Source organism: Inquilinus sp. 2KB_23 (genome assembly GCF_052115705.1).
Taxonomy (GTDB): domain Bacteria; phylum Pseudomonadota; class Alphaproteobacteria; order DSM-16000; family Inquilinaceae; genus Inquilinus; species Inquilinus ginsengisoli_A.
On record NZ_JBFRHF010000009.1, the window covers coordinates 55442 to 169873 of the forward strand.

The following is a 114432-nucleotide window of genomic DNA, read 5'->3' on the forward strand; positions in this document are numbered from 1 at the left end:
CGCGCGAATTCGACGATCAGGATCGCGTTCTTGGCGGCCAGGCCGATCAGCACCACGAACCCGATCTGCGCCAGGATGTTGACGTCCATGGCGGAGGCGAGCAGCCCGGTCAGCGCCGCCAGCAGGCACATCGGCACGATCAGGATCACCGACAGCGGCAAAGTCCAGCTCTCGTACAGCGCGGCGAGCAGCAGGAAGACGAACACCGCCGAGGCCGCGAAGACCAGCAGGGCGCTGGTGCCGGCCAGCCGCTCCTGCAGCGCCACCTCGGTCCATTCGAAGCCGTAGCCGTCGGGCAGGGTCTCGGCGGCGATCTGCTCCATCCGGTCCAGCGCGGTGCCGGTCGACACGCCGGCCGCGGCGGCGCCCTGGACCTCGGCCGCGGGGTACAGGTTGTAGCGCGGGATGCGGTACGGGCCGGCCCGCTCCTCGAAGGTCGCGACCGAGCCGAGCGGCACCATGGCGCCGGAGTCGCTGCGGGTCTTCAGCCCTTCCAGCGCCGCCGGGTCCTGGCGGAACCGGGCATCGGCCTGGGCCCGGACCTGGAAGGTGCGGCCCAGCAGGTTGAAGTCGTTGACATAGGCCGAGCCGAGATAGATCTCGAGCGTCTCGAACACGCGGGATGCCGGCACCCCCAGCATCTCCGCCTTCACCCGGTCGATATCGGCGTACAGCTTCGGCGTCGCCGTGTTGAACGGGCTGAAGACATTGGCGAATTCGGGCGACTGGCCGGCCGCGGCGACGACCTGGCGGACGGCGGCTTCCAGCTCCTCCGGCGTGCCGCCGGCGAGGTCCTCGACCATCAGCTTGAAGCCGCCGGTGTTGCCCATGCCGCGGACCGAAGGCGGCTTGATCGGGATCACCCGCGCCTCCGGCACGTCGGCCAGGCGGGCGGTCAGGTCGGCGATGACCCGGTCGACGGTCTGGCCGCGCGCCGCCCGTGCCGCATAGGGATCCAGGATGGCGAAGACGACGCCGCTGTTCGAGGCGTTGGTGAAGGTGGCGCCGTCGAGGCCGGCGATGGCGACCGTGTGGGCCACGCCCGGGGTCGCGTCCAGCCGGTCGGAGACCGCCTTCATCGCCGCGTCGGTGCGGGCCAGGGCGGCGCCGGGCGGCAGCTGCACCGCGGTCAGGAAATAGCCCTGGTCCATCACCGGGATGAAGCCGGTCGGCGCCCGGCTGAACTGCCAGCCGGTCAGCCCCAGCAGCCCGGCATAGGCGACCAGCATCAGCAGCCCGACGCGCAGCAGCCGGCGGGTCAGCCCGCCATAGCCGAGCGATATCAGGTCGAAGCCGGCGTTGAAGCCGCGGGCGCCGGCGGCCAGGCCGCGCAATAGGACGTTGCGGGGCTTAGCCGTGTGCTCGCCATGCGGCCGCAGAAGCAGGGCGCACAGCGCCGGGCTCAGCGTCAGCGACACGAAGGCGGAGATCGCCGTCGCCGCAGCGATGGTGACGGCGAACTGGCGGAAGAACCGGCCGGAGATGCCGGACATCATCGCCGCCGGGACAAACACCGCGCACAGCACCAGGGCGATGGCGATCAGCGCGCCGCCGATCTCCTCCATCGACTTGTGGGCGGCTTCCTTCGGCGACAGGCCGGCGCGCAGATGGCGTTCGGCATTCTCGACCACCACGATGGCGTCGTCGACCACGATGCCGATGGCCAGGACCAGGCCGAGCAGCGACAGGTTGTTCAGCGAATAGCCCAGACCGGCCATCACGGCGAAGGTGCCGATCAGCGAGATCGGGATCGCCAGGATCGGGATGATCCCCGCCCGCCAGCTGTGCAGGAACAGGATCACCACCAGCACCACCAGGGCGATCGCCTCTAGGATCGCCTTGTAGACCTCGCTGACCGACTCGGCGATGAACCGGGTCGGGTTGAACGGGATGGCGTAGTCGACGCCGGCCGGCAGGCTGCGACCCAGCTGCGCCATGGCCGCGACGATGCGGTCGGCGGTCTCCAGTGCGTTCGAGCCGGGCTGCTGGAACACCTGGATCGGCTGCGAGGTCCGCCCGTCGAACAGGGCGCCGCCGCGGAAGCTCTGCGCCGTCAGCTCGACCCGGGCGACGTCGCGGATCCGGGTGACGCGGCCGTCGGCGTCGGTCTTGACGATGATGTTTTCGAACTCGGCGGGGTCGGACAGGCGCCCCAGTGTCTCGACATTCAGCTCGAAGGCGCCATCGGACGACACCGGCGGCTCGTTCAGGACGCCGGCCGCCACCTGCACGTTCTGGGCCCGCAGCGCCGCCAGCACCTCGCCGGCCGTCAGGTTGCGGGCGGCGACCGCGTCCGGGTCCAGCCAGACCTGCATGGCGTAGTCGCGGGCCGTGGGCATGCGGACATCGCCGACGCCGTCGACCCGCAGCAGCGCGTCGCGGATCCGCAGCGTGGCGTAGTTGGAGAGGTAGAGCGGCGTGCGCGAGCCGTCCGGCGAGAACAGCTGCACCACCAGCAGGATGTCCGGCGACGATTTCCGCACCGTGACGCCGAGGCGGCGCACCTCTTCCGGCAGCCGCGGCTCGGCCACCGCCACCCGGTTCTGCACCAGCACCTGCGCCTCGTCGAGGTCGGTGCCCAGCGCGAAGGTGACGGTGATGCCGAGCTGGCCGTCGCCGGTGGCCTGCGAGGACATGTAGAGCATGTTCTCGACGCCGTTGATCTCCTGCTCGATCGGCACGGCGACGGTGCTGCTCATCACCTCGGCCGAGGCGCCGGGATACTGGGCGCGGACGACGACAGTGGGCGGGGTGATCTCGGGATACTGCGCCAGCGGCAGCGTGAGATAGCCGGCGATGCCGACCAGGACGATCAGGACCGAAAGCACCGTCGCCAGGATCGGCCGTTCGATGCAGAGATGAGGCAGGCGCATGATCCCGACCTCAGTTGACCAGCGCGGTGGCCGCCGGCGCGATCTCGCCGGGCTGCGCCACCACCTTCTGGCCGGCGCGGGCGCGCAGCAGGCCGTTGATCACCACCCGGTCCTGCGGCCGCAGCCCGCTCTCGACCACGCGCAGGCCCCCCGGCTGGCGGGCGCCGAGCCGGACCGGCGTGGCGCGCAGCGTGTCGTCATCGGCCACGGTCAGGACGATGCGGCTGGCCTGGTCGGTCAGCAGCGCCGTCTCGGGCACCAGCAGCGCGTCGCGCTCGCCGGACGACGCCAGGCGCAGCCGGCCGAACTGGCCGGGGGTGATGAAGAGGTCGGTGTTTGCCAGCACGGCGCGGGCGCGGATGGTGCCGGCGCCGCTCTCCAGCCGGTTGTCGACGAAGCTCATAGTGCCCTGATAGGGCCGGCCGGCATCGTCTTGCAGCCGCGCCTCGATCGGCACGCCCCGGTCCCGGATCGACGGCAGGTCGCCCGACTTCACCGCCCGCTCATAGGCGACGAAGTCGCGCTCGCTCATGTCGAAGACGAAGTAGATCGGGTCGAGTGCAACAATGGTGGTCAGCAGGGTGCTGGCGTCCGACACCAGGCTGCCGGCATCGACCCGCCGGTTCGACACGCGGCCGCTGATCGGCGCCTTGATCTCGGTGAAGTCGAGGTCCAGCTGCGCCCGCATCAGCCCGGCCTGGGCCAGCTCGGAGGCGGCGTCGGCCGCCTGCTTTTGCTGCCGGCGCTGGTCCAGCGTGGCGCGCGAGACGGCAGAGGTGCCGGCCAGCTGCTCCGCCCGGCGCAGTTCCAGGTCGGCGAGGTCGCGCTGTGCCCGGGCGCTGGACAGCTGGGCCTGCGCCTCGGCGACCGCCGCCTGGTAGGGGCGGGGGTCGATGGTGAACAGGGTCTGGCCCGCCTGGACGATCTGGCCATCCTCGAAGCCGATCGACTGCAGATGGCCCGAGACGCGGGCCCGGATCTCCACGCTCGCGGTCGGCTCGAAGCGGCCGGCATATTCCTGCTGGTCGACCACCCGCCGCACCAGCGGCGGCGACACGATCACGCTCGGGGCCGGCCGCACGGCCGCCTGGGCCGTCGTGGCCGCGGTGCCCCGCGATGCCTGCCATCCCAACCCTGCCAGCCCACCGACCAGGGCCAGCGCCACAACTCCCGCCAACGTCCGAATGACCGGGCGTCCCATGCCTGCGCTCCCTATGGCGTCGAGTCTTGAGCGGAGGGGACTCCGCTCCTCGACACCGGCGCAGCCTGCAGGCCGGCTGTCTCAGAACTGTGTCGGGGAGGGGCGGGAATTGTCGCGAATTGTGTTGGCGTTACCGCATTGCACAATTCGATACGAAACGGGCTGGATGACGCGTCATCCAGCCCGCACCGTCCATCAGGAGCCGGTCAATTGCAGAAGTTCGGCTGGTACTGGTAGAGCCACTGGGTCTTGGTGGTCGAGCTGGCCGACACCCACGAGCTCATGCCGCGGATGGTGTCGAACATCAGCTTCGAGCGCTGGTCGACCTTGTCCGTGAAGTCGCCGTCCTTGTCCTCGACCTTGAACGACACTTCGGCGTTGGCGACGGTCGCGGACGAGCCGGCGTACCACAGCGTCAGGGTGAACTCCGCATCCTGCTGGCCCAGGTCGCTGTCCGGGCCGTCATAGGTGCGCTCGTTGATCGACAGGTTGCCGACGATGGCGAGCGCCTCCTGCTTCGGCAGGTTCAGCGCCTTGGTCGGCGGGAACAGGTCGACCACATCGTCCAGAATGTTCAGGTTCTTGGTGGCCGACAGCGGCTCGGTGGTCGAATGGGAATAGACCCATTTGAACGGCGGGGTGATGTCCGCCTCCAGCTTGGTCTCGGCATCCGACGAGCTGCCGCCGACATTGGTGTTCGCCGCGGTCGACTGGCTGTCGGACCTGAACTTCAGGTTGATCTCGCGCTTGGTGCCGTCGACCCGCTCGCGGAAATTGTAGCCCAGCGTGTTCAGCCGGCAGGTGCCCGGCGAATCGTAGTAGCGGACGGTCCGGACCTTGTCGACGGCGAAGCTGCCGTCGACCGTGCGGTCGAAGCCGGCGGCGGTCAGCTTGGTCCGCAGCTCGCCGAGGAAGGTGTTGGCGGTGGCGACCGGCTGCGCCTGGAACTTGGTGGGGTCGAGCAGGACCTTGTATTCCTTGCCGGTCAGCGTGTCGGCCGCCTGTGCGCTGCCGGCGGCCAGGACCAGGCCGACGAGTCCGAAACGAAGCCATGTCATCATTTGGTGCGAATCCCCCTTCATGAATGGTGCGATCGAATGACAGGCTAGGCGGACTGCATGAAACTGATGTGTCACCCGCCCAAGGATCGGAAGCACCGGCCGATGCGCCTTGCCAGACAGCTGCTGTCGTTGCTCGCCGTGTCGGCGCTGCTCGTCACCGCCGCCTGCGGGACGGGCGTGGAGAAGCCGCGGCCCGACTCCGCGGCCGAGCCGCTCCTGGTCGACCCTGCGTCGCCCTCGTTCCAGGCAACCCCGGCGCCGATCACCGAGCGGCGGGAGATCGCGCCCCAATCGGCCGAAACGCTGTGCCGGCCGCTGACCTTCGAAGCGGTCGATTACACGGTCTGCGAGATCGATCTGCGGCGCTACCGGCTGGGCCTGTTCTGGCAGGGGCGGGACGGAACCCCCTACGGCTCGCTCGGCGCCTTCAAGCGGGCCATGGATGCCGCCCATGACCCCGCTTTGGTGGCGATGAACGCCGGCATGTACCAGCCGGACCTGTCGCCGGTCGGCCTGTTCGTCGCGGGCGGGCGGGAACTGCACCCCGCGAACTTCGCCGATGGCGACGGCAACTTCTTCATGAAGCCGAACGGCGTGTTCTACGCCGATGGCGAGACGGCCGGCATCCTGGAGACCGGGACCTATGAGCGGCTGGCCCCGGCGACGCAGATCGCCACCCAGTCCGGCCCGATGCTGGTGATCGACGGCGCCCTGCACCCGCTGTTCAGCGACGACGGCCCGTCGCGCAAGACCCGCAACGGCATCGGCATCCGCGACGGCCACACCGTGGTGTTCGCCATCTCGCGCGACGGCGTCAGCTTCGGCAGCTTCGCCCGGCTGTTCCGCGACGGGCTGGGCTGCCGCAACGCGCTCTATCTCGACGGCTCGGTGTCGGCCCTGTCGGCGCCGGGCGGGCTGTCGGTCGGCTGGGGCATCCGCGTCGGCCCGATCCTTGCCGTGTTCGACACCGCCGCGCCAGAGGGTTAGTGACGCCGCGCGCCGGGGACGGTATGCTTCGCGGCATCATGACACGGCCACGGCACCAGCGCAGTTGTCGATCGCGGAAACAGGAGTTGATGCTCCTGTGCGCCCGCATCGGCTACACCCCGCCGCGCGCCTGACCGCTTTGCGGGGCGCCGCGCCGGCGACCCGTTTCCGCCCTATTTCGATCGGAATTACGCGAGGGTCGCGTCATGAACAGTTTTGCCGCCAGCCGCTCCACCGCCGAGTGGAAGGCGATCGACACCGCCCATCACCTCCACCCCTTCACCGACCACAAGTCGCTGGCCGCCGAGGGCGGCAGCCGGATCATCACCCGCGCCGAAGGCGTCTGGCTGTGGGATTCGGAAGGCCGCCAGCTGATCGACGGCATGGCCGGGCTGTGGTGCGTCAATGTCGGCTACGGCCGCAAGGAGCTGGCCGACGTCGCCCATGAGCAGATGCTGGAGCTGCCCTTCTACAACAACTTCTTCAAGACCACGACGCCGGCCGCGGTGGAGCTGTCGAAGAAGCTGGCCGAGATCACGCCGGAAGGGCTGAACCACGTCTTCTACGCCAACAGCGGGTCGGAGGCGAACGACACCATCGTCCGCATGGTCCGCCACTACTGGGACCTGAAGGGCCAGCACCGCAAGAAGGCGATCATCGGCCGCAACTACGGCTATCACGGCTCGACCATGGTGGCGGTGTCGCTGTGCGGCATGGGCGCGATGCACCGCCAGGCCGACCTGCCGTTCCCGGGCTTCCACCACGTCATGGCGCCGTACTGGTACGACTATGGCGGCGACCTCGAGCCCGAGGCCTTCGGCAAGCTGGCCGCCAAGGCGATCGAGGACCGGATCAAGGAGCTGGGGGCCGACAGCGTCGCCGCGGTCATCGCCGAGCCGATCCAGGGCGCCGGCGGCGTCATCATCCCGCCCGCCAGCTACTTCCCCGAGCTGCAGCGCATCTGCCGCCAGTACGACGTGCTGCTGATCGCCGACGAGGTGATCTGCGGTTTCGGCCGCACCGGCGAATGGTTCGGCTCCGACCTGTTCGGCATCAAGCCGGACCTGATGACCCTGGCCAAGGGCATCACCTCGGGCTACCTGCCGCTGTCCGCCGTCATGGTCGGCGACAAGGTGGCCGAGACCCTGATCGAGCAGGGCGGCGAGTTCTACCACGGCTTCACCTATTCCGGTCACCCGGTGGCCTGTGCCGTGGCGCTGGCCAACATCCGGATCATGGAGCGGGAAGGGCTGGTCGACCGCACCCGCACCGACATCGGCCCGTATTTCCAGGACCGGTTGCGCGAGGCCTTCGCCGACCATCCGATCGTCGGTGAGGTCCGCGGCGTCGGCCTGATCGCGGCGATCGAGCTGGTCGACGACAAGAAGACCCGCCGTCGCTTCCCGAACTACGGCGAGGTCGGCGCGCTGTGCCGCAACCACAGCTTCGCCAACGACCTGGTGATGCGGGCCACGCGCGACGCCATGGTGCTGTCGCCGCCGCTGGTGATCTCGCGCGACGAGGTCGACGAGCTGGTGCGCCGGGCCAAGGTCGCGATTGACGCCACGGCCCGGGACCTGGGCCGGATGTGACGGGCAGGGCGGCCGCAGATGCGGCCGCCCTTCTTTGTTGGGCACGAAAGGGTTGAGAATGTCATGAACGCAGGGCACAGGAAGGTCGGGTTCGAGCTCCGTCTTGTGCGCTGCGCCATCGGCGCGATTGACAGGTTTCGCGGCGCTGGGGTGCAATGAAATAGGAATGGGGCCGGCTCGACGGGTCTCGAACGATCACAGACAGGGAATGGTTACATGAAGCGTCTCGTGCAAAGCCTCCTTGCGACCGCCGCGCTGTGCGCCGTGGCGGCACCGGCCCTGGCCGAGGACAAGGTCGTCAACATCTACAACTGGTCCGACTATATCGGCGAGACGACCCTGGCCGATTTCACCAAGGCCACCGGCATCAAGACCATCTACGACACCTATGACGGCAACGAGGCGCTGGAAGCCAAGCTGCTGACCGGCAATTCCGGCTATGACATCGTCGTGCCGACGGCACAGCCTTTCCTGGCCCGGCAGATCAAAGCGAAAGTCTATCTCGAGCTCGACAAATCCAAGATCCCGAACTGGAAGAACCTCGATCCGTCGCTGATGAAGCTGGTCGAGACCGCGGATCCCGGCAACAAGCACGCGATCATCTACCAGTGGGGAACGGTTGGCGTCGGCTACAATGTCGATCAGGTGAAGAAGCGGCTGGGCGACACGCCGCCGGACAGCATCGCCATGGTGCTGGACCCGGAGAACGCCAAGAAGCTGGCCGATTGCGGCATCACCATGCTGGATAGCCCGACCGACGTGCTGCCCTCGGTTCTGAACTATCTCGGTCTCGACCCCAACAGCCAGAAGCCGGAGGATCTGAAGAAGGCGGAAGACGCCCTGATGAAGATCCGCCCCTATCTGAAGTACCTGCATTCGTCGCAGTACATCAACGACCTGGCGGGCGGCAATGTCTGTGTCTCCCTGGGCTGGTCTGGTGACGTCAACATCGCCAAGACCCGGGCCGACGAGGCGAAGAACGGCGTCACCATCGACTACTTCATTCCGAAGGAGGGAGCGCAGATCTGGTTCGACATGGCGGCGATTCCGAAGGATGCGCCGCACCCGGACGAGGCCTACGCCTATATCAACTTCCTGCTCGAGCCGAAGGTCATGGCCGGGATCGACGACTTCGTCGGCTACGGCAATGCGGTGCTCGGTGCGAAGGAGCTGATGAATCCAGACGTCGCCAACGATCCGCGCATCTTCCCGCCCCAGGATGTGATGAAGCGGCTGTTCGCGATCACCGAGGCGTCGTCCAGTTACGAGCGTCTGCGGACGCGGACCTGGACGCGGTTCCGCACCGGCCAGTAAATCGCACGGCCGCCGCATCCCAACAGGGGGCGGCGGCCGTTCCGCATGACGACAGGGGGCCGGAGGCGGAAATGGGTCAGGTAAAGCCGAAACAGCAGGCCGCGCCGCAGCTATGGCGCGATCCGGACGCGAAGCCATATGTCCGGATCGAGAAGGTGACCAAGAAGTTCGGCGACTTCACCGCCGTCGACGATGTCAGCCTGTCGATCTACCGCGGCGAGTTCTTCGCCCTGCTCGGAGGGTCGGGCTGCGGCAAGACCACGCTTCTGCGGATGATGGCCGGGTTCGAGCGGCCGACCGAGGGCAAGATCTTCATCGACGGCGTCGACATGACCGCGGTGCCGCCCTATGACCGGCCGGTCAACATGATGTTCCAGTCCTATGCGCTGTTCCCGCATATGACGGTGGAGCAGAACGTCGCCTTCGGCCTGCGCCAGGATCGGGTGCCGGCGGCCGAGATCAAGAACCGCGTCGCCGAGGTGCTGGACCTGGTCCAGCTCGGCCGCTTCTCCAAGCGCAAGCCGCACCAGCTGTCGGGCGGCCAGCGCCAGCGCGTCGCCCTGGCGCGCAGCCTGGTCAAGAAGCCCAAGATCCTGCTGCTGGACGAGCCGCTCGGCGCGCTGGACAAGAAGCTGCGCGAGCAGACCCAGTTCGAGTTGGTCAACATCCAGGAAAAGGTCGGCATCACCTTCGTGGTCGTCACCCATGACCAGGAGGAGGCGATGACCATGTCCTCCCGAATCGCGGTGATGAATTCCGGCTACATTTCGCAGCTGGGCACCCCGGCGGAGATCTACGAATACCCACAATCGAAGTTCGTCGCCGACTTCATCGGCTCGGTGAACCTGTTCGAGGGGCGGATCGCCGAGGACCACCCCGAGCATGTCATCATCGACAGCCCGGAGGCCGGCTGCCGGCTCTACATCAGCCACGGCCTGCCGGTGCCGGTCGGCACCCAGGTCTGGGTGGCGGTGCGACCCGAGAAGATCGCCATCTCCAAGCAGCCGCCGGGCGAGGACGGGACCAACAGCGCCAAAGGCGTGGTCAAGGAGATCGCCTATCTCGGCAATCTCTCGATCTATCTGATCGCGCTGCCGAGCGGGAAGACGGTGCGGGTCACGGCGCCGAACGTGTCGCGCCTGACCGAGATGCCGATCACCTGGGAGGACGAGGTCTGGCTGTCCTGGCAGCCCTTCGCCGGCGTGGTGCTGACGCAATGACGGCGGTGACCGCGAGCGACGCGGCCGACGCCGCCGCACCGAAGGCCGCGGCGGGGCCGTCGCTGCTGCGGCGGCTGAGCAGCCGGCTCGGCCGCAATGTCGTGATCGCCATCCCCTATGTCTGGCTGTTCCTGTTCTTCCTCGTCCCGTTCATCATCGTCCTGAAGATCGCCTTCGCCGACAAGGTCATCGGCCAGCCGCCCTACACGCCGCTGTTCGACTGGATCGACGACGTCCATCTCGGCATCTCGCTCAACCTCGGCAACCTGCAGTACCTGCTCGACGACCCGCTCTACGTCAGCGCGTATTTCAGCTCGATCAAGATCGCGGCGATCTCGACGGCGCTCAGCCTGCTGATCGGCTATCCCATGGCCTATGCCATCGCCCGGTCGAGCCAGCAGTGGCGGGTGCCGCTGCTGATGCTGGTGATCCTGCCGTTCTGGACCTCGTTCCTGATCCGGGTCTATGCCTGGATCGGCATCCTCCAGCAGCAGGGGCTGCTCAACAATCTGCTGATCTGGCTCGGCATCATCGACCAGCCGCTGGAGATCCTGCACACCGACACCGCGGTCTATATCGGCATCGTCTATTCCTACCTGCCCTTCATGATCCTGCCGCTCTACGCGACGCTGGAGAAGCTCGACGGGTCGCTGCTGGAGGCGGCGGAGGATCTGGGCTGCCGGCCCTGGAAGGCCTTCCTGCTGATCACCCTGCCGCTGTCGCTGCCCGGCATCATCGCGGGCTCGCTGCTGGTCTTCATCCCGGCGGTCGGCGAATACGTCATCCCGGAACTGCTCGGCGGCATCGACACGCTGATGATCGGCAAGGTGCTGTCGAACGAATTCTTCCAGAACACCGACTGGCCGGTCGCCTCGGCCGTGGCGATCGTGCTGCTGCTGGTCCTGGTCATCCCGATCACGGTCTTCCAATACGTCCAGGCGAAGCAGCAGGAGGCGGAGCAATGAGAAGGCCCTGGTTCCTCTTCACCTGCCTGGTGTTCGGCTACGCCTTCCTCTACGTGCCGATCATCCTGCTGATGATCTACTCGTTCAACGAGAGCCGGCTGGTCACGATCTGGGGCGGCTTCTCGACCAAGTGGTACGGCACGTTGCTTGACAATGCGCAGATGATGGACGCGGCGCGGCGGTCGCTCGAGATCGCGGCGATCTCCGCCACCGTTGCCTGCGTGCTCGGCACCATAGCCGGGCTGGTGCTGGCCCGGTTCGGCCGGTTCCGCGGCCGTACCTTGTTCTCCGGCCTGGTGACGGCGCCGCTGGTGATGCCCGAGGTGATCACCGGCCTGTCGATGCTGCTGCTGTTCGTGGCGATGGAAGGGCTGTTCGGCTTCCCGCAGGGCCGCGGCATGCTGACCATCACCATCGCCCACATCACCTTCTGCCTGGCCTATGTCGCGGTGATCGTACAGTCGCGGCTGGTCAGCCTCGACGAATCGATCGAGGAGGCGGCGATGGACCTCGGCGCCCGGCCGCTGACCGTGTTCTTCTGGATCACCCTGCCGATCATCTCGCCGGCGGTGATCGCCGGCTGGCTGCTGGCCTTCACCCTGTCGCTCGACACGCTGGTCATCACCAGCTTCGTCTCCGGCCCCGGCTCGACCACGCTGCCGGTCTACATCTTCTCCAAGGTGAAGCTGGGTGTGACGCCGGAGATCAACGCGCTGGCCACCATCATCGTCGTCATCGTCACCACCGGCGTTCTCATCGCTGGCGGGCTGCTGGTGCGGCATGAACGGATCCGACAGCGCGACGAGAGATTGGCCTTCGCCGCAGGAAACTGAGGCGGAAGTCCGCTGGATCGGTGTTTTCTTGCTGTTTGCCGGCGATACCGCGCATGACTCTTAGTCATGCGCGGCACGCAGGTGACCCTCGGCGCCGCCCCCTGAGCAAAAATCGGGGCCGATCGACTATATCTACGGCGTTCGAGAGCACCTGAAGAGTTTATCATGTCGTTTCTATCGATCTTTGGAACCATTCGTCTGGCGCCGTTCGGGCGCGGTTTGGCGAAGCGGGAAAAGTCGATCTCTCAGCGCCGCATTTGATTGTTCGCGCTGCAAAACTAGTCCTTCGGACGATCGGTTTCTCGGGCTCGGCCATCTGGCCGGGCCCGTTCCATTTCTGGCCCTGCAAACGGGCTCTTTCATCTCGGCGCGCCGGACGCTAGCCTCTGCCCCTTGAGCGAGACCACAGCGGAAGACCATCGTGCCGGTTCCTGCCTCCCTCGGTTACGTGATGCCTGCGGAATGGGAGCCCCATAGCCGTTGCTGGATGGCGTGGCCCTGCCGCGAGGAAGTGTGGGGCGAGCACCTGGACGCCGCCAGCAAGGCCTATGCCGACGTGGCACTGGCGATCGCCGAGTTCGAGCCGGTGACCATGGTCTGCAACCCCTCCGACGTGGCCGAGGCGTCGCTGACGCTGGGCAACGGCACGGCGATCGACGTGCTGTCGATGGAGATCGACGACAGCTGGATGCGCGATTCGGGGCCGACCTTCCTGCTCGACCGCAACGGCCACCTTGCCGGGGCCCATTGGCGCTTCAACGCCTGGGGTGAGAAGTTCAAGCCCTACAGCCGCGACGCGGTGATCGCCAAGCGGGTGCTGAAACATGTCGGCGCCCAGCGCTTCCGGGCGCCCTTCGTGCTCGAGGGCGGCGCGGTGCATGTCGACGGCGAGGGCACGGTGCTGACCACCGAGCAGTGCCTGCTGAACCCCAACCGCAACCCGGGGCTGACCAAGGCCCAGGTCGAACAGAACCTGCGCGACTGGCTCGGCGTCTCCACGGTGATCTGGCTGCCGGAGGGGATCGAGGACGACGAGACCGACGGCCATGTCGACGAGATCGCCTGCTTCGTCCGGCCGGGCGTAGTGCTGGCGCTGTCGACCGACGACAAGAGCGACGGCAATTTCGACGTGCTGCAGACCAACCTGGACATCCTGCGCTCGTCCAAGGACGCCAAGGGCAGACCGCTCCAGGTGATCGAGGTGCCGCAGCCGGCGCGGCAGGAGCATCGCGGCAAGCGGCTCAGCCTGTCCTACGTCAATTTCTACATCGCCAATGGCGGCATCGTGATGCCGGCCTTCGACGTGGCCGAGGATGAGCGGGCGTTCCGCATCATCCGCGACGCCTTCCCGAACCGCCGCGTGGTCCAGGTCCACGCCCGCGACATCTTCCTCGGCGGCGGCGGCATCCACTGCATCACCCAGCAGCAGCCGGCACCGTAGGGCACCGGCCGCCGTTGGGGATGGGTCAGGCCAGGGCTGGGCGTGAGCTGCCGCCGCGGGCCGCGTCCAGGCTCCACACCCCGCCGCCGGCGGCGGCGAGGTAGAGGAAGATGAAGCTGTACAGCGCCGCCAGCTCACCCTGGTTCAGCAGGGGGAAGAAGCTCGCCGGCGCATGGGCGCTGAAATAGGCCACCGCCATCTCGCCGGACAGGATGAAGGCGACCGGGCGGGTGAACAGGCCGACCAGCAGCAGCAGGCCGCCGACGATCTCCAGCACACCGGCCAGGCCGATCAGCGAGAACAGCTGCAGGCCGTCGAAATACGCCACATGGGGGAAGCCGAGCAGCTTGGCGAAGCCGTGCTGCAGGAAGAACAGCGCGGTGGCGATGCGCAGGATGCTGAGCACGCGCGGCGCCCAATTCCGGTCGAGGGTGTCCGTCAGGCTGGCCACAAATCGTCTCCTGGGGGTTGGGGGTCAGTAGCCGACGGTGAAGCGCTGCTGGCGGTGGGCTGGCTTCTCCAACTCGTCGATCATGGCGACCGCATAGTCCTCCTGGCTGATCCTGCTCTGCCCGTCCGCCCCGATCAGGAGCTGGTCGCGGCCGAGCCGGAACGTGCCAGTGCGCTCGCCCGGCGCGATGATCGCCGAGGGCGACAGGAAGGTCCAGTCGAGATCGGTGACATCACGCAAAATATTAAGGAAATCCCGACCCTTCGACGCTTCTTCCTTGTAGATTGCCGGGAACTCGGGCGTGTCGACCAGCGCCTTGCCCGGCGCGACCTCCAGGCTGCCGGCGCCGCCGACCACGAGGTAGCGTTTCGCGCCCGAGGCCTTGACCGCCTGCAGCAGCAAGGCGGGGTCGGAGGCGGTGTAGTGCACGGCGCTGATCACCGCATCGTGGCCGGCCAGCAGCTTCGCCAGGCCCGTCGCATCGAACACGTCGCCGCGCACCGCCGTCAGCTTCGGATGCCCGGGCAGCTTCTCGGGATTGCGGACGATGCCGGTGACTTCGTGGCCGCGGTTCAGGGCCTCGGCCAGGATCTTGCTGCCGACATTGCCGCTGGCCCCGATCAGCGCGATCTTCGCCATGTGATTCTCCGTTACTCGGTTACGAACAGGTACCGACGGCAAGGTCGGGGCTCCCGCGGAATCGCGCAAGAAGGGAGCTGAAAGTAACCGAGGGACCGCCGGATGCCCGGCCCGGGTGGCGGGTTGGCGGCGAGGGCTCAGAAGCGCTTGTACCAGAGCCGCTTCGGCCCGGTGTCGAGATGCACGAAGTCGGAGCGCCAGTAGAGGCCGAGGCCGCCGCTGGCGACGGCGCGGGCGTGGTTGGCCAGGAACACCATGCCGAAGCCCTGGACCGAGAGGTCCACGGCCTTGCCCTGCAGGTGCAGGCTGTTCCGCGCCGCGCCTTCGGGGCGCAGCTTCTCGTTGGTCTCAGGCGTGCGGAAGCCGGAATGGAGGTTGATCGTCACCCGGCGTGCGGTCGCGACCTGGTAGCGCTGGGCCATCAGCCACAGCAGGTCGAAGACGCCCGGATCCATGTCAGTCGCCTTGTCGACATGATGGTCGCGCAGCAGCCAGTTCAGCCGCTGCCAGGCCGCGGACTGAATGGTGGCATCGACGGCATAGACGTCGTCGAAGCGCTCATCGGTGTGGGGGTTGTAGAGCCTGAGGCGCCGTTCGCCGGGCCGATCGATGGCCGGGGCGGCCGCGGCGCAGAAGGGAAGGGCGGCGAGCCCGGTCAGGACCCGCCGCCGCGTCGGCCAATCAGGCTTAGCCGGCATCCTTGATCGTGTTGATGATCTTGCCGACGACGCCATAGGTCTTGGCCTCTTCGGCAGACATCCAGTAGTTGCGGTCGGTGTCGCGCTCGACCTTCTCGATCGGCTGCCCGGTCTCCTTGGCGATGATCTCGTTGAGGCGGCGGCGCATCTTGATGATCTCGCGCGCCTCGATGTCGATATCGACCGCCCGGCCGCCGGCGCCACCGGACGGCTGGTGCAGCAGGAAGCGGGTGTTCGGCAGGGACAGCCGGTTCTCCTTCGCCGCGGCGAGGTAGATGTGGGCACCGGCGCTGGCCACCCAGCCGGTGCCGATCACCTGCACCGGTGCCTCGACGAAGCGGATCATGTCGTGGATGGTGTCGCCGGCCTCGACATGGCCGCCGGGCGAATTGATCACCAGCCGGATCGGCTTCTTGTCGTCATCGGCAGCCAACGCCAGCAGCTGGGCGGTGATGGCGTGGGCCAGCTTCATCGAGATTTCGCCGAACAGCAGCACCGTCCGGTTCTTGAAGAGGATGTTGCCGATCTGCGGGCCGAGCTCCTCCTTCTTCTCCTTCTCGGGGCGCTCTTCCTCTTCCTCTTCCTCCTCGTCGTCGAGACGCGGCGGGAACGGGCGGTCGACCATCTGGGGGATCCTGTCACTCAAGGGAATAGATCAGATCCCAAGAGTTAGCGTGCCGGCCCCCGCTGTGCAACCAGCGCAGCGGATTTCCGGCCCGGGCCGGCGGCGATGTCTCCTCGGGATCCGGTGCGGCGTCGAAGGGCGACCCGGTCAGTGGAACAGTTGGGCAGCGTTGGTGAGGGTCATCGACACGCCGTAGAGCAGCGGGATGCCGACGATCAGCCAATAGACGAGAACACGCGACATCATCGATCCTCCCTCATTCCGCCGGCGCAGCGTTGAGTTCCGCGCGATAGTGGTGGCGGCTGTCGACCGCGGTCACCAGCGCATTGCAGATGAAGCCGATCACCAGCAGCCCGGCCATGATGTACATCGTCTCGGAATAGGCGGCCGAGGCGGGCACGCCACGGTCGACCTGGTACTGCCTGATGTAGTTCACCAGCACCGGGCCGAGGATGCCGGCGGCCGACCAGGCGGTAAGCAGCCGGCCGTGGATGGCGCCGACATGCATGGTGCCGAACATGTCTCGAAGATAGGCCGGGACGGTGGCGAAGCCGCCGCCATACATGCTGAGGATCACGGCGTAGCAGGCGACGAACAGCGCGATGCTGCCGATCTGCCCGGCCCACGGCACGATAGCGTAGAGCACCACGCCGAGCGCGAAGTAGATGGCATAGGTGGTCTTGCGGCCGATGAAGTCCGAGGTCGAGGACCACAGGAAGCGGCCGGCCATGTTGAACAGGCTGAGCAGGCCGACGAAGCCGGCGGCGGCGGTCGGGGTGATCACGCCCGGGAACATCTCCTGGCTCATCACCGACGCTTGGCCGAGCACGCCGATGCCGGCGGTGACGTTGAGGCACAGCACGGCCCAGAGCAGCCAGAATTGCGGGGTCCTGATCGCCGTGTCGACATGGACGTTGGCGTTGGTGATCAGCTTCTGCGGCACGGTCGACGGCACGTAACCGGCCGGCTTCCAGCCGGCGGCCGGCACCCGCACGGTGAGGACGCCGAACATCATCATGGCGAAGTAGACGATGCCCATGACGATGAAGGCCTCGCCGACGCCGACCGAGCTGGGCGAGGCGAAATGCTTCATCAACTCGACCGCCAGGGGCGAGCCGATCATGGCGCCGCCGCCGAATCCCATGATCGCGAGGCCGGTGGCCATGCCGGGCCGGTCCGGGAACCATTTGATCAGGGTCGAGACCGGGGAGATGTAGCCGATGCCCAGGCCGATGCCGCCGATCACGCCATAGCCGAGATAGACCAGCCACAGCATATGGGTGTGGATGCCGAGCGAGGCGACCAGGAAGCCGCCGCCGAAGCAGCAGGCCGACAGGAACATCGCCCGCCGCGGCCCGCCGCTCTCAACCCAGCGGCCGCCGAAGGCGGCGGACAGGCCGAGGAAGACGATGGCCAGCGAGAAGATCCACCCCAGCTCCGGCAGGGTCCAGTCGTCGGGCGCCGGCGCGGTGACGCCGATCAGCTTGGTCAGCGGCCCGTTGAACACGCTGAAGGCGTAGGCCTGGCCGATGCAGAGGTGGATCGAGAGGGCCGCGGGGGGCACCAGCCAGCGATTGTAGCCGGCTGGGGCGACCGTTCGCTCCCGGGCAAAGAATCCCATGGGTCCGTTTCCTGACAACCGTTTCGCGCCCTTCGGGGACCGATTCCCGACGGCAGTAGGCCGTTCCGGTACGCCCCGAATCACAGCATTGAAAAATGACGATAAGATTTTATGAGAAAAGCGTCATCCGGAACGGCGTTACAACCGGAATGCCCAATGTAACCATTGGACATCTGGCAAAGGCCGTTGCGATCCATCGAAACAAAACCGCCCTGCACAGGGCAGGGCGGTCATGGTGCGGCAGAGTGCCTGAGGCGGGATCAGGACTTCAGTCGGGTCCAGACCCGGTCGCGCAAATCCACGGCAGCCGGCGAGCAGTTGCGGTTGGGATTGAGCCGGCTCAGCAGATCCGCCGGCGTGTTGACCGCTGGGTCGTCGCGCAGCTTCGCATCCATCAGCTCCGCCGCGCCCTTGATGGCGTTGTTGTAGCCGGTGAAGTTGCTGGCGGCGGCGATGTTCTCGGGCTTCATCATCCAGTCGATGAAGATCTTGGCGTTCTCGACGTTCTTGGCTCCGACCGGCACGGCGAAGTTGTCGTTCCAGAAGTTGATGCCTTCCTTCGGGTAGACATAGGTAACGGTCGGCCGGCCCTCCTTGGTGCGATGCGCGGCGCCGTTCCACTGCATGTGCGCGATCACCTCGCCGGCGACCATGCGCTCGATCGTGCCGTCGGAGTTGTAGAGGGCGACGGACGGCTTCTGCGCCTCCAGCACCTTGAAGATCTTGCCGGCGTCCTCGCTGCTCTCGGTGCAGAAGTCGATGCCGAGATACATCGCGGCCGCCTTATAGATCTCGACCGGGTCGTTCATCATGCCGAGCTTGCCCTTGAACGGGCCGTCGGGGTTGAGCACCGACCACCAGCTGTCGTCGACCTTGCCGCCCTCGACCTTGGCGGTGTCGTAGCTGAAGCCGGTGGTGCCCCACATGTAGGGCGCGGAGTATTTCCGCTCCGGGTCGTACCAGGGCTTGTCATGCGGGGCGCCGACATTCTTGAAATCGGCCATCTGGCCGGCGTCGATCTCCTGCAGCAGGTTCCCCTTGATCAGGATCTGGACCATGTAGTCGGACGGCACCACCACGTCGTAGCCGGCGGCACCGGCCTGCAATTTGGCCAGCAGTGTCTCGTTCGAATCATAGACGTCGAGGGTGACCTTGATGCCGGTCTCCTTCTCGAACTTGGCCAGCAGCTCCGGCGGGTAGTAGTTCGACCAGTTGTAGAAGTAGAGTTCGCCGGCGGCCTGGGCGGCCGAGGCCGTGGCCAGCAGCCCGGCCGCGGCGACGGCGGCGAGCAGAAGCTGTCTTGTCGATCCCATCGTGATCCTCCTGTTTGACGTCGGTTTATGACGTGCCCCGGCCGATGGCCGGGTTTGGCGTCCGGCCCCGCTCAGGATTTGAGGCGGGTCCAGACGCGGTCGCGCAGTTCGACCGCGGCCGGCGAGCAGTTCTTCGCCGGGCGCAGCCGCTGAAGATATTCGGGCGGCATGTTGATCGCGGGATCGGCGCTCAGCGCCTTGTCCATGAAGGCCTCGGACCCCTTGATCGCGTTCATGTAGGTGGTGAAGTTCGAGGCCGCGCCGGCGTTCTCGGGTTTCAGCATCCAGGCGATGAAGATCTTGGCGTTGTCGGGGTTCTTCGCGTCCTTGGGCACCACCAGGTTGTCGGCCCACAGGCTCATGCCCTCCTTCGGATAGACGAAGACCGCGCTCGGGCGCTTCACCTTGGTGCGGTGGGCGGCGCCGTTCCACTGCATGTGGGCGACCACCTCGCCCGCGGCCATGCGCTCGACCGAGCCGTCGGAGTTGTACAGGGCGACCGCCGGCTTCTGCGCCGACAGCAGCTTGAAGATCTTGCCGGCGTCCTCGTTGCTCTCGGTGCAGCGGTCGATGCCGAGATAATAGGCGGCGGCGTTGAAGACCTCGACCGAGTCGTTCATCATCGCCAGATGCCCCTTGAACGGGCCGTCCGGGTTGAAGATCGACCACCAGCTGTCGTCGACCGGGCCCTGGACCTTGGCGCTGTCATAGGTGAAGCCGGTGGTGCCCCACATGTAGGGCGCGGAGTATTTCCGCTCCGGGTCGTACCAGGGCTTGTCATGCGGCGGCATGACGGCGGCGAAGCCCGGCATCTGCGCCGCGTCGATCTCCTGCAGCAGGCTCGCCTTGACCATGATGTCGACCATGTAGTCGGACGGCACCACCACGTCGTAGCCGCCGCCGCCGGCCTGCAGCTTGGCCAGCATGGTCTCGTTCGAATCATAGACGTCGAGGGTGACCTTGATGCCGGTCTCGGCCTCGAACTTCTTGAGCAGGGCCGGGTCGGTGTAGTTGGTCCAGTTGAACAGGAACAGGTCACCCGCCGCCCAGGCGGCGGGGCCGGTGAACAGAACCGCCGCCGACAGGGCGGCGGCCAGAAGGTCGCGTCGGATCCGCATCATGGCCTCCCCGGCCGGTTCAGTGCCGCGTCCGTCCCACGAACCAGGACAGGGCGACGAAGACGATCGAAATCAGCAGCATCAGCGCCGAGATGGCATTGACCTCCGGCGTCACGCCGATCCGGATCATGCCGTAGATGTAGACGGGCAGGGTGGTGGCCCCCGCGCCGGAGACGAAGAAGGTGATGACGAAGTCGTCGAGCGAGATGATGAAGGCCAGCATCAGCCCGGACAGGATGCCGGGCCACAGCAGCGGCAGCGTCACCCGGCGGAAGGCCCGCCAGGGCGTGGCGTAGAGGTCGGACGCGGCCTCGGCCAGGCTGGCGTCCATCCCCTCCAGCCGCGCCCGGATCGGCAGGTAGGCGAAGGGGATGCAGAACACGATATGGGCCAGGATGATGGTGCTGAGGCCGAGCGGCAGGGTGATGGCGGTGAAGAACAGCAGCGTCGCCACCGCCGTTACCACCTCGGGCACCACCAAGGGCAGGGCGATCAGGGCGCTGACCGCGTTCTGGCCGCGGAAGCGCCGGCGCGCCATGCCGATTGCCGCCGGGATCGCCATCAGCGTGGCGGCGAGGGATGCGACCACCGCGATGACCAGCGAGTTCTGCGCCGCCCGGATGATGTTCGGGTTGCCCAGCACGATGCCGAACCAGCGGGTGCTGAAGCCCTCCCAGATCGTCGCCGAACTGCCGGCGTTGAATGYCAGCACCAGCAGCACCGCGATCGGGATGTAGAGATAGGCGAAGAACACCCAGGCGGCGGCGCGGACGCCCGGGAAGCGGCGAAGGCTGGACGACGCGCTCATTTCGCCACCTGCGGCGCGCCGCGGAAGCGGATCAGGTAAAGCATCATCGCCAGCAGCACGATCGCCAGCAGCGCGAAGGACAAAGCGGCGCCGAACGGCCAGTTGCGGGACGACCCGAACTGGTTCTGGATCAGGTTGCCGATCATCATCGACTTCGACCCGCCCAGCAGGTCCGGCGTGACATAGGCGCCGAGGCAGGGGATGAAGACCAGGATGGCGCCGGCGGCGACGCCGGGCATCGCCAGCGGGATCACGATCCGGCGCAGCGCCCGCCATTTGTCGGCGCCCAGGTCGTAGGCGGCCTCGACCAGCCGGAAATCCAGCTTCTCCAGGCTGGAATAGATCGGCAGCACCATGAAGGGCAGGAACGAGTAGGTCAGGCCGATGGCGATCGCGGTTTCGGTGTACATCAGGTTCAGCGACCCGGTGGTGAGGCCTAAGCCCTGCAGCGCCGAATCGATCAGTCCGCCGGAGCGCAGCATCAGGATCCAGGCGTAGTTGCGGACCAGCAGGTTGGTCCAGAACGGGATGGTCACCAGGAAGATCAGCAGGCTGCGCCGCGGCGGCGGCTGCATCGCCATGTACAGCGCGGTGGGGAAGCCGATCACCACGCACAGCACGGTGGTGAACAGCGACAGCCAGACCGAGCGCAGCAGGATCTGCGCATAGGCCGGATTCCAGATCAGGCTGTCGTCGAAGTCGCGCTCGTAGAAGAACCTGACATAGGCGTCGGTGGTGAAGCTGTTCCACTGCACGCCGCCGAACTCGCCGCGCTGGGCCACCGACACCACGGCCATGATCGCCAGCGGGATGATGAAGAAGATCAGGATGAAGGCGACCGGAACGCCGATCAGCCCGGCGGTCTTGAGCCGGCTTGCCCGTGCCATGCCGCGCCCCCTCAATCGGCCAGGGTGTGGCCGGCGCCGGCCGGGATCGACACCACCACCCCGTCGCCGGGCTGGAAGCTCTGCTGCGCCCCCGGCCGGTTCTGCAGCCGGGCGGTGATCAGCGCGCCGCCCTCGGCCAGCCGGACATGGTAGGTGGTGTCGGTGCCGACATAGACCACCGTCTCCACGGTTCCGGCCAGCCCGCCCGGTCCGGGCGGGGCCGACAGCTGGATCCGCTCCGGCCGCACCGCCAGGGTGGCCCCGTCGGCGCAGCCCAGCCCGGTGGCCAGGGCGCCGTCGAAGAAGTTGGTCTCGCCGATGAAATGGGCGACGAAGCGACGGGTCGGCTGCTCGTAGATCTCGCGGGGGCCGCCGATCTGCAGGATCTCGCCCTGGCTCATCACCGCGATGCGGTCCGACATCGTCAGCGCCTCCTCCTGGTCATGGGTGACGAAGATGAAGGTGATGCCGGTCTCGGTCTGCAGCCGTTTCAGCTCGATCTGCATCTCCTTGCGCAGCTTGAGGTCCAGCGCCGACAGCGGCTCGTCCAGCAGCAGCACCTGGGGCTCGCTGGCCAGGGCGCGGGCCAGGGCGACGCGCTGCTGCTGGCCGCCGGACAGCTGCGACGGCTTGCGGTTCTCCATCCCGCCCAGCTTGACCAGGGCGATCATCTCGGCGACCCGGGCGTCGGCGCGGGCGCGCTCCACGCCCTTCATCTCCAGCCCGAAGCGGATGTTCTCGCGCACGCTCATATGCGGGAACAGGGCGTAGCTCTGGAACACCGTGTTCACCGGCCGCTTGTGCGGCGGCAGCCCGTCGATCGGCCGGCCGTGCAGCAGGATGTGGCCGGATGTCGGCTCCTCGAAGCCGGCGATCATGCGCAGCAGCGTGGTCTTGCCGCAGCCGGAGGGGCCGAGGAGGGTGAAGAACTCATTGTCCCGGATTTCGACCGAGACCCCGTCCAGGGCTTTGACCGCCCCGTCCTGGCCGCCGTCGAACACTTTGGTGACGTCGACAACGTCGATTGCCGTCCCTGTCAAGATGGCCTCGTTTCTTGTTGGGCAGGGCGCGGCACCAGGGTGGGCCGTCGGCCCCCTGGCGGATCGCACTCCGATGATCGGATTTCTGAATGATCCGATTCCGGTCGCTGCGCTGCTGGCAACGATATCAGCAGGAGCCGGCGGCGACCGCAAGCCCGCCTCGCCTGATATCGTCGGACATTCGGGGGGTCGTCGTCGCGGCCATGAAAAAACCCCGCCGTCGCCGGCGGGGTTTCGTCGTTACGGTCGAGGCGGGCCTCAGACCGAGTAGTACATCTGGAACTCGATCGGGTGCGGGGTGTGCTCGAAGGCGTAGACCTCTTCCCACTTCAGCTCGATGTAGGCCTCGATCATGTCCTTGCTGAACACGTCGCCCTTCAGCAGGAAGGCGTGGTCGGCCTCGAGCGCCAGCAGCGCCTCGCGCAGCGAACCGCAGACCGTCGGAACGTTCTTCAGCTCCTCCGGCGGCAGGTCGTACAGGTTCTTGTCCATCGCCTCGCCCGGATGGATCTTGTTCTGGATGCCGTCCAGGCCGGCCATCAGCATGGCCGAGAAGGCGAGATAGGGGTTGGCGGTCGGGTCCGGGAACCGCACCTCGACGCGCTTGCCCTTCGGCGACGAGACGTAGGGGATGCGGCAGGAAGCCGAACGGTTGCGAGCCGAATAGGCCAGCAGCACCGGCGCCTCGAAGCCCGGGATCAGCCGCTTGTAGCTGTTGGTCGACGGGTTGGTCAGGGCGTTCAGCGCCTTGGCGTGCTTGATGATGCCGCCGATGTAGTACAGGGCGGTGTCCGACAGGTCGGCATAGCCCGAACCGGCGAAGGTCGGCTTGCCTTCCTTCCAGATCGACTGGTGGACATGCATGCCCGAGCCATTGTCGCCCTTGACCGGCTTCGGCATGAAGGTCGCGCTCTTGCCGTAGGCGTCGGCGACGTTGTGCACGACGTACTTGAACGCCTGCAGCGCGTCGGCGCTCTTGATCAGGGTCTCGAACTTGATGCCCAGCTCATGCTGCGAGGCGGCCACTTCGTGGTGGTGCTTCTCGACGTTGACGCCCATCTCGGCCAGGGTCGACAGCATCTCGGCGCGCAGGTCGTGCGCGGCGTCCAACGGCGGCACCGGGAAGTAGCCGCCCTTCGGCTGCACGCGGTGGCCGCGGTTGCCGTCCGGGTAGGTCTTGCCGGTGTTCTCCGACGCGTCCTCGCTGTCGAGGTAGTAGAACGCCGAGGTGGTGTTCTGCTGATAGCGCACGTCGTCGAAGATGAAGAATTCGGCTTCCGGGCCGAAATAGGCGGTGTCGCCGATGCCGAGCGACGTCATGTAGCGCTCCGCCGACTTGGCGATCGAGCGCGGGTCGCGGCTGTAGGGCTGGCCGGTCGCCGGCTCCAGGATGTCGCAGGTGATGTTCAACTGCGCCTGGGCGGCGAACGGGTCCATCACCGCCGTGTCCGTGTCCGGCATCAGGATCATGTCGGATTCATTGATCGCCTTCCAGCCGGCGATCGACGAGCCGTCGAACATGACGCCATCGGTCAGCATATCCTCGTCCACCGTCGAGACGTGCTGGCTGACGTGGTGCACCTTCCCGCGGAAATCGGTGAAGCGGAAATCAACGTATTTGACGTCGTTCTCTTTGATCAGATCGAGAACTTTGGTGACGCCGTCGGCCATGATGTTTTCTTCCTGTGTTTGGACTGTGCGCAAGTGTTCTTGACGAGAGACGTTCTTGGGCGGCTCGCGTTCAGGGATCCGGGGCCGACGCTCAGACGGCGTCGGCGCCCTTCTCTCCGGTGCGGATGCGGATCACTTCCTCGACGGGGGTGACGAAGATCTTGCCGTCGCCGATGCGGCCGGTCTGGGCAGCCTGCTGGATGGCCTCGATCGCACGTTCGACCAGGCTGTCCTCCATGACCACTTCGACCTTCACCTTGGGCAGGAAGTCGACCACGTACTCCGCACCGCGATACAGTTCGGTGTGGCCCTTCTGGCGGCCGAAGCCCTTCGCCTCGGTGACCGTGATGCCCTTGATCCCGACCTCGTGAAGGGCCTCCTTCACCTCGTCGAGCTTGAACGGCTTGATGATGGCTTCGACTTTCTTCATGGGTTCGGAACCGTTCCCTGGATCGTTTGCGCGCCACCGCCGGGTGCGGAACGCTCTCGCAGACAGTGTAAGCAAGCCGCGTGCCAGTCGTCGACTCCGCAGCGTCGACCCCGGATCCCGGAATCGCAGCTTATAATTTAGGCTTCGTGATTAATTTTTAGGCTTTGACCAGTTCGGGCAGGGCTTCGGCCATCCGCGCCACGGCCCGCTCGATGTTCTCGACGCTGTTGGCATAGGACAGGCGCAGGAAGCCCTCGCCCATGGCGCCGAAGCTGGTGCCGGCGATGGTGGCGACGCCGCAATCGTCCAGCAGCCGGGTCTGCAGTTCCTTGGACGACAGGCCGGTGCCGGAGATGTTGGGGAAGGCATAGAAGGCGCCGCCCGGCTCGACGCAGCGGACGCCCGGCAGCCGGTTCAGGGAATCGACCACGACGCGGCGGCGCTCGGCGAAGGCGGCGCACATGCTGGCGACGGCGTCCTGTGGCCCCTGCAGCGCGGCGATGCCGGCATATTGGGCGGAGGCGTTGACGCAGGAGTGGGAATTGACCGCCAGCCGGGTCGCCGCCTCTCGCAGGGCCTTGGGCCAGACGCTCCAGCCCAGCCGCCAGCCGGTCATGGCGTAGGTCTTCGACCAGCCGTCGAGCAGGATCACCCGGTCGCGCAGGGCAGGGTAGGACAGAAAGCAGCTGTGCTCCTGCCCGTCATAGAGGATGCGGCTGTAGATCTCGTCGCTCAGCACCGCGACATGGGGGAACCGCTCCAGCCTGGCGGCGAGGCGGTCCAGCTCCGCCTTCGGCACCACGCCGCCGGTGGGGTTGGCCGGGCTGTTGATGATCAGCAGGCGGGTGCGCGGTGTGATCTGGGCCAGCACCTCGTCGGCCGAGAAGGCGAAGCCGTTCTCCTCGGTCAGCCGCACCGGCACCGGAGTCGCGCCGGTGAAGCGGATGGCGGATTCGTAGATCGGGAATCCGGGGTTGGGGTACAGGATCTCGGCCCCGGGCTGGCCGAACATCAGGATGGCGAACCACATCGTCACCTTGCCGCCCGGCATGATCACCACGTCGTCCGGATCGACCGTGACGCCCTGACGGTCGGCCAGGTCCGCCGCCACCGCCTGGCGCAGGGCGGGGATGCCGCCGGCCGGGGTGTAGCCGTGATGGCCGTCGCGCAGCGCCTTCACCCCCGCCTCGACGATGTGGTCTGGGGTGCGGAAATCCGGCTGGCCGATGCCGAGATTGATGATGTCGCGGCCCTGCGCCGCCAGCGCCTGGGCCCGCGCCAGAACGTCGAACGCCGTTTCGGTGCCGAGATTGGCCATGGCGGCCGCCTGGATCAGCATCGTGCCTTACCCCTGTGTGGATGTGTCGGGGCGGACTATGCCGGCCCGCAGGCCCGCGGTCATTCCCGGAAGCGCCCTCGACGGGCGGGAATGCGTCCAGCCCGCATTTCCCACCCTCGTTGCGTCCTGCGCCATCGCCACAGGCCGGCAGGGCAGGAGAGCGGCGCAGCGCGATGCGGTGGCATCGGGCAAGCCGTTCGACGCACCCTGCCGGCCTGTGGCGATGGCCCGAAGGGTCGCCTTGCGCCGGCCGCCTGCAGGGGCGGGCCGCTCAACCGTATGGCCTGATACGCTTTTCGCGTCCCGCCCCCGCATCCGACTCGCCGCAAGGCGACGCAGAACGCAAGGAGGGTGGGAAATGCGGGCTAATGCTTGACGCCGGGGCGGCGATGGCTCATATGAGCCGCCGCTAAGCGCTGTGGCGGCCATAGCTCAGCTGGTAGAGCACTCGGTTGTGGTCCGAGATGTCACGGGTTCGAGCCCCGTTGGTCGCCCCATTCCCCTTCCTGTCATGGTCTGATACCCCTGCTCCGACCGGTTCGGAGGAGGATGAGTTGTATCGACCCAATGCCGCGAAGCAGAAGCTGCGCGCAGGCGCCCCCGTCTATGGCTGCTGGCAGGCGATCGGGCATTCGCTGATCACCGAGGTGCTCGCCCTCACTGGCTACGACATCGTGCTGCTGGACCACGAGCACGGCCCGGCCTCGATCGCCGATGCGGTGCCCAGCCTGCAGGTGCTGGCCGGCTCCCCGGCGAGCAGCATGGTGCGGATGCCCTGGAACGACCCGGTCTACGCCAAGCGCATCCTCGACATCGGCGCCGAGGGCGTGATGGTACCGCAGGTCAATTCGGCGGCGGAGGCCGCGGCCGCGGTGGCCGCCTGCCGCTATCCCCCGGCCGGGATCCGCGGCGTCGCCTACGGCATCGCCCGCGGCGCCGATTTCGGCCTGGCGCCGGACTATCTCGAGACCGTCGCCGACAATTTGCTGATCCTGTGCCAGATCGAGACCCGCCAGGCGGTCGAGGCGATTTCCGAGATCGCGGCGGTCGACGGCGTCGACGGGCTGTTCATCGGCCCGTGGGACCTGTCCGGCAGCCTCGGCAAGCTCGGCCGATTCGACGACCCGGAGGTGCGCGACACGATTCTGCGGGCCGAACGCGCCATCCTCGACAGCGGCAAATGGCTGGGGTCGCTGCCCTCGCTCGGCCGCTCGCCCGCCGAGATGGTCCGGGACGGCTGCAAGATCGTGATCTCCCCGGCCGACATCACCCTGCTGCGCGATGCGGCCCGCGCCGACATCGCCGCCTTCCGCGCCGGGACGGCCGCGCGGTGACCACCGCACCCGGCCTGGCGCTGCTGACCGCGGCGGAGATGGCGGAGGCGGATCGCCGCACCATCGCCGCCGGCACCCCCGGCATCGTGCTGATGGAGCGGGCAGGGGCGGCGGTGGCGCGGGCGATCACGGCCCGCTGGTCGCCGCGCCCGGTCGCCGTGCTGTGCGGCCCCGGCAACAACGGCGGTGACGGTTACGTCATCGCCCGGCTGCTGGCGGGGCAGGGGTGGCCGGTGCGGCTCGCCTCCCTGGTCGCGGCCAAGGCGCTGCGTGGCGACGCGGCGGAGGCGGCGGCGCAATGGCAGGGCAAGGTCCTGGCGCCGACGCCGGCGGTGCTGGACGGCGTCGGGCTGGTCGTCGACGCGCTGTTTGGCGCCGGGCTGAACCGGGCGCCGGAAGGCAAAGCCGCGGCGCTGATCGAGGCGATGGCGGGCTCCGGCCTGCCGGTGGTGGCGGTGGACGTCCCCAGCGGCCTGTTCGGCGACGACGGCAGCGCCCCGGGCCCGGTGGCGACGGCCGCCCTGACCGTCACTTTCTTCCGGCGCAAGCCCGGCCACCTGCTGCTGCCCGGCCGCTCGCTGTGCGGCGAGACCCGCGTCGCCGACATCGGCATCGGCGCCTCGGTCCTCGACGCCTTCGGCCCGTGCCTGCACGAGAACGGGCCGGCGTTGTGGCGGGCGGCGCTGCCGCAGTCAGCGGCCACCCAGCACAAATACGATCGCGGCCATCCCCTGATCCGCGGCGGCGGCAGCCTGACCGGTGCGGCCCGGCTGGCGGCGCGCGCGGCCCGTCGGATCGGGGCCGGGTTGCTGACCGTGATCGCGCCCGAGGCGGCGCTATCGGCCTACCGCGCCGACTGGCCGGGGGCGATGGCGCTGCCGGACGACCGCTGGGGCGGGCTGCTGGCCGACCGCCGCATCGGGCCGGTGCTGATCGGGCCGGGCGGCGGCGTCGGGGCGCCGCTGCGCGATGCCGTCGCGGCGGTGCGCGCCGCCGGCAAGTCGCTGGTGCTCGATGCCGACGGCCTGGCCAGCTATGCCGGGCAGCCTGGGGACCTGGCCGGCCTGCTTGACGCCGACTGCGTGCTGACCCCGCACCAGGGCGAGTTCGACAAGCTGTTCGGCAAGGGCGAAGGATCGCGGCTGGCCCGGGCCCGGCAGGCCGCGGCCCTGGTCGGCGCCGTCGTGGTGCTGAAGGGGCCGGACACCATCATCGCCGCGCCGGACGGCCGGGCCGCGATCAACGCCAACGCGCCGCCGACCCTGGCCACCGGCGGCACCGGCGACGTCCTGGTCGGCATGGTGCTCGGGCTGAAGGCGCAGGGCATGCCGGGCTTCGCCGCCGCCTGCGCCGCGGTCTGGCTGCACGGCGCGGCGGCGGAGCGGGTCGGCGCCGGGCTGATCGCCGAGGATGTGATCGACGCGCTGCCGGGCGTGCTCGACCGGCTCTAGGCTGTCCAATCGTCCGCGTTTTGCCTGTCGCGTGCGAAAACCCTGTGCTATGACCGCCCCTTCGCAGGGCCGACTCCCTTCGCTGCGCGCCGCTTTGTGCGTGTTTTCGGGGGCGTGCAGGGGTGGGGGTCTTCGCGGGCGTGGCGGAATTGGTAGACGCACTGGATTTAGGTTCCAGCGGCGAAAGCCGTGGGGGTTCAAATCCCTCCGCCCGCACCATCACACATCAGACAGGGCACAGCTCGACCGACCTGTCATATCGACGGATTCGTGAAGACCAATGGAAGTGATCGAAACCAGCGCCGAGGGTCTGCGGCACGAGTTCAAGATTGTCGTGCCGGCGGCCGACATCGAAAAGCGCGTCCAGACGGAACTCGTCAAGCTCGCGGGCCAGGTGAAGCTCCCGGGCTTCCGCCCCGGCAAGGTGCCGGTGGCGCTGATGAAGCAGCGTTACGGCAAGTCGGTCATGGGCGAGGTCCTGGAAGGGGCCGTCGACGAGGGCACCCGCAAGGCGCTGGACGAGCGCAACCTGCGCCCGGCGCTGCGCCCGAAGGTCGAGGTCACCAGCTTCGACGAGGGCAAGGACCTCGAGTACAAGGTCGATGTCGAGGTGCTGCCGGAGATCACCGCGCCGGCCTTCGACACGGTCGAGATCGACCGTCCGGTCGCCGCCGTGACCGATGAGCAGGTCGCGACCGGCCTGCAGCGCATCGCCGAGAGCCGCCGCAAGTTCGAGCCGATCACCGAGGAGCGTGGGGTCGAAACCGGCGACGTCGCCGTGATCGACTTCAAGGGCAGCCTCGACGGCGCCGCGCCGAGCGACGACATGTCCGGCGAGGACCATCGCCTGGAGATCGGCTCCGGCCGCTTCATCCCGGGCTTCGAGGAGCAGCTGATCGGCAAGAAGGCCGGTGAGCACCTCACCGTCACGCTGAACTTCCCCGAGGAGTATCCGAGCCCCGAGCACGCCGGCAAGCCGGCCGCCTTCGAGGTCGACGTCAAGTCGATCGAGAAGGGCGTGGTGCCCGAGGTCAACGAGGAGTTCGCCAAGGAGCTGGGCTTCGACGACCTCGAAGGCCTCCGCGGCGCGGTCAAGGGCCAGACCGAGCAGGAGTTCGGCCGGATGTCTCGCCTGCGCGCCAAGCGCAAGCTGCTCGACAAGCTGGCCGAACTGGTCGATTTCGCCGTGCCGCAGGGCATGGTCGATCTCGAATTCGACCAGATCTGGAAGCAGGTGCAGCAGTCGATCGAGACCGGCGGCGAGGACAATCCGGACAAGAACAAGCCGGAGGACGAGCTGAAGGCCGAGTACCGCGGCATCGCCGAGCGCCGCGTGCGCCTGGGCCTGCTGTTCGCCGAGGTCGGCCGCGCCGAGAACGTCGAAGTGACGCAGGAGGAGCTGAACCGCGCCCTGATCGCCGAGGCCCGCCGCTATCCGGGCCAGGAGCAGCAGGTCGTCGACTTCTTCCGCAAGAACCCGCAGGCGATCGAGAACCTCCGCGCGCCGCTGTTCGAGGAGAAGGTCGTCGACGTGATCCTCGGCAAGATCAAGGTCAACGACACCCCGGTGACGCCGGAGGAGCTGGCGCGCGATCCGGACGAGGACGAGGCCGGCGAGACCAAGTCCGCCGACACCAAGGCCGCCGCCGAAACCGAAACCGGCGCTTGATTGGTTGCCGGGCGCCGCAGCACTCCCCTAATGTAGGGGTGAGCCGCGGCGCCCTGCTGGCCCGCGCGAGCCTTCGAGGAACGGAATGCCTCCGTATGAGCCGAGCATGAACGCCCTGGTCCCGATGGTCGTGGAACAGACCAATCGCGGCGAGCGCGCCTATGACATCTATTCCCGCCTCCTGAAGGAGCGGATCATCTTCCTGACCGGGCCGATCTATGACGAGCTCGCAAGCCTCGTCTGCGCCCAGCTGCTGTTTCTCGAATCCGAGAACCCGAAGAAGGACATCGCCTTCTACATCAACTCGCCGGGCGGGGTGATCACGGCGGGCATGGCGATCTACGACACCATGCAGTACATCCAGCCGCAGATCGTCACGGTCTGCGTCGGCCAGGCCGCGTCGATGGGGTCGCTGCTGCTGGCGGCCGGCGCGCCGGGCAAGCGCTTCGCCCTGCCGAACAGCCGGATCATGGTGCACCAGCCCTCGGGCGGCGCCCGTGGCCAGGCCTCGGACATCGAGATCCAGGCCCGCGAGATCCTCAAGCTCCGGGCTCGCCTGAACGATGTCTACGTCAAGCACACCGGCCAGTCGCTCGAGGACATCGAGGCATCGATGGACCGCGACAAGTTCATGTCCGCCGAGGAGGCCAAGGGCTTTGGCATCGTCGATCAGGTCGTGGAACGGCGCCCGACCGTTGCCGAATAATCGATCTCTTTGCCCGTTGCCCTACCGATCCGGGGCGAAGGGCGCTATCTTGATTCGAGGTGATGCGGATCGGCCTTGCGTCAGGATGACCTTGTCGCGGGGTGGAACCGCCGCCATCTGGAGGCAACCGCATCCCGGCCCGTGCGCCTGGGGCACGCGGCTCGGAATCGCGGATGCGGAAGTGAGGCAGTGATGGGTAAGACCGCAGGCGGTGACTCGAAGAACACGCTCTACTGCTCGTTCTGCGGCAAGAGCCAGCACGAGGTTCGCAAGCTGATTGCGGGCCCGACTGTGTTCATCTGCGACGAGTGCGTCGAGCTGTGCACCGACATCATTCGCGAGGAAAACAAGACGACGCTGGTCAAGAACCGCGACGGGGTCCCGACACCGAAGGACATCCGCAAGGTTCTCGACGACTACGTCATCGGCCAGGAGCATGCGAAGAAGGTGCTCTCGGTCGCCGTGCACAACCACTACAAGCGGTTGGCGCACGGGCAGAAGACCGGTGAGGTCGAGCTCGCGAAGTCCAACATTCTGCTGATCGGTCCGACCGGCTGCGGCAAAACGCTGCTGGCCCAGACCCTGGCGCGGATCCTGGACGTTCCCTTCACCATGGCCGACGCCACGACCCTCACCGAGGCGGGCTATGTCGGCGAGGATGTCGAGAACATCATCCTCAAGCTGCTGCAGGCCGCCGACTACAATGTCGAGCGGGCGCAGCGCGGCATCGTCTACATCGACGAGGTCGACAAGATCAGCCGCAAGTCGGACAACCCCTCGATCACCCGCGACGTCTCGGGCGAGGGCGTGCAGCAGGCCCTGCTGAAGATCATGGAAGGCACCGTCGCCTCCGTGCCGCCGCAGGGCGGGCGCAAGCACCCGCAGCAGGAGTTTCTGCAGGTCGACACCACCAACATCCTGTTCATCTGCGGCGGCGCCTTCTCCGGGCTGGAGAAGATCATCTCCCAGCGCGGCCGTGGCAGCTCGCTCGGCTTCGGCGCCGACGTGCGCGGGCCGGACGAGCGGACAACCGGCGAGATCTTCAGCGAAGTCGAGCCCGAGGATCTGCTGAAGTTCGGCCTGATCCCCGAATTCGTCGGACGCCTGCCGGTGGTGGCGACGCTCGACGACCTCGACTCCGAGGCGCTGATCGAGATCCTGTCCCGCCCGAAGAACGCGCTGGTCAAGCAGTACCAGCGCCTGTTCGAGATGGAGGATGTCCATCTGTCGCTGACCGAGGATGCGCTCAAGGGCATCGCCGCCCGCGCCATCCTGCGCAAGACCGGCGCGCGGGGCCTGCGATCGATCATGGAGAGCATCCTGCTCGAGCCGATGTACGACCTGCCGAGCATGAACGGGGTGGTCGAGATCGTGGTCAACCGCGAGGTGGTCGACGGTCGCGCCAAGCCGCTCCTGATCTACGCCGAGAAGCAGCAGGATCGGGCGCCCGGCGCCTGATCCGAACGGCGGCCGGATCAAAACAACCCGTACCCGGACAGCCGATGTTTCACGACATCGGCTGTTTCGTTTCGAACTGGGCCGTTCCCGACCCCCGGCATGCCGCCCGGGCTTGTCAGGACGTTCCGATTGGGCTCATGTGCCCGTATGAGGGCTGCAGCGCATCCGTCCCTTGAACGGCCTCCGGTCATCGCCACGTTTACTGGGCGTGCCGGGTCTCTACCGTCCGGCGCCGGCGCGGCGCCGCTCCTCGGGCCGCTGCCCACCCCACTAAGGCAGAACGCATGCTGAACCTGAACAAAGACACGCTATACCCGGTGTTGCCGCTGAGGGACATCGTGGTGTTCCCGCACATGATCGTGCCGTTGTTCGTCGGCCGCGAGAAATCCGTCCGTGCGCTCGAGGACGTGATGAAGGAGGATAAGCAGATCCTCCTGGTCACCCAGCGCAACGCCTCGCAGGACGATCCGAACCCGGAAGAGATCTTCGACGTCGGCACGATCGGGACGGTGCTGCAGCTGCTGAAGCTGCCGGACGGCACGGTCAAGGTGCTGGTCGAGGGCGTGCGGCGCGCGCGCATCCTGCGCTACGCCGACAATGCCGAGTTCTTCCAGGCCCAGGTCGAGCCGCTGGACGACGTCATCAGCGACGCGCAGGAGATCGAAGCCCTCGGTCGTGCCGCGGTCACCCAGTTCGAGCAGTACATCAAGCTCAACAAGAAGATCCCGCCGGAGGTGCTGGTCTCGGTCAACCAGATCGAGGACGGCTCGAAGCTGGCCGACACCATCGCCGCGCACCTGTCGCTGAAGATCCCCGAGAAGCAGCAGATCCTCGAGATCGCCTCGATCACCGAGCGGCTGGAGAAGGTCTATGGCTTCATGGAGGGCGAGATCGGCGTCCTCCAGGTCGAGAAGCGCATCCGCAGCCGCGTCAAGCGGCAGATGGAGAAGACCCAGCGCGAGTACTACCTGAACGAGCAGCTGAAGGCGATCCAGAAGGAGCTCGGCGAGGGCGAGGACGGCCGCGACGAGGCCGCCGAGCTGGAAGAGCGGATCAACAAGGTCAAGCTGAGCAAGGAAGCCCGCGACAAGGCGATGGCCGAGCTGAAGAAGCTCCGCTCCATGAGCCCGATGTCGGCGGAGTCGACGGTGGTGCGCAACTACCTCGACTGGATGCTGTCGATTCCGTGGAAGCAGCGCACCAAGATCAAGAAGGACCTGATCCATGCGGAGCAGGTGCTGAACGACGACCATTTCGGTCTGGAGAAGGTCAAGGAGCGCGTCCTCGAGTATCTCGCCGTGCAGCAGCGGACCAACAAGATCCGCGGCTCGATCATGTGCCTGGTCGGCCCGCCCGGCGTCGGCAAGACCTCGCTCGGCAAGTCGATCGCCAAGGCCACCGGCCGCAACTTCGTCCGCATGTCGCTGGGCGGCGTGCGTGACGAGGCCGAGATCCGCGGCCATCGGCGGACCTATATCGGCTCGATGCCCGGCAAGATCCTGCAGGGCATGAAGAAGGCGAAGTCTTCGAACCCGCTGTTCCTGCTGGACGAGATCGACAAGCTCGGCGCCGACTATCGCGGCGACCCGTCATCGGCCCTGCTGGAGGTGCTGGACCCGGAGCAGAACGCGACCTTCGCCGACCACTACCTCGAGGTCGACTACGACCTGTCGGACGTGATGTTCATCTGCACCGCCAACAGCCTGCGCATGCCGCAGCCGCTGATGGACCGCATGGAGATCATCCGCATCCCCGGCTACACCGAGGATGAGAAGGTCGAAATCGCCAAGCGCCACCTGATCCAGAAGCAGGCCGAAGCCAATGGCCTGAAGAAGGGTGAGTGGACGCTGACCGACGAGGCGCTGCTCGACCTGGTTCGCTACTACACCCGCGAGGCCGGTGTCCGCAGCCTGGAGCGCGAGATCGCGAGCCTGGCCCGCAAGGCGGTGCGCGAGATCCTGTCGAGCGACACCAAGAAGATCGTCGTCACCTCTGCTGACCTTGAGAAGTACGCCGGCGTCCGGAAGTTCCACCACGGCGAGACCGAGCTCGAGGACATGGTCGGTGTCGTCACCGGCCTGGCCTGGACCGAGGTCGGCGGCGAGATCCTGACGATCGAGGCGGTGCCCGTTCCCGGCCGCGGCCGGGTGGTGGCGACCGGCAAGCTCGGCGACGTGATGAAGGAGTCGGTGCAGGCGGCGGAGAGCTTCGCCAAGGCCCGCGCCGTGTCCTTCGGCATCAAGCCGACGATCTTCGCCAAGCGGGACATCCACGTCCACGTGCCGGAAGGGGCGACCCCGAAGGACGGGCCGTCGGCCGGCGTCGCCATGGTGACGGCGATCGTGTCGGCGCTGACCGGCAATCCGGTCCGCCACGACGTGGCGATGACCGGCGAGGTCACGCTGCGTGGGCGGGTGCTGCCGATCGGCGGTTTGAAGGAGAAGCTGTTGGCGGCTGTCCGGGCCGGAATCAAGACGGTCGTCATCCCCAAGGACAATGAAAAAGACCTTGCGGACGTGCCTGATTCGGTGAAGAAGGCCCTGACAATCCTGCCGACCGCCGATGTCGAGGAGGTTCTCAAGATCGCCCTGGCGCGGCCTCTGGAACCGATCGAATGGAAGGAGAGTGATGTGGACGACATCGCCCGCGTGCCCGGCGACGGGGACGACGAAGCGGTGATCCGCCACTGAACATCGTGCGGCCCTGGAACTTGGCTGATTTCCATGTGTTTCAGGGCCGCCAACGATTGACCGTGTTTCCCCGATACGCTTAGATTTCGTGACGTTTCGGTGTTGGAGAGGCGCATCGAACGGTTGTCGGTATGGAGCGTAACCTAGCCTGTATCCGGCAAACCCGCCGGAACGACCTAACACAGAGCCTGAAGGAGGCCGACACGTGAACAAGAACGATCTCGTCGCACACGTCGCGGAAAGCACCGGTCTGTCGCGTGCCGATGCCGGCAATGCCATCGACAGCTTGATCGACGGCGTTACCAAGACGTTGACGAAGGGGGGGGAAGTCCGCCTCGTTGGGTTCGGCACGTTCGCGGTCGCGGCGCGTGCCGCTTCCGAGGGCCGCAACCCGCGGACTGGCGAGACCATCAAGATCGCCGCCTCCAAGCAGGTCAAGTTCAAGGCTGGCAAGGGCCTGAAGGACTCCGTCAACCACGCCAGCGCCAAGAAGAAGTAAGCCCTTACGGGCGTTTGCTTTGAACAGGCCGGTCGGGCATCCTTGCCCGACCGGCCGTTTCATGTCCGGCCTCCGCCGGTTCGGACGGGCGATTAGCTCAGCTGGTAGAGCATCGGTTTTACACACCGACTGTCGGCGGTTCGAACCCGTCATCGCCCACCACTTCCCGGCCGTTCCGCGGCCGTTCCGGCCTTCGCGGCGCTTGCTTCGGACGCCGGTGAAAATCCCCCTCCCGCCGCGGGCAATTGTGTTGACAGCCCCCGGTGGAGTGGGTATCTCAAGCGCCTCGCCGCGATGAGCGGCCAGATGCGGGTGTAGCTCAGTTGGTTAGAGCGCCGGCCTGTCACGCCGGAGGCCGCGGGTTCAAGTCCCGTCACTCGCGCCACTCTACGATGTCTCCGGTCTGATCCCGGGCTCTGGCGTGCTTGCCAGTCTTGCCCAAGGGGATCTCGACCGCACCCTGCGCGGGTGTAGCTCAGTTGGTTAGAGCGCCGGCCTGTCACGCCGGAGGCCGCGGGTTCAAGTCCCGTCACTCGCGCCACTTCCCCTCAGACCTTGCTGGTTATTTGCCATTCGCGCGCTTCGTCTTCGGGTGGACCGGAACGGCCTTTGTCATGTCTGGATCTCGGCGGCCGAAGAGCCGGTTCCGCTGCTGGCGGAGAAGCCAAAAGATCTCAGCAAAATCATGTGGTTGAGAAGCATTCGCAATTGGCAATTGCGGCGGAAATTCGCTTCTCTCGTCCGACATGCCGGCCTATAAAGGCCGCGCCGAGAAGGGCGCCGAACGCGACGGCCTTCCCGACGAAAAAAAGCTGTGGGGTGGAGCGCCTGCCGATCGAGATCGTGCAGGCTCCACGTGTGACGGGTAGAACGATGACGACCTCCCTCGTTTCGGAATATTTTCCGATCCTCGTCTTCCTCGCGATCGCCATCGCGATCTCCGGGCTGATGGTCGGCATGTCGCTGGTGGTCGGGAAGCAGAATCCCGACAGCGAGAAGCTCTCGGCCTATGAGTGCGGCTTCGACGCCTTCGCCGACGCCCGGTCGAAGTTCGACGTGCGGTTCTATCTGGTCTCGATCCTGTTCATCATCTTCGACCTGGAAGTGGCCTTCCTGTTCCCCTGGGCGATCTCGCTCGGGGATATCGGCCTGTTCGGCTTCTGGTCGATGGTGCTGTTCCTCGGGGTCCTGACGGTCGGCTTCGTCTATGAGTGGAAGAAGGGAGCGCTGGAATGGGAGTGAGCGTCACGCAGCCGGGCGCCCCCGTCGGCGTCGGCATGCCCATCCCGCCCGGCGAGGGCCAGGACGCGGTGATCCGCGCCGCCAACGCCGAGGTCCAGGACAAGGGCTTCCTGCTGACCCATTACGACGCGCTGATCGACTGGGCCCGCACCGGGTCGCTGTGGCCGATGACCTTCGGCCTGGCGTGTTGCGCGGTGGAGATGATCCACGCCTACATGCCGCGCTACGACCTCGACCGACTCGGGGTGATCCCGCGGCCCAGCCCGCGCCAGTCCGACGTGATGATCGTCGCCGGCACCCTGACCAACAAGATGGCGCCGGCCCTGCGCAAGGTCTACGACCAGATGCCCGAGCCGCGCTGGGTCATCTCAATGGGCTCCTGCGCCAATGGCGGCGGCTACTACCACTATTCCTATTCGGTGGTGCGCGGCTGCGACCGCATCGTCCCGGTCGACATCTATGTCCCGGGCTGCCCGCCCACCGCCGAGGCCCTGGTCTACGGCATCATGCAGCTCCAGAAGAAGATCCGGCGCGGCAACCGGATCGTTCGCTGAAGGGCCGGACCACACGATGGCATCGATCCAGGAACTGACCGACCTCGGCACGGCCCTCGCGGCGGCGCTGGGCGAAGACGTGCTCGGCTACGAGGTGTCGCCGACCGTCGAGCTGACGCTGACCGTCAAGCGCGAGTCGATCCTCCGGGTGCTGACGCATCTGCGCGACGCGCCCGAGGCCCGCTTCGAGCAGCTGATCGACCTCTGCGGCGCGGACTTCCCCAGCCGGCCGGAGCGCTTCGACGTCGTCTACCACCTGCTCAGCCTCAGCCATAACCGGCGGATCCGGCTGAAGGTGGCGACCGACGAGGACACGCCGGTCGACTCGGCCGCCGGGATCTACCCGACCGCGACCTGGTTCGAGCGTGAGGCCTGGGACCTGTACGGCATCTTCTTCGCCGACAATCCGGACCTGCGCCGCATCCTCACCGACTACGGGTTCGAGGGGCATCCGCTGCGCAAGGACTTCCCGCTGACCGGCTATGTCGAGGTCCGCTACGACTCCGAGCAGAAGCGGGTGGTCTACGAGCCGGTGAAGCTGACCCAGGACTTCCGCAGCTTCGATTTCCTGAGCCCCTGGGAGGGCATGACGCGGCCAGGTCCCGCACCCGTGTTGCCGGGTGACGAGAAGGTCGCGCTCAACGAGCCCAAGGCGTAAGCACCATGGTCGAGACCCAGATCAAGCCCTACACCATGAATTTCGGGCCGCAGCATCCTGCGGCCCACGGCGTGCTGCGCCTGGTGCTGGAGCTGGACGGCGAAGTGGTCGAGCGGGCCGATCCGCATATCGGGCTGCTGCACCGCGGCACCGAAAAGCTGATCGAATACAAGACCTACATGCAGGCGACGCCCTATTTCGACCGCCTGGACTACGTCGCGCCGATGAACCAGGAGCACGCCTTCGCCCTGGCGGTGGAGCGGCTGCTCGGCATCACCGTGCCGGAGCGCGGACAGTACATCCGGGTGCTGTTCTGCGAGATCGGGCGGGTGCTCAACCACCTGCTGAACATCACCACCTACGCGCTCGACGTCGGCGCGGTGACCCCGTCGCTGTGGGGCTTCGAGGAGCGTGAGCTCCTGATGGAGTTCTACGAGCGGGTCTCGGGCGCCCGGCTGCACGCCAACTACTTCCGCCCGGGCGGCGTGGCCCAGGACATGCCGGCCGGGCTGGCCGACGACATCTGGGCCTACACCGAGCGCTTCCCGAAATTCGTCGACGACCTCGAGACGCTGCTGACCGAAAACCGGATCTTCAAGCAGCGCCTGGTCGACATCGGCGTGGTCTCGGCCGACGACGCCAAGGCCTGGGGCTTCACCGGCGTCATGCTGCGCGCCTCGAACGTCTCCTGGGACCTGCGCAAGTCGCAGCCCTACGACGTCTATGACCGGATGGATTTCGACGTCCCGGTCGGGCTGACCGGCGACTGCTACGCCCGCTACCTCCTGCGGATCGAGGAGATGCGCCAGTCCAACCGCATCATCCGGCAGTGCCTGGAGCAGATGCCGAAAGACGGGCCGGTGAAGTCCACCGACCGCAAGGTGTCGCCGCCGCCGCGCGCCGAGATGAAGCGCTCGATGGAAGCGCTGATCCACCACTTCAAGCTCTACACCGAGGGCTATCACGTCCCGGCCGGCGAGACCTACGCCGCGGTCGAGGCGCCGAAGGGCGAATTCGGCGTCTACCTGATCGCGGACGGCAGCAACCGGCCGTATCGCTGCCGCATCCGCGCCCCGGGCTTCGCCCATCTGCAGGCGCTCGATTTCATGAGCCGCGGCCACATGCTGGCCGACGCGGTCGCGATCATCGGCAGCCAGGACATCGTGTTCGGGGAGATCGACCGATGAGCGGTGCGTCCATCGCACCTGAGGCTGACCAGCCGAAGGAATTCGCCTTCACGCCCGAGAACCTCGAGCGGGCGAAGAAGATCATCGCCAAGTACCCCGAGGGCAAGCAGCAGAGCGCGGTGATCCCGCTGCTCGACATCGCCCAGCGCCAGCACCACAACTGGATCCCGCGGGTGGCGATGGACCATGTCGCCGACCTGCTCGATATGCCGCGGATCCGGGTGTACGAGGTCGCCAGCTTCTACACCATGTTCAACAAGGCGCCGGTCGGCCGCCACTTCTTCCAGGTCTGCACCACCACCCCGTGCTGGCTGCGCGGCTCCGGCGACGTGATGCGGGCGCTGCAGGACAAGGCCGGCTGCGGCAACCACGAGACCAGCGAGGACGGCCTGTTCTCGGTGCTCGAGGTCGAATGCCTGGGCGCCTGCGTCAACGCCCCGATGGTCCAGATCAACGACGATTTCTACGAGGACCTGGACTACGACAAGACGGTCGCGCTGATCGACGCGCTGAAGGCCGGGCAGCAGACCACGCCGGGCCCGCAGAACGGCCGAACCAACTCCGAGGCCCTGTCCGGCGCCACCACGCTGCTGAACATGCGGCCGGGCCACCGCCCGGCGGTTCCGGCCTCGGCGGCCCCTCCGGTCGCGGACGGCGGCAAGGCCGATCAGCCGGACCCGGCGACCGGCGGCGCCCCGCCGGCGCATGAGGTCGCAGCCCAGGCCGAGGCTTCGCCGGGCGCCCATCGTGGCGACGCGGAACCCGAGAAGAAGGGCAGGCCGGTGCAGAAGGTCGAGACGAGCGGCGGCCACGCGGGCACCACGGACAAGGGAGAGAAGTGATGCTGCGCGACGAAGACCGCATCTTCACCAATCTCTACGGCTGGGACGACTGGGGCCTGGAAGGCGCCAGGCGCCGCGGCATCTGGAGCGACACCAAGGCGCTGGTCGATCTTGGCCGCGACAAGATCATCGAAGAGGTCAAGACCTCCGGCCTGCGTGGCCGCGGCGGCGCCGGCTTCCCGACCGGCATGAAGTGGTCCTTCATGCCGAAGGAGAGCAAGGACGGCCGTCCGAGCTACCTCGTCATCAACGCCGACGAATCCGAGCCGGGCACCTGCAAGGACCGCGAGATCCTGCGCTTCGACCCGCACCGGCTGATCGAGGGCGCGCTGCTGGCCTCCTTCGCCATGGGGGCGCACGCCTGCTACATCTACATCCGCGGCGAGTTCTACGGCGAAGCCTCGAACATGCAGGTCGCGATCGACCAGGCCTATGACGCCGGCCTGCTCGGCAAGAACGCGGCCGGCACCGGCTGGGACTTCGACCTGTACCTGCACCGCGGCGCCGGCGCCTATATCTGCGGCGAGGAGACCGCGCTGCTGGAGAGCCTCGAGGGTAAGAAGGGCCAGCCGCGCAACAAGCCGCCGTTCCCGGCCGGCGCCGGCCTCTATGGCTGCCCGACCACGGTCAACAACGTCGAGACCATCGCCGTCGTCGGCGAGATCCTGCGCCGGGGCGGCGCCTGGTTCGCCGGCATCGGCCGGCCCAAGAACCAGGGCACCAAGCTGTTCTGCATCTCCGGCCATGTGAACCAGCCCTGCAATGTCGAGGAAGAGCTCGGCATCCCGATGCGCGAGCTGATCGAGCGCCATGGCGGCGGCGTGCGCGGCGGCTGGGACAACCTGAAGGCGGTGATCCCCGGCGGCTCCTCGGCCCCGATCCTGCCGAAGGACGTCTGCGACACCGTCCTGATGGATTTCGACGCGCTGCGCGAAGCCAAGTCGGCGCTCGGCACCGCCGGGCTGATCGTCATGGACAAGTCGACCGACGTGATCTACGCGGTCGCCCGCCTGTCGCGCTTCTACATGCATGAGAGCTGCGGCCAGTGCACCCCGTGCCGCGAGGGCACCGGCTGGATGTACCGCGTCATGCAGCGCATGGTCACCGGCAATGCGCGGTCGGACGAGATCGACATGCTGCTCCAGGTCACCAAGCAGATCGACGGCCGCAGCATCTGCGCGCTGGGCGATGCGGCGGCCTGGCCGGTCCAGGCGCTGATCCGGCATTTCCGCGATGAGATGGAAGAGCGGATCCGCGACTACCGCGACCACGCCCATCGCCGCGAAGCCGCGGAATAGGAAGGCACCGATGCCCAAGCTGACGATTGACGGGATCGAGATCGAGGTCGAGCCGGGCACGTCGGTGCTGCAGGCCTGCGAACGCCTTGGCCTCGAGGTGCCGCGCTTCTGCTTCCACGACAAGCTGTCCGTGCCGGCCAATTGCCGCATGTGCCTGGTCGAGATGGAGAAGTCGCCAAAGCCGATCGCGTCCTGCGCGATGCCGGCCGGCGACGGCATGGTGATCAAGACCAACACCGACCTGGTGCGCGATGCCCGCCGCGGCATCATGGAATTCCTGCTGATCAACCACCCGCTCGACTGCCCGATCTGCGACCAGGGCGGCGAATGCGACCTGCAGGACCAGGCCGTGGCCTACGGCTTCGACCGCGGCCGCTACACCGAAGGCAAGCGGGCGGTCACCGACAAGTATCTCGGGCCGCTGATCGAGACCTTCATGACGCGGTGCATCCAGTGCACCCGCTGCATCCGCTTCATCGACGAGATCGCCGGCGTGCCGGTGCTCGGCGGCGTGAACCGCGGCGAGCACATGGAGATCACCACCTACGTCGAGCAGGCGATTGCGTCCGAGCTGTCGGGCAATCTGGTCGATGTCTGCCCGGTCGGGGCGCTGACCTCCAAGCCCTACGCCTTCAGCGCCCGGCCGTGGGAGCTGCGCAAGACCGAGACCGTCGACGTGCTCGACGCCATCGGCTCGAACATCCGCGTCGACGCCCGCGGCGGTGAGGTGATGCGGGTGCTGCCGCGGCTGAACGAGGACGTCAACGAGGAGTGGATCAACGACAAGACCCGCTACGCCATCGACGGGCTGAAGCGGCGCCGCCTCGACCGGCCCTATGTCCGGCGTGACGGCAAGCTGCAGCAGGCGAGCTGGGCCGAGGCCTTCCAGGCCATCGCCGACCGCGCCAAGGGCCTGGACGGCAAGCGCATGGCGGCGATCGCCGGCGACACCGTCGACGCCGAGGCGATGGTTGCGCTGAAGGACCTGATGGCCGCGTTCGGGTCGCCGAACCTGGATTGCCGCCAGGACGGGGCGAAGCTGCCGGCCGGGCCGCGCGGCGCCTACCTGTTCAACAGCGGCATCGCCGGGATCGAGCAGGCCGACGTCATCCTGCTGGTCGGCACTAATCCGCGCTCCGAGGGCGCGATCGTCAACGCCCGCATCCGCAAGCGCTGGCTGAAGAACGGCCTGACCGTCGGCGTGGTCGGCCCCGATGTCGACCTGACCTACCGCACCCGCCATCTCGGCGCCGGGCCGGACACGTTGGCGGCGATCGCCGACGGCAGCGACGGCTTCGCCGAGGTGCTGCGCAACGCCAAGGCGCCGCTGCTGATCGTGGGGCAGGGCGCCCTGACCCGCGAGGACGGCGCCCAGGTGCTGGCCGCCTGCCGCCGCATCGCCGAGACCTACGGCCTGGTGCGCGACGGCTGGAACGGCTTCAACGTGCTGCACACCGCGGCGGCGCGGGTCGGCGGCCTGGATCTCGGCTTCCTGCCGGGCCCGGGCGGCCGCGACGTCGCCGGCATCCTCGACGGCGCCACCAAGGGCGAGATCGACTTCGTCTGGCTGCTGGCGGCCGACGAGATCGACACCGGCCGGCTGGGCAAGGCCTTCGTGGTCTACCAGGGCCACCATGGCGACCGCGGCGCCCATCGCGCCGACGTGATCCTGCCGGGCGCGGCCTACACCGAGAAGAACGCGACCTACGTCAACACCGAAGGCCGGGTGCAGCAGGCCCGCATGGCGGTGTTCCCGCCGGGCGAGGCGCGCGAGGACTGGAAGATCCTGCGCGCCGCCAGCGAGGCGCTGGGCCGCAAGCTGCCCTATGACAGCCTGCGCGAGGTGCGCCAGCGCCTGGTCGCGGTCAACCCGGTGTTCGGGGCGACCGACAGCCAGGCGGCCGGCGAGTGGGGGGCCTTCGGCGCCGAGGGCGCGATGGCGTCCGCGCCCTTCGTCTCGGCGGTGCAGAACTTCTACATGACGGATCCGGTCACCCGCGCCTCGGAGACGATGGCGCAGTGCGTGGACGAGATCACGGGCGCTCACAAGGCGGCGGCGGAGTAACGGGGCGGCCATGACTTTCTGGAGCGGATACGCCTGGCCGACGATCCTCGTCGTCCTTCAGATTATCGCGATCATCCTGCCGCTGATCATCGCGGTGGCTTACCTGACCTATGCCGAGCGCAAGGTGATGGCGGCGATGCAGCTGCGCCAGGGCCCGATGGTGGTCGGTCCCTTCGGCCTGCTGCAGCCGATCGCCGACGGCGTGAAGCTGCTGAGCAAGGAGACGATCGTCCCGTCCGGCGCCAACCGGATGCTGTTCATCCTGGCGCCGATGATCACCTTCTTCCTCAGCCTGGTGGCCTGGGCGGTGATCCCGTTCGACGACGGCTGGGTGCTGGCCAACATCAATGTCGGCGTCCTCTATCTGTTCGCGATCTCCTCGCTCGGCGTCTACGGCATCATCATCGCCGGCTGGGCCTCGAACTCGAAATACGCCTTCCTCGGCGGCCTGCGGTCGGCGGCGCAGATGGTGTCCTACGAAGTCTCGATCGGCTTCGTGATGATCTCCGTCCTGCTCTGCGTCGGCTCGCTCAACCTCTCCGACATCGTCAAGGCGCAGCACACCATCTGGTTCGCCATCCCGCTGCTGCCGATGTTCGTGATCTTCTTCATCTCGGCGCTGGCCGAGACCAACCGCGCGCCGTTCGACCTGCCCGAGGGCGAGTCGGAGATCACCGGCGGCTTCATGGTCGAATACTCGTCCATGACCTACGCGCTGTTCTTCCTTGGCGAATACGCCAACATGATCCTGATGAGCGGGATGACCTCGATCCTGTTCCTCGGCGGCTGGCTGGCGCCGTTCGGCGTGGCGCCCTTCACCTGGGTGCCGGGGCCGATCTGGTTCATCCTTAAGATCTGCTTCTGCCTGTTCGTCTTCATCTGGGTCCGGGCGACGCTGCCGCGTTTCCGCTACGACCAGCTGATGCGTCTGGGCTGGAAGGTCTTTCTCCCGTTCTCGCTGGCCTGGGTGGTGATCACCGCCGGCGTCCTTACCGCCTTCGGCTGGCTGCCGAAATAGGAGGCCGAGACCATGGCGTTCATCGACCGCACCGCGCGCAGCCTGCTGCTCAAGGAGATCCTGGGCGGCCTGGCCCTGACCTTCAGCTACATGTTCAAGCAGAAGGCGACGCTGAACTACCCGTTCGAGAAGGGCCCGCTGAGCCCGCGCTTCCGCGGTGAGCACGTGCTGCGCCGCTATCCCAGCGGCGAGGAGCGGTGCATCGCCTGCAAGCTGTGCGAGGCGGTGTGCCCGGCCCAGGCGATCACCATCGAGGCCGAGCCGCGCGGCGACGGCAGCCGCCGCACCACGCGCTACGACATCGACATGACCAAGTGCATCTATTGCGGCCTGTGCCAGGAGGCCTGCCCGGTGGATGCGATCGTCGAGGGGCCGAACTTCGAGTTCGCCACCGAGACGCGCGAGGAGCTGTTCTACAACAAGGAAAAGCTGCTGGCGAACGGGGACCGGTGGGAAGCGCAGATCGCCGCGAACATTGCGGCCGATGCGCCTTACCGGTAAGACCCGCTTCGCCGCCTCGATGTCGAATCCGGTTCCGCGTTCCCCCTTGGGAATGCGGTGCCGCATGAGGGGCAGGTACCGTGACCTAGCGCGTCCGGGAAGGACGACAGGGAGCACCGTGAGATGATCATCCAGGCCTTGGCCTTCTACCTGTTCGCCGCGATCACCGTGGCCTCCGCCGTGATGGTGATCTCGGCGCGCAACTCGGTGCATTCGGTGCTGTTCCTGATCCTCGCCTTCTTCAACGCGGCGGCGCTGTTCGTGCTGATCGGGGCGGAGTTCCTGGCGATGATCCTGGTCGTCGTCTATGTCGGCGCGGTCGCGGTGCTGTTCCTGTTCGTCGTCATGATGCTGGACGTCAACTTCGCCGAGCTGCGGGCCGGCTTCCTGCGCTACCTGCCGGTCGGCGCGCTGATCGGGCTGGTGCTGCTGGTCGAGCTGTTCCTGCTGTTCGGATCGATCCGCGGCGAAACAGTCTCGATCATGGCATCGGCCAGCGGCCACCCTGCCGGGCTGAGCAACACCGAGGCGCTGGGCCGGCTGATCTACACCCAGTACGCCTACCTGTTCCAGGCGGCGGGCCTGGTCCTCCTGGTCGCGATGATCGGGGCGATCGTGCTGACCCACCGCCAACGCGCCGGCGTCCGCCGCCAGGTGATTTCGCAGCAGCTCTCGCGCCGTCGCGAGGAGGTGATGGTGATCAAGAAGATCGGCACTGGGGAAGGGGCCTGACGTCATGACGATCGGACTCGGCCACTACCTCGTCCTCGCGGCGATCCTGTTCACGCTGGGCATCTTCGGCGTCTTCCTGAACCGGAAGAACGTGATCGTCATCCTGATGTCGATCGAGCTGATGCTGCTGGCGGTCAACATCAACCTGGTCGCCTTCTCGGTCGCGCTCGGCGACCTGGTCGGCCAGGTCTTCGCCCTGTTCGTGCTGACCGTCGCCGCCGCTGAAGCGGCGATCGGCCTCGCGATCCTCGTCGTCTACTTCCGCAACCGCGGCTCGATCGCGGTTGAGGACATCAACATGATGAAGGGCTGAGGCGCCCCCGATGGACATCGCCGCAATCTTCCTGCCGCTGGCCGGCTTCCTGATCGCAGGACTGTTCGGCCGCCTCATCGGCGACCGCGCCTCGATGGCCGTGACGACGCTCGGCGTCTGCGTCTCGGCGGTCATCTCCTGGTGGCTGTTCTTCGACGTCGCCATCGGCGGTCACGAGCGCACGCATTCGCTGCTGCTGTGGATCCACAGCGGCACCTTCGTGGCCGACTGGGCGCTGAAGTTCGACACCCTGACCGCCGTGATGCTGATCGTGGTCAACACCGTCTCCGCGATGGTGCATGTCTACTCGGTCGGCTACATGTCGCACGACCACTCCAAGCCGCGCTTCTTCGCCTATCTCAGCCTGTTCACCTTCGCCATGCTGATGCTGGTGACGGCGGACAACCTGGTGCAGCTGTTCTTCGGCTGGGAGGGCGTCGGCCTGGCCTCGTACCTCCTGATCGGCTTCTGGCATGAGAAGGAGAGCGCGCGCGCCGCGGCGGTGAAGGCCTTCCTGGTCAACCGCGTCGGCGACTTCGGCTTCGCCCTCGGCATCTTCGCCGTCTACAAGATCACCGGCACCGTGCGGTACGAGGAGATCTTCGCCGCAGCACCGCATCTGGTGGATGCGCGGATCAACTTCCTCGGCATGGACCTGCCGGCCCTGACCACCGCCAGCCTGCTGCTGTTCGTCGGCGCCATGGGCAAGTCGGCCCAGCTCGGCCTGCACACCTGGCTGCCGGACGCCATGGAAGGCCCGACCCCGGTCTCGGCCCTGATCCATGCCGCCACCATGGTCACCGCCGGCGTGTTCATGCTGGCGCGGATGTCGCCGCTGTTCGAATACGCGCCCGACGCGCTGGCCGTGGTCTGCGTCATCGGCGCGCTGACCGCCTTCGTCGCGGCGACGATCGGCCTGACCCAGTGGGACATCAAGCGGGTCATCGCCTATTCGACCATGAGCCAGCTCGGCTACATGTTCTTCGCCATCGGCGTCTCGGCCTACCAGGCGGCGATCTTCCACCTGATGACGCACGCCTTCTTCAAGGCGCTGCTGTTCCTCGGCGCCGGCTCGGTGATCCACGCCATGGGCGGCGAGCAGGACATGCGCAAGATGGGCGGCATCTGGAAGCTGATCCCGTCGACCTACGCCATGATGTGGATCGGCAGCCTGGCGCTGGCCGGCGTCGGCATCCCCGGGGTGTTCGGCTTCGCCGGCTTCTACTCCAAGGACATGATCCTGGAGGCGGCGTGGAGCGCCCACACCGGCGTCGGCGTCTTCGCCTACTGGCTCGGCGTGCTGGCCGCGCTGATGACGGCCTTCTACAGCGGCCGGCTGCTGTTCCTGACCTTCCACGGCAAGCCGCGCGCCGACCATCACACGATGGAGCACGCGCATGAATCGCCGCCGGTGATGCTGATCCCGCTGATCGTGCTGTCGGTCGGCGCGGTGCTGGCCGGCATCGTCGGCTACGACATCTTCGTCGGCGAGGGCCGCGAGGGCTTCTGGCGCGAGGCGATCCTGGTCCTGCATGGCCACGACAGCATCGAGGCCGCGCATCACAGCCCGGAATGGGTCGGCCTGCTGCCGCTGGTCGCCGGGCTGATCGGGCTCGCCGCCTCCTGGGTCTGCTACATCCAGATGCCGTCGCTGCCGGGGGCCATCGTGGGGGCGTTCAAGCCGATCCACCAGCTGTTCTTCCGCAAATGGTACTTCGACGAGATCTATGACGCGCTGTTGGTCAAGCCGGCCTTCGTCATCGGCCGGGCCCTGTGGAAGGGCGGCGACGGGGCGATCATCGACCGGCTGGGGCCGGACGGCATCGCCGCCACCTCGGTCGGCATCGCCCGCAAGGCCAGCCGGTTCGAAAGCGGCTACGTCTACCACTACGCCTTCGTCATGGTGATCGGCGTGGTCGCGCTGGTCTCCTGGTACGTCTTCGCCGGCCGGATGTGAGCAGCACCCATGGGTAACTGGCCGATCCTCTCGCTCGTGACCTTCCTGCCGCTGGTCGGCGCGGGTCTCATCCTCCTGCTGGCCCGCGGCAACGACGCCGCAGTGGCCGCCACCGCGCGCTGGGTCGCGCTGTGGACCACGCTGGTCACCTTCGCCCTCTCGGTCGCCGCCTGGATCGGGTTCGACCCCTCCGTGGCCGGCTTCCAGATGGAAGAGAAGCTGGCGTGGTTCCCGGACCTCAACATCTCCTACCACATGGGCGTCGACGGCATTTCGGTGCTGTTCGTCGTCCTGTCGGCCTTCCTGATGCCGATCTGCATCCTCGCCAGCTGGGAGAGCATCCACAGCCGGGTGAAGGAGTACATGGTCTCGTTTCTGATCCTCGAGACCATGATGATCGGCATGTTCAGCGCGCTGGACTACGTGCTGTTCTACGTCTTCTTCGAAGGCGTGCTGATCCCGATGTTCGTGATCATCGGCATCTGGGGCTCGGGCGAGCGCCGGATCTACGCCGCCTTCAAGCTGTTCCTGTTCACCCTGCTCGGCTCGGTGCTGATGCTGGTGGCGCTGCTGGCGATGTATGTCCAGGCCGGCACCACCGATATCCCGACGCTGCTGACCACCCATTACGGCTACAACATGCAGGTGTGGCTGTGGCTGGCCATGTTCGCCTCCTTCGCGGTGAAGGTGCCGATGTGGCCGGTGCACACCTGGCTGCCGGACGCCCATGTCGAGGCGCCGACCGCGGGGTCGGTGATCCTGGCCGGCGTGCTGCTGAAGATGGGCGGCTACGGCTTCCTGCGCTTCTCGATCCCGATGCTGCCGGAGGCGACGGCGCTGCTGACGCCGCTGGTCTACGGCCTGTCGATCGTCGCGGTCATCTACACCTCCCTGGTCGCCCTGGCGCAGGAGGACATGAAGAAGATGATCGCCTATTCCTCGATCGCGCATATGGGCTTCGTCACCGCCGGCATGTTCTCGCTGACCCAGCAGGGCATGGAAGGCTCGATCTTCCAGATGCTCAGCCACGGCGTGGTGTCCTCGGCGCTCTTCCTCTGCGTCGGCGTGGTCTATGACCGGCTGCACACCCGCGAGATCGCGCGCTATGGCGGCCTGGCCAAGAACATGCCGAAATACGCCGTGTTCTTCATGATCATGCTGCTGGGCTCGGTCGGCCTGCCGGCCACTTCGGGCTTTGTCGGCGAGTTCCTGATCCTGACCGGCCTGTTCCAGGCCAACACCTGGGTCGGGACCCTGGTCGCCACCGGACTGGTGCTGGGCGCCACCTACATGCTGCTCCTGTACCGCAAGGTCATCTTCGGCGAGATCACGCGCGAGGATGTGCGGAAGATGAAGGACCTCAGCCCGCGCGAGATCGCGATCTTCGTGCCGCTGACCATCGTCGTCCTGTGGATGGGCATCTACCCCTCCAGCTTCCTGAACGTGATGTCGGTCTCGGTCGACCACCTGATCACCCAATACCACGCCGATCTCGGCCGCGCCGCCGCGGTCGCGGTGGCCGTCCGCTGAGCCGGGGATCCGATCGCCATGGTGTCTCTTCCAGACCTGATGCCGGCCCTGCCGGAAATCTTCCTGGCCTGCGCCGGCCTGGCGCTGCTGCTGATCGGCGTGTTCCTCGGCGAGAAGTCGACCCGCATCGTCGCGGCGCTGGCGGTTATGTCTTTCATCATCACCGCCGCGCTGCTGGTGATGGGGCCGCAGGGCCGGGTGCTGACCTTCAACGGCATGTTCGTGACCGACGGCTTCGCCGTGTTCATGAAGATCCTGGTGCTGGTCGGCTCGTCGCTGGCCCTGATCCTGTCGCTCGACTATCTCGAGCACGAGAACATGTCGCGCTTCGAGTTCCCGGTGCTGTTCGTGCTGGCGACGCTCGGCATGCTGCTGATGGTCAGTGCCAACAGCCTGATCGCCCTCTATCTCGGGCTTGAGCTGCAGAGCCTCGCGCTCTACGTCGTCGCCGCCTTCAACCGGGATTCGGAGCGGTCGAGCGAGGCCGGGCTGAAGTACTTCGTCCTCGGCGCCCTGTCCTCGGGCATGCTGCTGTACGGCGCCTCGCTGGTCTACGGCTTCACCGGCACCGTCGCCTTCGACGGGCTGGCCCAGGCTCTGCCCGCCGGGCAGCTGGCGTCGATGGGCGTCATCATCGGCATCGTCTTCATCTGCGCCGGCCTGGCCTTCAAGGTCTCGGCCGTGCCGTTCCACATGTGGACGCCCGACGTCTATGAGGGGGCGCCGACCCCGGTCACCGCCTTCTTCGCGGTGGCGCCCAAGGTCGCCGCCATGGCGCTGTTCGTCCGCGTCCTGGTCGAACCCTTCGGCCATCTGACCAGCCAGTGGCAGCAGATCATCGTCGTGGCCTCGGCGCTGTCGATGATCCTCGGCGCCTTCGCCGCGATCGCGCAGACCAACGTCAAGCGGCTGATGGCCTATTCCTCGATCGGCCATGTCGGCTTCGCCCTGCTGGGCCTCGCCGCCGGCACGCCGGACGGCATCACCGCCGTCATCGTCTACCTCTCGATCTACGTCGCCATGAGCATCGGCACCTTCGCCGTGATCCTGTCGATGCGGGTGGACGGCAAGGCGGTTGAGGGCATCCAGGACCTCGCCGGCCTCGGCAAGTCCAACCCGGGCACCGCCTTCGCCCTGGTCATCATGATGTTCTCGATGGCCGGCATCCCGCCGCTGGCCGGGTTCTTTGCCAAGCTCTACGTGTTCCGCGCGGTGATCGCCCAGGGCACCACCGGCTTCATCATCCTGGCGGTGATCGGCGTGGTGTCGAGCGTGGTGTCGGCCTACTACTACCTGCGCGTCATCCGGGTGATGTACTTCGAGGACCCGAAGATCGCCTTCGACAAGCCGGCGGGGGCGGCGCTGCCGTCGATCCTGGCGGTCGCGACGCTGTTCATCGTCTTCTTCTGGATCCTGCCGGCGCCGCTGACCGGCGCGGCCCAGGCGGCTGCGGCCAGTCTGTTCGGGGGTTGATGACCGTCTCCCTGCCGCAAGGCTGGCAGCTCGACGCGCGCGACAGCGTCGGCAGCACCAATGACGAGGCGCGGGCGCTTGCCGCGGCGGGCGCCGGCCACGGCACCATCGTCTGGGCCAGGCGGCAGGACACGGGCAGGGGCCGCCGCGGCCGCGGTTGGGCCTCGCCGGAAGGCAACCTCTACTGCTCGACCATCCTGCGGCCGGACCTGCCCTTCGCCCGGGCGGGCGAGCTGACCTTCGTGGTCGGCGTCGCCCTGGCCGATGCGGCGGCGAGCTTCGGGGTCGAGCCGAAGCTGAAATGGCCGAACGACCTGCAGATCGCCGGCGACAAGCTGGCCGGCATCCTGCTGGAGGCGGCGGTGGCGCCGGACAGGACGGTCGACTGGATCGTCGCCGGCACCGGCATGAACATCGCCCACCACCCTGAACTGGCCGACTACCACGCCACCGACCTGCACGCCGCCGGCGCGCCCGGAGCCACGGTCGAGGCGGTGCTGGCGCGCTATGCCGAGGCGCTGGAGCGGCGCCTGGCGGAGTGGCGGGACCAGGGCTTCGACGCCACCCGGGCCGCCTGGCTGGAGCGCGCCGTCGGCCTCGGCGCCCGCATCCGGGTGCGGCTGGAGCACGAGACGCTGGAGGGCGTGTTCGAGCACATCGACCCCAGCGGCGCTCTGATCTTGCGCACCGAGCGCGGGCGGCACAGCATCACCGCGGGCGACGTCTTCTTCGGGAGCGGCTGAGATGCTTCTCGCCATCGACGCGGGCAACACCAACATCGTCTTCGCCGTGTTCGACGGGGCGCAGCAGAAGGGCCAGTGGCGCATCGCCACCGACAGCCGCCGCACCTCCGACGAATACGCCGTGTGGCTGGTCTCGCTGATGGCGATGCGCGGGCTGCGGCCGATCGACGTCACCCGCTCGATCCTGTCCAGCGTGGTCCCGGCCGCGACCTTCAACCTGGCCAAGCTGTGCCGCGACCATTTCGGCACTGACCCGATGCGGGTCGGCGACCCCGACGTCGAGCTCGGCATCCGCAACCTGCTGCTGAACCCGCGCGAGGCCGGGGCCGACCGCCTGGTCAACGCCGTGTCGGCCGGCGCCGCCTACAAGCCGCCGCTGATCGTGGTCGACATCGGCACCGGCACCACCTTCGACGTGGTCAACGCCGATGGCGACTTCGTCGGGGGCATCATCGCCCCGGGCCCGCAGCTGGCGCTCGACGCCCTGCACAAGGTGGCGGCCCAGCTGCCCAAGGTCGAGATCGTGCGGCCGGAGCATGTCATCGGCCACGGCACCATCAGCGCCATGCAATCCGGCATGTTCTGGGGCTACCTCAGCATGATCGAAGGGCTGATCACCCGGATCAAGGCGGAGCTGTCGCCGACCGGCACGCCCCCCGTCACCGTGATCACCACCGGCGGCCTTGGTAGCGTTTTCGCTCAGGCGACCCATATGATCGACCACATCGACAGTGAACTGACCCTGCGCGGACTGCGCCTTATCTACGAGCGAAACACCACAGCATGAGCTTCTCATCCGCGACCAGCACCTCCCGGACCCCGATTTCGCGGCCCGACGACGCCCTTTACTTTCTTCCGCTCGGAGGTGCGGGCGAGATCGGGATGAACATGTACCTCTACGGCCATGACGGCCATTGGCTGATGGTCGATTGCGGGGTCACCTTCGCCGATGATTCGGTGCCGGGCGTCGACCTGATCCTGCCGGATCCGGCCTTCATCGAGCGGCGGCGCGACGACCTGGTCGGCATGGTCATCACCCATGCCCATGAGGACCATGTCGGCGCCATCACCCATCTGTGGCCCGACCTGCGCTGCCCGATCTACGCCACGCCCTTCACCGCCGCGGTGCTGCGCATCAAGCTGCGCGAGACCGACTATGCCGACCAGGTGAAGATCATCGAGGTGCCGCTGGGCGGCGACGTCCAGATCGGCCCGTTCGGCGTCGGCTTCATCACCATGACCCATTCGGTACCGGAGCCGAGCGCGCTGGTGATCCGCACCAAGCACGGCAACATCGTCCACACCGGCGACTGGAAGCTCGACCCGGCGCCGCAGGTCGGCGCGTCCTACGACGAGGCCAAGCTGCGCCGGCTGGGCGAAGAGGGCGTGGTCGCGGTGATGGGCGACAGCACCAACGCGCTGACCCCCGGCCGCTCCGCCTCCGAGGAGGAGGTGCGCGAGGGCCTTGCCGCCGTGATCGCGGCCCAGAAGAACCGCGTCGTGGTCACCTGCTTCTCGTCCAACGTCGCGCGCATCCACAGCGTGGTGCTGGCGGCGCAGAAGGCCGGGCGGCACTGCGCCCTGGTCGGCCGGTCGCTGTGGAAGATCATGGAGGCGGCACAGAGCACCGGCTACATGACCAAGCTGCCGGAGCCGTTCATCCGCGAGGACCAGTTCGGCTACATCCCGCGCGACAAGATCGTGCTGATCTGCACCGGCAGCCAGGGCGAGCCGCGCTCGGCCCTGTCGCGCATCGCCAGCGACAGCCACCCGCACATCACGCTGGAGGCCGGCGACACGGTGATCTTCTCGGCCCGCGAGATCCCGGGCAACGAGAAGGCGATCGGCCGGGTGCAGAACGCGCTGGTGGCCCAGGGCGTCACCCTGCTGACGCCGGACGATGCCATGGTCCATTGCTCCGGCCATCCGGCGCGGGACGAGCTGACCACGCTCTACCAGTGGCTGAAGCCGAAGATCGTGGTGCCGGTACATGGTGAGGAGCGGCACATGCAGGCCCATGCGGCGCTGGCCCGCGAGGGGCAGGTGTCGGAGACGCTGGTGCCGCACAACGGCGCCCTGATCCGCCTGGCGCCCGGGCCGGCCGAGATCGTCGACAATGTCGAGCACGGCCGCCTGGCGCTGGACGGGCACCATCTGGTGCCGCTGGACGGCGAGGCGATCCGCGACCGCCAGCGCATCATCCACAACGGCGCCGCGGTCATCACCCTGGTGCTGGACCGCGACGGCCGCCTGGCCGCCGATCCCAAGGTGGCGCTGCTTGGCATCGAGGACGCCGAGGATTTGGCCGAGAGCGAGGCCGAGGTGGCGGAGGAGGTGCGCGGCGCCATCCAGAACCTGCCGCGGGCCCAGCGCAACGACGATTCGGCGATCAGCGAGACCGCCCGGGTCACGGTGCGGCGCACGATCCGCAGCTGGCACGGCAAGAAGCCGGTCACCGAGGTGCACCTGATCCGGTTGTGAGGGAAGGGGAACCTCTTCCTCGTCCTGTCATTGCCCGGCTTGACCGGGCAATCCAGGGGCCACGAAGAGCCGCTCTGGCCGCCCCTGGATGCCACGGTCAAGCCGTGGCATGACAAGGGTATAGAACCCAGGAAGCAGCCATGCGAGGGACCGCATCATGATCGGCCGGCTCAACCACGTCGCCATCGCCGTGCCCGACCTGGCGGCGGCGACGCGCCTGTACGGCGAGACGCTGGGCGCCGAGGTGTCGGCGCCGACCGACCTGCCGGAGCATGGCGTGACCACGGTCTTCGTGGTGCTGCCGAACACCAAGATCGAGCTGCTGCACCCGCTGGGCGCCGACTCGCCGGTCGCGAAGTTCCTGGAGCGCAACCCGAAGGGCGGCATCCACCATCTCTGCTACGAGGTCGACGACATCCTGGCGGCGCGCGACCGGCTGGTCGCCGCGGGCCTGCGCGTGCTCGGCGACGGCGAACCCAGGATCGGCGCCCATGGCAAGCCGGTGCTGTTCCTGCACCCGGCCGACCTCGTCGGCACGCTGACCGAGATCGAGCAGGTCTAGGGCCGGCCAAGGTCGGGCATGACGAAAAGCCCCATGTATCCCGGCGCGCCGGACGGGTAAGCAGGGCCGGTAAGGTCCGGGAGGGTCGGCATGGGTTTCTTCAGCGGCTTCGTCGTCTTCGTCATCATCTGGTGGACCGTGATCTTCATGGTCCTGCCTTTCGGCGTGCGGCCCGAGGTCGACAATGTGCAGCCGGGCCACCAGGTCGGGGCGCCGAGCAATCCGCGGCTGCTGCGCAAGGTGCTGATCACCACCGCGATCAGCATCGTGCTATGGGTGATCATCAACATTCTGATCACCGAGAACGTGTTCTCCTTCCGGGATTGGGCCGCAACATGGACGTCGTCGCAGCAGTGAAGGACCCGGTGCCGGAGAAGAGCTACTGCGCCTTCGCCGCCACCGACCCGCTCCACAAGGCCTATCACGACACCGAATACGGCTTCCCCGCCCGCGACGACGCGGTGCTGTTCGAGCGGCTGATCCTGGAGATCAACCAGGCCGGCCTGTCCTGGGGCCTGATGCTGAAGAAGCGCGAGGGCTTCCGCCGCGCCTATGCCGGCTACGACATCGACAAGGTCGCCGCGTTCGACGACGCCGACCGCGCCCGGCTGCTGGCCGATGCCGGCATCGTCCGCAACCGGCTGAAGGTGGATGCCGCGATCGAGAACGCCAAGCGGCTGCAGGCGATCCGCGACAGCCATGGCAGCTTCGCCGCCTGGATCGACGCGCACCACCCGCTGGCGAAGGCGGAATGGGTGAAGCTGTTCAAGCAGACCTTCCGCTTCACCGGCGGCGAGATCGTCAACGAGTTCCTGATGAGCCTCGGCTATCTGCGCGGCACCCACCATGCCGGCTGCCCGGTCTACGCGGAGATCCTGAAGCTCGATCCGCCCTGGCGGCGCGTGGTCTGATCCGCCGGAGCGGGCACGGTCTGCCGAACTTCGCGGCACACGTGTTCATGCATAAAAAAACGGCAGGGCCGAAGCGCCTGCCGCACGAAACCTGTCTTATTTTTTGTCACCGGGAAGCTGACGCTTCTCCGGCACTCCCGACAGTTTCCTCCCTAAACTCGGGCCTGCCCTTTTCGATTCTTTTGGTCAGGCGAGGCGGACCTTAGCGAGGAAAAATGGGGCTGTCACGCAGAATCGCATGGCGCCCATGCCCCCAGATCAGGGCGAATTCAGGTGCGGGATGAGGACAATTTGGCGGACTCGGACGGAAATCCCATCGGTGGCCGAAGAGCGGTTTTTGGTCCCGAAAGGCGGCAGGTCATTCGCTGGGCGATTGAGCAGGGATGAGGCATCGCCGCACCGCGAACCGGGAGGACCGGTGGCGGGCGATGGGGCGGGCGCCGCCGCGAAGCCCGCATGGACAGGCCGGCGGTCCTTCCCTAAAGTCGCGCGCCTGTGTTGCCACTCCCCGGTCCAGACGGAAGCCCCGCTCGATGCGCCTGTCCCAGTTCTTCCTGCCCACCCTGAAGGAGAATCCCAGCGAAGCGCAGATCGTGTCGCATCGCCTGATGCTGCGCGCCGGCATGATCCGCCAGCAGGCGGCCGGCATCTATGCGTGGCTGCCGCTGGGCTATCGGGTGCTGAAGAAGATCGAGCAGGTGGTGCGCGAGGAGCAGGACCGCTTCGGCTGCCAGGAACTGCTGATGCCGACGATCCAGCCGGCCGATCTGTGGCGCGAGAGCGGCCGCTACGACGACTACGGCAAGGAGATGCTGCGCATCCGCGACCGCAACGATCGCGACATGCTGTTCGGGCCGACCAATGAGGAGATGATCACCGACATCTTCCGGTCGTCGGTGAAGAGCTACAAGCAGCTGCCGCAGCTGCTGTACCACATCCAGTGGAAGTTCCGGGACGAGGTGCGTCCCCGCTTCGGCGTGATGCGCGGCCGCGAGTTCCTGATGAAGGACGCCTACAGCTTCGACGTCGATTACGAAGCCGCCAGAAGGTCTTACAACAAATTCTTCGTCTGCTATCTCAGCACCTTCGCCCGCCTCGGGCTGAAGGCGGTGCCGGTGAAGGCCGACACCGGGCCGATCGGTGGCGACCTCAGCCACGAGTTCCAGATCCTGGCCGAGACCGGCGAAAGCCAGGTCTATGTCGACCCGCGCCTGCTGGAGCTGGACACCGAGGCGCGGCAGCTCGGCCCCGACGACGACCTGGCGGCCTTCGTCGACCGCGTCACCGGCCTCTACGCCGCGGCCGACGAGATGCACGATCCCGCGAAGTGCCCGGTGCCCGCCGCGGAGCTGCAGACCCGGCGCGGCATCGAGGTCGGCCACATCTTCTATTTCGGCACCAAATACTCCGCCGCGATGAACGCCCAGGTCGCCGGGCCGGACGGCGTGCAGCGCCCGGTCGAGATGGGCAGCTACGGCATCGGCGTGTCGCGCCTGGCGGGTGCGATCATCGAGGCCAGCCATGACGATGCCGGCATCATCTGGCCGGATGCGGTGGCGCCCTTCGATGTCGGTCTGATCAACCTGAAGCCGGGCGACGCGGCCTGCGATGCCGCGGCCCAGGACCTGTACCAGCGCTTCCAGACCGCCGGCCTCGACCCGCTCTACGACGATCGGGACGAGCGGGCGGGCGCCAAGTTCGCCCAGATGGACCTGATCGGCCTGCCCTGGCAGGTGGTGATCGGGCCGCGCGGCGCCGCGTCGGGCGTGGCCGAGATCAAGCGCCGCGCCACCGGCGAGAAGCTGGAGCTGGCGCTCGACGCGGTGGTGGCGCGGATCAAGGGCTGATCCCGCGCCGCGCCCCCGACCCGCTGGCCCTCGCATGTTCAACGCCTTCGAACGGACCGTCGCCTTCCGCTACCTCCGGGCCCGCCGGAAGGAAGGCTTCATCTCGGTGATCGCCGGTTTTTCGCTGGTCGGCATCCTGCTGGGCGTGGCGACGCTGATCATCGTCATGTCGGTGATGAACGGCTTCCGCGCCCAGCTGGTGCAGCGCGTGCTGGGCCTCGACGGCCATCTCAGCGTCACCGCCAAAGCCAGCGCCGGGCTGCCGGACTATGGCCCGCTGGCCGACAGGCTGCGGCAGGTGCCGGGCGTCCTGCGGGTGACGCCGGTGATCCAGGACCAGGCGCTGGTCAGCCGCGACTCCTCGCTGCAAGGCGCGGCCTATGCGGCGGTGCGCGGGGTCGAGCCGGCGGATTTTCTGAACCGTCCGGCGATCGCCAAATCGCTCTACATCGACAAGCCGGAGGATTTCTCCGGCACCGACGCGATCGCGATCGGCAGCGGCCTGGCCGGGCAGTTCGGCGTCCGCGTCGGCGACGAGCTGACGCTGGTGACGCCGCATTTCAACCGCACTGCCTTCGGGTCGGTGCCGCGGTCGAAGACCTATGTGATCGCCGGGATCTTCAGCACCGGCCGGCCGGAATATGATTCCGCCACCGTCTACATGCCGCTGGAGGCGGCGCAGCTGCTGTTTCAGATGAAGGGGCAGGCCGGCGGCCTCGAGCTGTTCGTCGCCGACCCCGAGCGGCTCGATGCCGTCCGCGCCGCGGTGGCCCAGGCCGCGGGGCCGGGCCTCCAGGTGTCCGACTGGCGCGACGCCAACGCCACGATCTTCACGGCGCTGCAGGTCGAGCGCAACGTCATGTTCATCATCCTGACCCTGATCATCCTGGTGGCGGCGTTCAACATCGTCTCCAGCCTGGTCATGCTGGTGAAGGACAAGGGCAGCGACATCGCCATCCTGCGCACCATGGGCGCCACCCGCGGCGCCATCCTGCGCATCTTCTTCCTGACCGGCGCCACCATCGGCCTGGTCGGCACCGCCGCGGGCCTGGCCCTCGGCCTCGCCTTGGCCGCCAATGTCGACGCCATCCGCGCCTGGCTGCAGGGCGTATTGGGCCCCGAGACCTTCGCCGCCGAATTCAGCTTCATCGCCCAGCTGCCCGCGCGGGTCGATGCCGGCCAGGTCGTCTGGGTCTGCCTGCTGGCCGTCGGCCTGACCTTCCTGGCCTCGATCTTCCCGGCTTGGCGGGCGGCCCGGCTCGATCCGGTGGAGGCCCTGCGCTATGAGTGACGCTGCCATGACCGCTGCCCCCACCGCCGACGTGCTGCGCCTCGAGGGCATCCGCCGCAGCTTCCAGCAGGGCGAGACCCGGCTCGACGTGCTGCGCGGCGCCGACCTGTCGATCGCCGCGGGCGAGATCGTGGCCCTGGTCGGCCCCAGCGGTGCCGGCAAGTCGACCCTGCTGCACATCGCCGGGCTGCTGGAGCGGCCGGACGGCGGCACCATCACCGTCGCCGGCCAGCGCTGCGACGGGCTAGGCGACGGGCCGCGCACGGCGCTGCGCCGCTCCGCCATCGGCTTCGTCTACCAGTTCCACCACCTGCTGCCCGAGTTCAGCGCGATCGAGAACGTGGTGCTGCCGCAGATGATCGCCGGCGCGGCGCGGCCCGCGGCGCGGCAGCGGGGGCGGGACCTGCTGGCCCGGGTCGGCCTGGCCGCCCGGCTCGACCATCGCCCGGCCCAGCTGTCGGGCGGCGAGCAGCAGCGCGTCGCCATCGCCCGGGCGCTGGCCAATGCGCCGAAGGTGCTGATCGCCGACGAGCCGACCGGCAACCTCGACCATAGCACCGCCGAGGCTGTGTTCGAGATGCTGGTCGAAGTGGTGCGGTCGACCCGCGTCGGCGCCCTGATCGCCACCCACAACCTCGACCTGGCGTCGCGGATGGACCGCGTGGTCGAGATGCGCGACGGCGTGCTGGTTGGGCAGTAGGGGCGCCCGCATGTTCAACGCCTTCGAACGCACCGTCGCCTTCCGCTACCTCCGGGCCCGCCGCAAGCAGGGCTTCGTCTCGGTCATCGCCGGGTTCTCGCTGCTCGGCATCGTGCTCGGCGTTGCCACGCTAATCACCGTCACCTCCGTGATGAACGGCTTCCGCACCGAGCTCCTGGCCCGCTTCCTCGGCCTCAACGCCCATGTCAGTATCTACGCCCTGGGCCAGAGCGAGATCACCGACTACGCACCGGTGGCCGGGCGGCTGCGCGGGGTCGACGGCGTCACCCAGGTGCTGCCGGTGATCCAGGGCATGGCCCTGGCCAGCGCCGGCAGCGCCTCGGCCGGCGTCCAGATCCGCGGCGAGCGGCCGGAGGACTTCCTGGCCCGGCCGCTGATCGCCCGCGACCTGCAGATCCAGTCCCCCGGCGCCTTCGCCGGCACCGAGGCGGTGGCGATCGGCAAGGCGCTGGCGGACAAGCTCGGCGTCGGCCTCGGCGGCCGCATCACCCTGCTGGCCCCGGGCGCGGGGTCGACAGGGCAGGGCGAGGCCGCCCCGGACAGCTCGCCGAAGGTCAAGGCCTTCACCGTGGTCGCGATCTTCGAGGCCGGCCTCTACGAATTCGATTCGGGCGTCGCGGTGATGCCGCTGGAGGCGGCGCAATCGCTGCTGCAGATGGGCGGCGGGGTCACCCGTCTCGACCTGTTCGTGCGCGACCCCGACCGGATCGCGGCGCTGCGTGACCCGCTGCAGCAGGCCACCGGCCTCGGCTTCCGCTTCTTCGACTGGCAGCAGGCGCTGGCCGGCTATCTCGACATCGTCGAGGGCCAGCGCAATGTCATCTTCGTCATCCTGTCGCTGATCGTGCTGGTGGCCGCGTTCAACATCATCTCCAGCCTGATCATGCTGGTGAAGGACAAGGGCGGCGACATCGCCATCCTGCGCACCATGGGCGCCACGCGCGGGGCCATCCTGCGCATCTTCTTCATGACCGGCGCCATCATCGGCGCGGTGGGCACCCTGGTCGGCCTGGGCCTCGGCGTCGCGCTGGCTGACAACCTCGAGCCGATCCGCCAGGGGCTGCAGAGCCTGACCGGCATGGTCATCTTCGATCCCAAGCAGTACTCCCTGACCCGGATCCCGACCGAGATCAACGCCGGCGAGGTGCTGCTGGTCTGCGGCATGGCGCTGGCCCTGTCCTTCCTGGCCTCGATCTACCCGGCCTGGCGGGCCGCGCGGCTCGATCCCGTGGAGGCCCTGCGGTACGAGTGATCCCGCCCCGCGAGAGCTTTTAAGACATCCCAACACCGTCATTGCGAGCGCAGCGAAGCAATCCGGGGCCACGCGCACCGGCACCATGGATTGCTTCGTCGGCTTCGCCTCCTCGCAATGACGGCGGGGGATGGGATGCGTTATGAATACCCTGTCGTCCGATTCTGCTGAATCGGGCCGCCCCGGATCCCGTCGCCGCGGAGCACCGCCGCCATGCCACACGCCGATTTCATCCATCTGCGGGTGCACAGCGCCTACTCCCTGTCGGAAGGGGCGATCAAGATCAAGGAGCTGATCGGCATCTGCAAGAAGATGCAGATGCCGGCGGTGGCGGTCACCGACACCGGCAACCTGTTCGGCGCCCTGGAATTCGCCCTGGCGGCCAAGGATGCCGGCATCCAGCCGATCATCGGCACCATCCTCGCCATCGCCCGCACCGAGGTCGAGACCGGCGCCCGAGTCGGCGGGCCGGCCATCGCCGACCCCGACTGCCTGGTGCTGCTGGCCCAGGACGAGCGCGGCTACGAGAACCTGATGGCGCTGACCAGCCGTGCCTATCTCGAGACCGAGCAGGGCTTGGCGCCGCAGCTGTCGCTGGAGGCGCTGCAGGGCTACACCGACGGCCTGATCGCCCTGACCGGCGGGCCGAAGGGACCGGTCGGGCGGCTGCTGCTGGCCGAGCATCCGGACCGGGCGCTGGCGACGCTGCGCTCGCTCAAGGCGCTGTTCCCGGACCGGCTCTATGTCGAGCTGATGCGGCACGGGCAGGAGGACGAGGACCGGATCGAGGCGGCGCTGATCGATTTCGCCTATAGCGAGAACATCCCGCTGGTCGCGACCAACGACTGCTTCTTCACCACCGAGGACATGTACGAGGCGCATGACGCGCTGCTGTGCATCGCCGAGGGCACCTATGTGGTCGAGGCCAACCGGCGGCGGGTGACCCGCGACCACCGCTTCCGCCCGGCCGAGGAGATGCGGCAGCTGTTCGCCGACCTGCCGGAGGCGGTCGACAACACGGTGGTGATCGCGAAGCGCTGCGCGGTGATGCCGAAGAAGCGGGCGCCGATCCTGCCGACCTTCCCGAGCGAGGCGGGGCGGACCGAGGCGGAGGAGCTGCGCGCCCAGGCCAAGGAGGGGCTGACGGCGCGGCTGGAGGCCCATGTCTACACGCCCGAGATGGGCGAGGCCGAGCGCGCGGCGGCGCTGGAGACCTACACCGCCCGGCTCGACTACGAGCTCGACGTCATCGAGAAGATGGGCTTCCCCGGCTACTTCCTGATCGTCTCGGACTTCATCAAATGGTCCAAGGCGAACGACATCCCGGTCGGCCCGGGCCGTGGCTCCGGCGCCGGCTCGGTCGTCGCCTGGGTGCTGACCATCACCGATCTCGACCCGCTGCGCTTCGGCCTGCTGTTCGAGCGCTTTCTGAACCCGGAACGCGTGTCGATGCCCGACTTCGACATCGACTTCTGCCAGGACCGGCGCGACGAGGTGATCACCTATGTCCGCGACAAGTACGGGCATGACCGGGTGGCGCAGATCATCACCTTCGGAAAGCTGCAGGYCCGCGCCGTGCTGCGCGACGTCGGCCGCGTGCTGCAGATGCCCTACGGCCAGGTCGACCGCATCTGCAAGCTGGTGCCGAACAACCCGGCCAACCCGGTCACCCTGGCCCAGGCGATCGATGGCGAGCCGGCGCTGCAGCAGGAGCGCGACAACGACGAGCGGGTGCGCCACCTGATCGACCTGGCGATGAAGCTGGAGGGGCTGTACCGCCACGCCTCGACCCACGCCGCCGGCGTGGTCATCGGCGACCGGCCGCTGCACGAGCTGGTGGCGCTGTACCGGGACCCGCGCTCGCCGGTCCCGGCCACCCAGTTCAACATGAAGTATGTCGAGCAGGCCGGGCTGGTGAAGTTCGACTTCCTCGGCCTGAAGACGCTGACCGTGCTGCGCGTGGCCGAGAACCTGATCAAGGCCAGCGGGGTCGAGATCGACCTGGCGCACATCCCGCTCGACGACGGGCCGACCTACGCCATGCTCGGCCGGGCGGAGGCGACCGGCGTGTTCCAGCTGGAAAGTTCCGGCATGCGCGACGTGCTGCGCCGGATGAAGCCGAACCGCATCGGCGACATCATCGCGCTGGTGGCGCTCTACCGCCCCGGCCCGATGGACAACATCCCGACCTTCATCGAGGTCAAGAACGGCACCAAGGCGCCCGACTACCTGCATCCGTCGCTGCAGCCGATCCTGGAAGAGACCTACGGCATCATGGTCTACCAGGAACAGGTGATGCAGGTCGCCCAGACCCTGGCGGGCTATTCGCTCGGCGGCGCCGACCTGCTGCGCCGCGCCATGGGCAAGAAGATCAAGGCGGAGATGGATGCCCAGAAGGCCAGCTTCGTCGAGGGCGCGGTCGCCCGCGGCGTGCCGGCGGGGCAGGCGTCGAACATCTTCGACCAGGTCGAGAAGTTCGCAGGCTACGGCTTCAACAAGTCGCACGCCGCCGCCTATGCCATCGTCGCCTACCAGACCGCCTATCTGAAGGCGAACCATCCGGTCGAGTTCATGGCGGCGTCGATGACGCTCGACCTCGGCAACACCGACAAGCTGAACGTCTTCCGGCAGGAGCTGACGCGCCTGCGCATCAAGCTCCTGATCCCCGACATCAACAAGTCGGAGGCGGTGTTCGCGGTCGAGACGCTGCCCGACGGCGGCAAGGCCATCCGCTACGCCCTCGGCGCGATCAAGGGGGTGGGGCCGGAGGCGATGCGCAGCCTGGTGCTGGAGCGCGACCGCGGCGGCCCCTTCAAAGACCTGTTCGACCTGGCCCGCCGGCTCGACCTCAAGCTCTTGAACAAGCGCCAGCTGGAGAACCTGGCCCGGGCCGGGGCTTTCGATTCGATCGACAAGAACCGCGCCCGTGTCGTGGCCGCCTTCGACACGCTGCTGCGCTACGCCCACACCATGGTGGCGGAGCGCGAGAGCGGCCAGATCGGCCTGTTCGGCGGCCCGACCGGCGGCGAACTCAGCGCGCCGCCGCTGCCGACCATCCCCGACTGGGATTCGATGGAGCGGCTGCGGCAGGAGTTCGACGCGGTCGGCTTCTACCTCTCGGCCCATCCGCTCGACACCTACAACACCAAGCGCCTGGGCTCGGTGCGCTCGGCCGAGATCGGCCAGAAGATGCGGATGGGGCACACCCAGCTGCGCCTCGCCGGCATCCTGATGGCCAAGCGGGAGATGACCACCAAGACCGGTAACCGCATGTGCTTCGGCACCTTCTCCGACGCCAGCGGCGTGTTCGAGGTCACCTTCTTCGCCGAGACGCTGGCGACGGCGCGGCAGCTGCTCGAGGTCGGCGCCGCTTTGGCCATGGCGGTGGAGATCCAGAGCCGCGGCGAGGAGCTGCGGCTGACCGCGATGTCGGTCGAGCCGATCGACCAGGCCCTGGCCCGCAGCGCCGCGCGCTTCGTGATCTATGTCGACGGGGTCCATGCCATCCAGCCGCTGCACGGGCTGCTCGACCGCGAAGGGCAGGGGCGGTGCAAGGTCAACCTGCAGCTGCTGCTGGCGCCGACCGAGGAGGTCGAGATCGAGCTGCCCGGCGGCTATGCCGTGGGCGGCCGGGCCAAGGCCGCGCTGAAATCGGTGCCCGGCGTGCTCAGCGTCGAGGAGTTCTGACGGCCGGGAACGATTTCGCCCGTAGGTTGGGTTCGCCTCGGCGAACCCAACCTACGCAACCTTAGACCAGCGCGCGCAGCTTCTTGCGCACGTCCAGCACCTCGTTCGCCGAGGCCCGGCCTTTGAACACCGCACCCCGTGCCCGCCAGTCGAGCGATTTCACCTGGTCGGCCAGCACGGCGCTGGGGACGCCGCCGGCGATCAGCACCTCGAACGGATAGCCCTTGGGCTTCGTCGTCATCGGGCAGGCGACCAGCAGGCCGACCTTGGCGTTGTAGGCCGCCGGCGACAGGACGAGGGCAGGGCGGTGGCCAGCTTGTTCGTGCCCCGCCTGCGGATCGAAATCGACCCACACGATGTCGCCGCGATCGGGGACATAGGCCGCGGCGCCCGGCGGCTTCGCCATCTACCAGACCTCCTTGCCGACGGCCGGGCCGAAATCGACCGAATCGTGCCGGTTCTCGTCGGTGACGCCGGCCAGCAGGGTCTCGAGGTCGGTGCCGGCGATGCCGTCGTCGAGGATGGGCTCGATGATGATGCGGCCGCCCTCGAGGCGGACATCCACGGCCTGGTCGATCGAGAGGCGCGCGACATCCATGATCGCCGCGGGGATGCGCACGGCGGCGCTGTTCCCCCATTTCTTCACGGTCATTCTCATGCCGGCCTCCATGCCCCAGGCTGCTCGTCCTCAACGTCTATACATATGTAGATACGGCGCCGTTTGGGAGCAAGCCATCCGTATCGACAGATGTCTCTACGTCGGTCGCATGCCTCCTGCTTGTCCGAAACCCGGATCTGCCGTTAAAAGGGCGATCTCCGGGGGCACCGTCCCCCCATTGCACCGGAGGGCAGGCGACCGTTCCGGCACCGTCCGGGTTGCCGCTCCTGTCTCTCCCATCGAGACTTCGCGATGACCGACACTTCCGATCACGGCATCCGCTTCGGGCGGATCGCGGCCATGCTTCCGGTCCGCGACATGGGCAAGGCGCAGGCCTTCTACACCGGGGTCCTGGGCTTCCGGAAAACCTTCGAGAACGGCGATCCCGTCGGCTTTGTGATCCTGCAGCGGGACGCCGCCGAGCTGCATCTGACGCTGCAGCCGGCCCACAAGGCGGCGCCGTTCAACGTGGCGCATCTGATGGTCGCGGATGTCGACGCGCTGCACCGGATCTGCCGGGACCACGGGCTGCGCATCGTCAAGGGCCTGCGCGACAAGGATTACGGCCTGCGCGCCTTCGTGTTCGAGGATCCGGACGGCAACCGCATCGACGTCGGCCAGCCGATCTGACCGGATGAGCCGGCCGGCCCGGCGCCCTGGTCTCGCCGGGCCGGTCCCTCGCCAGGCCTCAGTCCGCGGTCCCGTGCGGCCAGGCCCATTGCTGGATCTCCGGCATGTCCTCCCCGGTATCGCGGATGTACGCCTTGTGCGCGATCAGCGCCTCGCGGAAGGCCTGTTTGACATGGGCGGCGGTCGCGTTCAGGCCCGGCACGCGCTCGATCGCCATCGTCGCCAGGCTGAACCGGTCCAGGCCGTTCAGCACCACCATGTCGAACGGAGTCGTGGTGGTGCCTTCCTCCCGATAGCCGCGCACATGCAGGTTGGCGTGGTTGGTCCGGCGATAGGTCAGGCGGTGGATCAGCTGGGGATAGCCGTGATAGGCGAAGATCACTGGCTTGTCGGCGGTGAACAGGCTGTCGAAATCGCGGTCCGCCAGGCCGTGGGGATGCTCTTCCCGGGTCTGCAGGGTCATCAGGTCGACGACGTTGACGACCCGGACCTTGAGCTCGGGCAGATGCTGTCGCAGCAGGTCCACCGCCGCCAGCGTCTCCAGGGTCGGCACGTCGCCAGCGCAGGCCATCACCACGTCCGGCTCACGGCCGTCGTCGTTGCTGGCCCAGCGCCACAGGCCGATGCCGGCCTCGCAATGGGCGACCGCCGCCTCGATGCCCAGCCATTGCGGCGCGGGCTGCTTGCCGGCCACGATCACATTGATGCGGTCATAGGTCCGCAGGCAGTGGTCGGTCACCCACAGCAGGCAGTTCGCGTCGGGCGGCAGATAGACCCGCACGATGTCGGCCTTCTTGTTGACCACCAGGTCGACGAAGCCGGGATCCTGGTGGCTGAAGCCGTTGTGGTCCTGCCGCCAGACATGCGAGGTCAGCAGGTAGTTCAGCGATGCGATCGGCCGGCGCCAGCCCAGCCCGCGCGAGACCTTCAGCCACTTCGCGTGCTGGTTGACCATCGAATCGACGATGTGGATGAACGCCTCGTAGCAGGAGAACAGGCCGTGGCGGCCGGTCAGGAGATAGCCTTCGAGCCATCCCTGGCAGAGGTGCTCGCTCAGCACCTCCATCACCCGGCCGTCGCGGGCGAGGTGCACGTCGTAGGGCTCGATCGGCTCCATCCACACCCGGTCGGTCGCCTCGAACACGGCGTCGAGGCGGTTCGAGGCGGTCTCGTCCGGGCCCACGATGCGGAAGTTGCGGGCCTCGGCGTTGAGGGTCATCACGTCGCGCAGGTAGGTGCCCATGGCGCGGGTCGCCTCGCCCTGGGTGGCGCCCGGATTCGGCACGGCGAGGGCGTGGTCGCGGAAATCGGGCAGGCGCAGCTCCCGGCGCAGCAGCCCGCCATTGGCGTTGGGGTTGGCGCCCATGCGCCGCGTCCCCGACGGCGCCAGCTCCGCCAGGTCCGGCCGCAGCCGTCCGGACTCGTCGAACAGCGTCTCCGGCCTGTAGCTGCGCATCCACTCTTCGAGCAGGCGCAGATGCTCCGGGTTCTCGCGGACCTTCGACAGCGGCACCTGATGGGCCCGCCAGAAGCCCTCGACCTTCTGGCCGTCGACCTCCTTCGGCCCGGTCCAGCCCTTGGGGCTGCGCAGCACGATCATCGGCCAGCGCGGCAGGTCGGTCGTGCCCTGCGCTTGCCGCGCGGCCGCCTGGATCGCCCGGATCCGGTTGGCCGCGATGTCGAGCGTGTCGGCCATCAGCCGGTGCATCGGCCCGGGGTCGCTGCCCTCGACGAACAGCGGCTCGTAGCCGTAGCCGACGAACAGGCTTCGCAGGTCGCTTTCCGGCATGCGGCCGAGCAGCGTGGGGTTGGCGATCTTGTAGCCGTTCAGATGCAGGATCGGCAGCACGGCGCCGTCGCGGGCCGGGTTCAGGAACTTGTTCGAATGCCAGGATGCGGCCAGGGCGCCGGTTTCGGCCTCGCCGTCGCCGACCACGCAGGCGACGATCAGATCCGGATTGTCGAACGCCGCGCCGAAGGCGTGGGCCAAGGCATAGCCCAGCTCGCCGCCCTCATGGATCGAACCCGGGGTCTCAGGCGCCGCATGGCTGGGGATGCCGCCGGGGAAGGAGAACTGGCGGAACAGCTTCCGCATCCCCTCCGCGTCGGGCGAGATGTCGGGGTAGATCTCGCTGTAGCTGCCTTCGAGATAGGTGTTGGCGACCATGCCGGGGCCGCCATGTCCCGGCCCGCAGATGTAGATCATGTCGAGGTCGCGCGCCCGGATCAGCCGGTTGAGATGCGCGTAGACGAAGTTCAGCCCCGGGGTGGTGCCCCAATGGCCGAGCAGGCGGGGCTTGACCTGCTCCACGGTCAGCGGCTGGCGCAGCAGCGGGTTGTCGAGCAGGTAGATCTGGCCGACCGACAGGTAGTTGGCCGCGCGCCAGTACTGGTCGATCCGGCCCAGCTCCTCGTCCGAGGCCCCGATGCCGACGCCCGAATCCGATGGCATGTTCATCCCGTATCCCCTTGGTGGCTGGCGTTGCCGCCGATCAATCTCTCGAGGCTCCTGGCGATCGGGAGCTCCTCGTCGGTGGGCACCACCAGGATGTCCACCGGTGAACCGTCGCGGCTGATGCGGCCTTCGGCGCGGTCGTTCCGACCGGTGTCGAGCTGCAGCCCCGCCCAGGCCATGCCCTGGCAGATCATCCGGCGCAGCCGGGCCGAATGCTCGCCGATGCCCGCCGTGAAGACGAAGGCATCGAGCCCGCCGAGTGCCGCGACGAGCGATCCCGCCTCGCGCACCACGCGATAGGCGAAGAGTTCGAGCGCCTCGGCGGCGTGCGGGTCGGTGCTCTCCTCCAGCACATGGGCGTCGCTGCTGACCCCGGAGACGCCGAGCAGGCCGGACCGGGTGTTCAGCAGCTCGTCGACCGCGGCCGGGGACATCGTCCGCTGGTTCAGGAGGTAGAGCACGATGCCCGGGTCGATCGCGCCGCAGCGCGTGCCCATCATCAGGCCGTCGAGCGCCGTGAACCCCATGGTGGTGGCGATGCTGGCGCGATTGGCCATGGCGCACAGGCTGGCGCCGCTGCCGAGATGCGCGACGATGACCCGGCCAGAGGCGCGCGTACCGAGCAGGTCGGGCAGGAGTCCGGCGATGTATTCGTAGGACAGGCCGTGGAAGCCGTAGCGGATGATCCCCTGCTCCGTGAGCTCGCGCGGCAGGGGGAACAGCTGCGCCAGGCGGGGCAGGGTGCGGTGGAAGGCGGTGTCGAAGCAGGCCACCTGCGGCAGGCCCGGCCAGGCCGCTTCCACCGCCGCGATGGCGGCGAGATTGTGCTGCTGGTGGTTCGGCGCCAGCGGGATCAGCGTTTCCAACGCCGCCATCACCGTCGGGTCGATGCGCACCGGTGCGCGGAATCTGGCGCCGCCATGGACGACCCGGTGCCCGGCCGCGGCCAGGGTGACGCCGTCGAGGCGCCGGATCGCGGACACCAGCCATCGCGTCACAGCATCCCGGTCCGCGCCGGCCGGCGGCGCCCCGCCGGCGGTCAGCCCGGCGGCCCGCGGCCCGCTGGCCTTGACCGTGCCGGCCCGGCCGATCTCGCTGATCCCGCCGCGGCACAGCAGGGCCAGCCCATCGCGCTCATAGAGCGCGAATTTGAGGCTCGACGAGCCGGCATTGAGGACCAGGACAGCGTCGATCATGGACACGGAGACCTTCCCGGCGCGCGGTGGACAGGCACCATGGAGCACAAGCCTTGACCCATGTGAACAGTTCCCTCCATCGGACCGGTTGTCGCGCCGGCAGTGAATCCGGCAACCGCGCTTGTTGCCGTGCCGCCGCGAGAGTCTGGCCAAAGCTGCGATCCCGCGCTAGAACCCCCACCGGACCCGGGCGCGGATGGCTGCGCCGCGGGCGATGTCTGTTGGAAGAATTTGCCTTGCGCACCGAAACCCGCGGCATGGCCCTGGCGCTGATCTGCATGATCGGCGCGGTGGTGGCCTCGAACTACCTGGTCCAGTTCCCGATCAACGACTGGCTGACCTGGGGCGCCTTCACCTATCCCCTGACCTTCCTGGTCACCGACCTGACCAACCGCTTCTTCGGCCCGCACCGTGCCCGCCAGGTCGCCTATGCCGGCTTCGCCATCGCCGTGGTGCTGTCGCTGTGGCTGGCCGATTGGCGCATCGCCGTGGCCTCCGGCACCGCCTTCCTGGTCGGGCAGCTGCTCGACATCCACATGTTCAACCGGCTGCGCCGCGCCGCCTGGTGGCAGGCGCCCTTCGTCGGCTCGGTCCTGGGCTCGGTGGTCGACACCGGCATCTTCTTCACCATCGCCTTCGCCGGCACCGGCCTGCCGATCCTGAGCCTGATGGCCGGCGACCTCTCGGTGAAGCTGGCCTGCGCGCTGCTGTTCCTGGCGCCGTTCCGCGCGCTGATGAACGTTGTGATGCCGATGCCGACGCTGCAGAACGGCTGATCCAGCCCGATGCGAGTTGATGATTTCGATTTCGATCTGCCGCGGCAGCTGATCGCCGACCGGCCCGCCGAGCCGCGCGACGCCGCGCGGCTGCTGGAGGTCGAGGCGGGCGGGCTGATGACCGGCCCCGAGCTGACCGATTGGCATGTGCGCGACCTGCCGGGCCTGCTGAAGGCCGGCGACGTGCTGGTGGTCAACGACACCCGGGTGATTCCGGCGCGGCTGCGCGGCAAGCGCGGCCTGGCCGGGGTCGAGATCATGCTGCACCAGCCGGTCGACGCCGGGCGCTGGCGCGCCTTCGCCCGCCCGGCGAAGAAGCTGAGCCCCGGGGACAGCATCGTCTTCGCCGAGGACTTCACCGCCACGGTGATTGCCAAGGGCGAGGGCGGCGACGTCGAGATCGCCTTTAACGACCCGGCCGCGCTGGCCGACCAGCTGCAGCGCCATGGCGAGATCCCGCTGCCGCCCTATATCGACCGGCCGGACGGGCCGGATGCGCGCGACCTCGACGACTACCAGACCATGTTCGCCGCCCATGACGGGGCCGTCGCCGCGCCGACCGCGGGGCTGCACTTCACCCCGGCGCTGCTCGACGCCCTGACGGCGCGCGGCGTCGAGACGGTGCGGCTGACGCTGCATGTCGGCGCCGGCACCTTCCTGCCGGTCAAGGCCGAGACCGTCGAAGAGCATGTGATGCATGCCGAGCGCGGCGTGCTGACCGCCGAGGCCGCCGCCCGGATCAACGCCGCCCGCGCCGCCGGCGGCCGGGTCGTCGCGGTCGGCACCACCAGCCTGCGCCTGCTGGAGAGCGCGGCGGGGGAGGACGGCGCGGTCCACCCCTTCACCGGCAGCACCGCGATCTTCATCACGCCCGGCCACCGCTTCCGCGTCGTCGACCTGCTGGTGACCAATTTCCACCTGCCGCGGTCGACCCTGTTCATGCTGGTATGCGCCTTCGCCGGGACAGAGTGGATGAAGCAGGCCTATGCCCATGCCATCGCGACCGGCTATCGCTTCTATTCCTATGGCGACACCAGCCTGCTGCACCGTCAGACCGCCCCATGACAGATCCCGCCTTCCGCTTCGAACTCCTGGGCCGTGACGGCGCCGCCCGCCTCGGGCGCGTGCACACCGCCCATGGCGTGGTCGACACCCCGACCTTCATGCCGGTCGGCACCGCCGCCACGGTGAAGGCGATGAAGCCGGAGGACGTGGCCGCGACCGGCGCCCAGATCGTGCTGGGCAACACTTACCACCTGATGCTGCGGCCGGGGGCGGAGCGGGTGGGCCGGCTGGGCGGGCTGCACCGCTTCATGAACTGGCCCGGCCCGATCCTGACCGATTCCGGCGGCTTCCAGGTGATGTCCTTGTCCAAGCTGCGGCGCATGGACAAGGACGGGGTGACCTTCCGCTCGCATCTCGACGGCAGCGAGCACCGGCTGACGCCGGAGCGGTCGACCGAGATCCAGCACCTGCTCGACGCCACCATCACCATGGCCTTCGACGAGTGCACGCCGTTCCCGTCGGAGCCGGAGGTGGCGGCCAGCTCGATGCGGCTGTCGATGGCGTGGGCGAAGCGGTCGCGCGACGCCTTCGTCGCCCGGCAGGGCTATGGCCAGTTCGGCATCGTCCAGGGCAGCGTCTACCCCGACCTCCGCGCCGAATCCGCCGCCGCGCTGGCCGCCATCGGCTTCGAGGGCTACGCCATCGGTGGGCTGGCGGTGGGCGAGGGGCAGGAGCGGATGTTCGCCGCCCTCGACGTCACCACCCAGGTGCTGCCCGAGGACCGGCCGCGCTATCTCATGGGCGTGGGCAAGCCGTCCGACCTGGTCGGGTCGGTGCGCCGCGGCGTCGACATGTTCGACTGCGTGCTGCCGACCCGGTCCGGCCGCACCGGCCAGGCCTTCACCCGCCGCGGCACGGTCAACATGCGCAACGCCCGGCACCAGGATGACGGGCGGCCGCTCGACGAGGCCTGCCGCTGCCCGGCCTGCCGCCAGTACAGCCGCGCCTACCTGCACCACCTGATGCGCAGCGAGGAGGTGCTGGGTCTGATGCTGCTGACCACGCACAACCTGACCTATTATCAGGACCTGATGGCCGGGCTGCGCGGCGCCATCGCCGCCGGCACGCTCGACGCCTTCACCGCCGCCTTCGAGGCGGAACAGGCGCAGGGCGACATCCCGGCGCTGTAGGAGACGAGGACCATGGCCCGCAAGGCGCCCACGGCAGGCAAGGCAAAGGGCGTCGAGGCGCTCACCCAGCTCGGCCAGGCCACCACCCTGCCGGCATCGCCGGAGGCGGCGGTGCTGGAGACGGTGGCGAATCCGCGGCCGAAGCAGCTGTACCTCGTGCGCTTCACCGCGCCGGAATTCACCTCGCTGTGCCCGATGACCGGGCAGCCGGACTTTGCCCATCTGGTGATCGACTACGCCCCGGCGGCGAAGATCGTCGAGAGCAAGTCGCTGAAGCTGTTCCTGGGGTCGTTCCGCAACCACGGCGCCTTCCACGAGGACTGCACCGTCAAGGTCGCCGAGCGGCTGATCAAGGCGATGAAGCCGCGCTGGCTGCGCATCGGCGGCTACTGGTACCCGCGCGGCGGCATCCCGATCGACGTGTTCTACCAGAGCGGCCCGGCGCCGGACGGGCTGTGGCTGCCCGACCAGGGCGTGCCGCCCTACCGCGGACGGGGATGACCGGCGCAGCCGACATCAAGGACCGGATCAGGGCCGAGGCGAAAGCGCTCGGCTTCGATAGCGTCGGCTTCGCCGCAGCGGTGCCGGACCCGAAGCTGAGGGAGCGGCTGGCGCTGTTCCTGGCCGAAGGGCAGCACGGCGAGATGGGCTGGATGGAGGCGAATGCCGACCGCCGGGCCGATCCCCTGACCCTGTGGCCGGAGGCGCGCACCGTGCTGTCGCTCGGCCTCAACTACGGCCCGGCGGAGGATCCGCTGCCGCTGCTGCAGCAGCGGGGGCGGGGCGCGATCTCGGTCTACGCCCAGGGCCGCGACTACCACGACGTGGTCAAGAAGAAGCTGAAGGCACTGGGTGGCTGGATCCACCGCAGCTTCAACACCGAACTGAAGGTCTTCGTCGACACCGCCCCGGTGATGGAGAAGCCGCTGGCGATGCAGGCCGGGATCGGCTGGCAGGGCAAGCACACCAACCTGGTGTCGCGCGACTACGGCTCCTGGCTGTTCCTCGGCGAGATCTACCTGGCGATCGAGCTGCCGCCCGACGCGCCCGAGCGGGACCATTGCGGATCCTGCCGCGCCTGCCTCGATTCCTGCCCGACCGCGGCGTTCCCCACGCCCTACCGGCTGGATGCAAGGCGCTGCATCTCCTACCTCACCATCGAGCACAAGGGCCCGATCCCGCACGAGCTGCGGCCGCTGATCGGCAACCGCATCTATGGCTGCGACGACTGCCTGGCGGTGTGCCCCTGGAACAAGTTCGCCGAGATGGGGCGCGAGGCGGCGCTGGCGCCGCGACCGGAGCTGAACGGCCCGGCCCTGGCCTCGCTGCTGGGATTCGACGATGCCGGCTTCCGCGCGGCCTTCGCCGGGTCGCCGATCAAGCGCATCGGCCGCGACCGCTTCCTGCGCAACGTGCTGGTCGCCGTCGGCAACAGCGGCGACGCGGCGCTGGCGCCGCTGGTCGAGCCGCTGCTCGACGATGCCGCGGCCACGGTGCGCGGCGCCGCCGTCTGGGCGCTCTCCCGGCTGCTCGGCCCGGCCGGGCTGCGCCGCCTCGCTTCGGCCCGGTCGGCGGATCCGGAGGCGGAGGTCCGCGAGGAATGGCGGGTCGGGATCGCCGCCGCCAACTGATCGCCCGGCTTGCATTTCCGGGGCGCAGGGCGTATCAACCGCGCCGTCGTCAATCCCACACGCGGGCATCGCGGCCTGACCACAGCAGTGGCTCGGTCGCTCCGGTGCTTTTCGCCATATCCGCAATCCCGCGGTCAGGCGAGGGGCAAGGCCCGCGGCGGAACAACCGGAAAAGGACATTCCGACCATGGCTACGCCGACCTTCACCATGCGCCAGCTCCTCGAAGCCGGGGCGCATTTCGGCCACCACACCCGTCGCTGGAACCCGAAGATGGGCCCGTTCATCTTCGGCGTGCGCAACGGCGTGCACATCATCGATCTCGAGCAGACCGTGCCCCTGCTGCACCGCGCGCTCGACGCGGTCCGTGACGTCGTCGCCAATGGCGGCCGCGTCCTGTTCGTCGGCACCAAGCGCCAGGCGCAGGACCAGATCGCCGAGGCGGCCAAGCGTTGCGGCCAGTACTTCGTCAACCATCGCTGGCTCGGCGGCATGCTGACCAACTGGAAGACGGTGTCGCAGTCGATCAAGCGCCTCAAGGAGATGGACGAGCAGCTGTCCCAGGGCGCGCTCGGCCTGACCAAGAAGGAGCAGCTGACCCTGACCCGCGAGCGCGACAAGCTCGAGAAGGCGCTGGGCGGCATCCGCGACATGGGCGGCCTGCCCGACATCCTCGTCATCATCGACACCAACAAGGAGTCGATCGCGGTGCTCGAGGCCACCAAGCTCGGCATCCCGGTCGTCGCCGTGCTCGACAGCAACTCCAGCCCGGACCACATCACCTTCCCGGTGCCGGGCAATGACGACGCGCTGCGTGCGATCGAGCTGTACTGCGAGCTGTTCTCCGGCGCCGTCATCGCCGGCATCCAGGCCGAGATGAGCGCCAGCGGCACCGATGTCGGCGCCCTCGAGGAGGCGCCGGTCGAAGAGGCCCTGCCGGAGGCCGAAGAGGTGCCGGTCGTCGAGGCCGGCGAGCCGGAACAGCCGGCCGCCTGAGGCGACAACGATACCGGGGCGGCCCAGACAGCCGCCCCTTTCTTTCGATGAGGGCGCTTGCGACCGCAGACTGGGCGCAGCGCCGAACGAACCGAATACGAGGACGATATGGCAGAGATCACCGCAGCGCTCGTGAAGGAGCTTCGTGAGAAGACCGGCGCCGGCATGATGGACTGCAAGAAGGCGCTCGGCGAAGCCGGCGGCGATCTCGAGGCCGCGGTCGACTGGCTGCGCAAGAAGGGCCTCGCCGCCGCCGCCAAGAAGGCCGGCCGCGTCGCCGCGGAAGGCCTGGTCGGCGTCGCCGTCGAAGGCAACCGGGGCGCGCTGGTCGAGGTCAATTCCGAGACCGACTTCGTGTCGCGCAACGACAAGTTCCAGGGTCTCGTCTCGACCCTCGCCGGCCTCGCCCTCAAGGCCGACGGCAAGGTCGAGGCGCTGGCCGCCAGCGCCTATCCCGGCACCGGCCGCACCGCCGCCGAGGAGGTGACGCACCTGGTCGCCACCATCGGCGAGAACATCAGCCTGCGCCGCAGCACTGCCCTGTCGGTGTCGAACGGCGTCGTCGCCGCCTATGTCCACAGCCCGGTCGCCCCGGGCCTCGGCAAGATCGGCGTGCTGGTGGCGCTGGAATCGACCGGCGACAAGGCCAAGCTCGAGGCCTTCGGCAAGCAGGTCGCGATGCATGTCGCGGCGGCCCGGCCGGATGCGCTGCACGTCGCTGACGTCGATGTCACCGCCCTGGACCGCGAGCGCAGCGTGCTGGCCGATCAGGCGCGGGCCAGCGGCAAGCCCGAGGCGATCATCGAGAAGATGGTCGAGGGCCGGCTGCGCAAGTACTACGAGGAAGTGGTGCTGCACGAGCAGGTCTGGGTGCTCGACGGCGAGAGCAAGGTCCGGCAGGCGATCGAGGACGCGGCCAAGTCGGTCGGCGCCCCGGTCACCGTCACCGGTTTCGTCCGCTTCGTGCTCGGTGAGGGCATCGAGAAGGAGCAGGGCGATTTCGCGGCCGAAGTGGCGGCCACGCTCGGCCGCTGACGTCGGAAAGAACGCGGATCCGCGACGCTGAGGGAGTGGGACGACATGGCGAAGGCCGCCCAGTATCGACGGGTGCTGTTGAAGATTTCCGGGGAAGCCCTGATGGGCGACCAGGAGTACGGCATCGACCCGAAGATGGTGGAGCGCATCGCCGATGATGTCGCCCAGGTCCACGCCCTCGGCGTCGAGATCTGCATGGTGGTCGGCGGCGGCAACATCTTCCGCGGCATGAGCGGCGCCGCCTCCGGCATCGAGCGGGCGACCGCCGACTACATGGGCATGCTGGCCACCGTGATGAACGGGCTGGCGCTGCAGAGCGCCTGCGAGCACAAGGGCCTGCACACCCGCGTGGTCTCGGCCATCCCGATGCAGACGGTGTGCGAGCCCTATATCCGGCGCCGGGCGATCCGGCACATGGAGAAGGGCCGCGTCGTCATCTTCGTCGGCGGCACCGGCAACCCGTTCTTCACCACCGACACCGGCGCCGCGCTCCGTGCCTCCGAAATGGGGTGCGACGCGCTGCTGATGGGCAAGCAGGTGGACGGCGTCTACGACGCCGATCCGCTCAAGGTTGCAGACGCCAAGCGCTTCGACCGCTTGACCTACATGGATGTGCTGGCAAAAGATCTCCGCGTCATGGACCATGCGGCGATCTCGCTGGCGCGTGAGAACAAGATCCCGATCCTCGTCTTCTCCATCAACGAGCATGGCGCGTTTGCGGAGGTGGTCGCGGGGCAGGGGCGCTACACAATCGTTACCGAGGAGGGCTGAGCGTGGCCAAAGCCGATCTCGAAGACATCGACCGCCGGATGACCGGCGCCATCGAGTCTCTGCGCAAGGATCTCGGCGGTCTCCGCACCGGCCGTGCCAGCGCCAGCCTGCTCGAGCCGATCACGGTCGATGCCTATGGCGCCCAGATGCCGCTCAACCAGGTCGGCACCATCGGTGTGCCGGAGCCGCGGCTGCTGACCGTCTCGGTCTGGGACCGCAGCATGGTCAAGGCGGTGGAGAAGGCGATCCGCGACTCCGGGCTCGGGCTCAACCCGCAGACCGAAGGCCAGACCGTGCGCGTGCCGCTGCCGGATCTGAGCGAGGAGCGCCGCCGCGAGCTGACCAAGGTCGCCGGCAAATACGCCGAGGCCGCCCGCGTCGCAGTGCGCAATGTCCGCCGCGACGGCATGGATATGCTGAAGCGGCTGGAAAAGGACCACGAGATCTCCGAGGATGAGCACAAGCGCCTGGCCGACGAGATCCAGTCCCTGACCGACCGCCACATCCGCAAGGTCGACGAGGTCGCGGCGCAAAAGGAAAAAGAAATCCTTCACGTCTGAGCAGCGGGATGCACCGTTTCGCCCCCAAGGCCGAAGACCACCCCGCGCTCCACGTCGCCATCGTCATGGATGGCAACGGTCGCTGGGCGACTGGCCGCGGCCTGCCGCGCACCCTGGGCCACCGCAAGGGCATCGACGCCGTGCAGCGGACGATCGATGCCGCGATCGCGCTCGATGTCGGCTACCTCACGCTGTTCGGATTCTCGACCGAGAACTGGCGCCGTCCGATCCTCGAGGTCGGCGAGCTGATGAAGCTGCTGCGCTTCTTCCTGCGTGGCGAGCTCAAGGCGCTGCACCGCAAGGGCGTCCGGCTGCGCTTCATCGGCGACCGTGCCCGGCTGGCGCCCGACATCGTCGACCTGCTGGTCGAGAGCGAGACGCTGACCGAGGGCAACACTCAGCTCAACCTGACCGTGGCGCTGAGCTACGGTGGGCGGCAGGAGATCACCGAGGCGGCGCGCCGGGTGGCGCGGGACGTCGCCGCCGGCACCCTGGCGCCGGAGGCGATCGACGAGGCGCTGTTCGCTGGGCGCCTGTTCACCGCCGACTTGCCGGACCCCGACCTCCTGATCCGAACCAGTGGCGAGCAGCGGATCAGCAATTTCCTGCTGTGGCAGGCGGCTTATGCCGAGCTGGTCTTCGTCGACACGCTGTGGCCGGATTTCGGGCATGCCGAGCTCGAGGCGGCTCTGACCGAATTCCGCAGCCGTGAACGTCGGTATGGCGCCGTCGGTGGCCAGTAAGCCCAGCAATCTCTCGCTGCGGATCCTTTCCAGCCTCGTTCTCGGACCGCTGATCCTCGCCACCGTCTACATCGGCGGCTGGGAGTTCGCCGTCATCGTGGCGCTGCTGGCGCTGCTCGGCGTCGACGAATGGCTGCGCCTGGTGCTGCCGCGGCCGCCCGCCGACTGGCTGCGCGGCCTCGCCGGGGCCGGCATCGTCGCGGTGGCCGTTGCATCGCTCTGGGGCGGTGCGGTGGCCGGGCTGGTGGTTCTGGCGGCCGCGACCGTGCTGCTCGACATCCTGCTCAACCTGCGCCTCGGCGCCCCGGGGCGGATGCCGGCAATGGGGCTGCCCTATCTCGGCCTGACCGTGGTCGCGCTGCTGCACCTGCGCCTTCATGGCTGGCAGGCGGTGGCCTGGCTGCTGCTGGTGGTCTGGGCCACCGATATCGGCGGCTACATCTTCGGCCGCTGGATCGGCGGGCCGAAACTGGCGCCGCGCCTCAGCCCGAAGAAGACCTGGGCCGGGCTGATCGGTGGCGCCGTGCTGGCGGCCCTGGTTGGGGCAGTCGCGGCCGCGCTGTTCGGCCGCGGCGCATCGCCGGTCCTGGCCGGTGTCCTGGCTGTGCCCCTCGCGCTGATCTCCCAGGCCGGGGATCTCGCCGAATCCGCGGTCAAGCGGCGCTACGGCGTCAAGGACAGCGGCCAGCTGATTCCCGGCCACGGCGGCGTGCTCGACCGCATCGACGGGCTGCTCGCCGCCGCCCCGGTCTTTGCCTTGTTCATCGCTTTCCTGGATGTACCATTCCCATGATCTCCACCCCGTCGTCAGACCATCCGCGCTCGGTCACCATCCTCGGCGCCACCGGCTCGGTCGGCGCCAGCACCGTCGACCTGCTGAGCCGGACGCCGGAGCGGTTCCAGGTCGAGGCGGTCACGGCCAACCAGGATGCGGAAGGGCTGGCCAAGATCGCCCGCCAGCTCGGGGCGCGCTATGCCGCGGTGGCGGATGAGGCGGCCTATCCGGCGTTGAAGGCGGCCCTGTCCGGCAGCGGCATCGAGGTCGCCGGCGGCGCCGAGGCGGTGGTGGCCGCCGCGGCCCGCCCCGCCGACTGGGTCATGGGTGCGATCGTCGGCGCCGCCGGGCTGCTGCCGATCCTGACCGCGATCCGGCGCGGCGCCATGGTCGCCTTCGCCAACAAGGAGTGCCTGGTCTGCGCCGGCGCCCTGATGATGGACGAGGTCCGGCGGCACGGCGCCACGCTGCTGCCGGTCGACAGCGAGCACAACGCCATCTTCCAGGTGTTCCAGCCCGGCGCCGCGGTGCGCCGCCTGATCCTGACCGCCTCGGGCGGCCCGTTCCGGGAATGGAGCCGCGAGCAGATGGCGACGGCGACGCCGGCCCAGGCCGTGGCGCACCCGAACTGGAGCATGGGCGCCAAGATCTCGGTCGACAGCGCCACCCTGATGAACAAGGGGCTGGAGCTGATCGAGGCCTCGCATCTCTTCGCCATCCCCGAGGACAAGATCGAGATCGTGGTCCACCCGCAATCGGTGATCCACAGCCTGGTCGACTATGCCGACGGCTCGGTCCTGGCCCAGCTCGGGGTGCCCGACATGCGGGTGCCGATCGCCTACACCCTGGCCTGGCCGGAGCGGATGGAGACGCCCTGCGCGGCGCTGGACCTGGCCAAGATCGCCCGGCTCGATTTCCAGCCGCCGGATCCGGAGCGATTCCCGGCGCTGCGCCTGACCCGCGAATGCCTGCGGCAAGGTGGCTCAGCCGCCACCGTGCTGAACGCCGCAAACGAGGTCGCCGTGGCGGCTTTCCTGGCCGGCAAGATCGGCTTCCTCGACATCGAACGGATCGTCGAGCACACCCTTGCCATGATTCCGGCACAAGCTGTCGCGACTCTGGCCGAGGTCTTCGCCATCGACGCCGAGGCCCGGCGCTACGCCGCCGCACTTTGATTTCGGGATCGAGGCGCCTACATAGCCCCTCGGCAAGAGGTTCGCGCGGATGACGTTGTTCACCTATCTGATCCCGTTCCTGGTGGTTCTGACCGTGCTCGTGTTCGTGCACGAGTTCGGGCACTACTGGGTCGCCCGCCGCAACGGCGTGCGGGTGGAGACCTTCTCGATCGGCTTCGGGCCCGAGATCTTCGGCCGGACCGACCGCCACGGCACCCGCTGGAAGTTCAGCCTGGTGCCGCTCGGCGGCTACGTGAAGATGTTCGGCGACGCCGATGCCGCCTCCAGCCCGGCCACGGGCACCCTGGACGGCATGACCGAGGACCAGCGCGCGGTCTCCTTCCACCACAAGCGGGTGGGGCAGCGCGCGGCGATCGCCGCGGCCGGGCCGGTCGCCAATTTCCTGTTCTCGATCGTCGCCCTGTTCTTCCTGTTCATGATCGGCGGCCATCCCTTCCCGCCGGCCGTGGTCGGCGACGTGTCGGCGAACGGTGCCGCGGCCCAGGCCGGGATCGCGGCCGGCGACCGCATCACCAGCGTCGACGGCAAGGCGGTCGACCGCTTTGCCGAGCTCGGCGCCGCTATCCGCGGCGGCAATGGCAAGCCGGTCACGCTCGGCGTCGACCGGGACGGCAAGCCGCTGAGCTTCGAGCTGACGCCGCGCCAGGAGAGCGTGCCGACCACCGATGGCGGCACCGCCACCATCTGGCGGCTCGGCATCGCCGCCGACACCGGCCCCTACGGCGTCGTCGCCGCGGCGAAGATGTCGGTCAGCGAGAGCTGGGCGATCGTGTCGATGACCGCCTCCGCCCTGGGGCAGATCGCGACCGGGCAGCGCGGCACAGAAGACCTCGGCGGCCCGATCCGGATCGCCCAGATGTCCGGCGAGGTCTACCAGGTCGGCATCGTCGCCCTGCTGTGGTTCATGGCGATCCTGTCGATCAATCTGGGGCTGATCAACCTGGTGCCGATCCCGATGCTGGACGGCGGCCATCTGCTGTTCTGCGCGATCGAGGCGATCCGCGGGCGCCCGCTGGGCGCGCGCGCCCAAGAATACGGTTTCCGCCTGGGGCTCGCTTTGGTATTAACCCTGATGCTCTTCGCGACCTGGAACGATCTGGTACAGCTCAGGGTCGTGGCCTTTTTCAAAGGCTTGGTCTCCTGACCGGGGGTGTAGTACCAAACCGCGGTGAGACCGACTCATCGAGGTTTGCAGTCCGCCGTCGCGGGCCGGCGGGCGTCCGCCGAGCCTTGCCGGTCCCAGCCCATCGGGATCGGAAGGTCTGAGTATGAGTTTGAGGGGAAAGCAGAAACCGATGTCGACCGTGACCTCCCGACTCTGGCTCGCGGCCGTGGCGGCTGTTGCCCTTGGTACCGCGCCGATGGCCGCGCCGGCCCAGACCCGCGGCGGCGGCGGCACCATCGCCGACGTCAAGGTCGAGGGCTCCGAGCGCATCGAAGCCGCGACCGTGATCTCCTACATGTCGATCAAGCCGGGCGACGACTACAGCGACCGCGGCGTCGACGAATCCGTCAAGAGCCTGTTCGCCACCGGCCTGTTCTCCAACGTCACGATCCATCGCCAGGGTTCGACGCTGGTGGTGGTGGTCGAAGAGAACCCGATCATCAACCAGATCGCGTTCGAGGGTAACAAGCGCTTCGACGACACCAAGCTGACGGCCGAGATCGAGGAGCGCCCCCGGCAGGTCTACACCCGGACCAAGGCCCAGAGCGACGCCGACCGCATCCAGCAGCTGTACCGCCGCGGCGGCCGCTTCGCGGCTGCGGTGGAGCCGAAGATCATCAAGCTCGACCAGAACCGCGTGAACCTCGTCTTCGAGGTCAAGGAAGGCGACCTCGCCAAGATCGAGGCCGTCAATTTCGTCGGCAACCGGGCGTTCAGCAACAGCGCCCTGACGGACGAGATCCTGACCAAGGAGAGTCAGTGGTGGAACATCCTCGCCTCCAACGACACCTATGACCCCGATCGCCTGGCGGTCGACCAGGAGATGCTGCGCCGCTTCTACCTGAATCGCGGCTACGCCGATTTCCGGGTGGTCTCGGCCGTGTCGGAACTGGCGCCGGATGGCGAAGGCTTCTTCATCACCTTCACGGTGGACGAGGGCGAGCGCTACAAATTCGGCAAGATCGACGTGAACAGCGCCCTTCCCGGTGTGAATGTCGACGAGCTCAAGACCGTCCTCGTCACCGATGAGGGCGACTGGTACTCCAGCAAGGCCGTCGAGGATTCGATCACGGCGCTGACGCAGTATCTCGGCGACAAGCAATACGCCTTCGTCGACATCCAGCCGACGGTGCAGCGCAACCGCGACGACAAGCTGATCGCGATCACCTACGAGATCGCCGAAGGGCCGCGGGTCTTCGTCGAACGCATCGACATCAGCGGCAACGTCCGCACCGCCGACGAGGTTATCCGCCGCGAATTCGAGCTGGCCGAAGGCGACCCGTTCAACTCGTCGCGGCTGAAGCAGTCCGAGACCAACATCCGCAACCTCGGCTTCTTCAGCAAGATCGACATCAAGCCGAATCCGGGTTCGGCGCCGGACCAGACGGTGATCGCGGCCGCGGTGACCGAGCAGTCGACCGGCGAAGTGCAGCTCGGCATCGGCTATTCCACCAGCGACGGTCCGCTCGGCGACGTCACGGTGCGCGAACGCAACCTGCTCGGACGCGGCCAGGACCTGCGGCTGTCGACCTCGCTCAGCGGCGTATCCTCGCAGATCGACCTGAGCTTCACCGAGCCCTACTTCCTGGACCGCAACCTCGCGGCTGGCTTCGATCTGTTCCGCACCACCCGCAACAACCAGAGCTTCAGCAACTACGACGAGAGCACCACCGGCTTCGCGCTGCGCATGGGCTATCCGTTGAGCGAGAACCTGCGGCAGACGCTGCGCTACCGCCTGGCCTATCGCGATGTGTCGAACGTCGATGACGAGGCCTCGCGCTTCATCAAGGACCAGGAAGGCGCGACGCTGAGCTCCTCGGTGCAGCAGACCTTGACCTATGACCGGCTGGACAGCCGCATCAACCCGACCGACGGCTACACGCTCAGCCTGACGAACGAGGTCGCGGGCCTCGGCGGCGACGTGGCCTACTTCAAGACCGCGGTCAACGCCGACTGGTACTACCCGGTCACCGACACGATGGTCCTGAACATCGGGGGGCAGGCCGGCAACATCATCGGCCTCGGCCAGGATGTCCGGATCAACGACCGAACCTTCCTCGGCGGCAACTCCTTCCGCGGCTTCGAGACCGCCGGCCTCGGGCCGCGCGACCTGAGTTCGAAGGACAAGGATTCGCTGGGCGGCAAGAACTTCGCCGTCGGCACGGTCGAGCTCAGCTTCCCGCTTGGCCTGCCCAGCGAATTCGCGCTCCAGGGGCACACCTTCACCGATTTCGGCACGGTGTTCGGATTGGACAAGGGCGACACCGGCGACGGTGTCGTCGACGAGGCCGCCCTGCGCGCCTCGGCCGGCGTGGGCGTGTCCTGGGGATCGCCGTTCGGGCCGATCCGGCTCGACTATGCCTACCCCATCCTAAAGCGCGACTACGACAAGCAGGAGCAGATCCACATCAGCTTCGGCTCGAGATTCTGATTGATGCGGCGTCGGCTCGCCTCCGGGCTCGCACGGCTCCCGATGGCGGCTCCGGGCGCTGCCTGGGAGCCGCAGGGCGCTGCCAAGGTCGCCGTCGTCACCACCGAGCCGTGAGCAGAGAGAGCGCCCATGCCCGATCCGCGATTCTTTCGCAGCGCCGGTCCGTTCCCGCTCGGCCGCCTGGCCGAGATCGCCGGGGCGAGCCTTGCGCCCGGGGTTGACCCGGCGCGGATGATCGTCAGCGTCGCGCCGCTCGACGCGGCCGGGCCGGACGACATCAGCTTCCTCGACAACCGCAAATACGTCGACGCCTTCGCCGCCAGCACGGCCGGCGCCTGCGTCGTCGCGCCGGCCCTGGCCGACCGGGCGCCGGCCGGCATGGCGCTGCTGCTGACGCCCAAGCCCTACAAGGGCTACGCGCTGGTCGCCCAGGCCTTCTTCCCGGTGTCGGCGCCGCGGCCGGGCATCGCGCCGTCCGCCAGCGTCGACCCCTCGGCCACGATCGGGGCGGGATCGGAGATCGGGCCGGGGGCTGCGATCGGGGCGGGGGCGGAGATCGGCGCGGGATGCCGGATCGGCCCCAACGCGGTGATCGGCGCCGGCGTCGTGCTGGGGGACCGCTGCATCATCGGGGCGGGCGCTTCGCTGAGCCATTGCCTGGTCGGGGCGCGGGTGACGATCTATCCCGGCGCGCGCATCGGCGAGGACGGCTTCGGCTTCGCCATGGACGCCGAGGGCCATGTCCGCCTGCCGCAGCTCGGCCGCGTCATCATCGAGGACGATGTCGAGGTCGGGGCCAACTCCACCATCGACCGCGGGGCCGGCCCGGACACGGTGATCGGGCGGGGGGCGATGATTGATAATCTGGTGCAGATCGGGCACAACGTGCAGGTCGGACGGGGCGCCGTCATCGTCGCGCAGGCAGGCGTGGCGGGGAGCACCAAGTTGGGCGATTTCGCCGTTCTTGCCGCCAAGGCCGGTGTCGCGGGCCATCTCACCATCGGTGCGGGGGCGAGGATCGCCGCGAATGCGGGGGTGATGCGCGATGTCGACCCCGGCGCGGAGGTCGTGGGTGCGCCGGCGATACCGAAGCGGCAGTTTTTTCGGCAGCAGGTCATGCTAGCGCGTCTAGCCGAAGGGAAGGGCGACTGAGATGGGTGGAGCCGCCGGCGACGAGAAGGATCTGTCGCAGCTGGACATCGTCGGGATCATGGAGCTGATCCCGCATCGCTATCCGATGATCCTGGTGGATCGCGTGGTCGACATCATCCCGGGCGACAGCTGCACCGGCATCAAGAACGTCACCATCAACGAGGGCTTCTTCCAGGGCCATTTCCCGCGCCGGCCGGTGATGCCGGGGGTGATGATCGTCGAATCGATGGCGCAGACCGCCGCCATCCTGGTGGTCAAGACGCTGGGCGAGGACGCCAAGGGCAAGCTGGTCTACTTCATGACCGTCGACAACGCCCGGTTCCGCCGTCCGGTCACCCCGGGCGACAGCATGCGTGTCCACGTCAAGCGGCTGCAGCAGCGCCGCAACGTCTGGAAGTTCTCGGGCCAGGTGAAGGTCGACGACGTGCTGGTGGCCGAGGCCGAGTTCGCCGCCATGATCATGGACGATCTATGACATCCGAGATCCACCCGTTATCGCTGGTCGACCCGGCCGCCAAGCTGGGCGCCGGCGTCAAGATCGGCCCGTTCTGCACCGTCGGCCCCCATGTCGCGCTGGGCGACGGGGTCGAGCTGATCTCGCATGTCGTGATCGCCGGCCACACCAGCATCGGGCCGAACACCAAGGTGTTCCCCTTCGTCTCGCTCGGCCTGCCGCCCCAGGACCTGAAGTTCTCCGGCGAGAAGTCGCAGCTGATCATCGGCGCGAACAACGTCATTCGCGAGCACGTGACCATGAATCCGGGCACGCGCGGCGACAAGATGAAGACCGTGGTCGGCGACAACTGCATGTTCATGGTGAACACGCATGTCGCCCATGACTGCATCCTCGGCAGCCACATCATCATGGCGAACAACGCCGTACTGGCCGGCCATGTCACGATCGAGGACCACGTCATCATCGGCGGCAACAGCGCCATCCACCAGCACATCCGCCTCGGCGCCCATTGCTTCATCGGCGGCATGACCCCGGTGCGCAACGACATCATCCCCTTCGGCCTGGCCATCGGCGAGACCGCGACGCTGAACGGGCTGAACCTGGTCGGCCTGAAGCGCCGCGGCTTCACCAAGCCGCAGATCCAGTCGCTGCTGGCGGCCTATCGCACCCTGTTCGACGAGGACACGGTGTTCGCCGAGCGCCTGGAAACCACGCGCGAGAAGTTCGGCGACAACGAGATCGTGCAGCGCATCCTGGCCTTCATCGACGCCGATGCCGGCCGCAACGTGATGCAGCCCGCCCGCCGACGGCATGCCGGATAAGCTTGGCATTCTGGCCGCTGCCGGCCCGCTGCCGGGGCGGCTGGTCGAGGCCTGCCGCCATGCCGGGCGCGACTTCGTCGTGGTCGCCTTCCGCGGCATGACCGATCCGGCGCTGGTCACCGACGACCTGCCGCATTTCTGGACCCGCCTGGGGGCCGCCGGCCGCTGGATCGGCGAGCTGAAGCGCCTGGGCGTCGGCACGCTGTGCCCGGTCGGCAACATCCGCCGGCCGAGCCTGTTCGAGCTGATGCCCGACTTCAAGGCGGTGCGCATCCTCACCCGCATCGGCTTCTCCTCGCTCGGCGACGACGCGCTGCTGACCTCGCTGCGCCGCATCCTCGAGGAGGAGGGTTTCCACCTCGTGGCGCTGCACGAGGTGATCGACGACTTCCTGGCCAAGCCCGGCCTGCTGACCCGGCTGGGGCCGGACGAGATGGCCCAGGGCGACATCGACAAGGCCCGCGAGATCGCGCGTGAGATCGGCCGGCTCGACATCGGCCAGGGCGCAGTGGTGCAGCACGGCTACGTCCTGGCGGTCGAGGCGGCGGAGGGCACCGACGCGATGCTGCGCCGCTGCGGCCCGCTGGCCCGGCCGGGCCCGGGCGGCGTCCTGGTCAAGGCGAAGAAACCGCAGCAGGACATCCGGCTGGACCCGCCGACCATCGGGGTCACCACGGTCGAGCTTGCCGCCGCCAACGGGCTGCGCGGCATCGTGGTCGAGGCCGGCGGCGCCATGATCATCGATGCGGAGGCGGTGCGGCAGGCGGCCGACCGGCTCGGCCTGTTCGTGCTGTGCCTGGCGGAGGGCGAGTGATGGCGTCATCGGCGGCGCCGCACATCTTCCTGGTCGCGACCGAGCCCTCGGGCGACCTGATGGGCGCCAGCCTGATGGCGGCGCTGCGCCGGCGCTGCGGCGACGGGGTGCGCTTCAGCGGCGTCGGCGGCGCCCGCATGGCGGCGGAGGGGCTGGACACCCTGTTCCCGCTGGCCGACATCGCGGTGATGGGCGCGGTCGAGCTGGTGCCGCAACTGCCCCGGCTGTTCAACCGCATCCGCCGCACCGCCGAGGCGGCGCTGGCGGCCAAGCCGGACGCGCTGGTGTCGATCGACGGTCTGGCCTTCAACGCCCGGGTGGCGGCCCGGCTGGCCGGCCGGTCCTTCCCGATCGTGCATTTCGTCGCCCCCAAGGTCTGGGCCTGGCGGCCGGGCCGGGCGCGCAAGCTGGCCGGGCTGGTCGACCACCTGATGGTGCAGCTGCCCTTCGAGCCGCCCTGGTTCGAGCGCTACGGCCTGCCCACCACCTATGTCGGCCACCCGATCATCGAGACCGCGGCCGGGCAGGGCGACGGCGCCCGGTTCCGCCAGGCGCATGGCATCGCCGCGGACGCGCGGCTGCTGACCGTGCTGCCCGGCAGCCGGCGCGGCGAGGTCGAGAAGCTGCTGCCGGTGTTCGGCGAGGCCCTGCGGCGGCTGGCGGCCCGCCATCCCGGTCTGCGGGTGGCGGTGCCGACGGTCGAGACGGTGGCGGAGCTGGTGCGCGCGGCGGCCCGATCCTGGCCCGGCGACCCGATCCTGATCGAGGGCGACGCCGAGAAATACGACGCTTTCGCTGGCAGCGACGCGGCACTCGCCGCCTCCGGCACCGTGGCGCTGGAGCTGGGCATGGCGCGGGTGCCGAGCGTGATCGCCTACCTGATCAACCCGCTGACGGCCTTTGTCGTCCGGCGCCTGCTGACCACCAAATACGCCAATCTGGTCAACATCATGCTGGACCGCCCGGCGGTGCCGGAGCTGCTGCAGGAGAACTGCACGCCGGACAAGCTGGCCGCGGCGATCGACCGGCTGCTGACCGACCCGGCGGCGGTGGCGGCGCAGCGCGAAGCCTATGCCGAGGTGGCGCGGATGATGCTGCTGCCGGACGGCGCCGTGCCCGGCGACCGGGCGGCCGATGTGGTGCTGGATGTGATTCGCCAGGGCCGGCGGCCGGCCTGACCCCGCCCTAGGCGTAGGTTGGGCTCGCCGGAGGCGAACCCAACATGGTTCCGCCAAGCCGGCATGAACGTTGGGTTCGCGAGACGCGAACCCAACCCACGCATGGCGTCGTTCTGAAGGTTTCTTTTCTTCATTGTCATTCCCGCGAAAGCGGGAATCTCGCGCCGTTCAGGGCGTCATGAGATCCCCGCTTCCGCGGGGATGACAAAAAAGGGAGCGCGACGACGGCGGCTCAGAAAATCAGGAAAATAGATAGGTCAGCAGCGCAGCGCCGGCGAGGACGGCCAGCAGGGCGGCGCCGAAGCGGAGCCGGGCGCGCCAGGGCGCCCGGTTCGCGTTCGCGGCCTTCGGCACCGGCCGCGGGGTGGTGGCAATGCCGATCGGCCGGTCCGTGCGCCCACCAGGGGCGCGCGGACCGGTCCGATTGATCTGGGTGACCCGCCTAGCCACGCTCGTTCAGCGGGAYGAATTCACGCGACGTGTGGCCGGTGAACAGCTGGCGCGGCCGCCCGATCTTCTGGTGCGGGTCGCCGATCATCTCGGTCCACTGGGCGATCCAGCCGACGGTGCGCGCCACCGCGAACAGCACGGTGAACATGCTGGTCGGGAAGCCCATCGCCTTCAGGATGATGCCCGAGTAGAAGTCGACATTCGGGTACAGCTTGCGCTCGACGAAGTACTCGTCCTCGAGCGCGATCTTCTCCAGCGCCATGGCGAGGTCGAGCAGCGGGTCCTTGACCCCGAGCTCCTCCAGCACCTCGTAGCAGGTGGCGCGCATCACCTTGGCGCGCGGATCGTAGTTCTTGTAGACCCGGTGGCCGAAGCCCATCAGCCGGAACGGGTCATCCTTGTCCTTGGCCTTCTTGACGTATTCGCCGACGCGATCCTTGCTGCCGATTTCGCCCAGCATCTTCAGCACCGCCTCGTTGGCGCCGCCATGGGCGGGCCCCCACAGCGAGGCGATGCCGGCGGCGATACAGGCGAAGGGGTTGGCGCCGCTGGACCCGGCCAAGCGGACGGTCGAGGTCGACGCGTTCTGCTCATGGTCTGCGTGCAGGATCAGGATGCGGTCCATGGCGCGGGCCATGACCGGGTTGATCTTGTACTCCTCCGCCGGCACGGCGAAGGTCATGTGCAGGAAGTTCTCGGCGAAGCTGAGGTCGTTCCGCGGATAGATAAAGGGCTGGCCGATCGAATACTTGTAGGCCATGGCCGCCAGCGTCGGCAGCTTGGCGATCAGCCGGTGCGAGGCGACCTCGCGCTGCCGCGGATCATGCACGTCGGTCGAGTCGTGGTAGAACGCCGACAGGGCGCCGGTCACGCCGCACAGCACCGCCATCGGGTGCGCGTCGCGGCGGAAGCCGCGGTAGAAGTGGTGGATCTGCTCATGCACCATGGTGTGGCGCGTGATGGTGTGCTCGAACTCCGCCTCCTGGGCCGCATTCGGCAGCTCGCCATGGAGCAGGAGGTAGCAGACCTCGAGGAAATTGCTCTTCTCCGCCAGCTCGTCGATGGCGTAGCCGCGGTGCAGCAGGATGCCCTCATCGCCGTCGATGTAGGTGATCTCGCTGTCGCAGGAGCCGGTCGAGGTGAAGCCGGGGTCGTAGGTGAACATCCCGGTTTCGGCGTAGAGCTTGCGGATGTCGATGACACTCGGGCCGATGGTCCCGTCGATCACCGGCAACACCACCGACTTTCCGGTCGAGTTGTCGGTCAGCGTGACGGTCTTCTGCGCCACGGGAATCTTCGTATCGGGCATGACGATGTCCTTGAGCGGGGGCTTCGTACTGGAAACGCAGGTCGTCCGCTCCGTCGGCCGGGAGGATAGTCGGCCGGCGGCGCAAGATCAACGCGAGTTGGGTCCTCCCATCGCAACAAATCGATCGCCTAATTTTTAGGCTTTCCGATAATTATCTCTTGAAAACAGAGAGTTACGGATTCTTCCTAAGGGGCTTCGACAGCATCGCGGATCCGCCGGAGCGTCTCGTCGCGGCCCAGGATGGCCGCGACCTCGAAGATACCTGGGGAGACGTTCGATCCAGTCAATGCCGCGCGCAGCGGTTGCGCCACCTTGCCCAGCTTCAGCCCCTCGGCCTCGGCGAGCCGGCCGACCTCGGCCTCCAGCGCCGCCTCGGTCCAGTCGTTCAGGCCGGACAGCGCCGCCAGCACCCGGCCGAGCAGCGTCCTGGCGTCGGCGGACAGGATCTTCAGGGCGCCGTCATTCATCGGCAGCGGGCCGGAGCGGAGGTAGAACAGCGCGCTGTCGGCCAGCTCGACCAGGGTCTTGGCGCGCTGCTTCAGCCCGTTCAGCCCGAGCAGCAGGATGGCGCGGTCGGCGTCATCGAGCGACCGGCCGAGGGCGGTCTCCAGAGTCGGCGTGATCCGCTCCAACAGCTCTCCATCCGGCGTCTCGCGCATGTAGATGCCGTTCAGGTTCTCCAGCTTGGCGAAGTCGAGCCGCGAGGGCGACCGGCCGACGCCGTCGAGGTCGAACCACTCGATCGCCTTGTCGGTCGGGATGATCTCCTCGTCGCCCTTGCCCCAGCCCAGGCGCAGCAGGTAGTTGCGCAGCGCCGCCGGGAGGTAGCCGAGATCGCGATAGGCCTCGATGCCCAGCGCGCCATGCCGCTTCGACAGCTTGGCCCCGTCCGGCCCGTGGATCAGCGGGATGTGGGCGAAGCCTGGCGGCGTCGCGCCGATGGCGTTGTACAGCTGGACCTGGCGGAAGGTGTTGGTCAGGTGGTCGTCGCCGCGGATGACCTGGGTGATGCCCATGTCGATGTCGTCGACCACCACCGACAGCATGTAGACCGGCGTGCCGTCGGCGCGCAGCAGCACCATGTCGTCCAGCTGGTCGTTCTGCACCGTGACCTGGCCCTGGACCTTATCCTCGACCACGGTCTCGCCGGTGCGCGGCGCGCGCAGCCGGATCACCGGGTCGACGTCCTTCGGGGCCTCGGCCGGATCGCGGTCGCGCCAGTAGCTGTTGTAGAAGTTCCAGGGCTTGCCCTCGGCCTTGGCCCGCTCGCGCCCCGCTTCCAGCTCGGCCGGCGACAGCCAGCAGTGATAGGCCTTGCCTTCTGCCAGCAGCTGCCGGGCGACGGCGGCATGGCGCTCGCGCCGTTCGAACTGGGACACGATCTCGCCGTCCCATTCCAAGCCGAACCAGGTCAGCCCCTCGATGATGGCGCGCACGGCGTCGTCGTTGGAGCGGGCGCGGTCGGTGTCTTCGATGCGCAGGCGGAAGACGCCGCCGTGGTGGCGGGCATAGAGCCAGTTGTACAAGGCCGTCCGGGCCCCGCCGATATGCAGGTATCCGGTCGGGGAGGGGGCGAAACGGGTCACGACCGTCATGGGTCAGATTCCAGAAGAGCTGCTAGGATCAGTGCGAGAGGTCCATAGCATAGGCCTTCGGGCAATGGCTAATGCGGGGGCGTCGGCCGGGATTCCGCTGGCGGTGCGGGCGTCGTTGCGCCGCCTCGGTGCCGGGTGCTGGGCGATCGCCGGGCCGGATTGGGCGGAGGCCGCCGATGCCCTGGCCGGCGGCATCCGGCGCCGGCTGGTGCTGCTGGTGCCGTGCTGCCTCGGAGCCGGGATCGGCGTCTATTTCGCCCTGCCGATCGAGCCTTCACTGGCGGTGGGTGCGGGCGCCCTGATGCTGTCGGCACTCCTGGTGTTCCTGCTGCGCCGCGGGGAGCGGGCGGTGTCCTTCGCCGTGCTGCTGCTGGGCATCGCCCTCGGCTTCCTGGCGGCGGAGCTGCGCACCCGGATGGTGGCGACGCCGCTCTTGGACCGCGAACGGCGCGGCACCGTGACCGGCACGGTCGAGACCGTCGACCTGCTGCCGCATGGCGTCCGCGTGGTGCTGGGCGGCCTGACCATGGAGGGGCTGGCGCCGGAGGCGACGCCCGATGCGGTGCGGCTGCGCCTGATCGGGTCCGATGCCGTGCCGGCCGCGGGAGACCGCATCCGGGTGCGGGCCACGCTGGCGCCGGTGGCTGGCCCGGCCTATCCCGGCGGCTTCGACTTCCGCCGCCAGCTGTTCTTCCAGGGCATCGGCGGCACCGGCTTCGCCATGGGCAAGGTCGAGCGGCTGGACGCGACCGGGGATGCGGCGCCGTCCAGCCTGGCCCGGCTGCAGGACCGGATCGCCGCGCGGGTGCGGGCGCAGGTCTCCGGCGACGCCGGGGCCATCGCCGTCGCCTTCCTGACCGGCGAGCGCGCCGGGATCAGCGACGAGGCCAACCAGGCGATGCGCGATTCCGGCCTGTCGCATCTGCTGTCGATCTCCGGCATCCACATCAGCCTGGTGGCGATCCTGCTGCTGGGCGGCTTCCGGCTGGGCCTCGCCTTGATCGAGCCGGTGGCGCTGCGCTGGCCGATCAAGAAATGGGCCGCCGGCTTCGCCCTGCTCGGCATCGTCGCCTACACCATCCTGGTTGGCGCCTCGGTGCCGACGGTGCGGTCCAGCGTCATGACCGGCGTCGTGCTGCTGGCGGTGATCGCCGACCGGGTGGCGATCTCGATGCGCCTGGTCGCGCTGGCCGCCACCGCGATCCTGCTGGTGGCGCCGGAGGCGCTGCCGGGCCCCAGCTTCCAGATGTCCTTCGGCGCGGTGATCGCCCTGATCGCGGCCTATGAGGCGCTGCGGCCGCATCTTTCCCGCTGGCATGCCGGGGCCGGGCCGGTGCGGCGCGCGTGCATGTATCTCGGCGGCATCGTGCTGACCACGCTGGTGGCCACGGTCGCGACCACGCCCTTCGCCATCTACCACTTCCAGCGCTTCGCCCCGCTGGCGGTGGCCGCCAACCTGATGGCGATCCCGCTGACCTCGCTGCTGATCATGCCGGCGGTGCTGCTGGCCTATCCCGCCATGCTGCTGGGCCTCGACGGCTGGGTGCTGCCGCTGCTGGGCTGGGGCAACCAAGCGATGCTGTGGGTGGCCTACACCGTCTCGTCCTGGCCGCTGGCCGCCTTCACCGTGCCGGCGATGCCGGCCTGGGGGCTGTTGGCCGGCGCCATCGGCGGGCTGTGGCTCTGCCTTGCCGCGGGTCGCATGCGCCTGCTCGGGCTGCTGGCCATTCCCATCGTGCTCGCTGCCTCGCTGTTCGCGCCGGCGCCGCAGATCCTGGTCGACACCACCGGCCGGCTGGCGGCGGTGCAGGGCACCGACGGGACCCTGACCTTCTCCACCCGCCGCAGCGAGCGCTTCATCCGCGAGATCTGGCTGCGGGCCCAGGCCGTCACCGAGGATGCCACGGCGTGGCCGCAGCAGGGGGAAGGGGCGGGCGGGCGCCTGGCCTGCGACCCGCGCGGCTGCCTCTACCGCTTCGGCGCCGTCACGGTCGCCTTCTCCCGCAGCGGCGAGGCCTTCGACGACGACTGCGCCGCCGCCGACTTGGTGATCACGCCCCTGGTCGCGCCGCGCTGGTGCCGGCCGCGCTTCGGCGTCTGGGACCGCTTCGACCTGCGCCGCAGCGGCAGCATCTCGGTCGACCTGTCGGGGCCGGAGCCGCGGGTGGCCACGGTGGCCGAGGCCGTGGGCGACCGGCCCTGGGCCCCGGCCGCGTTCCGGCCGGCACCACCGCCACCGAATTGACCGATCGTTCGGTCAGCGAATCACGCCCGCCCCTCGGCATTGCCCGCCTTGGCCGCATCCAGCACCTCGGGATAGGGGTAGTTCAGCCCCAGCAGCTGGCGCAGATCCGGGCTGGCCTGGTCGACGAAGGCGCGGGGCAGGGCGGCCGGCATGTCCTCCATCGGCTTCACGAATTTCGGCAGGTACTGGATCAGGATCGCCGAGCGGTCCTGCTGCGACCGGTTCGGCATGGCGCAGTGCCAGACCGCGCCGAAGAACACCACGGTGTCGCCCGGCTCACCCAGCATGCGGGCGCAGCGGTCGTAGAACCGGTCGCTCTCGGTGGGATAGCGCAGCTCCGCCTGCGTCCCCGGCACATAGGCGGTGGCCCCGGTCTCCTCGGTGAACGGGTCCAGCATGATCGTGGCCTGGGCGTTCAGCGGGAAGCTGGCGTTGATCCGCACCGGATGCGACTCCGGCTTGTGCAGGTCCCAGTAGGGATAGTCGATATGCGGCTCCTGGCCCGGCCCGCCCGGCAGGATGCGGTTGGCGGCGATCGAGCCCATGATGAACTCGCTGCCCAGGAAGGCGCGCATCACCGCCATCAGCGCCGGATGCGCCGCCATGCGCGAGAACACCTCGCCCTTGGCCAGCAGGTTCCACACCCGGCGCTGCAGGGTGATCTTGCCCTCCTGCTCGGCGGCGCCCTGGAAATGGGTGACCTTGGCGGTGGTGCCCTCGGATTCGCGCATCACCACCGCCCGGGCGGCCGCGACCTCCTCGGCCGTGAACAGTCCGCGCAGCACCACGGCGCCGGGGCCGTTGATCAGTTCCGCCACGATCGCCGTCGGGTCCAGCGTGTCCGGAGTGTAGATTTTCATGCCATCCTCCCTGTCCTGGCCGCCAGGGTAAGCTGGTTTGCAAGCGCTTGCAAATCGAGTCGGCAAGGCTAGGATCCGATAGGGGCGGCGGCAATCCGCCCGGCATGGGGAGGCCCGCATGGGGAGGATGCAATGACCCGGACGCTGCGCATCGGCCTGATCGGCGCCGGCTACATGGGCAAGGCGCACAGCATCGGCTTCCAGATGGTGCGGACCGCCTTCGCGCCGCCGCTGGTCCCGGTCTGCGAGATGATCTGCAGCACCACGGCCGAGGGCGCGGCCGGCCATGCCGCGGCCTGGGGCTGGAACCGGTCGACCGCGGATTGGCGGGCGCTGGTCGCCGACCCCGCGGTCGACGCCGTGATCATCGCCACGCCGCCGCGCACCCATCTGGCGATGGCGACCGAGGCGCTGCGGCTGGGCAAGCCGGTGTTCTGCGAGAAGCCGCTGGGCTGCGACCCGGCCGAATCCCGGGCGCTGGTCGAGGCGGCGGAGGCGGCCGGCGTCGCCACGATTGTCGGCTTCAACTACATCCGCACCCCGGCCAGCCAGTTGGCCAAGCAGATCATCGAGGCCGGGGAGATCGGCGAGGTGATCCAGGTCACCGCCGAGCATGTCGAGGACTACCTGCACGACCCGAGCGCGCCGGCCTCTTGGCGCACCCGGATCGCCACGGGGACCGAAGCCGGGGCGCTGGGCGACGTCGCGCCCCACATCGTCAACGCCTGCCTGCGCCTGGTCGGGCCGATCGAGTCGCTGGTCGCCGACCTCAACACGGTGCGGGCGACGCGGCCCGGCCCGCAGGGCGAGGAGCGGGTGGAGAATGACGACCAGGGCCAGATGCTGCTGCGCTTCGCCAATGGCGCGACCGGGTCGCTGAGCTTCAGCCGCGTCGCCGCCGGCCGGAAGATGGGCTACACCTACCGCATCACCGGCACCAAGGGCGCCCTGGCCTTCGACCAGGAGAACCAGAACGAGCTCTGGCTGTATGATTCGGCGCGGCCGGCGGCGCGCCAGGGCTTCCAGCGGCTGCTGACCGGGCCGGCGCATCCCGACTACCTCGCCTTCAACCAGGGCGTCGGCCACGGCACCGGCTACAACGAGCAGATCGCGATCGAGGCGCGCGACTTCCTGCAGGCGGTGGCGACCGGCCAGCCGGTGTGGCCGACCTTCCGCGACGGCTGGGAGGTCGACCGCGTCACCGCCGCCGCCCTGCGCTCCGCCCGCGACCGCGCCTGGGTGCGGATCGCGGAGTTTTGAGGCCTCAGACGCGCAGCCGCGACCGCGCCGTCGGCGACAGCAGTGCGACCTCGGGCGCCCGGGCCAGATGCGGATGCAGCGCCGCGGCGAAGCCGGGCATGCGGGCGAGGGCGGCGGCGTGGCGCTCGTAGGTGGCCCGGTCGGGGAAGCGCGAGAACCAGACGAAGACCCGGGCGTCCGCGCGGACTGGCAGGGCCGGGAAGGTGTTCTCGCTGTGCTCGCTGACGAAGATCGCCAGGATCGGCACGCCGGCATCGTGCAGCATGGAAACCAGGACGGTGTCGAACACCGTCATGAACCCAGCCTCGGCTGGCGGGTGAAGATGCCAGGTGGTGGCGACCACGATGCCGCCGGGGGTCTCGGGGCTGCCATGGGGCGGGCGGCCAGGCCCCAGCAGGAAGCCCAGTTCCGGATGGGCCGGACGCAGCAGCAGGACATCGTCCGAATCGATCATGGTGGCGTTGGCGGCCGCGCGGTTCGCCTGCCACACCGGCCCGCCATAGAAGGCCTGCAGCGCCGCCGCCCGTGACGGCATGTCGGGGAAGCCGCGCAGCCACACGAACTGGTCGGGCGCGTCGAGGTCGCGAAACTGGCCGATGACGGTCATCCCGGTGGCCTCCTGGCTTTCCAGGAACTCCCGCTCGAACAGCTCGATCAGCACGTCACGCTGCCCGGGATGCAGCGTGTAGCGCCGCAGCTCGACGATCGGGCTGAGGGTCCGAACCATCACCTGCTGGCCGTTGTCCCGCATGGCCACCTCCCTGTTCGTGCAAAACAGACCGATTGTCCGGTTCTAAAACAGACTGATCGTCCGGTTGGGTCAATATGCTACCCTCCGGACATGGCAAGGACATCGGCGGACCCCAAGCGCAGCTACGACCCCGAGGGGATGCGGCGACGGCTGCTGGATGTGGCGGCGGAGGCGTTCCAGTCGCGCGGCTACCAGGGCACCGGCATGCACGAGATCATGCGCATCGCCGGGACCACGGGCGGGGCGCTGTACCACCATTTCCCGACCAAGAAGGCGCTGGGGCTGGCGGTAATCCGCGACCGGGTGGCCCAGGAGGTCGAGGAGACCTGGTGCGCCCCGGTCCGGTCGGCCCCGGATGCGCTGGAGGGCATCGCCGCGGTCTTCGCCGGCATCGCCGAAGGGCTGGAGCGGCAGGGTACTGTCTCCGGCTGCCCGCTCAACAACCTGGTGCTGGAGCTGTCGCTGGCGGATCCCGAGTTCCGGCTGGCGATGCAGGGGCTGTTCGAGGCCTGGCGTTCTGCGATCGCGGAGCGGCTGCGCGCCGAGCAGGACTCGGGCCGGCTGGCGGCGGCGGATCCGGACGACCTCGCCACCTTCGTCGTCGCCTCCTATTCCGGGGCGATGGCGCTGGCCAAGGCAGAGCAGAGCGCGGCGCCGCTCAGGGTCTGTGCCCGGCAGCTGATGCAGGTTCTGGAAGGGCTGCGGGTGGCCTGACCTACAGGCTGCCGCGCTCCACCAGGGCGATCTCGAACAGCCGGCTCCGCAACTCGTGGGCGGGATCGGCGAGGCGGGCGGCGATCTCGCCGATGGCGTGGCGCACCATCTCGGCCATCGGCTGGCGGATCGTGGTCAGGCTGTAGCCGGGCCAGGCGGCCAGCTTCATGTCGTCGAAGCCGACCACGCCGATCTCCTCCGGCACCCGCACACTCCGCTCGCGGCAGGCGTCGAGCGCGCCGAGGGCGAGGATGTCGTCGCCGCAGAACACCGCATCGGGCCGATGGGCGTCGAGCAGCGCGTGCATCGCCCGCCGGCCGTGCTCATGCGAATAGTCGCCGGCGTAGTCCACGGCCACAGGCTGCAGGCCGGCCCCGGCCAGTTCCTGGGCGAAGCCGGCGGCGCGGTCGATCGACGACGCATCCGACGGCGCGCCGCCGAGGAAGGCCAGGCGCCGCAGCCCGCGCGCCAGCATCGCCTGCGCCGCCAGGCGGCCGCCGGCGACATTGTCGACCGTCACCACCGGCACCGGCGCATCGGTCCCGGCCCGGCCGAACACATGCACCACCGGCAGCCCGGCCCGGGCGCAGGAGGCGGCGAAGCCCTCCGGCGGCGCCGAGGTGGCGATCAGCACGGCGTCGACATTGTATTGCAGCATCATGTCGAGCGCGGCCGCGGCGTGGCCATCCTCCGACAGGTTGGCGATCAGCGGCCGCAGCCCGCGACGCTGCAGCTCCCGCGTGAACAGGTCGAACACGTCCATGAAGGCGGGGTTGGCGAAATGGGTCGAGACCAGCCCGACCAGCTCGGTCCGGCCGGTCATCAGGCTGCGCGCCAGCTGGTTGGGGCGGTAGCCCAGCGCCTCGGCCGCCGCCAGCACCCGGGCCCGCATCCGGGGCGAAACGCTGGCGTGTTTGGTGAAGGTGCGCGAGACGGCGGAGATCGACACGCCGGCCGCATCCGCGACCTGCTGCGCCGTCGCCCGTTCGACGCCGCCAAACGGGCGCGGCCCGGCACGGCCAGTCATGGCGTGCCGGGCCGCGTGATGGCGAGCCCTGGCTGGTGAGGCCGCAGGTTACGAATAGGTCCGCAGCAGCCCGACCAGGCGGCCCTGGATGCGGACCCGGTCCGACGGCAGGAAGCGGGTCTCGTAGGCCGGGTTGGCGGCTTCCAGCCCGACCGATGCGCCCTTGCGCCGCAGCCGCTTCAGCGTGACCTCGTTGTCGTCGACCAGGGCGACGATGATCACGCCGGCGTCGGCGGTGTCGCAGCGGCGGATGATGACGGTGTCGCCGTCCAGGATGCCGGCCTCGACCATGCTGTCGCCGGCGACTTCGAGCGCGTAGTGCTCACCCGGGCCGAGCAGCGAGGCCGGCACCTGGGCGAAGTTGTGCTCCTGCAGCGCCTCGATCGGCATGCCGGCGGCGATCCGGCCATAGAGCGGCAGGCGGACGCCGTGCTCGGCATTGACCAGATCGGCGCGCTCCAGCTTGCGGCCGGGCAGGGGCGTGTCGCTGCGCAACGGCCGGAAGGGGACGACATTGTCGTCGTCGGTCGCCGCCGGGGCGTCGGTCTTGAGGCAGTCGGGAAGGCGAAGCACCTCGAGCGCCCGGGCCCGATGCGGCAGGCGGCGAATAAAGCCGCGCTCTTCGAGGCCGGTGATCAGTCGATGGATGCCCGACTTCGACTTGAGACTGAGGGCGTCCTTCATCTCGTCGAAGGAAGGACTGACGCCGTCCGCCTCCAGGCGGCGATGAACGAACAACAGCAGCTCCTGTTGCTTACGCGTCAGCAAGGCATCCTCCGTTTTCAGGGCCGCGGTGCGGCCGAATCCCTGGAAACACGATAGGAGGAACAAAACAAAAACACAAGGCGCTAACTTTGTCGCACCCGACTCTTTACTTCCTCGCAACAATCGCCGGGTCAGATCCCGTCCGTGAACAGCACCGCCTCGACCGCATCGCCGCGCGCCGCCGCCGGCGCCAGCGGCGGCCGGATCACCAGCCCGTCGGCGGCCGCCAGCAGCGACAGCATCGAGCTGTCCTGGGCCGGGAACGGGGTGGCGACCAGGCCGTTTTCGGTGCGCTCGATCCGCGCCCGCAAGTAATCCTCGCGCCGATCATTGGCCGGCAGGTCGCGGCCCAAAGTCGCGGCGATCCGGTCGTCCGGGAGCGCCGCGCCCTGCAGCGCCAGGATCGCCGGGCGCAGGAACAGCCAGCCGCAGACCATGGTCGAGACCGGGTTGCCGGGCAGGCCCAGCATCGGGGTGTCGTCGAGCCGGCCGAACATCAGCGGCTTGCCCGGCCGCATCGCGATCGTCCAGAAGTCGAGCGCCAGGCCGCGCCCGCCCAGCACCGAACGGATCAGATCGTGATCGCCGACCGAGGCGCCGCCGGTGGTGACCACCAGGTCGGCGCCGCGCGCCCCGGCCGCCAGCGCGGTCAGCGACTCGGCATCGTCGCGGGCGATGCCGAGATCGATCGGCTGGCCGCCGCAGCTGCGGACCAGGGCGGCGAGGGCGTGGCTGTTGGAGCTGACGATCTGGCTCGGCCCCAGCGCCTCGCCCGGCATCACGATCTCGTCGCCGGTCGCCAGGATCGCCACCCGCGGCCGGCGGCGGACGCGCAGCCAGGGATGGTTGGTCGAGGCGGCGATGCCGATGTCGCGCGCGGTCAGGCGCCGGCCGGGCTGCAGCAGGGTGTCGCCGGCGCGGAAGTCCAGCCCGGCCTTGCGGACATAGCGGCCGGCACCGGCGCCCTCGCGGATGGTGACCGAATCGCCTGATGCGTCGGCATCCTCCTGGATCACCACCGCGTCGGCGCCTGCGGGCAGCGGCGCGCCGGTGAAGATGCGGACGCATTGGCCCGGCCCGACCGTGCCCTCGAAGCGGCCGCCGGCCGGCACCCGGCCGATCTCGCGCAGCGTCGCCGGCACCGTGGCGACGTCGGCCGCCCGCACCGCCCAGCCATCCATGGCGGAGACGTCGAGCGGCGGCTGGGTCAGCCGCGCCACCACCGGCTCGGCCAGGATCCGGCCCAGGCCTTCCGGTAGCGGCACGGTCTCGGCCGGCAGGGGCTGGAAGGCGGAGAGGATGCGGGCGCGGGCCTCGGCGACCGGGATCATGGCGCGGCCTCATAGGTGCCCGACCGCCCGCCGGATTTGTGCAGCAGGCGCAGGTCTGTGACCACCATGCCACGGTCGACCGCCTTGCACATGTCGTAGACGGTCAGGGCGGCGACTGAGGCGGCGGTCAGCGCCTCCATCTCGACGCCGGTGCGGTGGGTGACCTTGACCGTGGCCTCGATCTCGACCCGGCTGTGCTCCGCATCGCAGCGCAGCGCCAGCTCGACGCTGGACAGCGGCAGCGGGTGGCACAGCGGGATCAGGTCGGCGGTGCGCTTGGCCGCCATGATGCCGGCGATGCGGGCGATGCCCAGCACGTCGCCCTTGGCATGGCCGCCGGCCGCGATCAGCGCCAGCGTCTCCGGTTTCATCTCGACCCGGCAGCCGGCACGCGCCACCCGGACCGTCGCCTCCTTGTCCGAGACATCGACCATGCGCGCCTGCCCGGCGGCGTCGAAATGGGTGAGGTCGCTCATGCGGCGGAGGATCTCGCCTCCGGCGTCAGCAGCGCGCGGGTGGCGGCGGCGACGTCGTCGTGGCGCATCAGGCTTTCGCCGATCAGGAAGGTGGTGGCGCCCACCCGGGCCATGCGGGCCAGGTCGGCCGGGGTGAACAGCCCGCTCTCGGACACCATCAGCCGGTCCCGCGGCACCTGGGCCGCCAGCGCCTCGGTGGTGGCGAGGTCGACCTGCAGGGTCTTGAGGTTCCGGTTGTTGATGCCGAGCAGCGGCGACCGCAGCTTCAGCGCCCGCTCCAGCTCCGCCGCATCATGCACCTCGACCAGCACGTCCATGCCGTTGTCGATCGCGGCCTGCTCCAGCTCCTGGGCGGTGGCGTCGTCCAGCGCCGCCATGATCAGCAGGATGCAGTCGGCGCCCAGCGCCCGGGCCTCGTCGATCTGGTAGCGATCGACCATGAAGTCCTTGCGCAGCACCGGCAGCTCGACCGCATTGCGCGCGGCGGTCAGATACTCGTCGGCGCCCTGGAAATAGGGCACGTCGGTCAGCACCGACAGGCAGGTGGCGCCGCCGTCGCGATAGGCGCGGGCGAGGGCGGGCGGGTCGAAATCCGGGCGGATCAGCCCCTTGGACGGCGACGCCTTCTTGATCTCGGCGATCAGGCCGGTGCGGCCTTCGGACTGTGCCCGGCGCAGCGCCGCCAGGAAACCGCGCGGCGGGGCGGCGCGGTCGGCGAGATCCGCCAGCCGGCGAATCTCGGCCGGCGGCACCGCCGCCTTGCGCTGTTCGATGTGCCGACGCTTGTCGGCGACGATGCGTGTCAGCGTGTCACTCATGATTCCTAACCCTTGGCCGGGCCCTGGGTGGTGATCCGGGCCAGCCGTTCGAGCACGTGGGCGGCCGTCCCATCGTCGATGATGCGCGCCGCGAGGTCGGCACCATCGGACAGACTGGTGACCTTGTCGGCGACGATGAAAGCCGCAGCGGCGTTCAGCCGCACGATGTCGCGATAGGCGCCGTGGGCGCCGCCCAGCACCGCGCGCAGGGCCGCGGCGTTGGTCTCGGGGTCGCCGCCCTTGAGGTCCTCGGGCTTCGAGCGCGGCAGCCCGGCATCCTCCGGCGTCACCGTCAGGCGCCGGACCTGGCCGCCGCGCAGCTCGGCGACCGAGGTCGGGCCGGTGGTGGTCAGCTCATCCAGCCCGTCGCTGCCATGCACCACCCAGGCGACCTCGCTGCCCAGCTGGAGCAGCGCCTCGGCCACCGGGGCGACCCAGGCCTCGGCGAAGACGCCGAGCAGCTGGCGCTTCACCCCGGCCGGGTTGGCCAGCGGGCCGAGCAGGTTGAAGATGGTGCGGGTGCCGAGCTCCTGCCGCGCCGGGCCGACATGGCGCATGGCGCTGTGGTACAGCGGCGCGAACAGGAAGCCGATATTGGCGTCCCACAATGCCTCGCGCATCACCTCCGGCGTCGCCTCGACATTGACGCCCAGCTCCGCCAGCACGTTGGCGGCGCCGGTCAGGCTCGATGCGGCGCGGTTGCCGTGCTTGGCCACCGGCACGCCGGCCCCGGCCAGGACGAAGGAGACGGCGGTCGAGACGTTGAACGACCCGGAACTGTCGCCGCCGGTGCCGCAGCAGTCGATGGCGCCCTCCGGCGCGTCGATGGTCACCGCCTTGTCGCGCATCACCCGCGCGGCGGCGGCGATCTCCTCCGGCGTCTCGCCGCGGACCCTGAGCGCCATCAGGAAGCCGCCGATCTGGGCTGGCGTGGCCTCGCCGGACATGATGATCTCGAAGGCGGCGCGGGCGTCGGCAGGGGTCAGCGGCTGGCCCAGCGCGGCCTTGGCGAGGAACGGTCGCATCTCGGTCGTCATGCCGCGTTCCGCCGTTCGGCGATGGCCAGGAAGTTCTGCAGGATCTTGTGGCCGAACTGCGAGGCAATGCTCTCGGGGTGGAACTGCACGCCATGGATCGGCAGCGTCTTGTGCTGCAGCGCCATGATCACGCCGTCCGCGGTCCAGGCCGTCGCCTCCAGGCTGTCCGGCATGCTGTCGGGCGCGATGGTCAGCGAATGGTAGCGGGTGGCCTCGAAATTGTCTGGCAGCCCGGCGAGGACGCCGCCGCCATGGTGGTGGACCGGGCTGATCTTGCCATGCATCGGCACCGGCGCCCGGACGATCCGGCCGCCGAAGACCTGGCCGATCGCCTGGTGGCCCAGGCAGACGCCAAACACCGGCACCCGGCCGGCAGCGGCGCGGATCAGGTCCATGCAGATGCCGGCCTTATCAGGGTCGCGCGGGCCCGGCGAGATGACGATGCCGTCGGGCCGCAGCGCCAGCGCTTCGTCGACGGTCAGCGCATCGTTGCGGCGGACCTCGGTGTCGGCGCCGAGCTCGCCGAGGTAATGCACCAGGTTGTAGGTGAAGCTGTCGTAGTTATCGATCAGCAGAAGCATCGATTTCGCCCTTTCGAGGCATGGGTATGGGGAGGGGGCGGCGGACGCGATCCGGCCGACCTCACCATCGATGCGGCAGAGCATGGCGCTGGTCGCGATGCTGCTGCGAAAGGGTGCGTTCTCTAGACATGTCCCATCGGCCGATTGCCGCTGCGCGGTCGGTTGGCGAAGCGTACCGCATCTTCGGCGGCGCGCACCAGCGCCCGCGCCTTGTTGCGGGTTTCCTGGTACTCGCCCTCGGGGTCGCTGTCGGCGACGACGCCGCCGCCGGCCTGGATGTACAGGGTGTCGTCCTTCACCACCGCGGTGCGCAGGGCGATGCAGGTGTCCATGTCGCCATTGGCGCCGAAATAGCCCATCGCCCCGGCATAGACGCCGCGCCGCGCCACCTCCAGCTCGTCGATGATCTCCATTGCCCGGACCTTGGGTGCGCCGCTGGTGGTGCCGGCCGGGAAGCCGGCGGACAGGGCGGCGATGGCGTCATGCTCCGGCCCGATGCGGCCGACCACGTTGGAGACGATGTGCATGACGTGGGAGTAGCGCTCGATGATGAAGCGGTCGGTGACCTTGACCGAGCCGATCTGCGCCACGCGGCCGACATCGTTGCGGCCGAGGTCGAGCAGCATCAGGTGCTCGGCCCGCTCCTTCGGGTCGGCCAGCAAATCCTGTTCCAGCGCCACATCCTCCTCCGGCGTGGCGCCCCGGGGGCGGGTGCCGGCGATCGGCCGGATGGTGACCTCGCCGTCGCGCAGCCGCACCAGGATCTCCGGGCTCGACCCGACCACGGCGAAGTCCCGGAAGTTCTGGAACACCAGGAAGGGCGAAGGATTCAACCGGCGCAGCGCCCGGTACAGCGCGAAGGGGGGCAGGGTGAAGGGCAGGGCGAAGCGCTGCGACAGCACCACCTGGAAGATATCGCCGGCGCGGATGTACTCCTTCGCCCGCTCCACCACCGCGTGGTACTCCTCCCGCGTCATGTTCGAGGTCGGCTCCGGCAGGGCCGGCAGCACGCCCTCGGCCGCGGCCTCGCGGTGCGACAGGCTGGATTCGAAGCCGGCAACCACGTTGGACAACCGCTCGCACGCCGCCTCATGCGCCTTCTCCGCCGTCACCGCCGGGTCGGGGAAGACCGGGGTGACGATGGTGACGACGTCGGCGATGGTGTCGAACACACAGACGATGGTCGGCCGGATCATGATCGAATCCGGCACACCCAGCGTGTCCGGATTGGTGTCGGGCAGCGTTTCCATCTGCCGGACCATGTCGTAGCCGAGATAGCCGAACAGCCCGGCGGCCAGCGGCGGGAAGCCGCGCGGCAGGTCGATACGCGATTCCGCGATCAGCGCCCGCAGGCTGTCCAGCGGCTTGGCGGCGACCGGGGTGTAGCTGTCGAGGTCGGCCAGCGCCTTGCGGTTGATCTCGACCGTGTCGCCGCGGCAGCGCCAGATCAGGTCGGGGCGCAGCCCGATGGCGCTGTAGCGGCCGCGGATGGCGCCGCCCTCGACCGATTCGAGCAGGAAGGAATAGGGCTCGTCGCCGGCCAGCTTCAGCATGGCCGAGACCGGGGTGTCGAGGTCGGACACCAAGCGGGTCCAGACCACCTGCGGCTTTCCGGAGCGATAGATGTCGGCGAAGGCCTCGAACGCCGTGGAGTCCGGCATGTCGGTTACCTCAGATGAGAGTCCATGAATCAGGGGCGGAAGGGATGCGCGCCGATGCGGCGCCATCGCTCCCCGCCCATTGCCCGGGCCCTGATCATCGATCCGCCGACCACGCGGGTCATTCCTCGTATTTCAGCCGGGCGAGCACCGACTGGTCGATGCTGACGCCGTAGCGGTCGCGCAGCACCTGGTCGAGGCCGGCGCCGATGTCGCCGGCAAGGCCGCGCCGCAGGTCCTGGCTCACCGCCGCCTCGGCCGTGGCATCGGGCTTGGCCGGGTCGATCCGGGTCAGCCGGGCGACGACGCGGCCGCCCGGGGTTTCCGCCGTGGCGGTGCCGCCGACCTTGGCCGCGAACAGGTCGCGCACCAGCGGGGCGGGCAGGGCGCCGGCATTGCTGGCGTCGCGCAGCAGCGGCTGGGTCTCGGCATACTGGCCGCCGACCGCCTTGGCGACGTCGACTGCGGCCTCGCCGGCTTGCAGCCGCTTCTCGATGTCGGTGGCCAGCGTCGCGGTCGCCTCGGCCTGCTTCTGCTCGGTCCAGGCGGCGGCGACCTCGTCGCGGACCTTGGCCAGCGGCTCGGTGGTCGGCGGCAGGATGCTCTCGACCCGGACGATGAAGGAGATCTTGTTGTCGATCGCGGTCATCGGGCTGGCATCGCCCTGCTGCAGCCCGAAAGCGGTGGTCAGGATCTGCGCCTGGCCCGGCAGCACCGCCAGCGGCGTGCCGCTCTGGGTCGACCCGTCCTTGGCCACCGCCGGCACCGTGGTTACGGTGAAGCCGAACTCCTGCGCCGCCTTGTCGATGGCGACGCCGTCGGCCAGCGCGTCCTCGAACTTGTTCGCGGTCTCGTACAGGGCGTCGGCCGCCTTGCTCTGGCGCAGCGCCGTCTCGATCTCGGGCCGTGCCTCCTCGAACGGCACGGTGCGCGCCGCCTGGGTGCCGGTCAGCACCAGCACGTGCCAGCCGAAGGGCGACTGCACCGGATCGGTGGCCTGGCCCTGCTGCAGGGCGAAGCCCGGCTCGGCCAGCGCCGCGACCGGCATGTTGGCCTTGGCGGTGAAGTCGACCGGGACCAGCGTGACCGAGGCGTTGCCCGCCTCGTCCACCGCCTGCTGCACCGGCTTGCCGCCGCGCACCGCGGCCACGATCTGGGCGGCCAGTTCCTTGGTCGGCGCGATCACTTGGTCGAACTTGCGCAGCTCCGGCTTCTCGTAGTTGGCCTGGTTCTTCTCGTAATACGTCCGCGCCTCGTCCTCCGACACCGCCGCGCCCTTGCCGAAATCGTCGGCGTTCAGGATCACCACGCTCAGCGTGCGGTATTCCGGCGACTGGAACTTGTCGCCATGGTCCTTGTGGTAGGCCTCGAGATCGGCCGCGGTCGGCTGCGGCACGCGGGTCTGGTCGGCGTTGCGCAGCGTGATGGTCTCGGCCACCCGGGTCTCGCGGCGGTAGCGGGTGATCGGGTCGACCAGGGCCTTCGGCGGCTCGGCGCCGACGAACAGGGCCCGCAGCACCTGCTGCTGCGCCATCTGGCCGCGCTGCGAGGCGATGAAGCCGGCCTCGGTCAGGCCGCTGCCCTGCAGCGCCTGCAGGAAGATGTCGCGGCTGAACTGGTTGGTCGCCGGGTCCTTGAACCGCGGATCGACGCGCACGGCGTCGGCGACGACATCCTGCGGCACGACATAGCCGAGGTCGCGGGCGAACTGGGCGTAGAGCAGGGAGGAGATCTGCGAGTCCAGCACCTGCTGGACCAGGCCGAACTGCTGGGCCACGGCCAGCGGGATGCGCTGGGCCTGGGCCACGTTGCGGAACTGGGCGTCGACCTGCTGCAGCGGAATGGTCTGGTCGCCCACCGTGGCGACGGTGTCGGTCTGCCCCCGGTTGCGGAAAATATCCCCGACGCCCCAGATCGCGAAGCTCAGGATCAGCAGGACAAACAGCACCTTGACGACGATGGAGCCTGCCTTATGGCGAAGAATCTGGAGCATGACGACCGTTGAACGAGGGCAAGGCCGCGCCGGGGTCCCCGGGCGGTTGGGCCGCGCATCATAGGTGCGGCCTTGCCATGCAGCAACGAAGGAGTCGCTGTGGCGTCGCGGCCTGCGGATTGGTAGATGAAAGGGACCTTCAGGGACTGGGCGGAGACACGGGGATGGCGCGCAAGCTGATCGCGGGCAACTGGAAGATGAACCTGCTGCGCGACGAGGGCACGGCGCTGGCCCGCGACCTCGCCCTGCGGCTGGCGCGCACCGTCGATCCCGCCTTCGACCTGCTGATCTGCCCGCCGGCGACCATCATCGCGCCGATCGCCGCGGCGGTGGCGGGCAGCGGCCTGCTGGTCGGCGGCCAGGACTGCCATAGTGCTCCAAGCGGCGCCCACACCGGCGATATCGCGGCGCGGATGCTGGCCGATCTCGGCTGCAGCCACGTCATCGTCGGCCATTCCGAGCGCCGCCAGGATCATGGCGAGATCGACCTCATGGTCGCCGAGAAGGCCCGGGCGGCGCAGGCCGAGGGCATGGTCGCGATCATCTGCATCGGCGAGACCGAGGCAGAGCGCAACGCGGGCCGGGCGCCGCAGATCTGCAGCCGCCAGATCGCGGGGTCGCTGCCGCGCGACGCCACTGCCGAGAACACGGTGATCGCCTATGAGCCGATCTGGGCGATCGGCACCGGCCGGACCCCGACCGCGGCGGAGGTGGCGGACACCCATGCCCATATCCGGGCGATGCTGGCCGTCCATGTCCCGGCCGAGGCGGCGGGAATCCGCATCCTCTACGGCGGCTCGGTCAAGCCGTCCAACGCGGCCGAGCTGCTGAGCCTGGCCAATGTCGACGGCGCCCTGGTCGGCGGCGCCAGCCTGAAGGCGGATGATTTCTGGGCCATCGCCCAGGCCATCGCAAAATAGCCCAGCATCGGCGTTGCATAGGGCGGGGGCCGTGGTTATAGTCCGGCCCGCTCGCCACCCGGCACCTGTCCGGCGGCGACCACGGTCGGAGCGTAGCGCAGCCTGGTAGCGCACTTGCATGGGGTGCAAGGGGTCGGGAGTTCGAATCTCCCCGCTCCGACCAATCTTCCCCCGGTCTGGTTTCACCAGCCGCCAAGCCCCCAAGCGAAGGGCCCGATCCGCGCCATGCTCGTCGCCTTCGATTGGGGAACCTCCTCGCTTCGCGCCTGGCTGCTCGATGCCACTGGCGCCATCCGGGACGAGGCCTCGGCGCCGCTCGGCATCCTCAAGGTCCCCGGCGGCGATTTCGACGCGGTGTTCCGGCAGGTCGCCGGCGCCTGGATCGAATCCGGCGCCACCGCCGCCATCGCCTCCGGCATGATCGGCAGCCGCCAGGGCTGGGCCGAGGCGCCCTATGCCGGCTGCCCGGCCGACGAGGCCGCGCTGGTCGCCGGGCTGATCACGGTTCCGACCTCGCTGCCGGTGCCGCTGCGAATCGTCCCCGGCGTCAGCCGCATCGATGCCGACGGCATCCCCGACGTGATGCGCGGCGAGGAAACCCAGATCATCGGCGACGCGCCGTCGACCGGCCGCCGCCTCTACGTCCTGCCCGGCACCCACAGCAAATGGGCGCTGGCGGAGGATGGCCGCATCACCTGGTTCGCCAGCTCGATGACCGGCGAGACCTTCGCCGTGCTGGCCGAACACAGCATCCTCGGCCGGCTGATGGATGGCCGCGCCCACGACCCGGCCGCCTTCCGCCGCGGCCTGGGCGTCGGCGCCGCCTCGGGCGGCGGCCTGCTGCGCCGGCTGTTCAGCGCCCGCACCCTCGGCCTGTTCGGCGAGCTCGACTCCAAGGCGATCGGCGCCTACCTCTCCGGCCTGCTGATCGGGGCCGAGGTGGCGGATGCCCGGGCGACCGTGGCCGCCGCCACCGGCGCCGCACCTGATTCGGTGACCATCGTCGGCGGCGCCGAGCTGTCGGCACGCTATGCCGAGGCGATCGACGCGGCCGGCCTGTCCAGCCGCATCGCCCCGGCCGACACCACGGTCAAGGGGCTGTGGCGCATCGCCAAGCAAGCGGAGCTGGTGTGACATGAGCGTTTCCCTGCACGACGCCCTCGCGGGCCTGCCGCTGGTCGCCATCCTGCGCGGGGTGAAGCCGGACGAGGTCGCGGGCATCGGCGCCGCCCTGGTCGAGGCCGGGTTCCGCTGCATCGAGGTGCCGCTGAACTCGCCGCAGCCCTTCGACAGCATCCGCATCCTGGCCGACCGGTTCGGACAGCAGGCGCTGATCGGCGCCGGCACGGTGCTGCAGCGCGAGGACGTCGCCCGGGTCAAGGCGGCGGGCGGGCGGCTGATCGTGATGCCGCATGCCGATGTCGACATCATCGCCGAGGCCAAGCGGCAGGATCTGGTCTGTGCCCCCGGCGCCGCGACCCCGACCGAGGCCTTCGCCGCCCTGAAGGCCGGGGCCGACGCGGTCAAGCTGTTCCCGGCCGAGGCGATCCCGCCCGGCGTGGTCAAGGCCTGGCGCGCGGTGGTTCCCGCCGCAGTGCCGCTGATCGCGGTCGGCGGCATCACCCCGGACCGGATGGCGGCCTATCGCGACGCCGGCACCACCGGCTTCGGCCTGGGCTCGGCGCTGTACAAGCCGGGCATGACCGCCGCCGATGTCGCCGCCACCGCTGCCGCCTTCGCCAGCGCCTGGCGGGCGCTCAAGGGCTGACCGGCCCATCCCTTACCCCCAATTGCCGACCGTGACACGGGACCGGCCGCCGTCTATGACCGTGGCACGAGCGACGGGTGAGGGAATCAGCGCGTGGTGCAGGACGGGGGCGTTCAGGCCGGGGCCGAGCGGCCGGGCTTCATCCGCCGGCAGTACGACCGGCTGATCCGGGCGGCGCACGGGCCGCGGGCGCAGTGGACGCTGTTCGGCGTGTCCTTCGCGGAAAGCTCGTTCTTCCCGATCCCGCCCGACGTGGTGCTGATCCCGATGATGCTCGCCAATCCGCGGCGGGCATGGTGGCTGGCGGGGCTGTGCACCGTGGCCTCGGTGCTGGGCGGCCTGGTCGGCTACGCCATCGGCTATTTCCTGTTCGCGACGGTCGGGTCCTGGCTGATCAACCTCTACGGGCTGCAGTCCGGCTTCCACGAGTTCCAGCAGAAATACGCGGAATGGGGCAGCTGGATCATCCTGGCCAAGGGGGTGACGCCGATCCCCTACAAGCTGGTGACGATCACCAGCGGCGTGGCGCAGTTCCCGCTGGGCCTGTTCATCCTGTCCTCGATCGCCTCGCGCGGCCTGCGCTTCTTCCTGATCGCGGTGCTGATGCGGGTCTATGGCGACAAGGTCCGCTTCTATCTCGAGAAGTACCTGAACTGGGCCTTCTGGGGCTTCCTGGTCCTGGTCGCGCTCGGCTTCGCGGTGATGACGCAGATCTGACCCGCTGCGTCCCAAGCTGCGGGCAAGGGGGAGCCACTGGCCATGTCCGTGCAAGCCATCCTGCTTCCGGTGTTCGTCCAGGTCCTGCTGATCTTCCTGCTGGCGCTGTGGATGCTGCAGGTGCGGGCCGCGGCGCTGCGCGGCGGCGCCGTCGATCCCCGCGACATCGTCCTCGGCCGGGCGGCCTGGCCGGAGCGGGCCATCCTGGTCTCGAACAGCTTCCACAACCAGCTGCAGCTGCCGTTCCTGTTCTTCGTGCTGGTGATCCTGGCGATGATGACCCGGAAGGCGGACCTGCTGTTCGTGGTGATGTCCTGGGTGTTCGTGGCGTCGCGGGTCCTGCACATCGCGGTCCACACCGGATCGGCCGACCTCGGCCGCCGCTTCGGCGCCTACGCCATCGGCTTCGTGCTGCTGCTGGCGATGTGGGTGATCTTCGCCCTGCGCATCCTGCTGGCGGGAATCGAACCGATGTGACAGGGGCGCCGCTATTCCTGACCGATCGATCGGTCAATAGCGGCCCAGGATCCGAAACCTATCTGTATTATTGTTCGGCAAAACGCACGGGTGCTAACCTTCCCCCTCGAACAAGCGAAGGGGGAAACGATGGCGTTTGTGTCTCGAGCCGCGATACTCGCGGCGGCGATCGGTGTCGGCTTGTCGGGACCGGCCCTGGCCCAGGACACCGCGGCCCAGGCGAAGGCGGAGATCCAGCGGGTGCGGGACAGCGCCGGCTACAAGGCGGCGGTGCAGCACATCGACCAGGGCTACGACTCCTACATCGCGGAAGGCATCAGGCTGGTGGAGATCCCGGCGCCGCCCTTCAAGGAGGAGGTGCGGGCCAAGGCCTTCGCCGAGCTGCTCCGCAGCGTCGGGCTGGCCGATGTCGAGATCGATGAGGAGGGCAATGTCCTCGGCCTGCGCAAGGGCACCGGCGGCGGCGACCGCGTCGTCGTGGTGTCGGCCCATCTCGACACCGTGTTTCCGGAAGGCACGGACGTCACCGTGCGGCGCGAGGGCACCAAACTGAGGGCCCCCGGCGTCAGCGACGACACCTTCAGCCTGGCGGCGATCCTGGCCTATGTCCGCGCCATGGATTCGGCCGGGATCAAGCACAAGGCCAACATCCTGTTCGTCGGCACGGTCGGCGAGGAGGGGCTGGGCGACCTGCGCGGCGTCCGCCATCTCTTCACCAAGGGCCAGTACAAGGACCGGATCGACGCCTTCTTCTCGATCGAGGGCGGGTCGGCCGACACTTTCACCAGCTCCGGCGTCGGCTCCAAGCGCTACCGCATCACCTACAAAGGCCCGGGCGGCCACAGCTTCGGCGCCTTCGGCCTGGTCAACCCCGCCTATGCCATGGCCGAGGCGATCACGCTGCTGGCCCGCACCCAGGTCCCGGCCGATCCGAAGGTGACCTACAATGTCGGCGTGCTGAAGGGCGGCACCTCGGTCAACTCGATCCCGGTCGAGACCTCGATGGAGGTCGACATGCGCTCCGGCGACAGCAAGGGGCTGGGTCGGGTGGAGCAGCGGCTGCTGACCGTCATCGAACAGGCCGCGGAGACGGAGAACGCCGCCCGGTCGACCAAGGAGGGCGGGATCACGGTCGAGAAGACGGTGATCGGCGACCGCCCGGCCGGCGCCATCGCCGAGACCGAGCTGCTGTTCCAGCTGGCCAAGGCCTCGATCGAGACGGCGGGGTACGAGTTCAAGGGCCCGCGCGAGGCCTCGAACGATTCGAACATCCCCTGGAGCCTCGGCATCCCGGCGGTGACCCTGGGCAAGAACGGTCCGGGCCAGAGCGGCCGGTCGCATTCGCTCGACGAATGGATGGACATCGAGCAGGCGCCGATGGTGAAGGGCATGGCCACCAGCCTGGCGACGATCCTGGCGACGGCGAAGATGGAATGATCTGCTGAGCTGCCAGCCTGGTGGGCGGCCGGCTGGGGCAGCCCCTGATCATCCCCCCATGCCCCGTAGCAGGGCATGGGGGGTGATCAGCGGTACGAGGCGTCGTCCGGGCTGATGTCCTTCGCTGCATTGTCAGGCATCAAAGGATGAAATCGCCCTCGAACAACTTGTGGTCGGAGAAGACGTGGATGGCCGAATCCGCCTGTTTGTCGCCGGTTGTATCGATCAGGACGGTTTGGCCGCCAGTGGGATTGACCACGACCCGAATCTCGCCAGCCGTTCCGGTGAAAGCGCCGGTGCCGAAGCGGAGATGGCCCAGGGACGAGAGATCGATCCAGTCGAGGATCGTGAAATCCAGGATCGTATCCTGGCCCGCCGCCGCCACAGTGCTGTCGCTGATCGACAGATAGGCGAAGATGTCGGTCCCGGGTCCGCCGTTCAGCCGGTCCGCGCCGGCACCGCCAATCAGGGCATCATTGCCGCCGACTCCGTAGAGGTCGTCCGCTCCGGCTTGGCCATAGAGAACATTGGTGCCGGTATCGCCGAGGATCTGATCATTGAAATCGGATCCCACCACATTCTCGATCCAGAACAGCCGGTCGCCTGCGGCATCACCCCCTTGGCCGTCACCGCTTTGCAGATAGACGACCACTTTAGAGCTGGATCCGGCATAGCTGACGAAGTCCTCGCCGGCACCGCCGTCGAGCCTATCGGCGCCGGCGCCGCCGACCAGGGTGTCATCGCCGTCCCCTGCGTAGATCTGGTCGGAGCCTGCCCCTCCGTTCAGCCAGTTGGCCGCGCCGGTGCCCGAAATGGTGTCGTTGAAAACAGATCCTTCGACGTCCTCGATCCAATACAGCCGGTCGCCCTCGGCATCTCCGTGGAGCCCGGTCCCCGCCAGCAGGTTGATCTGCACGTATGAACTGGAGTTGCGATAGCTGGCCAGATCAAAGCCGCCGCCACCATCGATCAGGTCGGCACCGGCGCCGCCGATCAGGAAATCGTCGCCGTCGCCGCCATATAGCCGGTCCGCGCCTGCCTCGGCGCTCAGCCAGTTGCCGACGCCGCTACCGGCGATCATGTCATCGAAGGCAGTTCCCGCGACATCCTCGATGCTGATCAGGATATCGCCTTCGGCGTCGCCATGGTGGCCAATGCCATTCACGAGTGTGATCTCGACATAGCTGTCGCCCGAGCGATAGCTGGCGAAGTCCTCGCCGGCACCGCCATCGAGCCTATCGACGCCGGCACCACCGATCAGGGCATCGTCGCCGAGCAAGCCATACAGGCTGTCGGCACCGGCCTCGCCATACAGCCAATTGTCGCCATTGCTGCCGACGATGACATCGTTGAAGACGGATCCATCGACATCTTCGATCCAGCGCAGCTGGTCGCCCTCGGCGTCGCCGTGCCCGCCGATTCCATCCCGCAGACTGATCGCCACATAGGTGGAGGACGTGAAATAGCCGACGGCGTCGAGGCCGTTGCCGCCATCGAGCAGGTCGGCGCCGGTGCCCCCGATCAGGAAATCGTCGCCGTCGCCGCCGTACAACCGGTCCGCACCTGCCGCGCCGTTCAACCAATTGTCGGCGCCGCTCGCGGCAATTGTGTCGTTGAACGCCGATCCCAGGACATCCTCGATGTTGGCCAAGGTGTCGCCTTGCGCATCGCCGTGCCGGCCGAGCCCGCTCAGCAGGTCGATCTCGACAAAGCTGCCGGATGTGCGATAGCTGGCGAGATCCTCGCCGGCGCCGCCGTCGAGCGCATCGGCACCGGCACCACCCAACAGGGCGTCATCGCCGGCCATGCCA

Annotated in this window: 104 protein-coding genes and 6 tRNA genes (2 of these 110 only partly in view); 74 read left to right on the top strand and 36 right to left on the bottom strand. The window is 68.4% G+C overall.

Annotation, left to right across the window (positions count from 1 at the left end):
- The 3 genes from AB4112_RS13270 to AB4112_RS13280 all read right to left on the bottom strand — a co-directional run.
- On the bottom strand, positions 1 to 2873 hold the 5' portion of the coding sequence (locus tag AB4112_RS13270) for an efflux RND transporter permease subunit (protein ID WP_441720234.1). The gene continues 316 nt to the left of window position 1, outside the view; only the first 2873 of its 3189 coding nucleotides appear in the window; its start codon is at positions 2871 to 2873; the stop codon falls past the left edge of the window.
- Between the two features lie 10 nt (positions 2874 to 2883).
- Positions 2884 to 4074, bottom strand: a complete 1191-nt coding sequence (locus AB4112_RS13275) for an efflux RND transporter periplasmic adaptor subunit (RefSeq protein WP_441720237.1) — start codon at positions 4072 to 4074, stop codon at positions 2884 to 2886.
- Positions 4075 to 4280: 206 nt separating this feature from the next.
- A complete protein-coding gene (locus AB4112_RS13280) occupies positions 4281 to 5135 on the bottom strand; it encodes a hypothetical protein (RefSeq protein ID WP_441720240.1) in 855 nt (284 codons plus the stop codon).
- Positions 5136 to 5237: 102 nt separating this feature from the next.
- On the opposite strand from AB4112_RS13280, the gene AB4112_RS13285 reads away from it, so the two are divergent.
- From AB4112_RS13285 to aguA, 7 genes are all read left to right on the top strand, one after another.
- Entirely contained in the window at positions 5238 to 6122 is an 885-nt protein-coding gene (locus AB4112_RS13285) for a phosphodiester glycosidase family protein (protein ID WP_441720243.1), read from the top strand.
- Between the two features lie 206 nt (positions 6123 to 6328).
- Positions 6329 to 7714, top strand: a complete 1386-nt coding sequence (locus AB4112_RS13290) for an aspartate aminotransferase family protein (protein ID WP_441720246.1) — start codon at positions 6329 to 6331, stop codon at positions 7712 to 7714.
- Between the two features lie 216 nt (positions 7715 to 7930).
- Positions 7931 to 9028, top strand: a complete 1098-nt coding sequence (locus AB4112_RS13295) for a polyamine ABC transporter substrate-binding protein (RefSeq protein ID WP_309796314.1) — start codon at positions 7931 to 7933, stop codon at positions 9026 to 9028.
- A 71-nt stretch (positions 9029 to 9099) separates the two neighbouring features.
- A complete protein-coding gene (locus AB4112_RS13300; protein ID WP_441720250.1) occupies positions 9100 to 10248 on the top strand; it encodes an ABC transporter ATP-binding protein in 1149 nt (382 codons plus the stop codon).
- Positions 10245 to 11213 (top strand): ABC transporter permease subunit, encoded by a 969-nt coding sequence (locus tag AB4112_RS13305; RefSeq protein WP_441720254.1) that lies wholly within the window; start codon positions 10245 to 10247, stop codon positions 11211 to 11213. Before AB4112_RS13300 ends, AB4112_RS13305 begins: the two co-directional genes overlap by 4 nt.
- The gene (locus AB4112_RS13310) at positions 11210 to 12046 is read left to right on the top strand and encodes an ABC transporter permease subunit (RefSeq protein ID WP_441720257.1); all 837 of its coding nucleotides are present in this window, start codon (positions 11210 to 11212) and stop codon (positions 12044 to 12046) included. Before AB4112_RS13305 ends, AB4112_RS13310 begins: the two co-directional genes overlap by 4 nt.
- A 421-nt stretch (positions 12047 to 12467) precedes the next feature.
- Entirely contained in the window at positions 12468 to 13487 is a 1020-nt protein-coding gene (aguA, locus tag AB4112_RS13315) for an agmatine deiminase (protein WP_309796322.1), read from the top strand.
- A 25-nt stretch (positions 13488 to 13512) separates the two neighbouring features.
- Here aguA and AB4112_RS13320 read toward each other — a convergent pair whose 3' ends face one another.
- From AB4112_RS13320 to AB4112_RS13385, 14 genes are all read right to left on the bottom strand, one after another.
- Positions 13513 to 13938 carry a DoxX family protein gene (locus tag AB4112_RS13320; RefSeq protein ID WP_374710635.1) on the bottom strand — a complete coding sequence of 142 codons (426 nt, stop codon included), beginning with the start codon at positions 13936 to 13938 and terminating at the stop codon, positions 13513 to 13515.
- A 24-nt stretch (positions 13939 to 13962) separates the two neighbouring features.
- Positions 13963 to 14577, bottom strand: coding sequence for an NAD(P)-dependent oxidoreductase (locus AB4112_RS13325; protein ID WP_441720261.1), 615 nt, complete (start codon positions 14575 to 14577; stop codon positions 13963 to 13965).
- A gap of 137 nt (positions 14578 to 14714) precedes the next feature.
- Positions 14715 to 15275, bottom strand: coding sequence for a YcbK family protein (locus AB4112_RS13330; protein ID WP_441720264.1), 561 nt, complete (start codon positions 15273 to 15275; stop codon positions 14715 to 14717).
- The gene (locus AB4112_RS13335) at positions 15265 to 15900 is read right to left on the bottom strand and encodes an ATP-dependent Clp protease proteolytic subunit (RefSeq protein WP_309796328.1); all 636 of its coding nucleotides are present in this window, start codon (positions 15898 to 15900) and stop codon (positions 15265 to 15267) included. Before AB4112_RS13335 ends, AB4112_RS13330 begins: the two co-directional genes overlap by 11 nt.
- A gap of 147 nt (positions 15901 to 16047) precedes the next feature.
- On the bottom strand, positions 16048 to 16143 hold the full coding sequence (locus AB4112_RS13340) for an MFS transporter small subunit (protein ID WP_441720267.1): 96 nt from the start codon (positions 16141 to 16143) through the stop codon (positions 16048 to 16050).
- A gap of 13 nt (positions 16144 to 16156) precedes the next feature.
- The gene (locus AB4112_RS13345) at positions 16157 to 17521 is read right to left on the bottom strand and encodes an L-lactate MFS transporter (RefSeq protein ID WP_441720270.1); all 1365 of its coding nucleotides are present in this window, start codon (positions 17519 to 17521) and stop codon (positions 16157 to 16159) included.
- A 260-nt stretch (positions 17522 to 17781) separates the two neighbouring features.
- Positions 17782 to 18834 carry an extracellular solute-binding protein gene (locus AB4112_RS13350; RefSeq protein ID WP_441720273.1) on the bottom strand — a complete coding sequence of 351 codons (1053 nt, stop codon included), beginning with the start codon at positions 18832 to 18834 and terminating at the stop codon, positions 17782 to 17784.
- A 71-nt stretch (positions 18835 to 18905) separates the two neighbouring features.
- Positions 18906 to 19955 (bottom strand): extracellular solute-binding protein, encoded by a 1050-nt coding sequence (locus tag AB4112_RS13355; RefSeq protein ID WP_441720276.1) that lies wholly within the window; start codon positions 19953 to 19955, stop codon positions 18906 to 18908.
- 16 nt (positions 19956 to 19971) lie between these two features.
- A complete protein-coding gene (locus AB4112_RS13360; RefSeq protein WP_441720279.1) occupies positions 19972 to 20760 on the bottom strand; it encodes an ABC transporter permease in 789 nt (262 codons plus the stop codon).
- Positions 20757 to 21647 (bottom strand): ABC transporter permease, encoded by an 891-nt coding sequence (locus AB4112_RS13365; protein ID WP_309796340.1) that lies wholly within the window; start codon positions 21645 to 21647, stop codon positions 20757 to 20759. Before AB4112_RS13365 ends, AB4112_RS13360 begins: the two co-directional genes overlap by 4 nt.
- An 11-nt stretch (positions 21648 to 21658) precedes the next feature.
- Positions 21659 to 22687, bottom strand: coding sequence for an ABC transporter ATP-binding protein (locus AB4112_RS13370; protein WP_309796342.1), 1029 nt, complete (start codon positions 22685 to 22687; stop codon positions 21659 to 21661).
- Between the two features lie 258 nt (positions 22688 to 22945).
- Complete coding sequence (glnA, locus tag AB4112_RS13375) at positions 22946 to 24358, bottom strand: type I glutamate--ammonia ligase (RefSeq protein WP_309796344.1); 1413 nt, start codon at positions 24356 to 24358, stop codon at positions 22946 to 22948.
- Positions 24359 to 24449: 91 nt separating this feature from the next.
- A complete protein-coding gene (locus AB4112_RS13380) occupies positions 24450 to 24788 on the bottom strand; it encodes a P-II family nitrogen regulator (RefSeq protein ID WP_309796345.1) in 339 nt (112 codons plus the stop codon).
- Between the two features lie 157 nt (positions 24789 to 24945).
- Positions 24946 to 26127, bottom strand: coding sequence for a pyridoxal phosphate-dependent aminotransferase (locus AB4112_RS13385; protein ID WP_441720285.1), 1182 nt, complete (start codon positions 26125 to 26127; stop codon positions 24946 to 24948).
- Positions 26128 to 26548: 421 nt separating this feature from the next.
- On the opposite strand from AB4112_RS13385, the gene AB4112_RS13390 reads away from it, so the two are divergent.
- The 37 genes from AB4112_RS13390 to dnaE all read left to right on the top strand — a co-directional run bounded on the left by AB4112_RS13390 (position 26549) and on the right by dnaE (position 64799).
- Positions 26549 to 26624, top strand: a tRNA-His gene (locus tag AB4112_RS13390).
- A gap of 57 nt (positions 26625 to 26681) precedes the next feature.
- Complete coding sequence (locus AB4112_RS13395; protein ID WP_309796348.1) at positions 26682 to 27461, top strand: HpcH/HpaI aldolase family protein; 780 nt, start codon at positions 26682 to 26684, stop codon at positions 27459 to 27461.
- Positions 27458 to 28912, top strand: coding sequence for an NAD(P)H-hydrate dehydratase (locus AB4112_RS13400; protein ID WP_441720288.1), 1455 nt, complete (start codon positions 27458 to 27460; stop codon positions 28910 to 28912). The genes AB4112_RS13395 and AB4112_RS13400 overlap by 4 nt, the downstream gene beginning before the upstream one ends.
- Before the next feature lie 134 nt (positions 28913 to 29046).
- Positions 29047 to 29131, top strand: a tRNA-Leu gene (locus tag AB4112_RS13405).
- 61 nt (positions 29132 to 29192) lie between these two features.
- Entirely contained in the window at positions 29193 to 30581 is a 1389-nt protein-coding gene (gene tig, locus AB4112_RS13410) for a trigger factor (protein WP_441720291.1), read from the top strand.
- A gap of 85 nt (positions 30582 to 30666) precedes the next feature.
- Positions 30667 to 31287 (top strand): ATP-dependent Clp endopeptidase proteolytic subunit ClpP, encoded by a 621-nt coding sequence (gene clpP / locus AB4112_RS13415; RefSeq protein ID WP_309796354.1) that lies wholly within the window; start codon positions 30667 to 30669, stop codon positions 31285 to 31287.
- A gap of 192 nt (positions 31288 to 31479) precedes the next feature.
- Complete coding sequence (clpX, locus tag AB4112_RS13420) at positions 31480 to 32745, top strand: ATP-dependent Clp protease ATP-binding subunit ClpX (protein ID WP_309796356.1); 1266 nt, start codon at positions 31480 to 31482, stop codon at positions 32743 to 32745.
- Positions 32746 to 33029: 284 nt separating this feature from the next.
- Entirely contained in the window at positions 33030 to 35435 is a 2406-nt protein-coding gene (gene lon, locus AB4112_RS13425; protein WP_441720295.1) for an endopeptidase La, read from the top strand.
- Positions 35436 to 35640: 205 nt separating this feature from the next.
- Positions 35641 to 35934 carry an HU family DNA-binding protein gene (locus AB4112_RS13430; protein WP_309796359.1) on the top strand — a complete coding sequence of 98 codons (294 nt, stop codon included), beginning with the start codon at positions 35641 to 35643 and terminating at the stop codon, positions 35932 to 35934.
- 86 nt (positions 35935 to 36020) lie between these two features.
- A tRNA-Val gene (locus AB4112_RS13435) sits at positions 36021 to 36096 on the top strand.
- Between the two features lie 146 nt (positions 36097 to 36242).
- Positions 36243 to 36319, top strand: a tRNA-Asp gene (locus tag AB4112_RS13440).
- A gap of 79 nt (positions 36320 to 36398) precedes the next feature.
- Positions 36399 to 36475 (top strand) — tRNA-Asp (locus tag AB4112_RS13445).
- Between the two features lie 332 nt (positions 36476 to 36807).
- The gene (locus AB4112_RS13450) at positions 36808 to 37176 is read left to right on the top strand and encodes an NADH-quinone oxidoreductase subunit A (protein ID WP_441720298.1); all 369 of its coding nucleotides are present in this window, start codon (positions 36808 to 36810) and stop codon (positions 37174 to 37176) included.
- Positions 37167 to 37730, top strand: coding sequence for a NuoB/complex I 20 kDa subunit family protein (locus tag AB4112_RS13455; RefSeq protein ID WP_309796363.1), 564 nt, complete (start codon positions 37167 to 37169; stop codon positions 37728 to 37730). Before AB4112_RS13450 ends, AB4112_RS13455 begins: the two co-directional genes overlap by 10 nt.
- A gap of 16 nt (positions 37731 to 37746) precedes the next feature.
- Complete coding sequence (locus tag AB4112_RS13460; RefSeq protein WP_441720302.1) at positions 37747 to 38388, top strand: NADH-quinone oxidoreductase subunit C; 642 nt, start codon at positions 37747 to 37749, stop codon at positions 38386 to 38388.
- Positions 38389 to 38393: 5 nt separating this feature from the next.
- Positions 38394 to 39575 (top strand): NADH-quinone oxidoreductase subunit D, encoded by a 1182-nt coding sequence (locus AB4112_RS13465; RefSeq protein WP_441720305.1) that lies wholly within the window; start codon positions 38394 to 38396, stop codon positions 39573 to 39575.
- On the top strand, positions 39572 to 40417 hold the full coding sequence (nuoE, locus tag AB4112_RS13470) for an NADH-quinone oxidoreductase subunit NuoE (RefSeq protein WP_441720308.1): 846 nt from the start codon (positions 39572 to 39574) through the stop codon (positions 40415 to 40417). Before AB4112_RS13465 ends, nuoE begins: the two co-directional genes overlap by 4 nt.
- Positions 40417 to 41715: an NADH-quinone oxidoreductase subunit NuoF gene (nuoF, locus tag AB4112_RS13475; RefSeq protein WP_309796370.1), complete on the top strand. Its 1299-nt coding sequence runs from the start codon at positions 40417 to 40419 to the stop codon at positions 41713 to 41715. Before nuoE ends, nuoF begins: the two co-directional genes overlap by 1 nt.
- A gap of 10 nt (positions 41716 to 41725) precedes the next feature.
- On the top strand, positions 41726 to 43780 hold the full coding sequence (gene nuoG / locus AB4112_RS13480; protein ID WP_441720312.1) for an NADH-quinone oxidoreductase subunit NuoG: 2055 nt from the start codon (positions 41726 to 41728) through the stop codon (positions 43778 to 43780).
- Between the two features lie 10 nt (positions 43781 to 43790).
- Positions 43791 to 44798 (top strand): NADH-quinone oxidoreductase subunit NuoH, encoded by a 1008-nt coding sequence (nuoH, locus tag AB4112_RS13485; protein WP_309796372.1) that lies wholly within the window; start codon positions 43791 to 43793, stop codon positions 44796 to 44798.
- 12 nt (positions 44799 to 44810) lie between these two features.
- Positions 44811 to 45299, top strand: a complete 489-nt coding sequence (nuoI, locus tag AB4112_RS13490; protein WP_309796374.1) for an NADH-quinone oxidoreductase subunit NuoI — start codon at positions 44811 to 44813, stop codon at positions 45297 to 45299.
- Between the two features lie 123 nt (positions 45300 to 45422).
- Positions 45423 to 46031: an NADH-quinone oxidoreductase subunit J gene (locus AB4112_RS13495; protein WP_309796376.1), complete on the top strand. Its 609-nt coding sequence runs from the start codon at positions 45423 to 45425 to the stop codon at positions 46029 to 46031.
- Positions 46032 to 46035: 4 nt separating this feature from the next.
- On the top strand, positions 46036 to 46344 hold the full coding sequence (nuoK, locus tag AB4112_RS13500) for an NADH-quinone oxidoreductase subunit NuoK (protein WP_309796378.1): 309 nt from the start codon (positions 46036 to 46038) through the stop codon (positions 46342 to 46344).
- Positions 46345 to 46354: 10 nt separating this feature from the next.
- Positions 46355 to 48301, top strand: coding sequence for an NADH-quinone oxidoreductase subunit L (gene nuoL / locus AB4112_RS13505; RefSeq protein ID WP_441720316.1), 1947 nt, complete (start codon positions 46355 to 46357; stop codon positions 48299 to 48301).
- Positions 48302 to 48310: 9 nt separating this feature from the next.
- The gene (locus tag AB4112_RS13510; RefSeq protein WP_441720319.1) at positions 48311 to 49831 is read left to right on the top strand and encodes an NADH-quinone oxidoreductase subunit M; all 1521 of its coding nucleotides are present in this window, start codon (positions 48311 to 48313) and stop codon (positions 49829 to 49831) included.
- A gap of 18 nt (positions 49832 to 49849) precedes the next feature.
- The gene (gene nuoN / locus AB4112_RS13515) at positions 49850 to 51304 is read left to right on the top strand and encodes an NADH-quinone oxidoreductase subunit NuoN (RefSeq protein ID WP_374710636.1); all 1455 of its coding nucleotides are present in this window, start codon (positions 49850 to 49852) and stop codon (positions 51302 to 51304) included.
- Positions 51304 to 52047, top strand: a complete 744-nt coding sequence (locus AB4112_RS13520) for a biotin--[acetyl-CoA-carboxylase] ligase (protein WP_441720323.1) — start codon at positions 51304 to 51306, stop codon at positions 52045 to 52047. Before nuoN ends, AB4112_RS13520 begins: the two co-directional genes overlap by 1 nt.
- A 1-nt stretch (position 52048) precedes the next feature.
- Positions 52049 to 52834 carry a type III pantothenate kinase gene (locus AB4112_RS13525; protein ID WP_309796385.1) on the top strand — a complete coding sequence of 262 codons (786 nt, stop codon included), beginning with the start codon at positions 52049 to 52051 and terminating at the stop codon, positions 52832 to 52834.
- Positions 52835 to 52929: 95 nt separating this feature from the next.
- Positions 52930 to 54528 carry a ribonuclease J gene (locus AB4112_RS13530; RefSeq protein WP_309796387.1) on the top strand — a complete coding sequence of 533 codons (1599 nt, stop codon included), beginning with the start codon at positions 52930 to 52932 and terminating at the stop codon, positions 54526 to 54528.
- Between the two features lie 157 nt (positions 54529 to 54685).
- Complete coding sequence (gene mce, locus AB4112_RS13535; protein ID WP_441720327.1) at positions 54686 to 55090, top strand: methylmalonyl-CoA epimerase; 405 nt, start codon at positions 54686 to 54688, stop codon at positions 55088 to 55090.
- A 90-nt stretch (positions 55091 to 55180) separates the two neighbouring features.
- A complete protein-coding gene (locus AB4112_RS13540) occupies positions 55181 to 55447 on the top strand; it encodes a DUF1467 family protein (RefSeq protein WP_441720330.1) in 267 nt (88 codons plus the stop codon).
- On the top strand, positions 55426 to 56001 hold the full coding sequence (locus AB4112_RS13545; protein ID WP_441720333.1) for a DNA-3-methyladenine glycosylase I: 576 nt from the start codon (positions 55426 to 55428) through the stop codon (positions 55999 to 56001). The genes AB4112_RS13540 and AB4112_RS13545 overlap by 22 nt, the downstream gene beginning before the upstream one ends.
- A gap of 533 nt (positions 56002 to 56534) precedes the next feature.
- Complete coding sequence (gene proS / locus AB4112_RS13550) at positions 56535 to 57848, top strand: proline--tRNA ligase (RefSeq protein WP_441720336.1); 1314 nt, start codon at positions 56535 to 56537, stop codon at positions 57846 to 57848.
- 34 nt (positions 57849 to 57882) lie between these two features.
- A complete protein-coding gene (locus AB4112_RS13555) occupies positions 57883 to 59139 on the top strand; it encodes a lipoprotein-releasing ABC transporter permease subunit (protein ID WP_441720344.1) in 1257 nt (418 codons plus the stop codon).
- Positions 59140 to 59146: 7 nt separating this feature from the next.
- Entirely contained in the window at positions 59147 to 59839 is a 693-nt protein-coding gene (locus tag AB4112_RS13560; protein ID WP_309796399.1) for an ABC transporter ATP-binding protein, read from the top strand.
- A 10-nt stretch (positions 59840 to 59849) separates the two neighbouring features.
- Entirely contained in the window at positions 59850 to 61112 is a 1263-nt protein-coding gene (locus tag AB4112_RS13565; RefSeq protein ID WP_441720347.1) for a lipoprotein-releasing ABC transporter permease subunit, read from the top strand.
- Positions 61113 to 61325: 213 nt separating this feature from the next.
- Positions 61326 to 64799 carry a DNA polymerase III subunit alpha gene (gene dnaE / locus AB4112_RS13570; protein WP_441720349.1) on the top strand — a complete coding sequence of 1158 codons (3474 nt, stop codon included), beginning with the start codon at positions 61326 to 61328 and terminating at the stop codon, positions 64797 to 64799.
- Positions 64800 to 64860: 61 nt separating this feature from the next.
- On the opposite strand, the gene mazF is transcribed toward dnaE, so the two are convergent.
- The gene (gene mazF / locus AB4112_RS13575; RefSeq protein WP_309796405.1) at positions 64861 to 65205 is read right to left on the bottom strand and encodes an endoribonuclease MazF; all 345 of its coding nucleotides are present in this window, start codon (positions 65203 to 65205) and stop codon (positions 64861 to 64863) included.
- Entirely contained in the window at positions 65206 to 65457 is a 252-nt protein-coding gene (locus tag AB4112_RS13580; protein WP_309796407.1) for an AbrB/MazE/SpoVT family DNA-binding domain-containing protein, read from the bottom strand. It abuts the gene before it with no gap.
- A gap of 252 nt (positions 65458 to 65709) precedes the next feature.
- On the opposite strand from AB4112_RS13580, the gene AB4112_RS13585 reads away from it, so the two are divergent.
- Positions 65710 to 66087: a glyoxalase superfamily protein gene (locus AB4112_RS13585; protein ID WP_309796409.1), complete on the top strand. Its 378-nt coding sequence runs from the start codon at positions 65710 to 65712 to the stop codon at positions 66085 to 66087.
- A 58-nt stretch (positions 66088 to 66145) separates the two neighbouring features.
- Here the strand turns inward: AB4112_RS13585 and AB4112_RS13590 are convergent, their stop codons facing one another.
- Entirely contained in the window at positions 66146 to 68545 is a 2400-nt protein-coding gene (locus tag AB4112_RS13590; protein ID WP_441720352.1) for a phosphoketolase family protein, read from the bottom strand.
- A complete protein-coding gene (locus tag AB4112_RS13595; protein ID WP_441720354.1) occupies positions 68542 to 69738 on the bottom strand; it encodes an acetate/propionate family kinase in 1197 nt (398 codons plus the stop codon). Before AB4112_RS13595 ends, AB4112_RS13590 begins: the two co-directional genes overlap by 4 nt.
- 236 nt (positions 69739 to 69974) lie before the next feature.
- On the opposite strand from AB4112_RS13595, the gene AB4112_RS13600 reads away from it, so the two are divergent.
- The 19 genes from AB4112_RS13600 to lpxB all read left to right on the top strand — a co-directional run bounded on the left by AB4112_RS13600 (position 69975) and on the right by lpxB (position 88432).
- Positions 69975 to 70514, top strand: a complete 540-nt coding sequence (locus tag AB4112_RS13600; protein ID WP_441720356.1) for a queuosine precursor transporter — start codon at positions 69975 to 69977, stop codon at positions 70512 to 70514.
- 9 nt (positions 70515 to 70523) lie between these two features.
- Positions 70524 to 71579: a tRNA preQ1(34) S-adenosylmethionine ribosyltransferase-isomerase QueA gene (gene queA, locus AB4112_RS13605; protein WP_441720358.1), complete on the top strand. Its 1056-nt coding sequence runs from the start codon at positions 70524 to 70526 to the stop codon at positions 71577 to 71579.
- On the top strand, positions 71576 to 72709 hold the full coding sequence (gene tgt / locus AB4112_RS13610) for a tRNA guanosine(34) transglycosylase Tgt (RefSeq protein ID WP_441720360.1): 1134 nt from the start codon (positions 71576 to 71578) through the stop codon (positions 72707 to 72709). Before queA ends, tgt begins: the two co-directional genes overlap by 4 nt.
- A 12-nt stretch (positions 72710 to 72721) precedes the next feature.
- Entirely contained in the window at positions 72722 to 73210 is a 489-nt protein-coding gene (gene queF / locus AB4112_RS13615) for a preQ(1) synthase (RefSeq protein WP_441720362.1), read from the top strand.
- The gene (gene queG, locus AB4112_RS13620) at positions 73207 to 74340 is read left to right on the top strand and encodes a tRNA epoxyqueuosine(34) reductase QueG (protein WP_309796423.1); all 1134 of its coding nucleotides are present in this window, start codon (positions 73207 to 73209) and stop codon (positions 74338 to 74340) included. Before queF ends, queG begins: the two co-directional genes overlap by 4 nt.
- A gap of 187 nt (positions 74341 to 74527) precedes the next feature.
- Positions 74528 to 75334 (top strand): 30S ribosomal protein S2, encoded by an 807-nt coding sequence (gene rpsB, locus AB4112_RS13625; protein ID WP_441720364.1) that lies wholly within the window; start codon positions 74528 to 74530, stop codon positions 75332 to 75334.
- A gap of 108 nt (positions 75335 to 75442) precedes the next feature.
- The gene (tsf, locus tag AB4112_RS13630; protein ID WP_309796426.1) at positions 75443 to 76369 is read left to right on the top strand and encodes a translation elongation factor Ts; all 927 of its coding nucleotides are present in this window, start codon (positions 75443 to 75445) and stop codon (positions 76367 to 76369) included.
- 45 nt (positions 76370 to 76414) lie between these two features.
- Positions 76415 to 77140 carry a UMP kinase gene (gene pyrH, locus AB4112_RS13635; protein WP_309796428.1) on the top strand — a complete coding sequence of 242 codons (726 nt, stop codon included), beginning with the start codon at positions 76415 to 76417 and terminating at the stop codon, positions 77138 to 77140.
- Positions 77141 to 77178: 38 nt separating this feature from the next.
- A complete protein-coding gene (gene frr, locus AB4112_RS13640) occupies positions 77179 to 77700 on the top strand; it encodes a ribosome recycling factor (protein WP_374710639.1) in 522 nt (173 codons plus the stop codon).
- An 8-nt stretch (positions 77701 to 77708) separates the two neighbouring features.
- On the top strand, positions 77709 to 78443 hold the full coding sequence (gene uppS, locus AB4112_RS13645; RefSeq protein WP_309796432.1) for a polyprenyl diphosphate synthase: 735 nt from the start codon (positions 77709 to 77711) through the stop codon (positions 78441 to 78443).
- A complete protein-coding gene (locus tag AB4112_RS13650; protein ID WP_441720368.1) occupies positions 78433 to 79236 on the top strand; it encodes a phosphatidate cytidylyltransferase in 804 nt (267 codons plus the stop codon). Before uppS ends, AB4112_RS13650 begins: the two co-directional genes overlap by 11 nt.
- Complete coding sequence (locus AB4112_RS13655; protein ID WP_441720370.1) at positions 79233 to 80393, top strand: 1-deoxy-D-xylulose-5-phosphate reductoisomerase; 1161 nt, start codon at positions 79233 to 79235, stop codon at positions 80391 to 80393. The genes AB4112_RS13650 and AB4112_RS13655 overlap by 4 nt, the downstream gene beginning before the upstream one ends.
- A gap of 49 nt (positions 80394 to 80442) precedes the next feature.
- Entirely contained in the window at positions 80443 to 81558 is a 1116-nt protein-coding gene (rseP, locus tag AB4112_RS13660) for an RIP metalloprotease RseP (protein ID WP_309796440.1), read from the top strand.
- A 151-nt stretch (positions 81559 to 81709) separates the two neighbouring features.
- On the top strand, positions 81710 to 84010 hold the full coding sequence (gene bamA / locus AB4112_RS13665) for an outer membrane protein assembly factor BamA (protein WP_309796442.1): 2301 nt from the start codon (positions 81710 to 81712) through the stop codon (positions 84008 to 84010).
- A 129-nt stretch (positions 84011 to 84139) separates the two neighbouring features.
- Complete coding sequence (gene lpxD / locus AB4112_RS13670) at positions 84140 to 85162, top strand: UDP-3-O-(3-hydroxymyristoyl)glucosamine N-acyltransferase (RefSeq protein WP_309796443.1); 1023 nt, start codon at positions 84140 to 84142, stop codon at positions 85160 to 85162.
- Between the two features lies 1 nt (position 85163).
- On the top strand, positions 85164 to 85637 hold the full coding sequence (gene fabZ, locus AB4112_RS13675; protein WP_309796445.1) for a 3-hydroxyacyl-ACP dehydratase FabZ: 474 nt from the start codon (positions 85164 to 85166) through the stop codon (positions 85635 to 85637).
- Complete coding sequence (gene lpxA / locus AB4112_RS13680) at positions 85634 to 86440, top strand: acyl-ACP--UDP-N-acetylglucosamine O-acyltransferase (RefSeq protein WP_309796447.1); 807 nt, start codon at positions 85634 to 85636, stop codon at positions 86438 to 86440. Before fabZ ends, lpxA begins: the two co-directional genes overlap by 4 nt.
- Positions 86430 to 87254, top strand: coding sequence for an LpxI family protein (locus AB4112_RS13685; RefSeq protein WP_309796449.1), 825 nt, complete (start codon positions 86430 to 86432; stop codon positions 87252 to 87254). The genes lpxA and AB4112_RS13685 overlap by 11 nt, the downstream gene beginning before the upstream one ends.
- Positions 87254 to 88432 carry a lipid-A-disaccharide synthase gene (gene lpxB, locus AB4112_RS13690; protein ID WP_441720374.1) on the top strand — a complete coding sequence of 393 codons (1179 nt, stop codon included), beginning with the start codon at positions 87254 to 87256 and terminating at the stop codon, positions 88430 to 88432. The genes AB4112_RS13685 and lpxB overlap by 1 nt, the downstream gene beginning before the upstream one ends.
- 240 nt (positions 88433 to 88672) lie before the next feature.
- Here the strand turns inward: lpxB and AB4112_RS13695 are convergent, their stop codons facing one another.
- The 3 genes from AB4112_RS13695 to gltX form a co-directional block, all read right to left on the bottom strand.
- A complete protein-coding gene (locus tag AB4112_RS13695) occupies positions 88673 to 88882 on the bottom strand; it encodes a hypothetical protein (RefSeq protein WP_441720375.1) in 210 nt (69 codons plus the stop codon).
- On the bottom strand, positions 88875 to 90191 hold the full coding sequence (locus tag AB4112_RS13700; RefSeq protein ID WP_441720377.1) for a citrate synthase: 1317 nt from the start codon (positions 90189 to 90191) through the stop codon (positions 88875 to 88877). The genes AB4112_RS13695 and AB4112_RS13700 overlap by 8 nt, the downstream gene beginning before the upstream one ends.
- Positions 90192 to 90376: 185 nt before the next feature.
- Positions 90377 to 91786: a glutamate--tRNA ligase gene (gene gltX, locus AB4112_RS13705; protein ID WP_441720379.1), complete on the bottom strand. Its 1410-nt coding sequence runs from the start codon at positions 91784 to 91786 to the stop codon at positions 90377 to 90379.
- 64 nt (positions 91787 to 91850) lie between these two features.
- On the opposite strand from gltX, the gene AB4112_RS13710 reads away from it, so the two are divergent.
- Positions 91851 to 94031 carry a ComEC/Rec2 family competence protein gene (locus tag AB4112_RS13710; protein WP_441720381.1) on the top strand — a complete coding sequence of 727 codons (2181 nt, stop codon included), beginning with the start codon at positions 91851 to 91853 and terminating at the stop codon, positions 94029 to 94031.
- A gap of 20 nt (positions 94032 to 94051) precedes the next feature.
- Here AB4112_RS13710 and AB4112_RS13715 read toward each other — a convergent pair whose 3' ends face one another.
- Positions 94052 to 94891: a phytanoyl-CoA dioxygenase family protein gene (locus AB4112_RS13715; protein ID WP_441720383.1), complete on the bottom strand. Its 840-nt coding sequence runs from the start codon at positions 94889 to 94891 to the stop codon at positions 94052 to 94054.
- Between the two features lie 132 nt (positions 94892 to 95023).
- On the opposite strand from AB4112_RS13715, the gene AB4112_RS13720 reads away from it, so the two are divergent.
- A complete protein-coding gene (locus AB4112_RS13720; RefSeq protein ID WP_441720385.1) occupies positions 95024 to 96151 on the top strand; it encodes a Gfo/Idh/MocA family protein in 1128 nt (375 codons plus the stop codon).
- Positions 96152 to 96155: 4 nt separating this feature from the next.
- Here the strand turns inward: AB4112_RS13720 and AB4112_RS13725 are convergent, their stop codons facing one another.
- Positions 96156 to 96902: an NIPSNAP family protein gene (locus tag AB4112_RS13725; protein WP_441720387.1), complete on the bottom strand. Its 747-nt coding sequence runs from the start codon at positions 96900 to 96902 to the stop codon at positions 96156 to 96158.
- Positions 96903 to 96992: 90 nt separating this feature from the next.
- On the opposite strand from AB4112_RS13725, the gene AB4112_RS13730 reads away from it, so the two are divergent.
- On the top strand, positions 96993 to 97616 hold the full coding sequence (locus tag AB4112_RS13730) for an LmrA/YxaF family transcription factor (RefSeq protein WP_441720389.1): 624 nt from the start codon (positions 96993 to 96995) through the stop codon (positions 97614 to 97616).
- Between the two features lies 1 nt (position 97617).
- Here the strand turns inward: AB4112_RS13730 and AB4112_RS13735 are convergent, their stop codons facing one another.
- From AB4112_RS13735 to AB4112_RS13775, 9 genes are all read right to left on the bottom strand, one after another.
- Complete coding sequence (locus tag AB4112_RS13735) at positions 97618 to 98643, bottom strand: LacI family DNA-binding transcriptional regulator (protein ID WP_309796466.1); 1026 nt, start codon at positions 98641 to 98643, stop codon at positions 97618 to 97620.
- A 48-nt stretch (positions 98644 to 98691) separates the two neighbouring features.
- Positions 98692 to 99411: a transcriptional repressor LexA gene (gene lexA, locus AB4112_RS13740; protein ID WP_309796468.1), complete on the bottom strand. Its 720-nt coding sequence runs from the start codon at positions 99409 to 99411 to the stop codon at positions 98692 to 98694.
- A gap of 128 nt (positions 99412 to 99539) precedes the next feature.
- On the bottom strand, positions 99540 to 100739 hold the full coding sequence (locus AB4112_RS13745) for a molybdopterin molybdotransferase MoeA (RefSeq protein ID WP_441720391.1): 1200 nt from the start codon (positions 100737 to 100739) through the stop codon (positions 99540 to 99542).
- The gene (moaC, locus tag AB4112_RS13750; protein ID WP_441720393.1) at positions 100736 to 101215 is read right to left on the bottom strand and encodes a cyclic pyranopterin monophosphate synthase MoaC; all 480 of its coding nucleotides are present in this window, start codon (positions 101213 to 101215) and stop codon (positions 100736 to 100738) included. The genes AB4112_RS13745 and moaC overlap by 4 nt, the downstream gene beginning before the upstream one ends.
- On the bottom strand, positions 101212 to 102033 hold the full coding sequence (gene trpC / locus AB4112_RS13755; protein ID WP_309796474.1) for an indole-3-glycerol phosphate synthase TrpC: 822 nt from the start codon (positions 102031 to 102033) through the stop codon (positions 101212 to 101214). Before trpC ends, moaC begins: the two co-directional genes overlap by 4 nt.
- Positions 102034 to 102038: 5 nt before the next feature.
- Entirely contained in the window at positions 102039 to 103070 is a 1032-nt protein-coding gene (gene trpD, locus AB4112_RS13760) for an anthranilate phosphoribosyltransferase (protein ID WP_441720395.1), read from the bottom strand.
- Positions 103067 to 103651 (bottom strand): anthranilate synthase component II, encoded by a 585-nt coding sequence (locus AB4112_RS13765; RefSeq protein ID WP_441720397.1) that lies wholly within the window; start codon positions 103649 to 103651, stop codon positions 103067 to 103069. The genes trpD and AB4112_RS13765 overlap by 4 nt, the downstream gene beginning before the upstream one ends.
- A gap of 122 nt (positions 103652 to 103773) precedes the next feature.
- The gene (trpE, locus tag AB4112_RS13770; protein ID WP_309796479.1) at positions 103774 to 105312 is read right to left on the bottom strand and encodes an anthranilate synthase component I; all 1539 of its coding nucleotides are present in this window, start codon (positions 105310 to 105312) and stop codon (positions 103774 to 103776) included.
- 118 nt (positions 105313 to 105430) lie between these two features.
- A complete protein-coding gene (locus AB4112_RS13775) occupies positions 105431 to 107302 on the bottom strand; it encodes a peptidyl-prolyl cis-trans isomerase (RefSeq protein ID WP_441720399.1) in 1872 nt (623 codons plus the stop codon).
- A gap of 164 nt (positions 107303 to 107466) precedes the next feature.
- Here AB4112_RS13775 and tpiA point away from each other — a divergent pair, with 164 nt between their 5' ends.
- The 7 genes from tpiA (at position 107467) to AB4112_RS13810 (ending at position 112621) form a co-directional block, all read left to right on the top strand.
- The gene (gene tpiA, locus AB4112_RS13780) at positions 107467 to 108222 is read left to right on the top strand and encodes a triose-phosphate isomerase (RefSeq protein WP_441720401.1); all 756 of its coding nucleotides are present in this window, start codon (positions 107467 to 107469) and stop codon (positions 108220 to 108222) included.
- Between the two features lie 86 nt (positions 108223 to 108308).
- Positions 108309 to 108385 (top strand) — tRNA-Pro (locus AB4112_RS13785).
- Between the two features lie 62 nt (positions 108386 to 108447).
- Positions 108448 to 109356 (top strand): 2-dehydro-3-deoxygalactonokinase, encoded by a 909-nt coding sequence (locus AB4112_RS13790; RefSeq protein WP_441720403.1) that lies wholly within the window; start codon positions 108448 to 108450, stop codon positions 109354 to 109356.
- Between the two features lies 1 nt (position 109357).
- Positions 109358 to 109990 carry a 2-dehydro-3-deoxy-6-phosphogalactonate aldolase gene (locus AB4112_RS13795; RefSeq protein ID WP_309796488.1) on the top strand — a complete coding sequence of 211 codons (633 nt, stop codon included), beginning with the start codon at positions 109358 to 109360 and terminating at the stop codon, positions 109988 to 109990.
- A gap of 93 nt (positions 109991 to 110083) precedes the next feature.
- Complete coding sequence (locus tag AB4112_RS13800) at positions 110084 to 110707, top strand: YqaA family protein (protein ID WP_309796490.1); 624 nt, start codon at positions 110084 to 110086, stop codon at positions 110705 to 110707.
- Between the two features lie 42 nt (positions 110708 to 110749).
- Entirely contained in the window at positions 110750 to 111184 is a 435-nt protein-coding gene (locus AB4112_RS13805; protein ID WP_441720405.1) for an MAPEG family protein, read from the top strand.
- Between the two features lie 129 nt (positions 111185 to 111313).
- On the top strand, positions 111314 to 112621 hold the full coding sequence (locus AB4112_RS13810; RefSeq protein ID WP_441720407.1) for a M20/M25/M40 family metallo-hydrolase: 1308 nt from the start codon (positions 111314 to 111316) through the stop codon (positions 112619 to 112621).
- 139 nt (positions 112622 to 112760) lie between these two features.
- Here the strand turns inward: AB4112_RS13810 and AB4112_RS13815 are convergent, their stop codons facing one another.
- Positions 112761 to 114432 carry the 3' portion of a calcium-binding protein gene (locus AB4112_RS13815; RefSeq protein WP_309796496.1) on the bottom strand. The gene runs 422 nt beyond the window's last position, so only the last 1672 of its 2094 coding nucleotides appear in the window; its start codon lies beyond the right edge, outside the window; the stop codon is at positions 112761 to 112763.

Coding starts and splice junctions, on each gene's coding strand:
- AB4112_RS13275 (WP_441720237.1), bottom strand. CDS start 4,074: ATGGGACGCCCGGTCATTCGGACGTTGGCGGGAGTTGTGGCGCTGGCC.
- AB4112_RS13280 (WP_441720240.1), bottom strand. CDS start 5,135: ATGATGACATGGCTTCGTTTCGGACTCGTCGGCCTGGTCCTGGCCGCC.
- AB4112_RS13285 (WP_441720243.1), top strand. CDS start 5,238: ATGCGCCTTGCCAGACAGCTGCTGTCGTTGCTCGCCGTGTCGGCGCTG.
- AB4112_RS13290 (WP_441720246.1), top strand. CDS start 6,329: ATGAACAGTTTTGCCGCCAGCCGCTCCACCGCCGAGTGGAAGGCGATC.
- AB4112_RS13295 (WP_309796314.1), top strand. CDS start 7,931: ATGAAGCGTCTCGTGCAAAGCCTCCTTGCGACCGCCGCGCTGTGCGCC.
- AB4112_RS13300 (WP_441720250.1), top strand. CDS start 9,100: ATGGGTCAGGTAAAGCCGAAACAGCAGGCCGCGCCGCAGCTATGGCGC.
- AB4112_RS13305 (WP_441720254.1), top strand. CDS start 10,245: ATGACGGCGGTGACCGCGAGCGACGCGGCCGACGCCGCCGCACCGAAG.
- AB4112_RS13310 (WP_441720257.1), top strand. CDS start 11,210: ATGAGAAGGCCCTGGTTCCTCTTCACCTGCCTGGTGTTCGGCTACGCC.
- AB4112_RS13325 (WP_441720261.1), bottom strand. CDS start 14,577: ATGGCGAAGATCGCGCTGATCGGGGCCAGCGGCAATGTCGGCAGCAAG.
- AB4112_RS13330 (WP_441720264.1), bottom strand. CDS start 15,275: ATGCCGGCTAAGCCTGATTGGCCGACGCGGCGGCGGGTCCTGACCGGG.
- AB4112_RS13335 (WP_309796328.1), bottom strand. CDS start 15,900: ATGGTCGACCGCCCGTTCCCGCCGCGTCTCGACGACGAGGAGGAAGAG.
- AB4112_RS13340 (WP_441720267.1), bottom strand. CDS start 16,143: ATGTCGCGTGTTCTCGTCTATTGGCTGATCGTCGGCATCCCGCTGCTC.
- AB4112_RS13345 (WP_441720270.1), bottom strand. CDS start 17,521: ATGGGATTCTTTGCCCGGGAGCGAACGGTCGCCCCAGCCGGCTACAAT.
- AB4112_RS13350 (WP_441720273.1), bottom strand. CDS start 18,834: ATGGGATCGACAAGACAGCTTCTGCTCGCCGCCGTCGCCGCGGCCGGG.
- AB4112_RS13355 (WP_441720276.1), bottom strand. CDS start 19,955: ATGATGCGGATCCGACGCGACCTTCTGGCCGCCGCCCTGTCGGCGGCG.
- AB4112_RS13365 (WP_309796340.1), bottom strand. CDS start 21,647: ATGGCACGGGCAAGCCGGCTCAAGACCGCCGGGCTGATCGGCGTTCCG.
- glnA (WP_309796344.1), bottom strand. CDS start 24,358: ATGGCCGACGGCGTCACCAAAGTTCTCGATCTGATCAAAGAGAACGAC.
- AB4112_RS13380 (WP_309796345.1), bottom strand. CDS start 24,788: ATGAAGAAAGTCGAAGCCATCATCAAGCCGTTCAAGCTCGACGAGGTG.
- AB4112_RS13385 (WP_441720285.1), bottom strand. CDS start 26,127: ATGCTGATCCAGGCGGCCGCCATGGCCAATCTCGGCACCGAAACGGCG.
- tig (WP_441720291.1), top strand. CDS start 29,193: ATGGAAGTGATCGAAACCAGCGCCGAGGGTCTGCGGCACGAGTTCAAG.
- clpP (WP_309796354.1), top strand. CDS start 30,667: ATGCCTCCGTATGAGCCGAGCATGAACGCCCTGGTCCCGATGGTCGTG.
- clpX (WP_309796356.1), top strand. CDS start 31,480: ATGGGTAAGACCGCAGGCGGTGACTCGAAGAACACGCTCTACTGCTCG.
- lon (WP_441720295.1), top strand. CDS start 33,030: ATGCTGAACCTGAACAAAGACACGCTATACCCGGTGTTGCCGCTGAGG.
- AB4112_RS13450 (WP_441720298.1), top strand. CDS start 36,808: ATGACGACCTCCCTCGTTTCGGAATATTTTCCGATCCTCGTCTTCCTC.
- AB4112_RS13455 (WP_309796363.1), top strand. CDS start 37,167: ATGGGAGTGAGCGTCACGCAGCCGGGCGCCCCCGTCGGCGTCGGCATG.
- AB4112_RS13460 (WP_441720302.1), top strand. CDS start 37,747: ATGGCATCGATCCAGGAACTGACCGACCTCGGCACGGCCCTCGCGGCG.
- AB4112_RS13465 (WP_441720305.1), top strand. CDS start 38,394: ATGGTCGAGACCCAGATCAAGCCCTACACCATGAATTTCGGGCCGCAG.
- nuoE (WP_441720308.1), top strand. CDS start 39,572: ATGAGCGGTGCGTCCATCGCACCTGAGGCTGACCAGCCGAAGGAATTC.
- nuoF (WP_309796370.1), top strand. CDS start 40,417: ATGCTGCGCGACGAAGACCGCATCTTCACCAATCTCTACGGCTGGGAC.
- nuoG (WP_441720312.1), top strand. CDS start 41,726: ATGCCCAAGCTGACGATTGACGGGATCGAGATCGAGGTCGAGCCGGGC.
- nuoH (WP_309796372.1), top strand. CDS start 43,791: ATGACTTTCTGGAGCGGATACGCCTGGCCGACGATCCTCGTCGTCCTT.
- nuoI (WP_309796374.1), top strand. CDS start 44,811: ATGGCGTTCATCGACCGCACCGCGCGCAGCCTGCTGCTCAAGGAGATC.
- AB4112_RS13495 (WP_309796376.1), top strand. CDS start 45,423: ATGATCATCCAGGCCTTGGCCTTCTACCTGTTCGCCGCGATCACCGTG.
- nuoK (WP_309796378.1), top strand. CDS start 46,036: ATGACGATCGGACTCGGCCACTACCTCGTCCTCGCGGCGATCCTGTTC.
- nuoL (WP_441720316.1), top strand. CDS start 46,355: ATGGACATCGCCGCAATCTTCCTGCCGCTGGCCGGCTTCCTGATCGCA.
- AB4112_RS13510 (WP_441720319.1), top strand. CDS start 48,311: ATGGGTAACTGGCCGATCCTCTCGCTCGTGACCTTCCTGCCGCTGGTC.
- nuoN (WP_374710636.1), top strand. CDS start 49,850: ATGGTGTCTCTTCCAGACCTGATGCCGGCCCTGCCGGAAATCTTCCTG.
- AB4112_RS13520 (WP_441720323.1), top strand. CDS start 51,304: ATGACCGTCTCCCTGCCGCAAGGCTGGCAGCTCGACGCGCGCGACAGC.
- AB4112_RS13525 (WP_309796385.1), top strand. CDS start 52,049: ATGCTTCTCGCCATCGACGCGGGCAACACCAACATCGTCTTCGCCGTG.
- AB4112_RS13530 (WP_309796387.1), top strand. CDS start 52,930: ATGAACATGTACCTCTACGGCCATGACGGCCATTGGCTGATGGTCGAT.
- mce (WP_441720327.1), top strand. CDS start 54,686: ATGATCGGCCGGCTCAACCACGTCGCCATCGCCGTGCCCGACCTGGCG.
- AB4112_RS13540 (WP_441720330.1), top strand. CDS start 55,181: ATGGGTTTCTTCAGCGGCTTCGTCGTCTTCGTCATCATCTGGTGGACC.
- AB4112_RS13545 (WP_441720333.1), top strand. CDS start 55,426: ATGGACGTCGTCGCAGCAGTGAAGGACCCGGTGCCGGAGAAGAGCTAC.
- proS (WP_441720336.1), top strand. CDS start 56,535: ATGCGCCTGTCCCAGTTCTTCCTGCCCACCCTGAAGGAGAATCCCAGC.
- AB4112_RS13555 (WP_441720344.1), top strand. CDS start 57,883: ATGTTCAACGCCTTCGAACGGACCGTCGCCTTCCGCTACCTCCGGGCC.
- AB4112_RS13560 (WP_309796399.1), top strand. CDS start 59,147: ATGACCGCTGCCCCCACCGCCGACGTGCTGCGCCTCGAGGGCATCCGC.
- AB4112_RS13565 (WP_441720347.1), top strand. CDS start 59,850: ATGTTCAACGCCTTCGAACGCACCGTCGCCTTCCGCTACCTCCGGGCC.
- mazF (WP_309796405.1), bottom strand. CDS start 65,205: ATGGCGAAGCCGCCGGGCGCCGCGGCCTATGTCCCCGATCGCGGCGAC.
- AB4112_RS13580 (WP_309796407.1), bottom strand. CDS start 65,457: ATGAGAATGACCGTGAAGAAATGGGGGAACAGCGCCGCCGTGCGCATC.
- AB4112_RS13585 (WP_309796409.1), top strand. CDS start 65,710: ATGACCGACACTTCCGATCACGGCATCCGCTTCGGGCGGATCGCGGCC.
- AB4112_RS13590 (WP_441720352.1), bottom strand. CDS start 68,545: ATGAACATGCCATCGGATTCGGGCGTCGGCATCGGGGCCTCGGACGAG.
- AB4112_RS13595 (WP_441720354.1), bottom strand. CDS start 69,738: ATGATCGACGCTGTCCTGGTCCTCAATGCCGGCTCGTCGAGCCTCAAA.
- queA (WP_441720358.1), top strand. CDS start 70,524: ATGCGAGTTGATGATTTCGATTTCGATCTGCCGCGGCAGCTGATCGCC.
- tgt (WP_441720360.1), top strand. CDS start 71,576: ATGACAGATCCCGCCTTCCGCTTCGAACTCCTGGGCCGTGACGGCGCC.
- queF (WP_441720362.1), top strand. CDS start 72,722: ATGGCCCGCAAGGCGCCCACGGCAGGCAAGGCAAAGGGCGTCGAGGCG.
- queG (WP_309796423.1), top strand. CDS start 73,207: ATGACCGGCGCAGCCGACATCAAGGACCGGATCAGGGCCGAGGCGAAA.
- rpsB (WP_441720364.1), top strand. CDS start 74,528: ATGGCTACGCCGACCTTCACCATGCGCCAGCTCCTCGAAGCCGGGGCG.
- tsf (WP_309796426.1), top strand. CDS start 75,443: ATGGCAGAGATCACCGCAGCGCTCGTGAAGGAGCTTCGTGAGAAGACC.
- pyrH (WP_309796428.1), top strand. CDS start 76,415: ATGGCGAAGGCCGCCCAGTATCGACGGGTGCTGTTGAAGATTTCCGGG.
- frr (WP_374710639.1), top strand. CDS start 77,179: ATGACCGGCGCCATCGAGTCTCTGCGCAAGGATCTCGGCGGTCTCCGC.
- uppS (WP_309796432.1), top strand. CDS start 77,709: ATGCACCGTTTCGCCCCCAAGGCCGAAGACCACCCCGCGCTCCACGTC.
- AB4112_RS13655 (WP_441720370.1), top strand. CDS start 79,233: ATGATCTCCACCCCGTCGTCAGACCATCCGCGCTCGGTCACCATCCTC.
- rseP (WP_309796440.1), top strand. CDS start 80,443: ATGACGTTGTTCACCTATCTGATCCCGTTCCTGGTGGTTCTGACCGTG.
- bamA (WP_309796442.1), top strand. CDS start 81,710: ATGTCGACCGTGACCTCCCGACTCTGGCTCGCGGCCGTGGCGGCTGTT.
- lpxD (WP_309796443.1), top strand. CDS start 84,140: ATGCCCGATCCGCGATTCTTTCGCAGCGCCGGTCCGTTCCCGCTCGGC.
- fabZ (WP_309796445.1), top strand. CDS start 85,164: ATGGGTGGAGCCGCCGGCGACGAGAAGGATCTGTCGCAGCTGGACATC.
- lpxA (WP_309796447.1), top strand. CDS start 85,634: ATGACATCCGAGATCCACCCGTTATCGCTGGTCGACCCGGCCGCCAAG.
- AB4112_RS13685 (WP_309796449.1), top strand. CDS start 86,430: ATGCCGGATAAGCTTGGCATTCTGGCCGCTGCCGGCCCGCTGCCGGGG.
- lpxB (WP_441720374.1), top strand. CDS start 87,254: ATGGCGTCATCGGCGGCGCCGCACATCTTCCTGGTCGCGACCGAGCCC.
- gltX (WP_441720379.1), bottom strand. CDS start 91,786: ATGACGGTCGTGACCCGTTTCGCCCCCTCCCCGACCGGATACCTGCAT.
- AB4112_RS13710 (WP_441720381.1), top strand. CDS start 91,851: ATGGCTAATGCGGGGGCGTCGGCCGGGATTCCGCTGGCGGTGCGGGCG.
- AB4112_RS13715 (WP_441720383.1), bottom strand. CDS start 94,891: ATGAAAATCTACACTCCGGACACGCTGGACCCGACGGCGATCGTGGCG.
- AB4112_RS13720 (WP_441720385.1), top strand. CDS start 95,024: ATGACCCGGACGCTGCGCATCGGCCTGATCGGCGCCGGCTACATGGGC.
- AB4112_RS13725 (WP_441720387.1), bottom strand. CDS start 96,902: ATGCGGGACAACGGCCAGCAGGTGATGGTTCGGACCCTCAGCCCGATC.
- AB4112_RS13730 (WP_441720389.1), top strand. CDS start 96,993: ATGGCAAGGACATCGGCGGACCCCAAGCGCAGCTACGACCCCGAGGGG.
- AB4112_RS13735 (WP_309796466.1), bottom strand. CDS start 98,643: ATGACTGGCCGTGCCGGGCCGCGCCCGTTTGGCGGCGTCGAACGGGCG.
- AB4112_RS13745 (WP_441720391.1), bottom strand. CDS start 100,739: ATGATCCCGGTCGCCGAGGCCCGCGCCCGCATCCTCTCCGCCTTCCAG.
- moaC (WP_441720393.1), bottom strand. CDS start 101,215: ATGAGCGACCTCACCCATTTCGACGCCGCCGGGCAGGCGCGCATGGTC.
- trpC (WP_309796474.1), bottom strand. CDS start 102,033: ATGAGTGACACGCTGACACGCATCGTCGCCGACAAGCGTCGGCACATC.
- trpD (WP_441720395.1), bottom strand. CDS start 103,070: ATGACGACCGAGATGCGACCGTTCCTCGCCAAGGCCGCGCTGGGCCAG.
- AB4112_RS13765 (WP_441720397.1), bottom strand. CDS start 103,651: ATGCTTCTGCTGATCGATAACTACGACAGCTTCACCTACAACCTGGTG.
- trpE (WP_309796479.1), bottom strand. CDS start 105,312: ATGCCGGACTCCACGGCGTTCGAGGCCTTCGCCGACATCTATCGCTCC.
- AB4112_RS13775 (WP_441720399.1), bottom strand. CDS start 107,302: ATGCTCCAGATTCTTCGCCATAAGGCAGGCTCCATCGTCGTCAAGGTG.
- tpiA (WP_441720401.1), top strand. CDS start 107,467: ATGGCGCGCAAGCTGATCGCGGGCAACTGGAAGATGAACCTGCTGCGC.
- AB4112_RS13790 (WP_441720403.1), top strand. CDS start 108,448: ATGCTCGTCGCCTTCGATTGGGGAACCTCCTCGCTTCGCGCCTGGCTG.
- AB4112_RS13795 (WP_309796488.1), top strand. CDS start 109,358: ATGAGCGTTTCCCTGCACGACGCCCTCGCGGGCCTGCCGCTGGTCGCC.
- AB4112_RS13805 (WP_441720405.1), top strand. CDS start 110,750: ATGTCCGTGCAAGCCATCCTGCTTCCGGTGTTCGTCCAGGTCCTGCTG.
- AB4112_RS13810 (WP_441720407.1), top strand. CDS start 111,314: ATGGCGTTTGTGTCTCGAGCCGCGATACTCGCGGCGGCGATCGGTGTC.